At 69.6% G+C, this 115343-nt stretch carries 91 protein-coding genes and 7 pseudogenes (2 of these 98 only partly in view); 40 read left to right on the top strand and 58 right to left on the bottom strand.

Annotated features, from left to right (window positions below; all coding sequences use genetic code 11):
• From SLUN_RS04720 to SLUN_RS40915, 4 genes and pseudogenes are all read right to left on the bottom strand, one after another.
• Nucleotides 1–1679, bottom strand: the 5' portion of a protein-coding gene (locus SLUN_RS04720; protein ID WP_257153666.1) for an AfsR/SARP family transcriptional regulator. It extends 1180 nt beyond the left edge of the window; only the first 1679 of its 2859 coding nucleotides appear in the window; it begins with the start codon at nucleotides 1677–1679; its stop codon lies beyond the left edge, outside the window.
• A 229-nt stretch (nucleotides 1680–1908) separates the two neighbouring features.
• Nucleotides 1909–2218 (bottom strand): annotated as a pseudogene (locus SLUN_RS04715) (IS5/IS1182 family transposase); the annotation flags it as partial.
• Between the two features lie 28 nt (nucleotides 2219–2246).
• Nucleotides 2247–2429, bottom strand: a pseudogene (locus SLUN_RS04710) (APC family permease); the annotation flags it as partial.
• Between the two features lies 1 nt (nucleotide 2430).
• Nucleotides 2431–3603, bottom strand: a complete 1173-nt coding sequence (locus tag SLUN_RS40915) for a ricin-type beta-trefoil lectin domain protein (protein WP_254709859.1) — start codon at nucleotides 3601–3603, stop codon at nucleotides 2431–2433.
• 800 nt (nucleotides 3604–4403) lie between these two features.
• Between SLUN_RS40915 and SLUN_RS04700 the strand changes: the two genes are divergently transcribed.
• Nucleotides 4404–5780 (top strand): right-handed parallel beta-helix repeat-containing protein, encoded by a 1377-nt coding sequence (locus tag SLUN_RS04700; protein WP_159100184.1) that lies wholly within the window; start codon nucleotides 4404–4406, stop codon nucleotides 5778–5780.
• A 160-nt stretch (nucleotides 5781–5940) separates the two neighbouring features.
• Here the strand turns inward: SLUN_RS04700 and SLUN_RS39305 are convergent, their stop codons facing one another.
• A complete protein-coding gene (locus SLUN_RS39305) occupies nucleotides 5941–6084 on the bottom strand; it encodes a hypothetical protein (RefSeq protein WP_159100183.1) in 144 nt (47 codons plus the stop codon).
• 745 nt (nucleotides 6085–6829) lie between these two features.
• On the opposite strand from SLUN_RS39305, the gene SLUN_RS04695 reads away from it, so the two are divergent.
• The 3 genes from SLUN_RS04695 to SLUN_RS04680 all read left to right on the top strand — a co-directional run bounded on the left by SLUN_RS04695 (nucleotide 6830) and on the right by SLUN_RS04680 (nucleotide 9585).
• Nucleotides 6830–7345: a sigma-70 family RNA polymerase sigma factor gene (locus SLUN_RS04695; protein WP_159100182.1), complete on the top strand. Its 516-nt coding sequence runs from the start codon at nucleotides 6830–6832 to the stop codon at nucleotides 7343–7345.
• 307 nt (nucleotides 7346–7652) lie between these two features.
• Nucleotides 7653–8279, top strand: a complete 627-nt coding sequence (locus SLUN_RS04685) for a helix-turn-helix transcriptional regulator (RefSeq protein ID WP_108147284.1) — start codon at nucleotides 7653–7655, stop codon at nucleotides 8277–8279.
• Nucleotides 8280–8475: 196 nt separating this feature from the next.
• Nucleotides 8476–9585, top strand: coding sequence for an FAD-dependent oxidoreductase (locus tag SLUN_RS04680; RefSeq protein WP_108147283.1), 1110 nt, complete (start codon nucleotides 8476–8478; stop codon nucleotides 9583–9585).
• A 15-nt stretch (nucleotides 9586–9600) separates the two neighbouring features.
• Here the strand turns inward: SLUN_RS04680 and SLUN_RS40910 are convergent.
• From SLUN_RS40910 to SLUN_RS04640, 8 genes and pseudogenes are all read right to left on the bottom strand, one after another.
• Nucleotides 9601–9864 (bottom strand): annotated as a pseudogene (locus SLUN_RS40910) (phenylacetate--CoA ligase family protein); the annotation flags it as partial.
• An 83-nt stretch (nucleotides 9865–9947) separates the two neighbouring features.
• Nucleotides 9948–10100: pseudogene (locus tag SLUN_RS04670) on the bottom strand (phenylacetic acid degradation protein PaaD); the annotation flags it as partial.
• Between the two features lie 120 nt (nucleotides 10101–10220).
• A complete protein-coding gene (locus SLUN_RS04665; RefSeq protein WP_108147282.1) occupies nucleotides 10221–11237 on the bottom strand; it encodes a carbon-nitrogen hydrolase family protein in 1017 nt (338 codons plus the stop codon).
• Between the two features lie 44 nt (nucleotides 11238–11281).
• On the bottom strand, nucleotides 11282–12319 hold the full coding sequence (locus SLUN_RS04660) for a phenylacetaldoxime dehydratase family protein (RefSeq protein ID WP_108147281.1): 1038 nt from the start codon (nucleotides 12317–12319) through the stop codon (nucleotides 11282–11284).
• Nucleotides 12320–12626: 307 nt separating this feature from the next.
• Entirely contained in the window at nucleotides 12627–13106 is a 480-nt protein-coding gene (locus tag SLUN_RS04655) for a hypothetical protein (protein WP_108147280.1), read from the bottom strand.
• Nucleotides 13107–13511: 405 nt separating this feature from the next.
• The gene (locus SLUN_RS04650; RefSeq protein ID WP_108147279.1) at nucleotides 13512–13799 is read right to left on the bottom strand and encodes a DUF1416 domain-containing protein; all 288 of its coding nucleotides are present in this window, start codon (nucleotides 13797–13799) and stop codon (nucleotides 13512–13514) included.
• A 40-nt stretch (nucleotides 13800–13839) separates the two neighbouring features.
• On the bottom strand, nucleotides 13840–14685 hold the full coding sequence (locus SLUN_RS04645) for a sulfurtransferase (protein WP_108147278.1): 846 nt from the start codon (nucleotides 14683–14685) through the stop codon (nucleotides 13840–13842).
• 605 nt (nucleotides 14686–15290) lie between these two features.
• Nucleotides 15291–16316 (bottom strand): aldo/keto reductase, encoded by a 1026-nt coding sequence (locus SLUN_RS04640; RefSeq protein ID WP_108147277.1) that lies wholly within the window; start codon nucleotides 16314–16316, stop codon nucleotides 15291–15293.
• Nucleotides 16317–17269: 953 nt separating this feature from the next.
• On the opposite strand from SLUN_RS04640, the gene SLUN_RS04635 reads away from it, so the two are divergent.
• Nucleotides 17270–19450, top strand: a complete 2181-nt coding sequence (locus SLUN_RS04635; protein ID WP_159100181.1) for a TOMM precursor leader peptide-binding protein — start codon at nucleotides 17270–17272, stop codon at nucleotides 19448–19450.
• Nucleotides 19451–19659: 209 nt separating this feature from the next.
• Complete coding sequence (locus tag SLUN_RS04630; RefSeq protein WP_108147275.1) at nucleotides 19660–22797, top strand: lantibiotic dehydratase; 3138 nt, start codon at nucleotides 19660–19662, stop codon at nucleotides 22795–22797.
• Between the two features lie 388 nt (nucleotides 22798–23185).
• Here SLUN_RS04630 and SLUN_RS04625 read toward each other — a convergent pair whose 3' ends face one another.
• The 4 genes and pseudogenes from SLUN_RS04625 to SLUN_RS04610 all read right to left on the bottom strand — a co-directional run.
• Complete coding sequence (locus tag SLUN_RS04625) at nucleotides 23186–26008, bottom strand: AfsR/SARP family transcriptional regulator (protein ID WP_257153665.1); 2823 nt, start codon at nucleotides 26006–26008, stop codon at nucleotides 23186–23188.
• 625 nt (nucleotides 26009–26633) lie between these two features.
• Nucleotides 26634–27194: a TetR/AcrR family transcriptional regulator gene (locus SLUN_RS04620; protein ID WP_217505107.1), complete on the bottom strand. Its 561-nt coding sequence runs from the start codon at nucleotides 27192–27194 to the stop codon at nucleotides 26634–26636.
• Nucleotides 27191–27535 carry an ATP-binding protein gene (locus tag SLUN_RS04615; protein WP_175313180.1) on the bottom strand — a complete coding sequence of 115 codons (345 nt, stop codon included), beginning with the start codon at nucleotides 27533–27535 and terminating at the stop codon, nucleotides 27191–27193. Before SLUN_RS04615 ends, SLUN_RS04620 begins: the two co-directional genes overlap by 4 nt.
• Before the next feature lie 484 nt (nucleotides 27536–28019).
• A pseudogene (locus SLUN_RS04610) lies at nucleotides 28020–28172 on the bottom strand (AraC family transcriptional regulator); the annotation flags it as partial.
• Nucleotides 28173–28506: 334 nt separating this feature from the next.
• Here SLUN_RS04610 and SLUN_RS04605 point away from each other — a divergent pair.
• Nucleotides 28507–28821, top strand: a pseudogene (locus SLUN_RS04605) (3' terminal RNA ribose 2'-O-methyltransferase Hen1); the annotation flags it as partial.
• Here the strand turns inward: SLUN_RS04605 and SLUN_RS42295 are convergent.
• Nucleotides 28805–28921, bottom strand: a pseudogene (locus SLUN_RS42295) (transporter); the annotation flags it as partial. The pseudogenes SLUN_RS04605 and SLUN_RS42295 sit on opposite strands and share 17 nt — an antisense overlap.
• A 242-nt stretch (nucleotides 28922–29163) precedes the next feature.
• Between SLUN_RS42295 and SLUN_RS04600 the strand changes: the two are divergent.
• The gene (locus SLUN_RS04600) at nucleotides 29164–30708 is read left to right on the top strand and encodes a flavin-containing monooxygenase (protein ID WP_254709860.1); all 1545 of its coding nucleotides are present in this window, start codon (nucleotides 29164–29166) and stop codon (nucleotides 30706–30708) included.
• A 335-nt stretch (nucleotides 30709–31043) separates the two neighbouring features.
• Here SLUN_RS04600 and SLUN_RS04595 read toward each other — a convergent pair whose 3' ends face one another.
• The 5 genes from SLUN_RS04595 to SLUN_RS39300 form a co-directional block, all read right to left on the bottom strand.
• Nucleotides 31044–32405, bottom strand: coding sequence for a cytochrome P450 (locus tag SLUN_RS04595; protein WP_257153903.1), 1362 nt, complete (start codon nucleotides 32403–32405; stop codon nucleotides 31044–31046).
• Between the two features lie 45 nt (nucleotides 32406–32450).
• Nucleotides 32451–33041, bottom strand: a complete 591-nt coding sequence (locus tag SLUN_RS04590; protein WP_108147270.1) for an isochorismatase family protein — start codon at nucleotides 33039–33041, stop codon at nucleotides 32451–32453.
• 230 nt (nucleotides 33042–33271) lie between these two features.
• Entirely contained in the window at nucleotides 33272–33490 is a 219-nt protein-coding gene (locus SLUN_RS04585) for a hypothetical protein (RefSeq protein WP_108147269.1), read from the bottom strand.
• 18 nt (nucleotides 33491–33508) lie between these two features.
• The gene (locus tag SLUN_RS04580) at nucleotides 33509–35239 is read right to left on the bottom strand and encodes a SulP family inorganic anion transporter (protein ID WP_108147268.1); all 1731 of its coding nucleotides are present in this window, start codon (nucleotides 35237–35239) and stop codon (nucleotides 33509–33511) included.
• A gap of 324 nt (nucleotides 35240–35563) precedes the next feature.
• Nucleotides 35564–35815 carry a hypothetical protein gene (locus SLUN_RS39300; protein WP_159100179.1) on the bottom strand — a complete coding sequence of 84 codons (252 nt, stop codon included), beginning with the start codon at nucleotides 35813–35815 and terminating at the stop codon, nucleotides 35564–35566.
• 94 nt (nucleotides 35816–35909) lie between these two features.
• On the opposite strand from SLUN_RS39300, the gene SLUN_RS04565 reads away from it, so the two are divergent.
• Both SLUN_RS04565 and SLUN_RS04560 read left to right on the top strand, forming a co-directional pair.
• Nucleotides 35910–36689, top strand: a complete 780-nt coding sequence (locus tag SLUN_RS04565; RefSeq protein ID WP_108154529.1) for an alpha/beta fold hydrolase — start codon at nucleotides 35910–35912, stop codon at nucleotides 36687–36689.
• 601 nt (nucleotides 36690–37290) lie between these two features.
• The gene (locus tag SLUN_RS04560) at nucleotides 37291–38133 is read left to right on the top strand and encodes a P-loop NTPase family protein (RefSeq protein WP_108147266.1); all 843 of its coding nucleotides are present in this window, start codon (nucleotides 37291–37293) and stop codon (nucleotides 38131–38133) included.
• 16 nt (nucleotides 38134–38149) lie between these two features.
• On the opposite strand, the gene SLUN_RS04555 is transcribed toward SLUN_RS04560, so the two are convergent.
• Complete coding sequence (locus SLUN_RS04555) at nucleotides 38150–38791, bottom strand: TetR/AcrR family transcriptional regulator (protein ID WP_108147265.1); 642 nt, start codon at nucleotides 38789–38791, stop codon at nucleotides 38150–38152.
• A 106-nt stretch (nucleotides 38792–38897) separates the two neighbouring features.
• Nucleotides 38898–40955, bottom strand: a complete 2058-nt coding sequence (locus SLUN_RS04550; protein WP_108154528.1) for a galactose-binding domain-containing protein — start codon at nucleotides 40953–40955, stop codon at nucleotides 38898–38900.
• Between the two features lie 295 nt (nucleotides 40956–41250).
• Between SLUN_RS04550 and SLUN_RS04545 the strand changes: the two genes are divergently transcribed.
• Nucleotides 41251–42927 carry a LuxR family transcriptional regulator gene (locus SLUN_RS04545; RefSeq protein WP_257153664.1) on the top strand — a complete coding sequence of 559 codons (1677 nt, stop codon included), beginning with the start codon at nucleotides 41251–41253 and terminating at the stop codon, nucleotides 42925–42927.
• Between the two features lie 152 nt (nucleotides 42928–43079).
• Nucleotides 43080–44465 carry an FAD-binding oxidoreductase gene (locus tag SLUN_RS04540; protein WP_108154526.1) on the top strand — a complete coding sequence of 462 codons (1386 nt, stop codon included), beginning with the start codon at nucleotides 43080–43082 and terminating at the stop codon, nucleotides 44463–44465.
• A gap of 41 nt (nucleotides 44466–44506) precedes the next feature.
• On the opposite strand, the gene SLUN_RS04535 is transcribed toward SLUN_RS04540, so the two are convergent.
• Entirely contained in the window at nucleotides 44507–45463 is a 957-nt protein-coding gene (locus SLUN_RS04535; RefSeq protein ID WP_108147264.1) for a DUF3048 domain-containing protein, read from the bottom strand.
• Between the two features lie 213 nt (nucleotides 45464–45676).
• On the opposite strand from SLUN_RS04535, the gene SLUN_RS04530 reads away from it, so the two are divergent.
• On the top strand, nucleotides 45677–47113 hold the full coding sequence (locus tag SLUN_RS04530; protein WP_108147263.1) for an amidase: 1437 nt from the start codon (nucleotides 45677–45679) through the stop codon (nucleotides 47111–47113).
• 39 nt (nucleotides 47114–47152) lie between these two features.
• Here the strand turns inward: SLUN_RS04530 and SLUN_RS04525 are convergent, their stop codons facing one another.
• Entirely contained in the window at nucleotides 47153–48076 is a 924-nt protein-coding gene (locus SLUN_RS04525; protein ID WP_108147262.1) for a glutamate ABC transporter substrate-binding protein, read from the bottom strand.
• A 620-nt stretch (nucleotides 48077–48696) separates the two neighbouring features.
• Here SLUN_RS04525 and SLUN_RS04520 point away from each other — a divergent pair.
• Nucleotides 48697–49050 (top strand): cupin domain-containing protein, encoded by a 354-nt coding sequence (locus SLUN_RS04520; protein WP_108147261.1) that lies wholly within the window; start codon nucleotides 48697–48699, stop codon nucleotides 49048–49050.
• A 15-nt stretch (nucleotides 49051–49065) separates the two neighbouring features.
• Here SLUN_RS04520 and SLUN_RS04515 read toward each other — a convergent pair whose 3' ends face one another.
• The 5 genes from SLUN_RS04515 to SLUN_RS04495 all read right to left on the bottom strand — a co-directional run bounded on the left by SLUN_RS04515 (nucleotide 49066) and on the right by SLUN_RS04495 (nucleotide 54844).
• Complete coding sequence (locus SLUN_RS04515) at nucleotides 49066–50094, bottom strand: ABC transporter permease (RefSeq protein ID WP_108147260.1); 1029 nt, start codon at nucleotides 50092–50094, stop codon at nucleotides 49066–49068.
• Entirely contained in the window at nucleotides 50091–51053 is a 963-nt protein-coding gene (locus SLUN_RS04510) for an ABC transporter permease (protein ID WP_108147259.1), read from the bottom strand. Before SLUN_RS04510 ends, SLUN_RS04515 begins: the two co-directional genes overlap by 4 nt.
• Nucleotides 51046–52572: a sugar ABC transporter ATP-binding protein gene (locus SLUN_RS04505; RefSeq protein WP_108147258.1), complete on the bottom strand. Its 1527-nt coding sequence runs from the start codon at nucleotides 52570–52572 to the stop codon at nucleotides 51046–51048. The genes SLUN_RS04510 and SLUN_RS04505 overlap by 8 nt, the downstream gene beginning before the upstream one ends.
• A gap of 2 nt (nucleotides 52573–52574) precedes the next feature.
• A complete protein-coding gene (locus SLUN_RS04500) occupies nucleotides 52575–53672 on the bottom strand; it encodes an ABC transporter substrate-binding protein (protein ID WP_108147257.1) in 1098 nt (365 codons plus the stop codon).
• Between the two features lie 146 nt (nucleotides 53673–53818).
• Nucleotides 53819–54844 (bottom strand): LacI family DNA-binding transcriptional regulator, encoded by a 1026-nt coding sequence (locus tag SLUN_RS04495; protein ID WP_108147256.1) that lies wholly within the window; start codon nucleotides 54842–54844, stop codon nucleotides 53819–53821.
• A gap of 147 nt (nucleotides 54845–54991) precedes the next feature.
• Between SLUN_RS04495 and SLUN_RS04490 the strand changes: the two genes are divergently transcribed.
• Nucleotides 54992–57631, top strand: a complete 2640-nt coding sequence (locus SLUN_RS04490; protein ID WP_108147255.1) for a PA14 domain-containing protein — start codon at nucleotides 54992–54994, stop codon at nucleotides 57629–57631.
• A 61-nt stretch (nucleotides 57632–57692) separates the two neighbouring features.
• Here SLUN_RS04490 and SLUN_RS04485 read toward each other — a convergent pair whose 3' ends face one another.
• The 9 genes from SLUN_RS04485 to SLUN_RS04445 all read right to left on the bottom strand — a co-directional run bounded on the left by SLUN_RS04485 (nucleotide 57693) and on the right by SLUN_RS04445 (nucleotide 66822).
• A complete protein-coding gene (locus tag SLUN_RS04485; RefSeq protein ID WP_179955286.1) occupies nucleotides 57693–58844 on the bottom strand; it encodes a S1 family peptidase in 1152 nt (383 codons plus the stop codon).
• A 266-nt stretch (nucleotides 58845–59110) separates the two neighbouring features.
• The gene (locus SLUN_RS04480) at nucleotides 59111–59428 is read right to left on the bottom strand and encodes a hypothetical protein (RefSeq protein ID WP_108147253.1); all 318 of its coding nucleotides are present in this window, start codon (nucleotides 59426–59428) and stop codon (nucleotides 59111–59113) included.
• A 77-nt stretch (nucleotides 59429–59505) separates the two neighbouring features.
• Nucleotides 59506–61011, bottom strand: coding sequence for a monooxygenase (locus tag SLUN_RS04475; protein ID WP_108147252.1), 1506 nt, complete (start codon nucleotides 61009–61011; stop codon nucleotides 59506–59508).
• A 196-nt stretch (nucleotides 61012–61207) separates the two neighbouring features.
• Nucleotides 61208–61777 carry a PadR family transcriptional regulator gene (locus SLUN_RS04470; RefSeq protein WP_108147251.1) on the bottom strand — a complete coding sequence of 190 codons (570 nt, stop codon included), beginning with the start codon at nucleotides 61775–61777 and terminating at the stop codon, nucleotides 61208–61210.
• A gap of 115 nt (nucleotides 61778–61892) precedes the next feature.
• Entirely contained in the window at nucleotides 61893–62711 is an 819-nt protein-coding gene (locus SLUN_RS04465) for an alpha/beta fold hydrolase (protein ID WP_108147250.1), read from the bottom strand.
• A gap of 58 nt (nucleotides 62712–62769) precedes the next feature.
• A complete protein-coding gene (locus SLUN_RS04460; RefSeq protein ID WP_108147249.1) occupies nucleotides 62770–63531 on the bottom strand; it encodes a DeoR/GlpR family DNA-binding transcription regulator in 762 nt (253 codons plus the stop codon).
• Nucleotides 63532–63661: 130 nt separating this feature from the next.
• Complete coding sequence (locus SLUN_RS04455) at nucleotides 63662–63925, bottom strand: hypothetical protein (RefSeq protein ID WP_371413901.1); 264 nt, start codon at nucleotides 63923–63925, stop codon at nucleotides 63662–63664.
• 120 nt (nucleotides 63926–64045) lie between these two features.
• Nucleotides 64046–65356: an MFS transporter gene (locus SLUN_RS04450; protein WP_108154525.1), complete on the bottom strand. Its 1311-nt coding sequence runs from the start codon at nucleotides 65354–65356 to the stop codon at nucleotides 64046–64048.
• Nucleotides 65357–65433: 77 nt separating this feature from the next.
• Entirely contained in the window at nucleotides 65434–66822 is a 1389-nt protein-coding gene (locus SLUN_RS04445; RefSeq protein WP_108147247.1) for an NsdA family TPR-like regulatory protein, read from the bottom strand.
• Nucleotides 66823–66954: 132 nt separating this feature from the next.
• Between SLUN_RS04445 and SLUN_RS04440 the strand changes: the two genes are divergently transcribed.
• From SLUN_RS04440 to SLUN_RS04425, 4 genes are all read left to right on the top strand, one after another.
• A complete protein-coding gene (locus SLUN_RS04440; RefSeq protein ID WP_306610676.1) occupies nucleotides 66955–67371 on the top strand; it encodes an SsgA family sporulation/cell division regulator in 417 nt (138 codons plus the stop codon).
• A gap of 232 nt (nucleotides 67372–67603) precedes the next feature.
• Complete coding sequence (locus SLUN_RS04435; protein ID WP_170146550.1) at nucleotides 67604–68851, top strand: hypothetical protein; 1248 nt, start codon at nucleotides 67604–67606, stop codon at nucleotides 68849–68851.
• Nucleotides 68848–70494 (top strand): substrate-binding and vWA domain-containing protein, encoded by a 1647-nt coding sequence (locus SLUN_RS04430; RefSeq protein WP_108147246.1) that lies wholly within the window; start codon nucleotides 68848–68850, stop codon nucleotides 70492–70494. The genes SLUN_RS04435 and SLUN_RS04430 overlap by 4 nt, the downstream gene beginning before the upstream one ends.
• On the top strand, nucleotides 70478–71251 hold the full coding sequence (locus SLUN_RS04425; protein WP_257153663.1) for a hypothetical protein: 774 nt from the start codon (nucleotides 70478–70480) through the stop codon (nucleotides 71249–71251). The genes SLUN_RS04430 and SLUN_RS04425 overlap by 17 nt, the downstream gene beginning before the upstream one ends.
• A 29-nt stretch (nucleotides 71252–71280) precedes the next feature.
• Here the strand turns inward: SLUN_RS04425 and SLUN_RS04420 are convergent, their stop codons facing one another.
• Nucleotides 71281–71562, bottom strand: coding sequence for a hypothetical protein (locus SLUN_RS04420; RefSeq protein ID WP_108147245.1), 282 nt, complete (start codon nucleotides 71560–71562; stop codon nucleotides 71281–71283).
• A 69-nt stretch (nucleotides 71563–71631) separates the two neighbouring features.
• Complete coding sequence (locus tag SLUN_RS04415; RefSeq protein ID WP_108147244.1) at nucleotides 71632–72123, bottom strand: COG4315 family predicted lipoprotein; 492 nt, start codon at nucleotides 72121–72123, stop codon at nucleotides 71632–71634.
• A gap of 104 nt (nucleotides 72124–72227) precedes the next feature.
• On the opposite strand from SLUN_RS04415, the gene SLUN_RS04410 reads away from it, so the two are divergent.
• The 5 genes from SLUN_RS04410 (at nucleotide 72228) to SLUN_RS04390 (ending at nucleotide 76142) form a co-directional block, all read left to right on the top strand.
• Entirely contained in the window at nucleotides 72228–72806 is a 579-nt protein-coding gene (locus tag SLUN_RS04410; protein ID WP_108147243.1) for an RNA polymerase sigma factor, read from the top strand.
• Entirely contained in the window at nucleotides 72799–73485 is a 687-nt protein-coding gene (locus SLUN_RS04405) for a hypothetical protein (protein WP_108147242.1), read from the top strand. The genes SLUN_RS04410 and SLUN_RS04405 overlap by 8 nt, the downstream gene beginning before the upstream one ends.
• Nucleotides 73486–73720: 235 nt before the next feature.
• A complete protein-coding gene (locus tag SLUN_RS04400; protein ID WP_093797295.1) occupies nucleotides 73721–73924 on the top strand; it encodes a cold-shock protein in 204 nt (67 codons plus the stop codon).
• Nucleotides 73925–74257: 333 nt separating this feature from the next.
• Entirely contained in the window at nucleotides 74258–75763 is a 1506-nt protein-coding gene (locus SLUN_RS04395) for a DEAD/DEAH box helicase (RefSeq protein ID WP_108147241.1), read from the top strand.
• A gap of 70 nt (nucleotides 75764–75833) precedes the next feature.
• Complete coding sequence (locus SLUN_RS04390) at nucleotides 75834–76142, top strand: SCO5918 family protein (RefSeq protein WP_108147240.1); 309 nt, start codon at nucleotides 75834–75836, stop codon at nucleotides 76140–76142.
• A 106-nt stretch (nucleotides 76143–76248) separates the two neighbouring features.
• Here SLUN_RS04390 and SLUN_RS04385 read toward each other — a convergent pair whose 3' ends face one another.
• Nucleotides 76249–77289 carry a PHP domain-containing protein gene (locus tag SLUN_RS04385; RefSeq protein ID WP_108147239.1) on the bottom strand — a complete coding sequence of 347 codons (1041 nt, stop codon included), beginning with the start codon at nucleotides 77287–77289 and terminating at the stop codon, nucleotides 76249–76251.
• Nucleotides 77290–77466: 177 nt separating this feature from the next.
• Between SLUN_RS04385 and SLUN_RS04380 the strand changes: the two genes are divergently transcribed.
• Together SLUN_RS04380 and SLUN_RS04375 are read left to right on the top strand one after the other, a co-directional pair.
• Complete coding sequence (locus tag SLUN_RS04380; protein WP_257153662.1) at nucleotides 77467–78714, top strand: FUSC family protein; 1248 nt, start codon at nucleotides 77467–77469, stop codon at nucleotides 78712–78714.
• Between the two features lie 142 nt (nucleotides 78715–78856).
• Nucleotides 78857–79339 (top strand): ATP-binding protein, encoded by a 483-nt coding sequence (locus SLUN_RS04375; RefSeq protein WP_108147237.1) that lies wholly within the window; start codon nucleotides 78857–78859, stop codon nucleotides 79337–79339.
• On the opposite strand, the gene SLUN_RS04370 is transcribed toward SLUN_RS04375, so the two are convergent.
• The 9 genes from SLUN_RS04370 to SLUN_RS04330 form a co-directional block, all read right to left on the bottom strand.
• The gene (locus SLUN_RS04370; protein WP_108147236.1) at nucleotides 79315–80163 is read right to left on the bottom strand and encodes a VOC family protein; all 849 of its coding nucleotides are present in this window, start codon (nucleotides 80161–80163) and stop codon (nucleotides 79315–79317) included. The genes SLUN_RS04375 and SLUN_RS04370 overlap by 25 nt on opposite strands.
• A 227-nt stretch (nucleotides 80164–80390) precedes the next feature.
• Entirely contained in the window at nucleotides 80391–81101 is a 711-nt protein-coding gene (locus SLUN_RS04365) for a YoaK family protein (protein ID WP_254708585.1), read from the bottom strand.
• Nucleotides 81102–81297: 196 nt separating this feature from the next.
• Complete coding sequence (locus tag SLUN_RS04360; RefSeq protein WP_108147235.1) at nucleotides 81298–81690, bottom strand: hypothetical protein; 393 nt, start codon at nucleotides 81688–81690, stop codon at nucleotides 81298–81300.
• Nucleotides 81691–82041: 351 nt separating this feature from the next.
• Nucleotides 82042–82965, bottom strand: coding sequence for a MurR/RpiR family transcriptional regulator (locus SLUN_RS04355; protein WP_170146549.1), 924 nt, complete (start codon nucleotides 82963–82965; stop codon nucleotides 82042–82044).
• Between the two features lie 206 nt (nucleotides 82966–83171).
• Entirely contained in the window at nucleotides 83172–84110 is a 939-nt protein-coding gene (locus tag SLUN_RS04350) for a carbohydrate ABC transporter permease (RefSeq protein ID WP_108147233.1), read from the bottom strand.
• On the bottom strand, nucleotides 84107–85438 hold the full coding sequence (locus tag SLUN_RS04345) for a carbohydrate ABC transporter permease (RefSeq protein ID WP_108147232.1): 1332 nt from the start codon (nucleotides 85436–85438) through the stop codon (nucleotides 84107–84109). The genes SLUN_RS04350 and SLUN_RS04345 overlap by 4 nt, the downstream gene beginning before the upstream one ends.
• Before the next feature lie 11 nt (nucleotides 85439–85449).
• Nucleotides 85450–86778: an ABC transporter substrate-binding protein gene (locus tag SLUN_RS04340; protein WP_108147231.1), complete on the bottom strand. Its 1329-nt coding sequence runs from the start codon at nucleotides 86776–86778 to the stop codon at nucleotides 85450–85452.
• A gap of 39 nt (nucleotides 86779–86817) precedes the next feature.
• A complete protein-coding gene (locus SLUN_RS04335) occupies nucleotides 86818–88491 on the bottom strand; it encodes a glycoside hydrolase family 13 protein (RefSeq protein WP_108147230.1) in 1674 nt (557 codons plus the stop codon).
• A gap of 201 nt (nucleotides 88492–88692) precedes the next feature.
• Complete coding sequence (locus tag SLUN_RS04330; protein WP_108147229.1) at nucleotides 88693–89964, bottom strand: ABC transporter substrate-binding protein; 1272 nt, start codon at nucleotides 89962–89964, stop codon at nucleotides 88693–88695.
• 167 nt (nucleotides 89965–90131) lie between these two features.
• On the opposite strand from SLUN_RS04330, the gene SLUN_RS04325 reads away from it, so the two are divergent.
• From SLUN_RS04325 to SLUN_RS04315, 3 genes are read left to right on the top strand one after another with little or no spacing between them, the layout of a single operon-like run.
• Nucleotides 90132–90638, top strand: a complete 507-nt coding sequence (locus SLUN_RS04325) for a PadR family transcriptional regulator (RefSeq protein WP_108147228.1) — start codon at nucleotides 90132–90134, stop codon at nucleotides 90636–90638.
• A complete protein-coding gene (locus SLUN_RS04320; RefSeq protein ID WP_108147227.1) occupies nucleotides 90635–91441 on the top strand; it encodes an ABC transporter ATP-binding protein in 807 nt (268 codons plus the stop codon). The genes SLUN_RS04325 and SLUN_RS04320 overlap by 4 nt, the downstream gene beginning before the upstream one ends.
• A 2-nt stretch (nucleotides 91442–91443) precedes the next feature.
• Nucleotides 91444–93771: an ABC transporter permease gene (locus tag SLUN_RS04315; RefSeq protein ID WP_108147226.1), complete on the top strand. Its 2328-nt coding sequence runs from the start codon at nucleotides 91444–91446 to the stop codon at nucleotides 93769–93771.
• A 25-nt stretch (nucleotides 93772–93796) separates the two neighbouring features.
• Here the strand turns inward: SLUN_RS04315 and SLUN_RS04310 are convergent, their stop codons facing one another.
• Together SLUN_RS04310 and SLUN_RS04305 are read right to left on the bottom strand one after the other, a co-directional pair.
• Nucleotides 93797–95629 carry a glycoside hydrolase family 15 protein gene (locus tag SLUN_RS04310; protein WP_108147225.1) on the bottom strand — a complete coding sequence of 611 codons (1833 nt, stop codon included), beginning with the start codon at nucleotides 95627–95629 and terminating at the stop codon, nucleotides 93797–93799.
• Between the two features lie 95 nt (nucleotides 95630–95724).
• A complete protein-coding gene (locus SLUN_RS04305; RefSeq protein WP_108147224.1) occupies nucleotides 95725–96843 on the bottom strand; it encodes a sulfite oxidase in 1119 nt (372 codons plus the stop codon).
• 274 nt (nucleotides 96844–97117) lie between these two features.
• On the opposite strand from SLUN_RS04305, the gene SLUN_RS04300 reads away from it, so the two are divergent.
• From SLUN_RS04300 to SLUN_RS04280, 5 genes are all read left to right on the top strand, one after another.
• Complete coding sequence (locus SLUN_RS04300) at nucleotides 97118–98503, top strand: FAD-binding oxidoreductase (RefSeq protein WP_108147223.1); 1386 nt, start codon at nucleotides 97118–97120, stop codon at nucleotides 98501–98503.
• Between the two features lie 160 nt (nucleotides 98504–98663).
• On the top strand, nucleotides 98664–99152 hold the full coding sequence (locus SLUN_RS04295; protein ID WP_108147222.1) for an SPW repeat protein: 489 nt from the start codon (nucleotides 98664–98666) through the stop codon (nucleotides 99150–99152).
• Nucleotides 99153–99278: 126 nt separating this feature from the next.
• Entirely contained in the window at nucleotides 99279–101849 is a 2571-nt protein-coding gene (locus SLUN_RS04290; protein WP_108147221.1) for a SpoIIE family protein phosphatase, read from the top strand.
• Nucleotides 101846–104305, top strand: a complete 2460-nt coding sequence (locus SLUN_RS04285) for a SpoIIE family protein phosphatase (RefSeq protein ID WP_108147220.1) — start codon at nucleotides 101846–101848, stop codon at nucleotides 104303–104305. The genes SLUN_RS04290 and SLUN_RS04285 overlap by 4 nt, the downstream gene beginning before the upstream one ends.
• A gap of 119 nt (nucleotides 104306–104424) precedes the next feature.
• Complete coding sequence (locus tag SLUN_RS04280; RefSeq protein ID WP_108147219.1) at nucleotides 104425–107481, top strand: alpha-mannosidase; 3057 nt, start codon at nucleotides 104425–104427, stop codon at nucleotides 107479–107481.
• On the opposite strand, the gene SLUN_RS04275 is transcribed toward SLUN_RS04280, so the two are convergent.
• Both SLUN_RS04275 and SLUN_RS04270 read right to left on the bottom strand, forming a co-directional pair.
• Nucleotides 107451–108230: a TIGR03943 family putative permease subunit gene (locus SLUN_RS04275; RefSeq protein WP_108147218.1), complete on the bottom strand. Its 780-nt coding sequence runs from the start codon at nucleotides 108228–108230 to the stop codon at nucleotides 107451–107453. The two genes, SLUN_RS04280 and SLUN_RS04275, sit on opposite strands and share 31 nt — an antisense overlap.
• On the bottom strand, nucleotides 108227–109123 hold the full coding sequence (locus SLUN_RS04270) for a permease (RefSeq protein WP_254708394.1): 897 nt from the start codon (nucleotides 109121–109123) through the stop codon (nucleotides 108227–108229). The genes SLUN_RS04275 and SLUN_RS04270 overlap by 4 nt, the downstream gene beginning before the upstream one ends.
• A 520-nt stretch (nucleotides 109124–109643) precedes the next feature.
• Between SLUN_RS04270 and SLUN_RS40905 the strand changes: the two genes are divergently transcribed.
• Both SLUN_RS40905 and SLUN_RS04260 read left to right on the top strand, forming a co-directional pair.
• A complete protein-coding gene (locus SLUN_RS40905) occupies nucleotides 109644–109811 on the top strand; it encodes a hypothetical protein (RefSeq protein ID WP_254709928.1) in 168 nt (55 codons plus the stop codon).
• Between the two features lie 82 nt (nucleotides 109812–109893).
• The gene (locus SLUN_RS04260; RefSeq protein ID WP_108147217.1) at nucleotides 109894–110715 is read left to right on the top strand and encodes an alpha/beta fold hydrolase; all 822 of its coding nucleotides are present in this window, start codon (nucleotides 109894–109896) and stop codon (nucleotides 110713–110715) included.
• Nucleotides 110716–110730: 15 nt separating this feature from the next.
• Here SLUN_RS04260 and SLUN_RS04255 read toward each other — a convergent pair whose 3' ends face one another.
• Nucleotides 110731–111342: a GNAT family N-acetyltransferase gene (locus SLUN_RS04255; RefSeq protein ID WP_108147216.1), complete on the bottom strand. Its 612-nt coding sequence runs from the start codon at nucleotides 111340–111342 to the stop codon at nucleotides 110731–110733.
• 223 nt (nucleotides 111343–111565) lie between these two features.
• On the opposite strand from SLUN_RS04255, the gene SLUN_RS04250 reads away from it, so the two are divergent.
• The 4 genes in view from SLUN_RS04250 to SLUN_RS04235 are tightly spaced (each overlapping or abutting the next) and all read left to right on the top strand, a layout consistent with a single transcriptional unit that may run on beyond the window.
• Nucleotides 111566–112858 (top strand): ATP-grasp domain-containing protein, encoded by a 1293-nt coding sequence (locus SLUN_RS04250; protein WP_108147215.1) that lies wholly within the window; start codon nucleotides 111566–111568, stop codon nucleotides 112856–112858.
• On the top strand, nucleotides 112855–113694 hold the full coding sequence (locus SLUN_RS04245; RefSeq protein WP_257153661.1) for a Rossmann-like domain-containing protein: 840 nt from the start codon (nucleotides 112855–112857) through the stop codon (nucleotides 113692–113694). Before SLUN_RS04250 ends, SLUN_RS04245 begins: the two co-directional genes overlap by 4 nt.
• The gene (locus SLUN_RS04240) at nucleotides 113691–114815 is read left to right on the top strand and encodes a PLP-dependent cysteine synthase family protein (RefSeq protein ID WP_257153660.1); all 1125 of its coding nucleotides are present in this window, start codon (nucleotides 113691–113693) and stop codon (nucleotides 114813–114815) included. The genes SLUN_RS04245 and SLUN_RS04240 overlap by 4 nt, the downstream gene beginning before the upstream one ends.
• Nucleotides 114812–115343 carry the start of a dipeptide epimerase gene (locus tag SLUN_RS04235; RefSeq protein WP_108147214.1) on the top strand. The gene runs 557 nt beyond the window's last position, so the window shows 532 of its 1089 coding nt (coding positions 1–532); its start codon is at nucleotides 114812–114814; the stop codon falls past the right edge of the window. Before SLUN_RS04240 ends, SLUN_RS04235 begins: the two co-directional genes overlap by 4 nt.

The following is a 115343-nucleotide window of genomic DNA, read 5'->3' as shown; positions in this document are numbered from 1 at the left end:
CCGGCCAGGCTTGCGGCGGCGCGGAGGGAGATGTCGGGCCCGGGATGCACGGCAAGCAGGCGGAACAGCCGGGCGGCGTCCGGGGTCAGCGCGTGGTACGACCAGGAGAAAACGGCCCGTACGTCGACGGCGGTGTCCAAGTCGCTGAAGGCGTCCAGTCTGCCCCGGCTGTCGCACAGTTCGTCGACCACGGCCGCGAGGGGAAAGGCGGGCTGGACGGCGGCACGGGCTGCTGTGACCGCCAGTGCCAGCGGCAGCCGGGCGCACAGCTCGATGATCTCGTCCACCGCCTCCGGCTCCGCCGCGACGCGCCGGTGCCCCAAGCGGCGGGCGAGCAGGTCACGGGCCTCGGCCGGGGAGAGCACGTCGAGGTGGAGAGGCAACGCACCGTCCTTGGCGATCAGCCCGGCCAGCCGGTTCCGGCTGGTGACGATAACCAGTGAGCCGGGTGCCCCGGGTAGCAGCGGTCGTACCTGTTCGGCGTCGCGGGCGTTGTCCAGCAACAGCAGGATCTGCCGGTCAGCGATCAGGGTGCGATAGTGGGCCGCCAGCGCGGACGGGTCCTGCGGAAGGCTCTGCGGCGGGACACCGAGCGCCTCGAGGACCGTGCGCAGCGCACGGTCCGGCGGGACCGGGACTCCGTCGGGATCGAAGCCGCGCAGATCGAGACAGATCTGACCGTCGGGAAAGAGGTGGGCGATCTGCCGCGCCCAGTGGACCGCGAAGGCCGTCTTCCCGACGCCGGCCATGCCCGCGATGGCGCTGATCACTACCGTACCGCCCGGGACCAGGCGGGTCGCCTCAGCCAGTTGGGTCTCCCGGCCGACAAACACGGCCAGGTCCGCGGGCAGTTGTGCCGGGACGGCAAGTTTACCCTCAGGAGGGAGGAGGGACACGGCAGCGGGCTCGGCCGGGGCGGCAGGGCCCAAAAGTCCCGGGTCGGCTCGCAGCACCCGCTCGTACGTGGCCTGGAGTTCCGGGCCCGGATCGACGCCGAGTTCGTCCGCGAGCAGTGCCTGCGCCTCCCGGTAGGTGTCGAGAGCCGCTGCCTGCCTGCCGGACCGGTACAGGGCGAGCATCAGCATATTCCGGAACCGCTCGTCCAGGGGGTGATCGGTGACCTGATCTGTCAGCTCCCCGGTGATCTCCGCGTGGGCACCCAGCTCCAGTTCGGCCGTCAGACGCGCCGCCAGCGCGGACAGCCGCAACTCACTGAGCCGCTGTCGCTGGTTCTCGGCGTACTCGCCCCGGAGGCCGGCCAGCGCCGGTCCCCGCCAGAGCGCGAGCGCGTCACGGAGGTGCCCCGCCGTGCCCTTGACGTTCCCGGCTCTGCGGGCTTGCTCAGCCTGCGCGAGAAAGCGCCGGAAGGCTCCCAGGTCCAGTTCGTCCGGCGTCGTGTGCACACGGTAGCCGTCGCCGACGGACTGAATCACGGACGACGCCTTGTCGACACCCGGCTCCAGCAACTGCCGCAGCCGGTGGACGTAGGTGCGCAGCGTGGACACCGCGGAGGCGGGTACGGTGCTCCCCCATACGGCGTCGACCAGTGCGCCGACGGACACCTGGGCGCCCTCTGCCAGCAGCAACGCGGCAAGCATCGCCCGCTGCTGCGGCGGGCCGAGCTCGATCTCTTCCGTGCCACGCCACGCGCTGACCGGTCCCAGTACCGCGAACCGCACCAAACTAACGCCCTTCCCCGCCTGCCTTCGAGTCGGCACCTGTGCACCGCGCGTATCACGCGTGGACTTCCGTGCCGGGCCTGCGTTTCGAATCCCTTCGGGTCAACTTGGAATCTTGGGGCAGCATATGACCTGGGCCTTGACGTGTCGATGTTCGGGGCCTGGTGAAGCCGGGAGCGCGTGTGTCAATCTCAGAGGGCATTTGATTTAGGTCGATTACCCTTATGCGCTAGTAGGTGCCTCGCCAGGAGGGGGTGGTCTCGTCCGTTATATGCGCTTGGCGAGGTTGTCGATCGAGGCGACGTGGATGATGGCTTCGGAGCTGGCGGGAAGGGCCTCGTAATCGCGCCAACCGAGACTTCGTTCCACTCCCCAACGCCTTTTGACAACCTGAAACCTGGGGGCTTCGGGGTTCTGTTGACGACTACGTCGATTCCGAGAGTGGTGCCGTGCTCGATGACGGCGTTCTTGAATCCGGTGTCGACGCAGGTCTTGGAGATGGTCGGGTAGGTCTTCTTGGCCTGGTCGAGCAGCTGTATGGGACCGCTCGGTGACCGAGGCGGGGTGGCCGTCGGGCACGTAGTCCGTCGTGACGGCGCGGGTCGCGTCCAGCTTCGCCGGCCGGTAGTAGTCGCTTCCCTGCTTCCAGTACCAGACCATCGGGATCAGACCGGCGGCGAGACCGCCGATGCCGATGGCCACGGAGGCGGAGCTGAGCTCGCCCATCGACTCGATGAAGATCCAGAACATCTCAGCGCAGGGTCCACCTCTGGTTGGACGTGCTTGCACAGTCCCACAGCTGCAGTCGAGCTCCACTGCCAGTGGCCGAGTCAGTGACATCGACACACTTCCCGATCTGGGTGTTGACCAGGTTGTGCGTGCTGTTCACGGTGAACCGCTGTGCCCAACCGCCGTTGCAACGGGCCAGCTGAATCATGGTGCCGTTCGCGGTCGAGGCGTTCGCAATGTCCATGCACAGGCCCATGGAACGCACGCTGCCGTCCGACCGGAACACCCACTTCTGCCAGGCGTCGCCACCGCAGTCCCAGAGCCGCAACGGGGAGCCGTCCGTTCCGTCGTGCGCGGCCACCTCGATGCACCGTGACGACGCGTAGCCGACGATCATGCGGCCGGCTGCGGCCTTCGACTCGGTGGCGGACGTACCCTGCTCGGCTGTCGCATCGGCCGTCGCTCCTGCCACCACCCCGGTCGCGCGGGAGGCGGCCGGGCCTGGCGCTCCGGCGCTCGGGTCGGAGGCGGTGCCGCTCGCCACGGCGGGCCCCCGCGCCGGGCTCTTCGCCCCGGAGCTAACGGGCGTGGGGTCGCCCGTGGCGGACGCTGACCCGCCCGGCATCACCTCGGCGGCGAAATCGCCGACCGATGCCCCGGTAGGGTGCACGGAAGGGCGAGCCTGTGTCCCGCTCTTGCCGGAAAATGCCAGGAACGACACAGCGGCCAGCGCGAAGGCCACCAGTGCGCAGGCAGTGACCACGGGCCGGGAGATCCGGGCGTTCCGCTCCGGATCCCGTTCGTCTGGTCCGCCGTGCAGGCCCGCTCCCGGTTCCGCCGGTGTGTGGCTCCGCGAGGCGCGGATCCTGTGCAGCAGCCTGGCCAGCCGCTCTGGTCCACCTCCTGGGCGTTCGCCGACAGGCTCCTGTGCCGGGACGACGCCGTGCTCCCCGTCCGCATCGCGTTGTCGGGAGATCTGTTCTGCGGGCTGGTGCCGGGCTGCTTCCGCCCGGTTGGTGCGTTCGCGACCGCGGTCTCGGCGCGTCTGCCATGGCAGACGGCGCTCCCCGAGCGCTTCGCCCTCGTCGTGCCCGGCGGTGCGCGCGACCGACGGCTCCCGCGGCCCAATGACGTTGCCGAACAGGTCCACGGCGGGTTCCTCGCCCCTGACTGCCGGCCTCGTTGTGCGTTCCATGTGCCTCTGCTCCACTCTTCGTTCGGCGGCAGCCCGAACCCTCATCCCCACTTCTCACTGCGGCGCCACCGGTCCGGCATGGGCGGACGGCCGAGCCGCAGCGCCGCGGGTCCCGCGCGCGGTGCTCGTCGTCCGTGACGGGTGGTGGTCACCGCCGACGACGGCGGGAGGGTTCAGTGCCGGGGGAGCACCGCGCGTGGTGTCCCCCCGGCCGGCACGGCGACATACCTCCGGTTCTCCGGGGTGCGAGTGCCGTCCACGGTGACCCGAGGTCCTGAAAGCCGCTGTGCAGCAACGACCGTAGGAATCCCGGCGCGGCAGGCGGCCCGGCCGCGCCGGATTCTGCCCGGCAGGACCTGGATTACTTCCCTCGCGTACGGCGGCGCGGGCGCGGACGCGTCCTTCTCCGAATTACGGCCCTAGCATGCGGCCGCGGGAAGTTGGCGGTGCGTCGCCAAGGGGATTTTGACGTACCGCAACTTTTCACGTGGATTGAATCCAGCTCATGTCGAAGGAAAAAGATGAAGCTACGACCACTGTCCCGCCAATCACGCGAGGCCGCTCGAGGCCGAGCCGCCGGAGTCGGAGCCGCAGTCAGAGGGAGGCGCGACGGACGCCTGGGCTCTGCTGGTACGCCCCGCACTCGGCGGCGTTCGGCTCTGGTGATCGGAACCGTTCTGGGCATGGCCGTCACGGGTCTGACGTGGTTCGGCCCGACCACCTCTCCGGCCTCCGCGGCCGGTTGCATATCCTCTGGGACAGACGCCGACATCACCGCTGCACTGGTAGGCCCTGGAGACGTGGCGGAACTCTGCCCGGGAGCTGTCTTCAACCTCAGCAAGACCATCTATTTCACTGCCGCTCAGCAGCGAATCGAGACCCAGGGGCTGCCCACCGACGGGACCCGCGCCATCCTGCGGGTCGCCAGCCCCACCCTGGCGATGGCCGTTTTCGGGCACGACCAGTCCGGCGCGGTTCTGCAGAACGTCGAAGTGGACGGCTCCCGCCCGCAGTACGGACGGATTCCCAACTCTGACGCGCTGATCGAGATGGGTGGCAACAGCACCGGCCAGGCCGTGCGCAACGTCTACGCCCACCACACCCGCGGCTGGTCGGACCTCCACCTGTTCGGCGGCGACTCGACCGGCGGCGTACCCGGGTGCCAGCAGGCCACCTTGTCCGGCAATCTGCTCACCGACGCCGGCACGGACGCGCCGGACACATGGGCGGACGGCATCTCCCTGGACTGCGGCAACACTCTGGTTGAGAACAACACCATCCGGGATGCCACCGACGGCGGCATCGTGATCTTCGGTGCTCCCGGCTCGACTGTCCGGAACAACACGATCATCGCCGCAACCCAGGTGATGCTCGGCGGTATCAACATGGTCGACTACGGCCCGGCCGGAGGCAACTACACGGACACCGTGGTGTCGGGCAACACGATCAACGCCGCGGGTTCCCTGATCAAGATCGCAGTGCCCATGGGCCCGCTGCCCTGGGGATGTGGTTCCACCGTCGTCAACTACGGCGCCACCGTGACGGGTAACAAGCTCGAGGGCGCGCACATGGGCTACGGGTTCGTCGCCAACGGCGTCCGAGACTGGACGGTGACCGGCAACACCGACAACTCCACCCACGTGGGCCATGTGAAGGGCTCCAACTGCTCGGGCTCCATCGCCTCAGCACCGAGCGGATTCCAGTCGGCTTCCGTCAGCAACAGCACGCTGCAGTCGAACTTCGTCCCCAACCAGTCCCTGACGAGCCTGCTCGGACTGACGGAACGCCCCACCACCGTAAGCTTCAAGGCGAACAACGGCCTGTTCGTCACGGCGGAGGGCGCCGGCACGCAGCCCCTCATCGCCAACCGCGCGCAGGTCGGGCCATGGGAGGCGTTCGACGTGATCTATCTCAGTGGGGACCAGGTTCAGCTGCGTGCGCAAGTCAACGGCCTGTTCGTCACGGCGGAGAGCGCCGGCACGGAGCCGCTGATCGCCAACCGGACTGTCGCCAAGGGCTGGGAGACATTCCGCATGATCAAGAATTCCAACGGTACCGTCGGTCTGGTTGCCGGGGCGAACAACATGTACGTGACTTCCAACAACGGCACCGCGCCCCTGATCGCAAACCGACCCGCCAACAACGGCTGGGAAAAGTTCACTCTCTACGCCTACTGAGCCCGAATCGACAAAGGCCCGCTGAAACAACTTCCGGGCGCTGCGGCCCGATCCCGCCCCGCGGATCGGTAGGACGACCCACCCCAGCATGATCAAGGGTGAGCGGTTCGGTGGTCGTTGGCCGCAGCGTCCTGAGTTGATCTCAGGCTCGGCACGTTGATCATTGGGGCCTGTGCCCGAGACGTCGTCGGCACCCAGTTTCGGGGAACTGCTCGCCCAGCGTCAGCCCCATCGGCTCCGGCACGTCGCCGTGGACCGTGCCGATGTGGTTGATCAGCCAGCCCTGGACCGAGGCGGGCAGCACGCCGCGTCCGTCGGCGACGCCTCGGATGGCCTTGGCGATTCTGTCGAACCCGGCTCAGGCAGGAGGCGGCTCCCTCCACGGTGACCGGGTCACTGGCGAGGATCGCGATCGATAGGCGAGACGCCATGTCAGCGGTGCGTGGTCCGCCTGGTGGTCCACTACGGCCCCCGCGGTCGGCCGGGGTGCTGCCGCCGGCTCCGCCGGTGTCCAGACCCCTTCACGTCCGTCTCCCTGGACGCGATCAGGGCGCCGATGCCGATCCGGCGCCGACCGAACCCCTTCTCCCGGGCCGAGGTGACTTTATGACCGTGCCCCTGCTGCCGGCCGTCGTCCTGGGTGGATGCGCTCGTCGCCGCCCTTGCCGCACTGGTGGCGGAGCGGCGTGAAAGTGACCGCCCGGGCCCGCGCCGCCGGGCCGGGGCTGTGGGTCACCGGGCTTGAGGTCTGAAGGTCGTCGACCTCCGTCTGAACTGACTGAGTATCAGAAAGCAACGGTGCGTCCATCGAGGGCCAGAAGCATGCGAGACGTTCTCGGGCGTTCCGACGCGGCGGTACATCAGGGGACGTTCCCAGCTGTCATCCATACGCCGACCCGCCGCCGCGCGAGCAATCGGCGTGGCCTGAAAGGCTCGGTCGAACCACCATGTACGTCACGTCTTCGATCACTCTGAAGGAAGACGAGAAATTGCCCGCAGTCGCCTCGTTGTCCGGCAGCGTTGCGCACCACGTCGCAGGCTCCAGGAACGTGGTCCCGGACAGAGGCCAGGACTTCATGTTGGCGATCAGTACGGAGGAAGCCGACCTGCTGCGCTTCGCCAAGACACTCACCCTGGGTGACGTCCACAGCGCTGAAGACCTTGTCCAGGAGGCGCTGTTACGGGCCTGGCGCCACGCGGATCGGCTCATCTCCACCCAAGGACTCGCGCGTCCCTGGCTCTTCACCGTGGTGCGGCGGCTGGCCATCGACCGTCTCCGGGCCTCTCGCGTCCGTCCGGTCGAGCTGTGCGCATCGGAAGTGGACGTGGACGTGGTGCCCGATGCAGGCGAGCGCATGCTCACCTCGCACGTGCTGAAGAGGGCGATGGCGGACCTGACCCCGCCCCACCGCGAGGTACTTGTTCACCGGTACTACCTCGATCGCAGTGTTGAGGACACCGCTGCCGCATTGAAACTCCCGATCGGCACGGTGAAGTCCCGCACCAGCCATGCGTTGCGGGCACTGCGCCAAGGCTTGACGTCCCAGGGACTCCACGCGGGGTGAACTCCGGACGACCGCTGAAGGCGGTGACGCTGATCTTCAGCTGGGCCGCGCCCTCGACGTGGTGCCAGGGCGAGGTGTTCGGCGACGCGGATTCCGGCGGGCGTGAGGCGGGTGATCTGTTCGCTGGCGGCGATCGTGGCGGAACGGGTTCCTCGGTGGTGGTCAGGGCGGTGTCCTGGAACCGGTCGAAGAGGGCCTTGAGGACGGTGGCGACTTCCGTGCCTTCGACCTCACCCTTCAGGAAGGTTCCGCGACGGGGCGCGGCCCCGGCCGTCACGGTGATGCGTCCCAGGAAGGGTGTTTGAGGGTGATCTCGATCGCGATCCTTGCCAGTGACCCGGTCACGAGGGAGGGAGCGGCCTCCTGCCTGAGCAGGCAGCGGGAACTGACAGTGCTGCCGCTGCAGGAGCACGAGCGGGCGGACGTGGTTGTGATGCTGACCGTGGACGTCACCGACGAGACGATGCTGCTCATGGAAGCGGTGTCCGCCCGCTCGGTCAAGCCCGGCATGGGAATCGTGCTGGTCACCGGAAGTGTGCGCGAGGGCCAGGTGGTGCGGGCGGTGCAGTTCGGCCTGCGCAGCGTGATATGGCGTCAGGATGCCGGGTTCGACCGAATCGCCAAGGCCATCCGAGGCGTCGCCGACGGACGCGGCGTGCTGCCCGCCTCGGTCCAGGGCTGGCTGATCGATCACATCGGCACGGTCCACAGCGACGTGCTGGGGCCGATGGGGCTGATGCCGTCCGGACTTGAAGTCCGCGAAGTGGAGGTGCTGCGCCTGCTGGCGGACGGCTTGGACACGACGGAGATCGCCCAGAAGCTGAGCTATTCCGAGCGCACCATCAAGAACATCATCAGCGGCATGATCAACCGCCTGGGACTGCGTAACCGCGCCCACGCGGTCGCCTTCGCATTGCGCTCCGGGACCCTGTGACGTCAACTGACCGAACCAAGTGCGGAGTTTGAGCAGGCCAGTCACCTGTCGAGGGCATCCTCTCCCGCGGTGCGGTCACCGCGGCCAGGCCCGGAGGGCAGGGGAGCGTATGGCGGCCCGTGGCCGTGAACCTGGCCGCTGACGGGGCCGTAGTGCACGACGTACCACCCAAGGCCACCACATTACGGAGATCCGAATGCCCACCCCCCTTGACGTCCTTGTGGTCGGAGCCGGTATCGCCGGCCTCGCGACCGCCACCGCTCTGCACCGCGAGGGAATGTCCGTCGACGTCATCGAGCGTTCTCCCGAGCGCCGTGCCACGGGAGCCGGGCTCTTCCTGCCCGGGAACAGTGTCCGCGCGCTGACCGCACTGGGGCTGGGGGACCACCTCAGCGGGGCGGGAGCGCCCGTGCCGGGGCAGCGGCTGATGGACCACCGGGGCAGGGTGCTGGCCGACATCGCCATGGCTGAACTGTGGAGAGGTACCGCCGGTTGCGTCGGCATCACGCGCGCCAACCTCCATGCGGCCCTGCACGACATCGTGCCGGTGCCTGTCCGCCACGGGATCACCCTGGTCTCGCTCAAGCAGTCCGACGACGGTGTGGACGTGGAGTTCAGTGACGGCAGGAGCGGCCGTTACGACGTGGTCGTGGGAGCGGACGGCATACGGTCGGACCTGCGCGAGTTGGTCGATCCGGCGACCGGTGCCCGCTACCTCGGGCAGGTCTGCTGGCGCTTCCTGACCGACGCTCCCGACATCGACCGGTGGACCGTGTGGCTGGGCCCGAGAACGGCCTTCCTGGCCTACCCCGTCGGCGGGGGCCGGGTGTGCTGCTACGCCGACGTGACGGCCGCCGCACCCAAGGACCCGACCACTCGCGCCGGTCTCCCCGGGCTCTTCTCCGGCTACGACCAGCGCGTACGGGACCTGCTGGCCACACCCGCCGCCCATGAGGCGTACTTCTCACCGGTGGAGGAGGCCAGCGGCGAGACATGGGCGCACGGACGCGTCGTGCTGGTGGGGGACGCCGCCCACGCCAGCTCGCCCAACATGGCCCAGGGCGTTGCCATGGCCGTCGAGGACGCCCAGGTCCTCGCCGAGGTGCTGGCCACCGGGGGAGACACCGAACACCTCCTCCAGCAGTACGTCCAGCGCAGGCTCCCCCGCACCCGGTGGGTGCAGCAGCAGACCCACCGGCGCGACAGGACCAGGTCCATGCCGCCCGCCGTCCGCAACATCGCCTTCCGCTACGGCGCCAAGGCCTTGTTCGAGCGCGGCAACGCCCCGCTGCGCGACCTGCCCTGACGCCGGCCCAAGGTCGGGCCGGCCGGTGGTGCCGCTGGAGGCATGGACGCGGCGGACGTCGGCCATGGGCACAGCGAACATACCGAAGGGGTACGTGTCGCGCAGATCGGCCTTGGTGGTGAAGGGGAACCGGGCCAGATCCTCCAACGAGCGACAGTCCTCGGGCGACACCCCGGCCTCTTCGAACTTCATGCGGTACAGCTCGACGTTGTCGTACGCGTGCCGCAGTGTCGTGCGCAAGCGGCGGAGCTGGAGGGCTCCGAGCTCCTCGCGCGACATCTGCTCGGCGTCGTCCAGCAGCTCCGCGGGCAGGGTTTCCCCACGGCGGGCCGCGGCGGCCTCTGAGGTCTTCCGTTCGACGGTCAATGCGACTCCTTGGATTGTGTTTCCCTGATGCTGCGGCTGCGACCGTGGAACTCCACGATCACCTCGTCGCCGCGCAGGACGCTCACGTCGTGCATGCCGCTACGACCGAACCGGGTGCGCTCCCGGGCCGTGGCCACCAGGCGGTTCCCTGGCCGTGATCCAACACGCCGGTTGTGGTGTGGCGGGTACTCCTACCGGTTGGTGCCCGAGACGGTGCGGGGCAGGTCCCCGCACCGTTTCCCGGAGCCGGCGGTTGACGGTGGCTCACATCAGGCCTGGGCCGTCTCCGTTTCCGACAGCGTCGGCTCGTCGCAGCTCTCTGTGCTGGGGGTGGTGTGTTCCACCGGGCGCTGCTGGGTCTGGTTGAGCAGTAGGCGGGTGACGTCGGGGCGGGAGTAGTGCCCGACGGGGTCGGCGGCGGCCTTGGCGATGGTGATGGCCGCAAGGTCGATGTCGGCGTACAGGATGCCTTCGGCGTCCTCGGGCAGCGGTTCGGCCAGGGGACTGCCGTCCGGGCCGTAGATCTGGGCGAAGCCGCCGCCGCGTTGCAGCAGCTGCTGCTTGACCGGGGTGTCGCAGAACAGATCGAAGGCGGCGTCCCCGATCAGCGAGCCGGGGGCCAGCACGAAGACCTGCCCTTCGACGGCGTATATCTGGGAGGCGGCCGTGTTGACCTCCGGGCCGAGTGCGTAGGCGGCTCCCCTGTAGACCGAGAAGCTGGGCCACGCAGCCACGTGGATCTGCTCGTGCTGGCTGAACATGGCGTACTTGGACAGCGGCTGCAGGTGTTCCCAGCAGCACAGGCCGCCGACCCGGCCCAGCGGGGTGTCGTGGACGGAAAGGTCGGAGCCGTTGCCCTCGCCGAAGACGGTGCGCTCTACGTGGGTGGGCTTGAGCTTGCGCCGGGAGTAAACCAGTTCACCGTCGGCGGAGATCAGTGCCTGGCCCATGTAGAGGCTGCCGCCGCTGCGCTCGCTGTACCCGGCCATCACGGAGATGCCGTGCGTACGGGCCGCATCCAGCAGGAGCCGGAAGCGTGGGCCGTCCAGGGTGAGGGAGTTCTCGTGGTAGCGGCCGAAGAACCCAAAGCCCGCGGCGGGCGAGTCCAGCCACAGCCACCAGGGGTAGCCGGGGATGAAGGTCTCCCCGAATGCGATCAGCTGCGCTCCCGCCCGGGAGGCCTCCTCGATCAGGGCGATGCTCTTGTCGATCGTGGCATCGGCATCCAGCCATACCGGCTCCGCCTGGACCACGGCGGCCTTGAAAGTGCCTGTGTACTCCACCATGTTCTTCGTCTCCTTGTTCTTGGTCCGGACGCTGCCGGTCCCGGTCAGACGGTGATGGTGCTGCGGTGGTCGGCGGTCAGCGACAGGAAGCCGGTCGCCTGGTGGCAGTTGACGTACTCGGTGGTGACCGAGCCGCTGGGCAGGACAGACACCTCGTGCCAGAACGCGACGTCGAGGGGCCCCTCTCCGCCTCCGACCATCTGGAAGAAGCTGGCGTAGATCTCCAGGTGGGTGCGGTGTGAGCGGCACCAGGTCATGAGGTGCTCGAGCGAGGCGAACCAGGCGATGGTGCAGGTGCGCTCGAGCCATGTGCCGTCGGCCGACTCCTCGTCGAGATTGCGGGCGGCGATGCAGCCGGAGTCCGGGTGGGTGGCGAGGTAGTCGACACCGCGGTCCTTGGCCGGTTTGACGTCGGCCAGGTACTTCTCGCGGTACAGGGTGCTGGCGGACCAGTCCTGCGCCGTCCGGATCAGGGCGACGTTCCCGGGCACCTCGACGGTGACGCGCCGACCCAGCGTGTCGCGCTCGAGGGCGGTCTGCGGTTCGAAGACGGGAAGAGCGGGCTCCAACGGGTCGACGGCCGAGTCCGCGATGCGGTCGCGAGCGGCACCCCAGTAGTCGTGCACCTGAGTCTCAAGGTGTTCCACCGCCTCGTGCTGGGACAGGCCGCTGGTCGCGTAGTCGGCACGCTGGTGGGTGTGCAGGGTCTCGTTGCGCTCGACCGGGATGACGCACACCTCGCGCCAGTGGCCGACCGGGCCGTCGGAGGGCAGCTGTTCCCAGGCGGAGCGGACACGATCGGACCGCTGCCACCGGTCGTACGCCTCCAGGTCGAACCAGTAGGCCAGCCAGACGACATTGTGAGCGCCGACGGTGTCGGTGAACCATCCGCGGTCCAGCACCTCCGGCTGGTGCTCCCCGCTGAACAGTTCCGCGATCGTGGCGGCGCCGTTCGCGGCCTGGCCGAGTGAGCCCGCCTGACAGGCGTACTGGGCGAACACGAACGCCTGCGTGTCCTCAGGGAAGTGCGAACTGTACGCGGGGAAGCGCGGGGTGGTTCCCGAGCGCCCGGTTGTGGACATGTCTCCTCCGGTCTCCTCTGGCAAGCAGTGGCATCAGGGGTGGCTGGACGCTAAGCCGGATACGTGGCCGGATTTGACTGTCGGCGCCCCGGGACTTGACCAGAAACGACATTGTTGTCCGGCTGTGCCGGACATCGATCGATCAGCACACTGAGGGCATCGGATATGAATCCGTTGCAAACCGTTGACGGCCGCCTGGTTGTGCTGCCCCGCAGTACATGCTGGTGGGCCTTGGTTCGCGGCGCCGGCCAGGGTCTTTGGTTCAGCCCGCTCGGCGGTCCGGCAACTCACGACACACAGAGCCCGATCACACCGCCGACACACGGACCGACACGAACACCCTGCCGAGTCGCCGCTCGACCGCGGCTCTCACCGCAGCCGTGCGCTCCGGTGCGGCAACGAAGCGCAGCATGTCGAGGAGCTGCGGGGCGAGACCGACAGCCTGGACCCCCTGGAGCTCCATCCAACAAGCCGCCGCGTTGCAGGCGGCGATTCGGCTCCGCCCATGCAGGCCGGTATGTTCCGTCCAGGAGCGCGCAATTGCCGTCCACAGCCTCGTGGCGAGCAGGAAGTCTCCGGTCAGGTAAGCGAGATCAGCCCGGAACTGCTCCGTCTCCAGACGTTGTGGCACGGTCACTTCGACGTCCTCGGCCATGTCGCTCATCAGCCGGTCCGCGGCGCGCACGGCGGTGGCGAAGTCACGTGACCGCCCTGCCTCCATCGCGTCGGCGAGTCGGCTCGCATACAGCGGGGTGATGTGGATGAGGTGACGGGGTGTTGTGGACATGGCTTGCAGCCGACTGGGCGCCAGTGGCGCAACCGCGGCCCTCCCCCTTCCGGGACTGAAAGCGTCACAGCGCACTACGGGCGTCATGGCACATTGGTTCTCTGCTGCTGGCTGATCGCCACGGTGATGCCGCACCCCCTGGCCGCAGCGTCACAGTCCGGCCGATTGACCTGCGCTGGGCAAGAAGGGCACGCGTACATACCTTCGGGGTACGACCGGAAACCGGGACGACCAGAAGGGCCGCACCCGGTTCCAGGAAAGCGTCCAACCCCCTGGGGTGCGGCCCTTCGAGCTATCGGAATCTGACGGACGCCCGTCGCGGAGCGGCTGATGTCACGTCGGCGCCGCGGCTCGTAGCCCGTGACGCGTCCCCGCGCCGAGCGGTGCGAGAGGCGCGTTGGGACGTCAGACGGCGATGGCGACCTCGGCCAGGCCGCCGGTCTGCGCGACGACCGTGCGGTCCGCCGTGGCGCCCGGGACGAGTGCGCGCACCGTCCATGTGCCCTCGGCCGCGTGGAAGTGGAACTGTCCGGTCGCCGAGGTCGGGACCTCGGCGGTGAACTCGCCGGTCGAGTCCAGCAGGCGGACGTAGCCGGTGACGGGCTCGCCGTCACGGGTCACGCTGCCCTGGATGGTCGTCTCGCCGTGCTTGATCGTCGAGGAGTCGGGGCCGCCGGCCCTTGCTCCACACATAGAGGCTGTCCTTTGTGAGCGGGGAGGGAGGGGAGTGGGGTTACTCGTTGGCGCCGAGCTCGATCGGCACGCCGATGAGGGAGCCGTACTCGGTCCACGAGCCGTCGTAGTTCTTGACGTTCTGGACGCCGAGCAGCTCGTGCAGGACGAACCAGGTGAGCGCGGAACGCTCACCGATGCGGCAGTACGCGATGGTGTCCTTCGCCAGGTCGACCTGCTCCTCCGCGTAGAGCTCCTTGAGTTCGTCGTCCGACTTGAAGGTGCCGTCCTCGTTGGCGTTCGTGGACCACGGGATGTTGCGGGCGCTCGGGATGTGGCCCGGGCGCTGCGACTGCTCCTGCGGGAGGTGCGCCGGGGCGAGCAGCTTGCCGCTGAACTCGGCGGGGGAGCGCACGTCGACCAGGTTCAGCTTGCCGATCGCGGCGACGGCCTCGTCGCGGAAGGCGCGGATGGAGGTGTCCTGGGCCTGGGCCTTGTACTCGGTCGCCGGGCGGCTGGGGACCTCGGAGCCGTCGACCAGGTCGCGGGAGTCCAGCTCCCACTTCTTGCGGCCGCCGTCGAGGAGCTTGACGCTGTCGTGGCCGTAGAGCTTGAAGTACCAGTAGGCGTACGAGGCGAACCAGTTGTTGTTTCCGCCGTAGAGGACGACGGTGTCGTCGTTGGCGATGCCCTTCGCGGACAGGAGCTTCTCGAAGCCCTCCTGGTCGACGAAGTCACGGCGGACCGGGTCCTGGAGGTCGGACTTCCAGTCGATCCGGACGGCGTTCTTGATGTGGTTCTTGTCGTACGCGGAGGTGTCCTCGTCGACCTCGACAATGACGACCTTCGGGTCCTCGATGTGGGCCTCGACCCAGTCGGCGTCTACCAGGACGTCGCTGCGGCTCATGCTCTTTCTCCTCTGGGGCAGTGTGCGGCGGGTGGTGCGAAAGATGGTGTGCGGGTACGCGCAGCGCGCGGCTTACCGTCACGAAGGGTGGCGCCGTGCGAAGCACGGCGACACGTCAGGGACCTCCGGCACTGGGTCGTGCATGGCTCGCGCCCGGATCAGCGCTTGGAGATTGGGGGCCGATGAGCTGTTGCGTGAGCGCGCCGCCGGTACCAGGGTCATCAAGGATCCTCGGAAGGTGGTTGGACGGTTGAATGTGATGGGTGCGGTGAGCAGTTGCCGGCTCTGGAGCCGTGGCCCAGGCCGCACGTGGTGATCGCTGACGGTTGGAACGGCCGCGGGTCGGTGCACGGGTGTGACAGCCGTGAAAAGTCTCTCGGTTCGGTGTCTGCGTCGGGACGCCAAAGACGTCTCGCATGCTCCTGGCCGGCGATCGACGCACGATTGCTTTCTGATACTCAGTCAGTTACGCCGTGCTGTCCCGGCTCCGGCAAGCACGGCCACCTCGCCTCGCCCGGCCACGGCTGTGCTCGCAGCGCGAACGATGGGTGCTCAACCGGGGTGCGGCCGACTGCCGATGTGTCCCGGTGGCGGTCGCCGTCGGGTCAGGAGTGCAGCGGCGGCCGGTGCTCGAGGGCGCCCTGGTCCCACCAGTTGGGGTAGGGGACCGGGAGCGCGCTGGCCGCGTCCAGGTCTGCCAGGTCCTCGTCGGTGAGTACGAGGTCGACGGCGGCCAGGTTTTCGGTGAGCTGGTCGGGGCGCTTCGCGCCGACGATCACGCTCGTGATCCCGGGTTGGGCGAGTACCCAGGCGAGGGCGGTGCGGGCCACACCCACGCCGTGGCGTGCGGCGACGACGCGCAGAGCGTCCACGATGTCCCAGCCGCGTTCCCGGTCCACGGGCGGGAAGTCGGCAATGGCGCGGCGCGCGGTGTCGTCGCTGGTGCCGTTGCGGTCGAACTTGCCGGACAGGAACCCGCCGGCGAGCGGGCTCCACACCAGCGTGGCGAGCTGCTGGTCCCTGGCCATGGGCAGGATCTCCCGCTCGATGTCCCGTCCGGCCAGCGAGTAGTACACCTGCTGGGACACGAAGCGCTCCAGCGAGCTGTGCTGCGAGGCACCGAGGAACTTCATCATCTGCCACGCGGCCAGGTTGGAGGCGCCGATGTAACGGATCTTGCCCTGCCGGACGGCGTCGTCCAATGCGGCCAGCGTCTCCTCGACCCGGGTCAGCGGATCGAAGCTGTGTATCTGGTACAGGTCGATATGGTCGGTACGCAGTCGGCGCAGGCTGTCCTCCAGCGCCCGGGTGACCCAATGCCGGGACAGACCGACGTCGTTGGGGCCGGTGCCCATGCGGGCGAAGAGCTTGGTGGCAAGCAGTACGTCCTGGCGCCTCGAGCCCAGCACCCGGCCGAGGATCTCCTCGCACTCGCCCGCGGCGTACATGTCGGCGGTGTCGACGAGGTTGACACCCGCATCGAGAGCCAGGCCCACAAGCTCGTCCGCGGCCTTCTCGTCCAGACCACCTACCAGGCTCCACGGCGGCGTGCCCGCCCCGCCGAACGTCATCGTGCCCAAAGCGATCCGGGACACGAAAACCCCCGTGGCGCCCAACTGCTCGTACTGCATGTTCTGCCTTCCGGTGACCCGTGCTCTGGTCGTGGACGGCGCTGCGGCCGTCCGCACGGCTGCCTGCGACGCTACGGGCGGCCGGCCGGGCAGACCATGATCAAGCGTCTGGAGAACCTGCGCGCTCGTCCAAGGCGGCCGACGCTCCGCCGGCGCGCCGGTGCCGACGGAGCACGGCATCGCCCGGTTCGGGCTTCACGACACCACCCGGGCGATCGGCCGTCCGCCGTGCAGCTTCTTCAGGCCCGCCGGCCGTTTGTACTTTCGGCGGATCCATCCCGCCACGTAGGCGCTGATGCACCCATGAGGGGATACAACGCCGACCCGTGGCACCAGCCGTGTTGTCATCACGCGTGCGTTGCTTTCCCAGTCGCCCTGGGATTCGAAGGCGGGCGGCTTCGGCAGGGATGTCGCCGGTGAGGGTGGCGAGGAGGGGCTGATCCACGGTGGCACCTGCTCCGTCGGGAGAGATGGGGGCGCGCCGCTACGAACTCTCAGACTCCCAGTGGTGTTTGCATCCGTGACCATTGGTGCAAACACCCATGCCCGTACTGGAAAGATTATTAACAACGACCTGATTGCTTGTCAGGATCAGTCCGGCACCAGTGATTGTTGCCATGTCCGAGCGAGCTGTTCCCAGGCGAACAGCGCAGCTAGCGTACGCGGTGTCCGCCCACAGACAGGGAGGTGAACTATGGAGAAGGAAGACAACATCCTCGAGGTCTCCGAGGAGGAGATCGCGATCGAGGAGCTCGACGTGCGCCCCAGCCAGCGATACAGCCGCCCCACCTGGTAATCAGCGGGGACGCATAGTTGCTAAAGGCATGCGGCCTCGCAGTTGCGACTGTGAAGCCGCATGCTGCATCGCACCGGAAAGAAAGTCGGGTGTCATGGCTGGTCGCATCGTGCGCTTCCCGCGGCACGTGGGCGTCGAAGTCATTCCGGGAGCGGGGGTGTACCTGCTCTCCCAGGGGCGCAACACGGTGCTGCGTGGCAAGCTCGTCGAGCAGTTGGCCCCTCTGCTGCTGAAGGGCGCGACGCGCGTGGCGCTGCGGCATGCGCTCGCGGCGTCTTTTCCCGGGTCCGTCGTGGACCGCGGCCTGGACCGGCTGCTCACTGCCGGGCTCGTAGTCGAGCGGTGGGGAGATTCCGAACGCGACGACGCCGGGTTCTGGGAACTTGCCGGCGTGGCTCCGGACTCCGTGAGCGAGGCGATCGAAAACCGGAGTGTGCGCGCGGTCGCCGTCGGCGGCGCGAGCACAGATGCGTTCACGGAAGCCGCGACGGCGCAAGGCCTGCGTCTTGGCGACGGTGATCCGGGCCTCACCGTCGTGCTCACATCCGATTTCCTCCACCCGGACATCTTGGCGTTCAACCAGGATGCTCTGAAGACCCGTAGCTCCTGGCTCGTGGCCAAACTGACCGGGGAGAGCGCCTGGATCTCGCCCGTCCTCGAACCCCGGCACACCGCGTGCTGGAGCTGCCTGGTGCAGCGAGCCCGAGGCCACCGGCAGCTCCAGGCCACGCTCGCCAGAATGACCCATCGGGACTACGTCCCAGTGATGGGTGACGTGCGGCTCACAACGGCCACGGGACTGGCTGCCCGGCTGGCGGTTTTGCGGGTCACGCAGTGGATGGCCGGACTGCCCGACGACCCGCCGACGATCGTGAGCTTCGACCCCTTGGCCCTGGAATCCCGTAAGCACCGTCTCACCCGGCGCCCGCAATGCCCGGACTGTGGCGACCCAACGTTGGTGGCGACTGCGGCACACCTGCCGCCGGCCTTGCGCAGCGTGCCTGCGGCACCGGGTGCCGACGGCGGGTACCGGTCGCGAAGCCGTTACCACATGCTCGACACGTACGGACACCTCGTCAGTCCCATCACGGGCGTCGTGTCGGAGCTGACCCGGATGAAGACGTCGTCAGAGCTGTTGCACGTCTATTCCGCCGGTCACAATTTCGCGATTGGCCGGCCCCGGGAACTCAGCCGGGCGCAGCGCGCGTTGCGCACCGAGAGCGCCGGCAAGGGCATGAGTGACCTGCAGGCCCGGGCGAGCGCTCTCGGCGAGGCCATCGAGCGGTACTCCGGCGTCTGGCAGGGCGACGAAGCGCACATCGTGACCTCCGCCCGCGCACTGGGCGCCGACGCCGTGCCGCTGGACACCCTGCAGCACTTCAGTGAAGACCAGTTCCGCAACCGTGAGGAGTGGCGCGGCCGCGGCACTCCCTTCACCTGGGTGCCTGACCCGTTCGATGAGGCGCAGGACATGGCCTGGACGCCTGTCTGGTCGCTGAGCGAGGAGGCGCACAAGTACGTGCCGACCGCCTACCTGTACTACGACTTCCCCACCCCGACCGGCCCTGTCGTCGCCCTCGCCGACTCCAACGGGAATGCGGCCGGGAGCAGCCTGGAGGACGCGATTCTCCAAGGCTTCTTCGAGTTGGTTGAAAGGGACAGTGTCGCCATGTGGTGGTACAACCGCACGGCCCGTCCGGCGATCGACGTGAACCTGGCGGACATCGCATATATCGAGCGCTGGCAGGAACACTATGCGAGCATCGGCCGCGAGACCTGGGTCCTGGATCTGACCTCGGACCTGGGAATCCCTGTCGCGGCAGCGGTGTCGCGCCGGACCGATGGCCCCACCGAGGACATTCTCTTCGGCTTCGGCGCGCACTTCGACCCGGCCGTGGCGGTCACCCGGGCCCTGACGGAGATGAACCAATTCCTGGCCGGCCTCCTGGAGTTTCGCTCCGCCCCGGACCGCGCCGAGGGCGGCCCGGACACCGAGTGGTGGCGGACCGCGACGCTGGAGAGCCAGCCGTACCTCGCGCCACGCGGCACTTCCGGCCTCTTCACCAGACAGGCCCGTCAGACACCTGTGGGCCCCGACCTGCTGTCCGGCGTTCGGGAGGCCCAGCGGATTGTCGAGGAGAACGACATGGAGATGCTGGTGCTGGACCAGACACGGCCGGACATCTGCCTGCCGGTAGTCAAGGTCATAGTCCCAGGCCTGCGCAGCTTCTGGCCGCAGTACGCGCCCGGCAGGCTGTACGACGTTCCCGTTGCCCTCGGCTGGACAGAGTCGAGGGTGCCGGAAACGGAACTCAATCCGATCGCCATGTTCCTCTAGCCCGCTGCCCCTCTACGCAGCGGGAGTTCCGCGACCCCCTCAGTCGGCCACGGTCACGAGGTGAGCTGTTACCCCTACCGGGACCGCATTCGCCCGCTTTCGGCCTCGAGTGTGTTTGTTACGAGCTCCCGTGACTGCGTCTGCCGGTTCTGCGCGACCAGTGCGCGGGATCCGGGTCTCACCACCCCGACGCATCAGCTGGAGGCCCCATGTCTGACGACGCGCTCCCCGTCTTCGAGAGCGGCGACGTCTTTCTCCTTCGCGTTCCCGTCCTGCCGAACGAAGCTGCCGGCGGGGAGCAGACCGACACCGACACGGTCATGGCGCTGGCCCGGGACCCACTGGCCGCCGAGGCGCTGCTGGTGTCCAGCCCCTCGCTGGCGCGTGCCGTGCAGGACACTCTCGCCGGGAGCCGGCCGCCAGTCCCGGCGGGACAGCGACTGACCCGGTCGCTGCTCCGCTACCACCTGCGGATGTCCCGCAGGGCCACGCCTTTCGGCCTGCTCGCGGGAGTGGCTGTGGGTTCCTTCGGCGACAGGCCCAGCGCCCGGCTGACCGGTCGGCGCACCAAGCTCGTCCAGCCGGACCGGGCTTGGCTTGGCACACTCCTTGACGCGCGGGACATCGCCGACCCCCCGGCGGCCCTGCGCGTCGTTGTCAACAACACCTGCCGGATACAAGGCGACCAGCTCCTCCTGCCCCTCGCGATGCGCTCGCCGAAGCCTGCCCGGCGCAGCGTTCGCAGGACCCCGCCCGTCGAAGCCGTGTTGCGGCAGGCACGGCGGCCCGTGGCTTTCGGGGACTTGGTCACCGCGGTCACCGCGGATTGCCCCGGCCTCGCGCCGGAGCAGGCCGCCAGGCTGCTGACCCGCCTGATCGCGCTTGAATTCCTCGTCACCGACAGCCTGCCGTCGCCCGCCGAGCCTGATCCTCTGGGCCACGCCGCGCGCGCCGCGCCGGGGCACACCGGGTTGCGGAATTACGCAGCGAGGCTGCGGCATTACGCTTCCTGTGACGTCGGCAGGGGCGCACCGGCTCTGGCCGAGCTGTACCGGGCCGCCGGCTCGTCGGCGTGCGTGCAGGTTGATCTGGCACTCGAGGCCGACGTTCGCCTGCAGGCGGAGGTTGCCCGGGAGGCTGCCTCCGCGGCCTCGGTGTTGTGGCGGGTGTCCGTGCCCGAAAGCGACGGACAGCGTGCGCTGACGGCGTACCACCGGGAGTTCCTGGAGCACTACGGGCTGGGGGAGTTGGTGCCGGTGAGCAGCCTGCTCGACCCCGACACCGGACTCGGCCCTCCAGCCGGTTACGAGTTGCCGACCGGTCACCGCAGACCTCTCCCGCCCCTGGTGGATCCGGACCGTGCGAGCGACCTCAACGCGCTGTACGCAGGCGCATTGACCGCCGGGCGGACGAGCGTCGAGCTCGACGAGTCCACCATCCGTTCGCTGGAATCCGGGCGCGGGTATCCGCCGCCATCCGCCGAGCTGTTCGTCTCGGTCCTTGCCGACTCGCCTGGAGAACTGGCCGCAGGCCGCTTCCTCCTGATGGTCCCGCCGTTCCAGGTCTCCCGACTGGCCGGCACGGCATGGGGGCGGTTTTCCCAACTCCTCGGTGCCGAGGAGCACCTCGCCGCGTTCGCCCGGCGCACATGGGGCGCAGGCCCCGACACTCCGCTGCCGGTGCGGGTGGACTACGCAACCCGCGACCGCAGGGTACAGAATGTCACCGGAGCAACGGACATTGCCGCCCACCACGTCGCCGTGGGGATCTACGCCGATCCCACGTCACCGGGCGCTGTCGATCTCGCACACGTCTGCGTCTACGCCGACACCCAGCGGTTCCACGTCGTTGACACCTCCTCCGGACGGGAGATCAGCCCGTTCGCCCCGCACATGCTCAGCAGTCGGCTCGCCCCCAACGTGGCACGCTTCCTCCTCGAGGTCCCTCTCATGGGAACGACCCAGCTGGGGGCTTGGGACTGGGGCCACTTGAACAGCTGCCCCTTCCTCCCCGCCGTGCGCTACGGCCGGACCATACTGATGCCCGCCACTTGGCGACTGCGCCTTGCCGACCTTGCCGACGGAGAAGCCGCGGAACGCCTGGCGGCGTGGCGCGAACGGTGGCGGATGCCCGACCGCATCCATCTGGCCAGCGCGGACCAGCGGCTGGCTCTGGATCTCCGGCTGCCCCGTCACAGGGAGCTGCTGTGCCATCAGGTCCTGTCGGACCGGGAGTGCGTGCTGCACGAGGACCTGTCCCACGAACCGCCGTTGGGATGGCTGCGCGGACCGGACGGCACATACGACGCGGAAATCGTCGTACCACTCTTTGCGAGATCCCCCATCGTGCGCGAGCCAGTTGCCCCGGCCCCGACCCGCGGCCCCTTGTCCGCACCGCACCCGCCCGGCGGGGAATGGCTGTCCGCCCGGATCCCCTCGTCGGCCGAAAGCCAGAGGCTGATCCTCGCGACCCACCTGGAGCCGTGGCTGCGCAGCCAGGCTGAGCACGTGGACCGCTGGTTCTTCGTCCGCTACGCCGACGCGTCAACCGGCCGGCCGCACCTACGGCTCCGGCTGCACGGAGACCCGTCCGCTGTCGCCCGGCACGTGCTGCCGAGCCTTCGGGACTGGGCCCGGGACCTCTCGGCCGCCGGGCTCAGCGACGACCTGTCCCTGCACGTGTACCGCCCGGAGGTCGAGCGGTACGGGGGCAAGGCCGCCATTGAGGCCGCGGAGCGATTCTTCTGCGCGGACAGCCGACTGGCCCTGCGCCGCCTCGATGACGACACCGACCCGCTGCCCGTGGCCGCCGACGTAGTCCGTCTGATCCGCGGATTCCAGGGGGCTGGAGCGGTGGCCTGGGAGCAATGGTTGATCAATCACTACGAGAAGGACGAGACCCGGCACCGGGTCTTCGCCCGCAGGCGCCGCGAAGCACTGGCGCTGATCCCCGTCGACGGGCCGGCCCAGAAGGCCGAGGACGCCGAATGGCACGCCGGCCTGGCCGCGTACGCTGCCACGGTGCGCCGGGCGGCAGAGCGGGAGAACTGGATCCTGCCCGCCGAGATCCTCAAGGCGTTGCTGCACATGCATTGCAACCGGCGATTGCGTTTCGCGGCGGACATAGAACAGGACGTATACGCCGTTGCGCGCGGCGCTGCGGTCGCACACCTCGACCGGAGCAATGCCCTGGCCCGCCTCCCCGATGGTCCTGTCCAGGATGAGTCTGCGCACGGGACGCGGCCCGGTGCAGCCGGCCTCAACGGCGGTGGCCAGGGCTTCGGAGACAAACCGTTCGGCGCCCCCGGAGCCGGCGGACCTACCCGCCGTAGCGGATCGCGGCGATGACCGGCCGGGGCAGTCGGCGTGCAGATCGCGGCCGACCGCGCGAGCGGGGTGCGGACGCCAAGCAGCGTACTCGGTGCCCTGCTTGGCATGGCCGAGCACCCGCGCGTGTTGGTGGAGTCGATACCGATGACGCCACTTGACGCACGGCCGCTGGGATCGAGTAAAGGTCGAAGACCGATCCGGCGCACAGGTCACTGCGACCGCTCCGGGGCCGACCAACGCTTCCTGGACAGAGGCGTTGGCGCCGGCTGGAATGCAGGCCGCCTCTGCGGCGATGGCGGGCGGGGTCGGCAAGCCGCTTGTCAGCACGACGGTTGCGGTCAGCCGGATCGTCCCGGCGACCGCACCTGCGCTTCGTCGGGGTGCAGGGGGAATCTGACCGAGTGGGTCAGTTACAGGGTCGGTTCTCTGTGAGCCCCGTGAGCTTCGCACGGACGACCTCCGCGTCCGTATGGCCGAGCCGTTCCAGGATGACGAGGGCCTCGGCCCATGCCTCACGCGCCGAGGCCACGCGGCCCACCACGTGGTGGGTGTCCCCGAGACGGCTCAGCGTGTCCGCTTCGGCGTAGGCGACGCCGACTTCACGGAAGAGGACGAGGGCCTGTTCGTAGCTGGCGACGGCCTCGGTGTACCGGCCCAGATGGTGCTGGGCGAGGCCGATGCTGTCCCAGACGTCCGCCTTGAGGTAGGGGCGGTCGGGCAGCTCCTTGATCGTCAGGGCTTCCTGGCAGTGGTCGAGCGCCTGCTGGTGCTGCCCGAGGAGGGTGTGGCACCAGCCGACGGCGTTGAGTGCCGCGGCGGTGCGAGCGCTGTGGCCGGCAGCCCGGTGCAGAGCGAGAGCCTGTTGGGCGTGGGAGAGCGCTGCTTCCAGGTCGCCCTGCCGTTCGGCCGCCCGGCTCAGCACCCGGATGCTCTCGGCGCAGGCGGTGACGTCGCCGGCAGCGGTGAACAGCTCCACCGCCCGCTCCATGCGGTTCCGTGCCTCTTCGACCCGGCCCAGATCGGTCGCGGCCCGCGCCAGTCCCTGGTGGACGTGTGCCTGGGCGCGGGGGTCGCCGAGACGCTCTGCCGCCTCCATCGCGATGTTCTGTGTTGCTTCGAGGTCGTGCCACAGCCCCTTGCGGTCCAGGTAGTGTCCGACGGCCCAGGCGAGTTGCCAGGTGTGCGTGTCGAGCCCATGAGCGGCCGCCGTTCTGATGGCCGCCATCAGCACCGCCCGTTCGGCGTCGAACCAGGCCGCGGCCGGGCCGGAGTGCCCAGGCTCCGGGGCGAATTCCTCGACCCGGACGCCCCGGGAGGGGGCAGACAGCACGATCGCGGGCCGGTCGGGAGAGTACGCCCGCCCTGCGCGGTGGGCACTGTGCAGATAGTGGTCGAGGACGCGGACCCGGGCGGTGTGGTGCTCCTCCGGCGTGTCGGAGGCACGAGCCAGTTCACCGGCGTAGGTGCGCAGCAGGTCGTGGGCGGCATACCGGCCGGGCACGGGTTCGTCCACGAGGTGGGCGTGAGTCAGTTCGGTCAGCAATTGGTGGGTGTGCGCGACGGTGAGGCCTGCGAGGCTTGCGGCGGCGGCCAACGAGGTGTCCGGGCCCGGATGCAGGGCGATCAGCCGGAACAGGCGTGCGGCGGCGGGGGTGAGGGCGTGGTACGACCACGAGAAGACGGCGCGTACGTCGGTCGCCGTGTCGGGCATGTTGAAGGCGTCCAGGCGGTTTTGACCGTCGGCCAGTTCGCCGGCGAGGCTCGCAAGAGGGAAGCCCGAGCAGGTCAGCGCCCGCGCAGCCGCGATGGACAGGGCCAGTGGCAGCCGGGCGCAGAGTTCGATGATCTCGTCGACGGCCGTCGGCTCGGCGGCCACCCGGTCGGCGCCCAGCCTGCGTACGAGGAAGTCGCGCGCCTCCGCCACAGAGAGCACGTCGAGGTGGACGGGGCAGGCCCCGTCTGTGGCGATCAGGCCGGACAGCCGGTTCCTGCTGGTGACGATCACCAGGCAGCCGGGGCTCGCCGGCAGCAGCGGGCGCACTTGCTGAGCGTCGCTGGCGTTGTCCAGCAGGAGCAGCACACGCCGCCCGGCGAGCCGTGTGCGGTAGCAGGCCACCAGCGCGTCGGCGTCCTGCGGCAGGCTCTGCGGATCGGCCCCAAGTGACTCAAGAAGCGTGCGCAGCGCCCGGTCCGGGGAGACCGGCAGTCCGGCCGGATCGAAGCCCCTCAGGTCGATGTAGAGCTGACCGTCGGGGAAACGGGAGCTGACATGGTGGGCCCAGTGCACGGCGAAGGTGCTCTTGCCGACTCCGGCCATGCCGGCGATGGCGCTGACGACGATGGTCGTGGGCACCTCGCCGTTGCCGGGAAGCAGCAGGTCCAACTGTGCGAGTTGCGCCGCACGCCCGACAAAGGCCGGCAGCTCGGCGGGGAGCTGTGCCGGCGTCGGCTGGTCGGGTGCCGGCGCGGGCGTGGGCGGGGCGATCAGTCCGGCGTCCGCCCGCAGGATGCGCTCGAACATGTGCCGGAGTTCAGGTCCCGGATCGACACCCAGCTCATCGGCGAGAACCGCGCGGGCCTCTTTGTACGTCACGAGCGCCTCCGCCTGGCGTCCCGACCGGTACAGGGCGAGCATCAGCATCTCCCGGAACCGTTCGTCCAGCGGGTGCTCGGCCACCAGGGCCGCCAACTCCCTTGCGGCATCAGCGTGTTCGCCCAGCTCGAGCCGGACCGCGAGGCTCGCCTCCAGGGCGGACAGCCGCAGTCGGTCAAGCCGTTTGCGCTGGGCTTGGGCGTACTCGCCGCGGATTCCGGCCAGCGCTGTCCCCTGCCAGTGAGCGAGGGCGTCGTTCAGGTACCGGGCGGCGGTCTTGGCATCGTTGTCGCGTCGGGCCCGGTCCCCCCGGGCGACGAGGTCCCGGAAGGCAGCCAGATCGAGCGATTCGGGCGACGTATGCATCTGGTAACCGTCCCGCACGGAAAGGATCGCCAGAGGGCCGAGCAGCCGACGCAGCCGATGGACGTAGGTGCGCAGCGAACTCACCGCGGAGCCCGGCGATCCGGTCCCCCAGACGGCGTCGACCAGCGCGTCGACCGGGACTTGTGCGCCTTCGCCGAGCAGCAATACGGCAAGGACCGCACGCTGCTTCGGAGGCCCGAGGTCCACCTCGTCCGGCCCGCACCAGCTACGGACAGGCCCCAGAACAGCGAAGCGCATTTGTTCCGGCACTCAAACTCTCCCCTGGTCAGACGGGGAGCAAGGCCATCGCCGCCCTGCTGCCCTGCTCCCCGAGGAGCACGGACGTTCCGCATCCGACTCCGCGCCGGTGTCCCCGCGCCGTGGAACGTCAGTGTTCCCACCGCGATCCGGGAGAACGAAAAGCCCTGCCTGCTCGTACCGCATGATGTGCCTTCCACTGATTCGTTTCTGGCCGTGGATGACTTCGCTGCGGCCGTAGGTACGGCTGGCTGCGACGCTACGGTCCGCCGGCGGGATGGGCCATGATCAAGCGTCTGGAGAACTTGCTTAATCGTCCAAGGCGGCCGCAGTCTCCCCTCGTGCGGTGGCGGTCTTGTGGTGTTGGTAGGAGAGGGTCACACGGGAGCTGTTGCCGCAACGGGTGGTCACGCACCAGCGGCGTGTTGCCGTCCCCGCCCGCCGGCGCATCGAGGTTCGGCGTTGAGGCCGGTCTGGGCGGACGTCATGTGTCGGACTCGTGGTTGGCGTGAGTTCGGGAGACGGAAGCGACTCCGAGAGGCGGAAGAGACTCCCCAATAATACGCGACCAGTCGCCTATGAATGAATCGAAGGGCATACATCACAGTGAGGCAGTGCAAGGTGTGCGCTTTGGGGTTCAGACGGATACCCCGACTGCGTCCAGCAGTCGCGGCAGCGATACGGTGAGGAACCGGTCGTACGGGGCACGGCTCTGGTCAACCCGGCCGCGCATGACAGCTCCCTCCCAGCTCTCGATGATCATCGATGCCAGGTCTGTTGTCTCAGTTGTCGCGACGCCGTCATCAGCGGTGTTCCCCGCTTGCGCCAGACAGGCAGCGATGAGATCCGACCACTGCTCCATGATGTTCGCCAGCCGGAGCCGTGCTTCCCCGTTGTCGTCGGAGAGTTCGAGAGCGAGATTGCCGAGGAGACACCCGAGCGCGAACCCCCGCTCGGCATTGTCCCGGGTCAAGGCCTCGAAGAATGCGACGAGGCGGCGCACCGGCGGGGTGGACGGGTCGGTGAGGATCGGGCCGTGATGACGGACGATTCCGGTCCAGAAGCGGTCGAGGACCGCGGCCGCGAAGACGTTCTTGCTGCTGTAGTAGCTGTAGAACGACCCTTTCGGGACGCCGGCGGTGTCCGTGATCTCCTTGATGCCCACCGCGTTGAAGCCGCGAGCATGGAAAAGGGTCATTCCTGCGTCGAGGAGACTCTCGCGGACGAGGGGATTGGCAGGTCGGGGCACATGCACAGCCTAACCGCCGGGCCGACGGACCAGTTCGCCCAGTGGGTCACGCGGCCGCTTGCGTGGTTGCGGGTTCCATGGGCCGGTGCGAGGGCATCGACTATGACCAGGCCGCGCCCGTGCTCATCGTCCTCCCGTGGGGCAGTCCCGGCGCTCTCTCCGGTGGGGCCGCCGTCCGTGACTCCCACCCACACCCAGGAGCCGATGCGATCACGCACCAGGTGCAGGAGCAGCGGCGGACGGGCATACAGCACCGCGTTCGCCACCAGCTCGGAGACCACAAGCAGCACGGATTCGGTACCAGCTCGGAGACCACAAGCAGCACGGATTCGGTTTCACCGTCGTGCCAGTCTTTGAGGAACGCGCTGGTGATCCGGCGGGCACGCCCTGCGGCCTCGGGGCGGTGCGGCAGCAGCCATCTGGTGTCCTGCCTCGCAGCACGCAAGTCGGACAGCACGCCCGGGGGCCGCCCCTCACCCCGGCGGGCGGGGGCGGCCCACACCTGGTCCACGGCAACACACGCACCAGAGCAACTGGTGCCAAGGTCAATGCTGTTTGCGTACATGAGGCCGCGCCTCGCCAATGAGTCGGACGTTTCTTCCTTCCGGCTCGACGGTAGGGCGGCGACACCGGGGAACTTGACTGCCTGCGTCACGGCTTTTGACTGAGAGCGAACTGCGGTCCTCGGCTGTTCTGCCGGGACGGGATCACTACTGCACGGTGCATCGGAGCGGCGGGCATTCACCGGCCGGCCGGCCGGCTGGCCGAGCGCGCTCACTGCCCCTTTGCCGGGCCTGGCGCGGCTCCGTCGGCGCCCTCTGACAGGGCCCGCCAGGCGCGCGGGGACAATCCGTAAGCGGCCCGGAACACACGGCTGAAATGGGCGGGGCTGAGGAAACCCCATCGGTGGGCGACCGCGGCCACGGCCAGCGGCCGGGTGCCCGACCTGACCTCCACCTGCGCGACGCGCTGAGTCGCCTGAGGGCCTCGAAGCAACTCCGCTCTGCTGTAGGGGGCATCTCCCGCTCGGGGTTCTACCTGTACCTCCGCGACAAGGTAGATGTGCTCCTGCAGCTGAGTGCTTTCCTGAAGGCAGACAGCAAGGGTGTTGCCTCTGATTGCCTCCGAGCGGACCGGGTCGAATCGGGGTCGAAACCCGGTGGTTGGCTCCGACTGCCTCCTATAGCCTCTGAAACCGTCCTAGCAGGTCACAGTCGTTTCAACCCCGTGCAAGCAAAGATCAAGAGGTGCGTCGGATTTCCTGACGATCAGTACGAGCGGTACTCCAGAACGTCCCGCCACCGACCTCGGCTTTCTGCTGCACAAGCACCCCGACAAGGCGCAGGCGTTCTCCACCTTGCACGGCACGGCGCATGTCTTCTACCCCGAGGCATCCGCCGAGCGCTGCACGGCCGCCCTGCTGCTGGAGGTGGATCCGGTGGCGCTGGTGCGGCGCGGCAAGGGCAAGGGCCGCGGCGGCGCGCCCGATTCGGCGCTCGCGCAGTACGTCAACGACCGGCCGTACGCCGCGTCCTCGTTGCTGCCCGTCGCCATGAGCAAATGGTTCCCACGAGCGTGGGTGCAAACAGAATGGCGGCCCACGAGGAGATCTTCTTGATTCCATCTACTGAACCCGCCTGACCTGCGGAAACGCGCATTTCTTGGCCTCTGACCTGCAGTGGAGTATCTTTCAGGCCCTTTCAGTACCATGCCGCTTGATGTAGACCCGCGCGAACTCCAGGGCGCAATTCGGCTCGCGCAACAGTTGGCGCAACCGGTGGTGCAACCCGGCGGACATCTCCACTGGAGGGCGGTGTCGATCGAGCAGCAGAGGCTGGATGACCGTGTCTTCCCGCTCCCCCTCCCGTTGCTGCTGACAGGGGAGCTATTGCTCTCCGTCTCGGAGAGGAGTCGGCGCTTGCAGCACGATCTGTCACGCGGTGCGTCGGGAGGCAAGGAGGCCCATGTCATCGTGGTCGGTGCGGGCTTCTCCGGCATCGGTGCCGCCATCCGGCTGCGCCAGGAGGGATTCGGTGACCTCCTGGTGCTGGAGAAGGCTCCGCAGCTCGGGGGTACCTGGCGGGAGAACACCTATCCGGGCTGCGCGTGCGATGTGCCGTCCTCGCTCTACTCCTACTCCTTCAGCCCCAACCCCGGATGGAGCAGACTCTTCGCAGGGCAACGGGAGATCCACGACTATCTCCGGACGACTGCGGAGCAGTACGGCGTAGACGAAGCGCTGCGCTGCGATGTCCGTGTGTTGCGGGCCTGGTGGGATCGGTCCGCGGGACGTTGGCGGTTGGAAACGACCGACGGTGACTACAGCAGCGAGGTGCTGGTCATGGCCACGGGCCCTTGGCACCGGCCACGGCGTCCTGAGGTGCCGGGGCTGGCCGAATTTCCCGGTCCGGTTTTCCACACCGCGCAGTGGGACCACACCGTGGACCTGGCCGGCCGGCGCGTGGCCGTGGTGGGGAGCGGGGCTTCGGCCGTGCAGGTCGTCCCGGCCATCCAGGAACAGGCGGCAGCGGTGCACGTCTTCCAGCGCACCGCCCAATGGATCCTGCCCAAACCCGACTTCCCGGTCCCTCGGGCCCTCGGCTGGTGTCTGCGCCACTTGCCGGGCGCCCAACGAGTCATGCGGAGTGCCCAGTTCAGGATGCAGGAGGGCTTCGGTTACGTCTTCCGCCACCCACGGCTCGTCCGCCCCCTGCAGGCAGCGGCCCGCGCTCACTTGCACCTCGCGGTCCGTGACCGGCGCCTGCGACAGGCGCTCACGCCGCACTACACACTGGGCTGCAAGCGCCTGCTGACCTCGAGCACCTACTATCCAGCGCTGGCCAAGCCCCACGTCCACCTTCACCCCACCGCTGTGTCCGCCGCTCGGGGAAATCGCCTCATCGGCGCCGACGGCGCCCAGGCCGAGGCCGACGTAGTGGTCCTGGCCACGGGCTTCCACATCGGCGAGCTGCCGCTGGCACGACGCGTGCACGGCACGGGCGGCCTGACCCTGCAGGAGACCTGGGCAGAGGGGCCCGCAGCCTACCTCGGCACCACCGTCAGCGGCTTCCCCAATCTTTTCCTCCTCCTGGGTCCCAACATCCTCAGCGGCTCCACCTCCGCCATCACCGTCCTCGAAGCCCAGCTCACCTACCTGTGCGCCGCCCTGACACACCGACGCCAGGGCGGCTACACCGCCGTGGACGTGAAACCGGCGGTCCAGGCTGCGTACAACACCGCGTTACAGGACGCGCTGCGCACCACCGTGTACGACGCTGGCCACTGCTCCAGCTACTACCTCAGCCCCACCGGGCGGAACACCTTCTCCTGGCCTTGGTCCACGGGTCGGCTCATCCGCAGCCTCAGCCGCTTCGACCCAGCGGCCTACACCCTTCAAGGACCACCCCTGCCCAGCCCTCGGTCCGCGCCTATCACGCCGGATCACACCCGCCCCGGTCGGTGAGACAGAAGCCTCCGCGTGACGCAGCAGACATCGCAGGAGACGGCCGCCATCTACCAGGGCGTCATCCGCGCCATCGACGCCGGGGAGGTGGGCTTGGCCTTCTTCCCGTGCCGCCGCCCCTGACAACGCGCCGCCCGCCACAGCCGCCCATCACAGCACCGGCACCACAGACGCGTGGCGGATGTATGAGCCCCGCAGCTCAGGAGCTATTTCCGTTGCTTTTCGGAGGAAGCCACCGAGACACATGGGCGCCACCGCCTGCTTGCTCCGTTCGGACAACTTCTGCCCGGCCGTATGGCATACCGCCGGAGCCGTCACCTATCTCGCCGGCGAGATCATGTGCGGTTGGGGAAGTTGTTGCTGTCGGTGCCGCGTGGCAGGCGCCGCACTGCTCGGGCTGCCAGGGAAAAGCACATCAACTGTGCCGCGCCGAAGGCAAGGCGCTCCGCGTGGTCGCGTGTCCACACGAGCATCTTCTTGAACCCAATCCCGGGAGTTCCGGCCGAGCCGAGGGGCACCAGGCAGCAGAGGCCGCCTCCCTCCAGCGCCCGGGTGTGGCGGATGGGAGCGTGTACTGCGAACGAGCTCAGCAGTTCTTGCACGATCACAGCTCCCGCTGTCCGAGAGAACCGCTCGGCAGGACACTTCCGTTGCCCCTTGCCGAAGACCACGAATCCGCTGTCGGCGCGGCTGTGGTGTTCCCATCTCTCCGGAATGAACGCGTCTGGTTCCGTGTGGCCCATTCGCTGGTGCCGGCTGATGTCCACCAGGAGCTGAGTCCCGCGCGGGATCGTCACCGTCGGGCTCAAGGGGACGTCGTCGACCACGAGTCGCTGGATCGTGGCGTGCTGGGGGTAGAGCCGCAGTGTTTCCGAGAGGACGTGGTCGAGGTAGCGGGCGTCGCGCTCGATGACCCGCTCGACGACGTGTGGATGCCGGGATGCCGCGAGCACGGTATGGCAGGCGAATTCGGAGAGCTGGTTAACGCCCTTGCTGAAGAACACACCCTGCAGGTGTTTCGCCCTGGAGTTCGTGTCGAGCGCGCTCTCGTGACCGAAGATGCCGGGGCACCCGCCGTACTCGGTCACCTTGGCCTGCAAAAGGCCGAGGAGCTCCAGCTTGGTGGAGATGTTTTTTGAGTGCCGAATTCCCTTGAAGTTCTTCGTGGTATCGCTGGCGGAACGACCGATCAGCGCGATCTGTTCCTGCGATGGCGCAGCCCTGAAGACCAGTTCGAACATGAGACGGGAGGCGATAGGGACGGTGAGGTCCGTGAGCCGCAGCACGCGGCTTGTGGTGCCGGCGCGCCAGACGTCCTCCAGGACCTGGTGGGTGCACCTCCGGGCCGTGGCGACGATCTCCTCGCGCGGAACGGAGAGAGTGCGGAGCGTCGCCTTGGCCAGCTCCGCGTAGTGGGGGTGGTCGGTGTCGATGCACTCCTGGTGTTCGTTCGCCGGCCTGTTGTAGTAGAGGAAGGTTCGCCGCGCGTGGGTATGTCCGCGTTGGCTTGCGGACTTGTGGGCGAAGAGCCTATCCAGGAGATGCCCATGGATGTCCCGGTTGGGGATCCGGATCGTCGGGGCGTCAGCCGGGTCGTCGCCTTTGGCGAGCAAGCGGAGCCTGTAGGCGTCTCCAATGCGCGGATTCGCGGCACATGCGAGCAGCACGGTGGCGGCAGCGGCTGGCGGGATCGCCATCAGCAAGATCAGGGGGACGCTCATGTGGGCTCCGTAGGGCCTTTTTCAGGCGGCGATGACAGGTTCGCCGCTCAGCTTGACACCGGCCCGGCGCAGCTCGGCGATTGCGGTGCGCGTGGTGTCGGCGGCGACGCCGGCGGTGTAGTCGAGCAGGACCCGCACCGTGAAGCCCGCGCGCACTCCGTCCAGTGCGGTGGCCTTCACGCAGTGATCGGTCGCGATGCCGACGACGTCGAGGTCGGCGATGTCGCGGGCCTTCAGCCAGGCGGACAGTGTCGTGCCGTCCTGGGCCGAGCCCTCGAAACCGCTCTTCGAGGAGGAGTGCGCGCCCTTGAAGAAGACCTCGTCGACGTGCCCGGAGTCGACGGCGGGCGCAAAATCCGGATGGAACTCGCCTCCCTCACTGCCGACGACGCAATGCACAGGGAACGAGTCCCGGAAGTCGGGGTTCTCAGAGAAGTGGGCGCCCGGATCGATGTGGTGGTCACGGGTGGCGACGACGAAGGCGTACTGCCCGTCGGCGCGCCGGACCAGTTCGGCGATAGCCGCAGCGCGGTCCGCGCCGCCCTTCACCGGAACGCTGCCGCCCTCGCAGAAGTCCTTCTGCACATCGACGATGATCAATGCACGACGCATGGAAAGCCCTTCCCTCGGGTGAACCTCTCCTCGATGGGTGCCCTTCCGTCGGCGGGCGGACGCGCCACTCGCAGGTCGATCACCCGACCGGCGTAGTGCGCAGCATGCGCATGACGGTGGCGGGCGAGGGGACGAACACGGAAGACACGCAGCGCTACATGTCCGTTCGCCGTAGCGGCGGATGGCTCGGCCACGTACTGCGGCGTTTCAGGAAGGCCGGGTCCGGCCGTCTACAGCCCGGCCGCCGGGTCGTCGGTGGCCACGGACCGCAGCGGACGGTGGCCCTTCTCGTCGAGCTGAGCGAGCTCATGCGCGTCCCACATGTTGGCCCAGACGTGGGAGTCCTCGGTGATGACGAATGCGTAGGGGCGGGTGCCCGCGGTGGGGGTGTCGCGGACCGTGATGACGCCGATGGGCCGCGAGACTGTGTGGCCGGGGGGTGCGGGCACATTCGAAACACGCCCCAGCTAGCCGCCATCGCTGTCGTGGTTCCGGCACCAAGAGCGGTACGCGGCAAGCGCGGTGGGCAGCGTGGGAAAGATCCGGTCCTCGCCGACGGATGCGCTGAGTCCATACGCGTCCAGCTCGTCCCGCAGATCCTGTTTGACGCGGGCCATGGCGAACTCGATGCCGCGTCCGGTCAGTTCCCTCCGTAGTTGGTCCAGCGAGTCCAGTGCGGTGATGTCCACCTCCACGTTCGCCTCGGCGTTGAGGACGAACCACCTGACCGGGATTTCCTGCTCGGCCACCGCGGCCAGAGCACTGCGCCTGAAGTCCTCCGCATTGGCGAAGAACAGAGGGGAGTCGTAGCGGTAGACCAGCAGCCCGGGGACCACCCGTGCCTGCGGGTAGTCGTCGACGTCGTGCATGCCCGGCAAACCGGGCACCAGGCCCTGAACGGCGTCGTGCGGTCGCGCCACCCTGGTCAGTAGCTCGGCGACCGACAGGCCCACGGCCACGAGCACCCCGTACAGGATGTCCAGGGCGAGGACTCCGGCGAGGCAGCCGAGGGCCAGCAGGAGTTCCTGGAGGCGGAAGGATGCCAGCCGCCGGAACCCGGCCAGGTCGATCATCCGGATCGCGGCGTAGACGACCAGCGCACCCAGTACGGCCATGGGGGTGTTGGTGAGCAGCGGACTCAGGAAAAGCAGTACGGCCAGCACGGCAGCCCCGGCGGTGAGCCCGTACGCCTGGGTGTGCCCGCCCGTGGACTGGGCGAGTGCGGTGCGGCTGGCACTGCTGCTCACCGGGAATCCCTGAAGCGTGCCGGCGCCGAGGTTCACGGCGCCCAGGGCGAACAGCTCCTGGTTCGCGTCCAGGCGCGGCCCACTGTCGTCGGTGGTGAAGGCGCGCGCTGTGAGGATGAAGTCGGTATAGCCCACGAGCAGGACACCGACGGCGGGCAGCAGCAACTCGGGCAGGCTGCCGAGATCGGGTATGTCCGGGCGGGGCAGCCCGGCCGGGATCTCCCCGATCACCGCGAGACCGCGGTCCTGCAGGTCGAACACAGCCACCACCGCCGTACCGAGAGCGAGGGCAAGCAGTGGGCCGGGAATGCCCCAGCGAAACCGGGTGGCCAGGTACAGGAAGACCAGCGTCCCGGCACTGAAGATCACCGTCGTGGGATGGGCCTCGGTCAGGTTCTGCGCGAAGGAGACCAGCTTCGGGAAGAACCCCGAACCTTCCGTGGGGACACCGGTGAGCTTGGTGAGCTGATCCACCATCATGATCAGCGCCACGCCCGCCAGATACCCGATCAGCACGGGCCGTGAGAGCAGATCGGCCACGAATCCCAGCCTCGCCGCCCACGCCACCAGGCACATCAGACCCACCGCGACGGCGAGCGCGGAGGCCAGGACCGCGTACCGCGCGGGATCGCCATCGGCGAGCGGCCCCACGACGGTCGCGGTCATCAGCGCTGTCGTCGACTCCGGCCCCACGGACAGCAGCCGGGACGAGCCCAGGAAGGCGTACAGCACAAGCGCGGGCAGGATGGCCCACAGGCCCACGACCGGTGGCAGGCCCGCGACGCTGGCGTACGCCATGACCTGCGGCACGAGATACGCGGCGACCGTGACCCCGGCCAGGAGGTCCCCACGCAGCCAGTCGCGCCGGTACCCCTTGAACACCGCGAGGCCCGGTACCCCCGGCACGGCACGATGCCACCCTCTGCCCGGGGTGCCGGGGTGCTTCGACACGGGTCTCCTTCGGGTGGGTCCGCGCGGGCAGGGTCACGGACGAGGGAACGGATCGTACTCACCCGCTGCGCTGCGACCTGCGGGCCAGGAGCTTGCCCAGTTCCCACAGGAGCGGTGGGGTGCTGCCGCCGACCGTGGACGCCGGCTCATCCGTCCTCATCGCCAAACCGCCCGCGCGCTCGGAAACCCAGGTCTCAAGGACAGTGACTGCATGGCCGACGGCCCCCGGAACCGACAACCCTGAGACAGCTCATGGGTCGGCTACGAGGCCGCCACTCTCATCCTCCGGCCCCCCGGTCGAAACCGCCTCACGGACGACGCCCCTCACGGGGGTTCCTGCGATGCCGCAGGATCGGTACTCGAAACCGGGCCGCGAGGGAGGAACGCCGCGGCGACGGGGCCGATGACTGTGTGCCAGGGCTGCGGTGCGGAGGCGGAGTGGTGTGGCGCCCAGGCCACGAGGTACTCGCCGACCGGCAGCCGTAATTGGACGTGGCGTACACCGAGATTCCCGGCTACGGTCACCTCGACACGTTCCTCGGCCGGGGCGCTGCCCTCGACACGTTTCGGGCACATCCTCGACTTCCTCGGCAAGCGCCGTTACGGCCTCCAGGGCGGTCGGCGCCAGTACCCGGCCATACCCGAACCACGCTCCAGGAGGCCACGACCCATGCCGCACCTCGCTGTCGACGGCGCAGCACTGACGTACGACGACGAGGGCCCCCACGACGGTGACGGCGTGCCCATGGTGTTCATTCACGGTTGGACGGCCGACCGGCACCGCTGGGATCACCAGATGGCGCACTTCGCGCCGATGCGGCGGGTCATACGGCTCGACCTGCGCGGGCACGGCGAGAGCAGCGGGTCGGGGGCGCGGACGATCGAAGAGCTGGCCGTGGACGTCCTCGCCCTCCTCGACCACCTCGAGGTCGACCGGTTCGTGCTCGTCGGTCACTCCATGGGCGGGATGATCGCGCAGACCCTCGCCCTCGGCCATCCTGAGCGGATCGAGCGCCTTGCGCTGGTGAACTCGATCAGCCGGATGACCTACAGCCGTGGGCGGGGCCTGCTGATGGCGGCGTCGACGCTGTTGCCGTTCAAGGTGTTCGTCGCCACTAACATCCAGCGGGCCTTTGCCCCCGGCTACCCGCGCGAGGAGATTCGCGAGTGCATCCGGGCCTCCTCGGCCACGCCGCGGGAGGTGGTCATGACGTGCTACGCCGCCATGCGGTCCTTCGACGTCCTTGGCCGGGTCGGTGAGATCTGTACGCCCACCCTGTTGGTGCACGGCTACCACGACATCCAGCTGCCCGTCGCGCAGATGCTGCGGATGGCGAAGGCCTACCCGGACGCGCTGGTCCGGATCGTGGACGCCGGCCACGAACTGCCGGTGGAGAAGCCGGCGGAGCTGACCGCGGTGCTCGACCGGTTCGTGACCGACCGAGCATGAGGCGGTGGGCGGCCGAGTGGATCCTCTGCAGGTCCTCAGAGGGCGCATCTCCCCGGCGAACTGGTTGCCGGCGCACGCAGTTCGTCCTGGATCCGGTGCTGGTCCGGTGCTGACCCACTTGCTAGATCTGTGCGAAGAACGCAGGTCCTAGCTCCGATCGGACGAGTTGTCGTACCACTCGATGGTGGTCCCGATGAGGCTCGCGGCGACGATGCGCTTGAGGGAGCTGGGGGCTGGTGGAGCGGTGGCGGAGGCGGCCATGGGTACCACTTCCGGGCGGGGGACGGGGCCGGTTCGTGTCGCCACACCGTAGAAACGCGCTGGTCAGTGGCACATGTGGTGGGACACCGTACTTCAGTCGCCTGCTGTGCGTGCGGCACCTATGAGGGCCTTGTCGGGGCTGCCGGAGCGAGCGGTGTCGGCGACCCGGCATGCGTAGGGGCCGGCAGTGGCCCGCCGAGATAGGTGCTCTGACGTGACAGGCGGCGAATTGCCCACGGGGACGCGGCCGGGCCCGGGGTCTGTGACATGAACCGGAGTGGTGGGAAGATAGCCGTACAGACCGCATCGGCGGTCTGTACACGTTTCCTGTGGAGCACTCATGAACATCTGGCTCCCATTCCGGCTCGTCGCCGCAACGGCCGTGACCGGCCTGATGCTCACCGCCTGCGGGAGTTCTGGCGAGCCGCCGACCGCGTCGGGATCGCCGTCCGCCGCACCGCGAACCTCCTCACCGTCCCAGTCGCCCGCGACGCCCGTCCCGTCGGCCACGGCGGCGACGACACCGCCGGGCACCCGAGCGCCGACCACTCCCGCACCCGGCGGCAGCGCGCCCGTGCTCGGCTCCGGAAGTCTCCAGCCGTTGTGGCCGTTCGCCACGCTCGCCGAGGCCCAGGCGTGGCAGCGTGACTATCGCTCCGGCGGACACCAGCCCTGGCATCTCGACCCGGACCGGACCGCACTGTCCTTCACCCAGGGCTACCTGGGCTTCCGGGACATCGGCCGGATCTCCTCGCGCAGCGTCAGCGGTGCGCACGCTCGCATCGGCGTCGCACTGAGCGGGCCCGAAGGCGGCACCGCGGCGATTGTCCACCTCGTGCGGTACGGCACCGGCCCGGACGCCCCGTGGGAGGTCGTCGGCACCGACGACACGACGTTCTCCCTGACCGTGCCCGGATACGGGTCGATCGTGCGCTCCCCGTTGGTGACCGGCGGGCGGATCACCGGCGTGGACGAGGGCATCCGCCTCCAGGTGCGTCAGCCGTCGTCCGGGGCGCTGCTGGGCTCCTCGTGCTGCTCCTCGGCGGGCGGCAACGACCAGCCCTGGAAACAGTCGGTGTCCTTCTCCGGCGCCCGCGACCCGGTGCTCACGGTCGTCGCATCCACCGGCGGTCACATCGCCGAGGTCGAACGCTTCACCGTCACGGCGGTGCGCACCGGCTGACCGGCTCACTTCCCATTCAGATGGAGCGCGGTGGTGAAACGGCCCCGGGGGCGGCCGGTCGGATTTCGTCGCGGACGAGGTTGACGACCTGGTCGGCGATCGTGTCGAGGATGTCCGCCGCGGCTGTGTCATCACCGAGAACGAGGAAGTTCAGGGTCAGTCCGTCGGTCATGACGGCCAGGTAGCGGGCCAGCACGGGCACGGGTACGCGGAGTTCGAACTCCATGCTGTGACGGAGCTGTTCGATGAGTTCGCTGTAGGTGTCCGAGTACAGCTCGTACTGCCGTCGTGCGAGATGCGCGAAGCCCGGCTGGCGCAGGGCGTACTGCGTGAGTTCGTACGTGAGCATGTGCTCGCCGGGGTTCGCGGACACATGGTCCCAGTAGGCCTGGAAGCCGGCCCGGATGGTTTCCCGAAGGGTTGCTTTCGGCCGGATCGCCTCCTGCACCACCGTGACGGAGTGATCGGTGATCGTCGTGATGACGGACTCGAGCAGGGCCTGCTTGGAGTCGAAGCAGTAGTGGAAGACGCTCAGTGAGACGCCTGCCTCGGCGGCGATGGACCGGGTCGTCGTCCTGGAGACACCGTCGCGGGTCATCGCGCGGATCGCTGCTTCGGTCAGCTGTCGGCGCCGCTCGGCCGACGGCATCCGTGCCATGTGGTTCCCTTCGGTCGTGTACAGCGGCGACGCGCGCGGCCGGGGCGGGCCGGATCAGGAGAGCTGATCCGGCCCGCCCCGGCCCTTGGGCACTCCATCCGTGGCGTCAGCTGCTGTAGACACCGACTTCGTTGAGGGAATAGCCCCATGTGGTGCCTCGCTGCAGCCCGTGGACGCGTACGTAGCGGGCTGAGGTTCCGGTGAACTGAGCCGTGTCCAGGCCGCCGTCACCGGTCGTGGTGGACCATACGGACTGCCAGTTCGTGCCGTCGGTTGAGAGCTCGATGCGATACGCCTTCCCATGGGCGCGCTCCCAGTTGAGGGTGACCCGTTTGATCAGGCTGGGTGCCCCGAGGTCGATCCGGAGCCACTGGTCGTCGCTCCAGTCGCTCGCCCAGCGCGTGCCCGCGTTGCCGTCCACGGCCCTGTCGGGTGCGTAACTCGTGAACAGGCTCCACTCCGAGGAGCTGGCCGAGGCGGACGAGCCCGCGGCGAGGTTCACCCCCGCCTTGTGGTTCTCGGACGCGCCCCAGGTGTCGAGGTAGGACTCGGCGCCCCGGAAGAGGTCGTCAACGACACCCTTGCCGCCGACGATCCGGATGTCCTCCAGCCAGTCCGGGACCAGACCGTAGTGCGCGGCGCCGTCGGTGTTGATGTCCCAGGTGCGCTCGCCGGTGGTCTGCCTGTCGATGACGGCGCTGCCGTCGGCGCTGCGGAAGGGGTACCTCACCGGGTTCGGGGTGTCCGCGCCGCGGGGGCCCGGCCAGCCGCCGACGCCGTTCATGTCGGTGCCGTAGCCATAGCCGACGTTGTACTTGTCGCGCAGCGCGTCCGTGCGCTTCGCCTCCGCGCTGAACCCCTCGGCGCCGTGCATGTACTGGGCGACGAAGCCGCCGAGACGGTAGACCCGCTCGGTCCAGTTGAGGTCCATCCAGCTGTGCGAGGAGATCACACCGGGGTACGACTCGGACTCGAAGATGTCGAACGCCCGGCCCGCGGCCTTGACGCTCATATGGTCGATCTCCAGCATCATCTTGCGTTGCATCATGCCGCGCACGGCGTACTCGCCGAGTTCGGTGAGCCCGCGGGTGTTGCACTGCGCGTCCGCTGCGTACGACGGGACCTCCACGCCCTGCGGAAGTTCCTTCTCCGCATTGGGCGCCGACGCGATGCCGATGGGGTTGTCGTGCTGCGGGCCGGTGCACTTCTCCGTCTTCCAGAAGGTGCCGGTCGACAGGAACTGGCCGACGTTGATGGCCGTGCCGAGCGTGCCCTCGTCGAATCGCACCCCGCACAGGGCGTTGTCGAACTTGTGGCACAGGAACATGCTGCGTACGCCCAGCTTGTGCAGCTCGTCCAGACCGCGGTCGATGTCGTCCTTGCCGCACTGCGCGATGTCCAGGATCTGCTTGCAGCCGAACGGCTCGGAGGTCTCGACCCCCAGAACGACGGCCAGCTTGCCCTGTTGGGCGACCTGGCGCGCCTGCGCGGAGTCGGTGACGATCCTGAACCAGCCCTTGCCCGGGCCGCCGTACATCTTGTCGATGAAGGCCTGCATGTCGTACGTCTTCTGCGCCTGCAGGCGGATGGAGGTCATCTCGTCGCAGCTGCGGTCCTTGAAGAAGTAGACCGAGCAGATCACGCCGTTGGTGACGAGGTCGTTGACGAGCACCCGCTGACCGCCGCGCCAGGCCCGTTCGACCCAGGCGTAGTAGTTCTGCTGGTGGGTCAGCGAGTCATGGGCCGGCCAGTCCTTGAACGTCGGCCATCCGTTGGGGTCGTGCTTGCCGTCGCCGCCCTTGGTGATGAAGTCGAAGATCGCGAGCGAGCCGTCGGGGTAGTGCTCGGGGCAGTCCTTGAGCGCGTCCGCGACACCCAGCTCGGAGAACGTCTTTCCGCAGATGAGCCGGCCGCCGAAGGCCTCGTTGGACATCAGGTGGTTGTGTGCGTCGACGAATCCCCGTACCTCCCCCTGGGAGTCGGTCCCCTTGAAGGGCTCGCCCGTGACATTGATCTGGGAGTCGGGCGCGGGCCGCGCGGCCGGGGTCCACCAGTCGGACTCGGCCGATGAACTGGGGACTGGGCCGAGGACCATGGCCACCACGGCGAGGAGCAACGACAGAACCGCGATGGGCCTTCGTTTGCGGTGCGAGTGTCGAGTCATGGTCATCACCCATGTCTTCGGTGAGCGGATGGTGCGGGTCGAGGAGCCGGGGCCGTGCGGGGCCGTGCCTGTCCCGGGTGGGTTGTCATGGCCCGCGCAAGCGGTGCGACGAGAATCGCGACTATCACACTCGGAGTCAATAGTCCGGGACGGTCGACCTGATGGGATCAACGCCTGGAAGTGCCGCGATCCCCCGAGGTGCTCAGCCCCCTCCGGTTGCTGCCGCCCCGTCGGGAGCTGCCCGCTCCTATCCTGGGGAGGGGGCCGGCTCGCGGAGAGCGAGAAGGGAGCCGCGGTGGCTGAGCAGATCACCGGCCGCGAACAGGCGAAGGTGCGGGCGAGGGACGCTGTCGCCCGCGAGGCATGGGCCGATGCCTACGCCGCCCTGCGCGACCTCGAGCCCGACCGCATGACCCCGGACGACTTCGCCGCACTCGCCGACGCCGCCTGGTGGACCGGCCGCGTCGAGGAATCGATCACAGCGCGGACGAAGGCCTACTCCGGCTACGGGGCGGCGGACGCCGCCCGGCAGGCCGGATTCTGCGCCTGGATGCTCTTCTACGAGTACCAGCTGGCGGGACGTACGGCCGCGGCCGCCGGCTGGCTGCGCCGGGCGCGTGAGCACCTCAGCAGCGAGCCCGAGTGCGTCGAGCACTGCTATCTCGCCTGGGTCGAGGCGGAGGAGGCACAGCAGCGTGGCGCGTACGACGAGGCCATGAGCTGTGCCCGTCGCATGGCCGGCATCGCGCGGCGCTGCGGCAGCCCGGATCTCCTCGCCATGAGCTCCCAGGCGCAGGCGAGCGTGCTGCTGGCCCAGGGGCGGATCGCAGGCGGGCTCGCCCTGCTCGACGACGCCATGTGCTCGGCCATGGCGGGCGAGCTCAGCTCGTTCTTCACCGGGTGGATCTACTGCCTTGGCCTCCAGCAGTGCATGGCCTCCGCCGACCTGCAGCGCGCCGTCGAGTGGACCGACGCGGCCATGACCTGGTGCGCGTCGATGCCCGAGGAGAACAACTTCCGGGGTCTGTGCCGGGTACACCGGGTGGAGGTGCTCGAGCTGTGCGGTGACTGGACCCGGGCAGCGGCCGAGGCCGCCCTGACCTGCGGGGAGCTGCTGCCCTACGAGAAGAGGACGGCCGCGGAGGCGTTCTACCTGACCGGAGGCATCCAGCGGCGTCGCGGCGAGCTGGCCGCGGCCGAGACTTCGTACGACCGAGCGCACGAGCTCGGCCGCGACCCGCAGCCGGGCCTCGCGCTGCTGCGTCTGGCCCAGGGCAAGGCCGACTCCTGTGCCGCCGCCCTGCGGCTCGCACTGGCGGGCAAGGACGGTGGCGATGGGCCCGACCGCCTCGGGCGCTGCCGACTGCTCGCGGCCCAGGTCGAGGTATCGCTCGCTCTCGGCCGGCTCGGCCAGGCACGTACGGCAGCGCACGAACTGGAGTCGGCCGCGCGCGAGTGGCAGCAGCGGCGCGAGTCCGAGAGCACGGTGCTGCATGCGATCGCGGCGGCGGCGGGCGGCGGAGTGGCATTCGCCGACCGTGACCTCGAGCGTGCGCTGCCCCTGCTGCGCCGGGCGCTGTCGCTGTGGCTGGAACTGGGAGTCCCGTACGAGGCGGCGCAGGTCCGTATGACCCTCGCCGCCGCCGACCGCGTCGCGGGGGACGACGAAGGCGCACGGCTGGAACTCCAAGCCGCGCAGGCGGTCTTCGAGCGGCTGGGCGCTGTGCCCGACGCGCGGCGGGCGGCGGCCCTGCTCAGCGCTGTGCACCATCGGCTCCCCGGCGACCTCACCGAGCGTGAGGTCCAAGTGCTGCGCCTCGTCGCCGCAGGCCGGACCAACCGGTCCATCGCCGCCGAGCTGGTGATCAGCGAGCACACCGTCGCCCGTCACCTCAACAACATCTTCGCGAAGCTCGATGTGTCATCGAGGGCCGCCGCTACGGCGTACGCGTACACACACGGCCTTGCGTGACCGGTGGGCGATCGGCGCATGGGCTGTTCTGCCCATGCCCCCTTCGACGGTATGGGCGGTTCCGGCGATGACGATCACCCCGCTCCATGCCTACAACTGTGCTGTACCCCTTCCCCGAAGGTCCCCCAGGACGCGGAAAGGCGGTGGCGGCCATGACCACCCCCACATCAGTCCTCGACGAGAAGCTGCTGGAGCGACTGCGGGGGGCCGTACGGGGCGACATCGTCCAGCCCGGCGACCCCGACTACGACGAGGCGCGCAAGGTCTACAACGCGATGCACGACAAGCGGCCGGCGATCGTCGTCCGGGCCGTCGACGTCGGCGACATCGTCGCCACCGTGGACTTCGCCCGCGAGCAGGATCTGCTGCTGGCGGTGCGCGGCGGCAGCCACAGCGTCACCGGCTACGGAACCTGCGACGGCGGCGTCGTACTCGACCTCGGTCGCATGCGCGGGATCCGGGTCGACCCGCAGGTGCGCACGGCCAGGGCGGAGGGCGGCTGCACCTGGGCGGATTTCAACCACGCCACCCACGCCTTCGGCCTGGCGACCACGGGCGGGATCGTGTCCACCACCGGCATCGGCGGGCTGACCACGGGAGGCGGTATGGGCTATCTGGCCCGCCGCTGCGGGCTGGCCTGCGACAACCTGATCTCGGCCGACCTGGTCACGGCCGACGGCTCCTTCGTGACCTGTTCCCAGAAGCAGAACGCCGACCTGCTGTGGGCCGTGCGTGGCGGGGGCGGGAACTTCGGGGTCGTCGCGTCCTTCGAGTACCGGCTGCAGCCCGTGTCCGACATCCTCGGCGGGCCGACGTTCTACCCGCTCGACGGCGATGTGATGCGCCGGTACCGCGAGCTGATCGCCGGGTCCGACGAGAAACTCGGCGCTCTGCTCGTCGTCGGGCTCGGCCCGCCGCTCCCGTTCCTGCCCGAGCGCTGGCACGGGCGGCCGGTCTGCGGAGTGGTCACGTGCTGGACCGGGCCCGAAACCGAGGACGACCGGGTCCGGGCCCGTCTCGCCGACCTCGGTCCGATCGTGGGACAGCACGTCGGGCGCATGCCCTACCCCGTGATCAACACCCTCTTCGACGACCTGGTGCCCGCCGGCCTCTTCCACTACTGGAAGGGCACCTTCAGCCAGAGCCTGCCGGAAGGAGCGATCGACGCGTACGTCGAGTACGGCGCCACGACACCCAGCCTTCAGAGCGTGACGGTGGTGTTCCCCATCGACGGGGCCTGCCACAGGGTGGGACCCGAGGAAACCGCATTCACCTACCGGGACGCCGACTTCGCGACCGCACTCAGCCCGAGCCTCCCCACCCGCGCCGACTGCGAGGCCAGCGCCGGCTGGGCGCGCGCCTTCGCCGCGGCGCTCGAACCCCACTCCATGGAGGGCGGCTACGTGAACTTCATGGACCACGACGACCAGGACCGGGTCCGGGCCAACTACCGCCAGAACTACGACCGCTTGACGGCGATCAAGCGGCGCTACGACCCTGGCAACCTGTTCCGCCTGAACCACAACATCGCGCCCTGACAAGCAGCCCGCGGGTGCCCGAAGCCTCGCCCGGCGAGGGGTCACCGTGGTGCGAACACGATCCAGAGCCCGCCGGGCGCGAACGTCATCGGCTTGCCGTCCGGGGTGGTGAAGGCGGTTGTGGACTCGGGCGTTCCGCGCGACCATTCGGCGTCGTACGCCCTGCCGTTGCGCAGGACGAGCGCGGTGCCGGAACCTACGGTCTCGGTGTACGGCGTCGTGTTCCCCGACCTGTCGCGGAAGAGCGACGGGCGCACGGTCACGTACTGCACGACGACCGTGGCCGTACCCAGGCGTGCCCCTTCGGCGGTACGGGCCGGGGCGCCGTCCATGTCCACCTGCCACTGCTGCCGGTCCGCCGACCAGGTGAAGGCGAAACGCGCCGAGGGATAACGGACCGTGTGGCCGGTGACAGGCCTGCCGCCGGCCGGCGCGGGACCGAAGCGGAGCCCGGCGGCCTCGGCGGCGTTCGCTCGGGCAGTGGTGTGCCGGGTGTTCCGGGGCCGCAGATAGAGATTGTGCGGCGCTGCCCGGTCGCCGCTGCGGAAGTAGGCCCCCGGCGCCTTCGAGGGCGGAAGATCATTCAGCGGCGCCGCTTCGATGGCCGGCCTGAGCTTGGCCTGCGCACCGGAGTAGGCGAGAGTCGGCCGGTCGAACTGCCGCAGCAGCTCCAGGTCGCTCTCACGGGCGCTGCGCACCGGGCCGACGACGGACGGGAGCCGGGAGGAGTAGACGGCGAGGATCCGGCTGAGACCGGCCTCCACCTGCTCCACGTAGACGATGTCCGCCTCCTGGAGGCCGGTCTGCGGCCGGGCGGGCCCGACGTTGTCGATCTTCACCGCGAGGACGGGAGCGCTCGCTACGGACTTCTCACTGGAGGGCACCCGTTTGTCCGGCGGGCCGGTGCCGTCTCCGCCGTGGCATCCCCACGCCATGATGACCAGCGCCGCTGCCACGAGTGAGGCTGCGGCCGGTCTCTTCGCTCTCGTTGTGGGCATGACTGCCGCCCCTTCGGGCCACCGTGCGGAACGCCGCGGCTCACCAGCGCCGCTGCGATGACCTCACATCAATTATCACGCCGACGATCAGCCGGCGGTTGCGTCACAGTCACCCGTACATGCCGGCCGCGATCTTCGGAGGCGAGATCGTTGTGACCGGCGCCCGCGCGGCATAGCGTTGATTGTGTCCCGACAATCGTGGCGGAGGCCTGTGTGAGCGATCCCCTGAGCACTACCGTTGTCCATGCCTTTGGCGACGACGTGCTCGGTGAGCACGACGCCGTGAGCCTGGCCGAGCTGATCCGCGCCGAAGAAGCCGACCCGGCCGAGGTGGCGCGGGCTGCAGTGGAGCGAGTGCGGAAGGTCGGCGGGGATCTCCACGCCGTGCAAGTCCCCGCGTACGACCGGGCCGTGGCCTCCGCCACCGGCGGTTCCGGGGTTTTCGCCGGGGTACCGACCTTCATCAAGGACAACATCGACTACCGCGGCCTGCCCACGGGCTTCGGCAGCGCCGCGTACGTGCCGCGGCCCGCGAGGCGGCACGCGCCGTTCGCCCGGCAGTTCCTGAGCACCGGCGTGACGGTGCTCGGCAAGACGCGGCTGCCGGAATTCGGTTTCAACGCCACCACCGAGTTCGAGAACGCGGCACCGGTGTGCAACCCCTGGCACACGGGGTACTCCGCGGGCGGCTCATCGGGCGGCAGCGCCGCGCTGGTGGCGGCCGGCGCCGTGCCGATCGCGCACGCCAACGACGGCGGCGGCTCGATCCGCATCCCCGCCGCCTGCTGCGGGCTGGTCGGACTCAAGGCCACCCGGGGCAGGCTGGTCGCCAACGAAGAAGGCCGCACGCTGCCCATCAACCTGGTCAGCGACGGGGTACTGAGCCGATCCGTACGGGATACCGCCGCGTTCTTCGCCGCCGCGGAGGAGTACTGGCGCAACCCGAAGCTGCCACCGCTCGGCCTGGTCGAGGGCCCGTCACAACGTCGTCTGCGTATCGGGCTGCTGCTCGATTCTCCGACCGGCGCCACCACGGACGCCGCCACCCGGGCCGCCGTGACGGACACCGCGGCCGCGCTGGAGAAGCTGGGCCACACCGTGGAGCCGGTGCGGATCACCTTGGACGGGCGCTTTGCTGAGGACTTCATCACCTACTGGGGCTTGCTGTCCTTTCTCGTGGGCGCCACCGGCAAGCGGCTGGACCGCCACTTCGACCGCCGCCGCATGGACGGTCTCAGCCAGGGCCTGCGCGCCCACTACCGGCGCCGGCTGGGCAGCACCCCCGCGGTGCTGCGCCGCCTGAGCCGCTCCCGCGAGGCGTACGCGGCGGCCTTCCGCGACCACGACCTCGTCCTCTCGCCGGTACTTGCGCACACCACGCCGCGACTGGGCCATCTCAGCCCCGATGTGCCGTACGAGACGCTGATCGAGCGGCTTACCTCCTACGTTGCCTTCACCCCGCTGAACAACGTGGTCGGCAGCCCCGCGATCTCCCTGCCTGCGAGCCTCGCGACCGAGGACGGCCTGCCCATCGGGGTGATGTTCTCCGGCCGGAACGGCGATGAACGCACGCTGCTGGAAATCGCGTTCGCGCTGGAGGCCGACCGGCCTTGGCGCCGCATCCAGGACAGGCGACCGCCGACGGTATGACGGCGAGTGGCGTGCGGGTGAGGCCGCAGAAAGCAGGTGTCAGTAGCTCTGGACCGCCGGCGCTCCGACGTACTTGGAGCCGGACAGACCGAGCGTCGCCTCGTACGCCATCTTGTGGTCGCCGTTCACGTCGTGCGCCTCGAGGGCGTTTGAAACCGCCACACGCAGCGCCTTGTCGTCCTTGTTCATGCCGACGCCGTAGGGCTCCTCGGTGAACGGCTGGCCGACGACCTTCAGCTTGTCCGGGCGCTGGGCGGCGTAGCCCATGAGAATGGCATCGTCGGTGGTGACGGCATCGACCTCGTCGTCGAGCAGCTTCTTAACGCACTCGAAGTACTTGGTCGTCTCGACGGTCGTGGTGTTGTAGTCGGGCTTCTTGATCTCGCGGAGCGCGGTCGAGCCCTTGACCGAGCAGACCGTCTTGCCCTGCAGCGAGTATGGCCCGCTGATCGTCCCGTCGTTCCTGCGGACCAGGAGGTCGGCGCCCGCCTTGTAGTACGGGCCGGCGAATCCCACCTGCTTCTTGCGCTCGTCGTTGATCGTGTACGTGCCGACGTACAGGTCGACCTCGCCCCGGGAGATGGTGGCCTCGCGGTTTCTGGTGTCGACCGTCTTGAACTCGATCTTGTCGGGCGAGAATCCGAGGTCGGCGGCGATCATCTTGGCGATCTCGATGTCGAAGCCGGACCGCTTGCCCGTCGTGTCCTCGAAGCCGAGGAACGGCTGGTCGTTCTTGGCGCCGATGACGAGCTTGCCGGCCTTCTGGGCCTTCTTCAGGGTCGGGGAGTCGATCTTGACGTCCTGGGCGACCTTGTAGGTGGGCAGCGTCGGCGGGATCACCCCGTCCGGGCTGCTGGTGGCCCCGTCACCGGCATCGTCGGAGGCTCCAGCACAGGCGGTTGCGGTGAGGGCGACAGTAAGCGCGGCGATCGCAGCGACTGCGGTGGACTTGCACGACTTCATGGTGAAACACCCTCTATCTTGTCCGCCTTGCGGACCTTGACCCGGCGCGGGGGAGCATTCGGCCGAAACCAGGCCGCTCCCGCAGCAGGGATGGAGTCCGCCGCCGAAATGTCCGCCATGGGCTCTCTGCTCCGTCGCCCCGCTGGGAGGACGGTAGGGCATGGTCGCCTCACCGTCATCAGATCTGAGCGGAACTTGAGGATCACGTTCCGGCTACGGCCGGACATCTCCGGCATGGGGCTGAGCCGGTGCGCGGTGCGGGACCGTTCGCCTGTGGTCCGGAGGGCTTCGGCGAACGCGGTCAGTGGCAGGCGGTGACAAGACCGCTAAGCGGTGTCGGGGAAGTCCGGGTGGGTGAAGGAGCGGGTCGAGGGCCGAGTCTGGCAAGGCGGAGGAAGGAGTCCACGCGGAGCGTCGGCGACTGACGACAACGCAGCCAGGCGACAGCCATCGGCCCGCGACGCCGCCCGGACTTCCCCGGGGCCGCTTCGGGCTGTCGATGACGTCGCCCACCGGCTTCTCGTCAGCCGCGGGACTCGTCACATCGTCCTCCCGCCGGGCCGGGAGGACGGCACTGTGTCTCTGCCCCACCCCACCGTGCATGGCATAGCGTCGCGGTCATGACCACGCACACCAGCTTTGCCGTACACATCCCCGGCGCCGACCTGGAGCCGGATCCCCTCGACGACGCCCAGATCGTGCGGGGCACCCCCGAGGTGTCGGGAAAGGTGCTCTGGGAGTCGCAGGACGGCAAGCAGATCCGGGGAATCTGGCAGATCACCCCTGGCGTGGTGACCGACACCGAGGGAGACGAACTCTTCGTCGTCGTCAGCGGCCGGGCCACCATCGCCGTCGAGGACGGCCCGACCTTCGACGTCGGTCCGGGCGATGCGTGCGTCCTGCGCGAGGGGGACCGGACCACCTGGACCGTCCATGAGACCCTGCGCAAGGCGTACCACATCACCCTGCCGTAGCGAGGTCCCGCGGCCCTACGGGGCCCTGCGCCGGCGCCCCAGCCACGTCTGAGCGACGACGACCACGGCCAGGAACGCACCGCTGACCACCTGTTGGTACGCGGAGTCCAGCGAGCCGATCTGGTTGATGACGTTCTGGATGACCTTCAGCAGCAGCACGCCGACGAGCGAGCCGCTGATGAAGCCGAAGCCGCCCGTGAGCAGCGTGCCGCCGATGACCACGGCGGAGATGGCCTCCAACTCCATGCCGTTGCCCAGGATGGTGACGCCGGAGACCAGCCACGCCGCGTTGAGCGCACCCGCAAGTCCCGCGCACAGTCCGGAGACCGTGTACACGGTGATCTTCGTACGGGCCACGGGGGCGCCCATGAGCGCCGCCGCGTCCTCATTGCCGCCGACCGCGTAGACGTACTGACCGAAGCGGCTGCGGCGCAGCACGACCGCGCCCAGCACGAAGAGCGCGGCCGTGATCCAGACGGGCACGCCGATGCCGAGCAGCTTGTCCTGCCCGAGGTGCGCGAAGAAGGACTTCTCATCGACCAGATAGGTGGTCGAGCCCTCGTCCGTGACGGACAGCAGGATGCCGCGGGCCAGCAGCATCGCAGCCAGCGTCACGATGAACGGCGCGAGCCGCGCACGCGCGATCAGCAGCCCGTTGACCAGCCCGATCAGACCGCACACGGCCAGCGGTAGCAGCAGGGCGACCAGCGTTCCGTACCGCGAGCCCCACGCGGCGAGCACACCGCCCAGCGCGAAGAGCGAGCCGACCGAGAGATCGATGCCGCCGGTGACGATGACGAAGGTCATGCCGAGGGCCACCACGGCGAGGAAGGCCGAGGAGACCGCCATGTTCTCCAGATTGTCGCCGGTCAGGAACGAGTCGAAGGTCAGCGAGGCGACGAGCACCATGACGATCAGGGCGACGAGCGCCCCGTGCTGCTGGCCGAGGGCGCTCAGGCGCTCCGCGCGGCTCGCGCCGAGCGGCTCCTCTTCAGCGGTCCGGGCGGTGTCCGTGGCGCGTACCGGGCTGTCCGTGTCGGTCATCGCTTCCCCCGTTCGCGTGCCGCGCAGACGGCGGCCACGATCACCACGGCCTGGGCGATCTGTGTCCAGGACGGCGGCAGATCGTGCTTGATGAGCGTGGCGGTGAGCAGCTGGATGAGGACGGCTCCCGCCACCGTGCCCCCGATGCGCACCCGTCCGCCGCTGAGAGGGGTGCCGCCGACCACCACGGCGGTGATCGCGGACAGTTCCATCAGCGTGCCGAGCGAGGTGGGGTCGCTCGCGCTCAGCCGCGCCGTGGCCAGTACGCCCGCGATCGCGGCAAGGGCGCCCGAGACGACGTACACAAGGATCAGCACCCTGCGTACCGGCAGACCCGCCAGCTGGGCCGCCGGGCGGCTGTCGCCGATCGCCAGCAGCTGCCTGCCGAAGGTGGTGCGGCGCACGGTGAAGGCGACGGCGAGCGCGAGCGCGGCGGCGATCAGGACCAGATGGGGGATGCCGAGGAGATCGCCGGAGCCGAGGGTGGCCATGCCCGGGTCGCGGACATCCTTGAGCTGGGGCAGCAGGACGAGTGCGAGTCCGCGCCCGGCGACCATCAACGCCAGGGTGGCGACGATGGGTTGTACGCCGATGAAGGCGATCAGAGAGCCGTTGGCCAGGCCGACGGCCATGCCGCCCAGGACGGCGACGATGATCGCGAGCCAGGGTCCGTACCCGAGATAGAGCGAGATCAGCGACGTGGACAGGGCCATCACCGAACCCACGGACAGATCGACGCCCTCGCTGCCGATGGCCAGCGCCATGCCGAGCGCCACGATCAGGACGGGCGCCACCTGCACGGCCTGGGTGCGGAAGTTCTCACCGGACACGAAGTGCGGGGTGAAGACGGTATTGACCAGGACGAGGACGGCGACGCCGAGGTAGACGCCGTACTCCTGCACGAGTCTCAGCAGCCGTTCCCGGTCGACGGGGGTGCGGCGCAGCGCCAGTTCAGTCATCGTCGCTCCCGCCGGCCGCCGCGATCGCCCGCATCAGCCGGTCCTCGGTGACCGCGTCGCCGGTCAGCTCCGCCACGACCGCCCCGTCCTTGAGCACCACCACACGGTCGGATCCCTCGATCAGCTCCTCAACGTCGGAGGAGATCATCAGCACGCCGAGACCGTCCTCGGCGAGTTCGTCGATGAGCTTCTGCACCTCGGCCTTGGCGCCGACGTCGATGCCGCGGGTCGGTTCGTCGAGGAGCAGCACCTTCGGCCGCATGGCCAGCCAGCGGGCGAGGAGCACCTTCTGCTGATTGCCGCCGGAGAGCTCACCGACCTTCTGCTGCGGGCTCGACGCCTTGATCCGCAGCCGCTTCACAAAGGTCTCCACGACCCGGTCGATGCGCGCCTCGTCCACCAGGCCGAAGCGCGAAAGGCCGGGCAGCACGGCCAGCGCGATGTTCTCCCGTACGGACAGGCCCGGCACGATGCCCTCAGCCTTGCGGTCCTCGGGCAGCAGGCTGATGCCCGCCCGGACGGCGGCGGGCGTCGACCCGGTACGGACCGGGGTGCCCGCCACGACGACCCGGCCGGAGTCGGGCCGCAGCGCACCGGCGATCGCCTTGGCGGTCTCGCTGCGGCCGGAGCCGAGGAGCCCGCCAAGGCCGACGACCTCGCCGGGGCGTACGTCGACGGAGACACCGTGCAGGGTGTGGCGCAGCGTCAACCTCTCGGCGCGCAGCACCGGTTCACCGCCCGCCGCGTGCTCGCCGGTGAACTTCGTCAGTCCCTGGCCGCGTACCTCTCCCATCTCCCGGCCCAGCATCAGCGAGACGAGACGCAGCCGGTCGAGCTCCGCGATCGGGCCGGCGCGCACCACCTTGCCGTCGCGCAGCACGGTGACGGTGTCGCACACCTCGTACAGCTCATCGAGCCGGTGACTGACGTAGACCACCGCGATGCCGCGCTCCCGGAGCATCCTGATCACTCCGAACAGGGTGCGTACCTCTCGGGGTTCGAGCGAAGAGGTGGGTTCGTCCATGACGACCACCCGCGCGTCGACGGACACGGCGCGGGCGAGCGAGACCATCTGCTGTGCCCCGACGCCCAGGGAGCGCAGCTGCCTGGTCACATCGACGCGTACGCCGAGAGAGCGCAGCGCCTCGGCCGCCTCGCGGTGCATCCGGCGGAAGTCGATGAGCCCGAAGCGGTTCCGGGGCTCGCGGCCCAGGAAGAGATTGCGGGCCACGCTCATCAGCGGGACGAGATTGACCTCCTGGTAGATGGTGGAGATCCCGGCGTGCTGGGCCTGGAGCGGGGTGGCGAACCTGACCCGACCGCCCTGGTACGTCATGTCGCCGCTGTCGGGCCGGTACACGCCGGTCAGCACCTTGATCAGGGTGGACTTTCCGGCGCCGTTCTCGCCGATGAGCGCGTGGACCTCGCCCGCGTGCGCGGCGAAGTCCACCCGGTCGAGCGCGAGTGCGCCGGGGAAGGCCTTGGAGAGCCCGGTGACGGACAGGACGGGCGACGGCATGGTCAGTACGCCTTGCCGATACCGGCCTTGGCATTCGCCTTGGTGTACGCGCTGTCCTGGATGACGATGTCCTGCGCCACCTTCTCGCCCTTGGTGAAGGTGTCGAGGGTCTGGAAGGCGAGCGGGCCGAAGCGCGGATTCGACTCGACGACGCCGCTGATCCAGCCGTCCACGATGCCCTGGACCGCATTGCGGGTGCCGTCGATCGTCACGATCTTCACGGCGCCTGCCTGTTTGCCCGCGCCCTTGAGGGCATTGACGGCGCCGAGACCCATCTCGTCGTTCTCGGCGTAGATCCCGGTGATCTGTGGCTTGGACTGGATGAGCTGCTCGGTGACCTGCTGGCCCTTCTCGCGGGCGAATTCGCCGGTCTGCTCGAAGACGACCTTGAGGCCCGGCGCCTTCTCCGTGATCCGGTCCTTGAAGCCCTTGGTGCGCTCGGTGGTGACATTGTTGCCGGGCGCGCCGAGCAGGATGGCGATCTCTCCCTTGCCGCCGGTCGCCTCGATCATCTGGTCGGCGGCGCGCTTGCCCTGCTCGATGAAGTCGGAGCCGATGAAGCTCACATAGTCCTTGCAGGCATCGGCGTTGATCTTGCGGTCGATGGTGATGATCGGAATGTGCCTGGCGCTCGCGGCACGCAGCACAGGGCCCCAGCCGTCGGAGTTGAGCGGGGCGATGACGAGCAGATCCGCGCCCCTGGCGATGAGGTCCTGGACATCGCTGATCTGCTTGGAGAACTGTGACTGGGCGTTGGCGGTCAGCAGCTTCAGGCCGCGCGCCCGAGCCTCGGCCTTGATGGAGGCGGTTTCGGCGATGCGGAAGGGGTTCGCCTCCTTCTCGGACTGCGAGAAGCCGATGGTGGCGCCCTTCAGATCCAGCTTCTTGCCGCCGAACTGCTCGACGGTGCAGGTCTTCCGGTCTCCCGCGGGCGGAGTGGCGACGACCTGCCCCGAGTCGCCGACGGCTCCCGTGTTCGTGTCCTTCGACCCCTCGTCCTCCGACTTCGCGCAGCCGGCGGCCAGTGCAAGGCTCGCGGCGAGGCCGATGGCGAGGAGGGTCCTTGTGGTGGTGCGGCGAAGAAGTGCGGTCGGCTTCATAGGAGTTCCCATCTCGGCACAGCCCCGGCGCACCTGGCGCTCACGGGAGGTTGGGCTCATACGGTCAACTCGGCGTTCCGGAGCACTTTTTACATCGTTGGAAGAAGCCTGTAAACCCTCCGCGCGACGGTTCTACGAAACCGCTCTCAACGGCGCCCCAGCGTGCTCTCCCGCTCCACCAGCCGGAAATCCGCGGTGAGTTCACGTCCACCACGCGCCTCGGCACCTCGCTTCGCCCCCTCCAGGCTGCCGATGACCGACTCCACCGCGAGCCGCGCGATCGACCGCTTGTCGGGCGAGACCGTGGTCAGGGTGACTGCCCCGAACCGCCCCTCCGCGATGTCGTCGAACCCGACCACGGCCACGTCCCAGGGCACGCGCAGGCCCCGCTCGTGCAGTACGCGCATCGCACCGATGGCGATGAGGTCGTTGAACGCGAAGACGGCGTCCGGCCGGATGCCCGCATCCAGCATCTCCGCCATGGCCAGCGCCCCGTCCCCGCGGTCCCAGCCGCCCACCGCGCCCACCATGCCGTCCGGCGCCGGCAGCCCCGCCGCGGTCAACTCCTCGCGCCACCCGCGCAGTCGCAGCTGGGCGGGCCGGTTCGCGGTGTCCGTACGAGCCCCGAGGAAGGCGATCCGGGTCCGTCCGAGGCCGAGCAGATGCCGCACCGCCGCCTGGGACGCCGCGACATTGTCGATCGCGATGTGGTCGTACGGCAGGTCGTACTCCCGCTCGCCCAGCAGCACGAGCGGCGCATCGTCCGTGCGGCTCTGCAGGTCCTCGGCCTCCAGCTCCAGCGGGCTGAGGATCAGGCCGTCGATGACCCGGGCCCGGAAGCCCTGGCTGACCAGGATCTCCTGCTCACGGCTGCCGCGGGTGTGGTCGAGCAGCACCGTGTAGTCGTGCTCGGCGGCCGCGTCGACGACGGCACCCGCCAGCTCCGCGAAGTAGGGGTTGCCGAGCTCGGGAACGGCCAGCGCGATGATCCCCGTACGCCCCTTGCGTAGATGGCGGGCCGTCAGATTGGGCCGGTAGCCCAGCTCGTCGATGGCCCGCTGCACCCGCGTCCGCATCGCCGGGGTGACGTGCTGATAGTTGTTCACCACGTTGGAGACGGTCTTGATGGAGACGCCCGCGCGCTCCGCGACGTCCTTGAGGCTGACCCTCACGGCAGTTCCCCTCCGGGGCAGGGCCCCTGGCCGGTCCGTTCATCCGTACACCGCGCCGTCGACCGGGTCATTTGTCATGACCCTGGACAGCATGCGGAAGCCGTGCTGTCATGCCAACTGCCGTTCCTTCCAACGTTGTACAGAATCATGCAACGAGCCGCCACCCTTCCTCATGAAGGAGGATCTGTGCGATTGAGAAGAAGACTGGCCTTACTCCTCGCTGCCCTTCTCGGCCTCGCGGGACTCGCCGCGATTCCCGCGGCATCGGCCGCCGACGACCCTGTCCAGCCACACGGACTCAAGGGCGAGTACTACACCCAGTCCGCCCCCGGAGCCTTCGACTTCGCCGAGCTCAAGGCCACCGGCTTCGACCCGGACATCGACTTCCGCAACCTCGAACCACGCCTCGCGGCCGCCACCGGACGGGCCGACGACGTCAGCGTCCGCTGGACCGGAAAGATCGTGCCGCAGACCACCGGCGCCCACACCTTCACGATCACCGGCGACAACGGATTCCGCCTCTGGATCGACGGAAAACTCGCCATCGACCACTGGGTCGACGACTGGGACAGGGAACAGACCTCCCAGCCCGTCGAGTTGACCGCGGACCACGCCTATGAGTTCAAGGTCGAGTACTTCGAGCACTACGGCGGATCCAGCCTCCACCTCAACTGGATCCGGCCCGGACAGGCAAAGCAAGCCGTCCCGCAGTCGGCTTTCCGCCTTCCCGACGGCTTCGAGTACGACGGAGCCATCGCCGCCACCGTCCTGGCGGACGGCCGCTCTCTGCACCTCGGCTTCGCCCAGAAGCTCGCCGCGCCTCCGGCCGGACTCACCGGCCACCTCGAAGCCGTCATCGGCGGCGCCAAGTGGCCGCTCCGGGCTGTCAAAGCCGACCCTGCCGACGCCCGCGGCCTCCTCGTCGAGCTCAAGGAGCCCGTCGTCGGCAACAAACGCGGCAACGCCACCGGCCCGGCCGACGTCCGCTACGACGGAGCGGGCGGGCTGACCGGCGAGAACGGCAAGGCCGTCGGCGCCTTCTGGAGCAGCGGCCCCAACCACTCCACGTACGAACTGCGCACCAGGTGGGCCGATGACATCACCCCGGGCAATGCCCACCGCGAGTACCCACGGCCCCAGCTGACCCGCGACGCCTGGCAGAACCTCAACGGCTCCTGGCAGTTCGCCGCTGCCGAGGCGGGGGAGCAGCCGCCGGTCGGCAGGACGCTCGGCGAGAGGATCCTCGTCCCGTACCCGGTGGAGTCCCAGCTCTCCGGCATCGAGAGGCACGAGGACCGCATGTGGTACCGGCGGACGTTCACCGTCCCCGCCGGCTGGAAGATCGGCGACGGCAGGCGCCTGCGGCTGAACTTCGGCGGTGTCGACTGGCAGTCCGAGGTGTACGTCAACGGCAGCAAGGTCACCGAACACAAGGGTGGCTACGACAAGTTCAGCGCCGACATCACCAGCGCACTCAAGCCCGGCCGCACCCAGGAGCTGATCGTCGGCGTCTACGACCCGACCGACGCGGCGGACGGCGAGAACCCGCCGATTGGCAAGCAGCGCCTCGACCCCAGCGGGATCTGGTACACCCCGTCCTCCGGTATCTGGCAGACCGTGTGGATGGAGCCGGTCGCGGCGGACCACGCGGACTCCCTCGAGCTCACCCCTGACATCACGGGCGAGAAGCTCGCCGTCGAGGTGCGCGGGGTGCGCGACGGAGTGCCCGTCACAGCCACCGCGTACGACGGAGGGCGCAAGGTCGGCACGGCCACCGGCCGCACCGGGGCGCCGCTGTCCGTCCCCGTCCCGGACCCGCATCTGTGGTCCGCGGACGACCCGCACCTGTACCAACTGAAGGTCACCGTCGGCTCCGACCGCGTCGGCAGCTACTTCGGAATGCGCTCCATCGCGGTCGAGAAGGTGAACGGCACTCCGCGCACCGTCCTCAACGGCAAGCCGGTCTTCCTGATGGCCACGCTCGACCAGGGCTTCTGGCCGGACGGCCTGCACACCGCACCGACCGACGAGGCCCTCGCGTACGACCTCAGGACGCACAAGCAGCTGGGCTTCAACTCGGTCCGCAAGCACATCAAGGTGGAGCCCGACCGCTGGTTCTACTGGGCGGACCGGCTGGGTCTGCTGGTCTGGCAGGACATGCCGTCGATGAACACCGTCAACCCGTCCGCCGCCTCCCGTGCCGAGTACGAGCACGAGATGAAGCGGATGATCGACCAGCACAGCAGTCACCCCTCGGTGGTCATGTGGGTCACGTTCAACGAGGGCTGGGGCCAGTACGACCAGGCGCGCATCGCCGACCAGGCCAAGGCCTGGGACCCGACCCGGCTGGTCAACAACATGAGCGGCCTCAACTGCTGCGGAGCGGTGGACGGCGGCAACGGGGACATCGCCGACGCACACGGCTACCCGAGTCCCCAACTCCCCGAGCCCGACGGCAGACGGGCGCTGGTCAGCGGTGAGTACGGCGGCCTCGGGCTCGCCGTGCCCGGTCATGCCTGGTCCGTGCAGATGAGTTACGTCGATGTCGACCCGGCGGGCTACACGGACGGCTACCTGGCCCGGCTGGGCGATGTGCGCCGGCTCATGTGCCGGGGAGGAAATGGCGCCGTCTACACCCAGATCTCCGATGTGGAGGGCGAGCTCAACGGTGTGATGACGTACGACCGCAAGGTGCTGAAGCTGGACGCGAAGCGGGTGAAGGCGGCACACGACGCGCTGATCCGCGACGCGTCGAACCCGGTGCCCACGGGGTGCCCCGCACCCTGAGTCGTCGCTCGTGCCGTGCCCGGTCCGCCCGCTTCGGTGCGGGCGGACCGGGCCGGTGCCGTCAGGTGGTGTGCAGGGTCAGTCCGTAACGCCAGAGGATCTCGTTGACGGGCTGGTACCACGTCTGGCCGCCGCCGCTGCAGTTGCCCCAGCCGCCGGAGGTCACGCCCTGCGCCTGGTCGCCGGATATGAACGAGCCCCCGGAGTCCCCGGGTTCGGCGCAGACGCTGGTCTTGGTCATCTGGTGCACCGAACCCTGTTGGTAGTTGACGGACTCGTTCTTCGCCAGCAGGGTGCCGCAGTGCCAGTGGGTGGTGGACCCGGAGCGGCAGATGGAGGCGCCGACGGGGGCCTCGGCCGAGCCGCGTACGAGCTGGTCGGGGACGGTGCCCCAGCCCAGCACCACCGGGACGGTCCACCAGCCGTGGCCGACGGAGACGTAGGCGTAGTCGTCGCCGGGGAACGACGAGCCCTGGAAGGTGCCCATGCCCGATCCGTCCCAGCCGCGTACGAAGTTGCCGGGCCGGCCGCAGTGCCCGGCCGTGACGAATCCGCCGTGGACCGAGAAGCCTATGGAGCAGCGGACGTTCCCGGTGTAGTAGGGGTCGCCGCCCACGGTCCCCGCGGAGAAGGTGGCCGGCGGCTCGGTCATGGTCGCCCTGATCCGCACGGAACCGGTCCGGCGGGCGCGGTCGACGAACGCACGGACGGCGGAGTCGTTCTTGAGGGACGCGACGACGTCGACCACGACCTGATTCGTTTGCGGGTCGACACGCCAGCTGCTCACACCGCGCGGTGCGCCCTTCGCTCCGGCCTGCCGGTCGATGCGCACCTTGACGGCGTCGAGCTCTTCGGCCGTGTGCTCTACGAGGCGGGTGGCCGCGCCGGTGGCCCGGACGGCCTCGGCGTTGCGGTCACCGGTGACGGCGACGGTCAGCCTGCCGCTGTCCGCGTCGAACCAGGACCCGCCGTAGGCGGAACCCGCCGCGCGCCGCGCCTTGTCCTGGAGGGCGGTCGCGGCCCGCTCCTGCGCCAGCCGTTCCCGCGCCTGCTGTTCGGTCAGGCCCAGATCCCGCTGAAGGGCTGTCAGCAGGCCGGGGGAGACCGGGGGGTTGGGGGTGGATGCGACGGCGGGTGCGAGGGAGGTCCCGCCCCACATGCCGAGGAGGAGAAGCGCGGACAGTCCGGTACGTAATCCGATCCTGTGTCTCACAGTGCTGAACCCTTCAGTTGTTCCGATGGAGTCGGGACGGAAGGCCATGGGCTGAGAGCGGTCTCAGAACGTGTGCGGAGTACCCGGCAGAGAGCGGCCGGGGTGATGAGAATGCAGGGAGCGGGTGCGGGTCGGAGGGCTGAGCCGCCGCCGTGGCACCCGCTGGAGCCGACGGTCTTCCAACGATGGAATTCCTGAGCGCATGGTTACAACAGCACTCCGGCGCAAGGTTGTCCAGACCTGCGGTGCAGCCCTGAGCCTCGGGCTCACCCGGCGTCCGGCCCGTAGAGGGTCTCGTAGGCGATGCGTGCGGTTTCGGACTGGCGGGTGTCCTGGGCTACCGCCCATTGGCGCGTTCCTCGGTCGACAGCGATGGTCGTCCACCCATGGCTGTCCTCATCGCTGAGATGGATCAACAGGGTGTGCTGGTCGTGCTCGACACGGAGCCGGTGACCCGGGTTCGACGCCTCGTGCAGGCCTCGCGAGACCTTGTCCGGGGTCGTGGCGTCGGCAACGAAGGACGTCCACCGGCTCCGGCCATGAGGACGGGCGGGCGGTTCGCCGGCAGCTGATTGACGGGTCACGGCAGTGTTCCTCTCGTGAACCCCCGCTTCGTGAACCCCCGCCCCGTGGAGCCATTGTCGCGCGATGGACGGCCGTACTAGTCGGGTGTTCCTGCCCAGACGGTCAGCGCACGGGTTCGCTCGGTGTGGCGTGCGTGCACATCGGCGGTACGGGTTGCCCAGGCGATGTGGCCGTCAGGGCGTACGAGGATCTCGGCCACTTCGTCGAGGTCCGGGTGCTCGTCGTGCTTGGTGACGGATACGACGGTGACCCGCGCGGCCCATCCGCTGTCGAGGACCTGGCGCGCACCCGCGTCCCCGGTGAGGTCGAGCAGGACGAAGCGGCCCTGGGGGAGCAGTTCGTAGACCCGGGCGGCCTCGGAACCTGCGGCGGTCAGGGCGATGTCGGGCATGCGCCGTCCCACCAGGGGATCCGCGTCGGCGACGGTGGGCGGGTAGGCGGTGCCGAGCGCGGACACCTGCCCGGCCAGGTGGCGGTTGACCTCCTCGATGCCGAACAGCTTGTCCAGCAGCGTGCGCAGGGCGGCCGCGGGACGCTCGTACTGCGGCACCAGGGTCAGCTCCGCCAGCAGGGTCTGGACCTCGGTGTTCTCGGTGACCGCCCGCCCGATCGGATGGCGCTCGTGGTGGTAGCTGTCGAGCAGTCCCGGCGGTGCCCAGCCGTTGATCTCGGCGGCCAGCTTCCAGCCCAGGTTCATCGCGTCCTGGAGTCCGGTGTTGAGCCCCTGGCCCGCGGCGGGGAAGTGGATGTGCGCGGCATCGCCGGCCAGCAGGACCCGGCCGGAGCGGTAACTCTCGGCAAGACGGGTGGCGTTGCCGAACCGCGACAGCCACCTGGGCTCGGCGACACCGCAGTCGGTTCCGCAGATCTCCGCGAGCGAGGCCCGGAACTCCTCCAGCGTCACCGGCTCCCTGGACGACACCCGCATTCGGCGCGGATCCAGGAGTACGAACCGGGTCAGGCCTTCCTCGATCGGGACGACCAGCACACCGCGCTGCCGCGCACGGTCGAGGCTGTCGGGATCGACCATGGCGAAGTCGCCGAGTGCCCCGGTCAGTGACTCGTCGGTCCCCGGGAACCCGATGCCGGCGGCCTCCCTCACGAGGCTGCGCCCGCCGTCGCACCCCACGACGTACTGGGCCCGCACCGTCTCCAGGCCGCCGGGGCCGCGTATATCGGCCTCGACACGGTCGGCGTCCGGGCGCAGCCCGACGACCTCGTGCCCACGGTGGATCTCCACACCGAGCTCCCGCGCCCGCTCCTCCAGAAGCGCCTCGGTCCGCGCCTGCGCCACGAACAGGGTGTACGGGTGCCGGGAGTCCAGCACGGTGAAGTTCAGCCGGGTGTTGAGGCCCGCGAAGTGCCAGCCCGGCACGGTCGGGCCCAGCGCGAGGAAGCGGCCTGCCTGCCCCCGCAGGTCCATCAGTTCGACACTGCGCGGGTGAAGCGTGAGTGCCCGGGAATCCTTCTGGGCCTCGGTGCGCCTTTCGACGACCTGGGTCCGTACCCCTGCCAGCGCCAGCTCACCGGCGAGCATCAGCCCGGTCGGCCCGGCCCCCACGACGATCACATCGGTGTCCATCGGCTTGATCCCTCCAGATTTAGTGAACGATGTTCACGTGAACGCTGTTCACTATAGAGGGCGCGATGAACTCCCCGTCAAGGCCCGGCGCCGCGCGCAGGTGCCACAGCACAGAGCGGCGCGGGCCGGGTTCGTCACTGCGAACCCGGCCCGCGCCGCTCGATCCTCCGGCCCCTGACGCCGGTGCTTCGTTCTCTCAGCCGCGGCCGCCGACGGCCTTGCGCCGCGCAAGGATCTCCAGAACCTGCTCGCCCCAGCGCAGGTTCTCCTCCTCGAAGGCCCGGCCGCGCATCAGTGTCAGATAGGGGCCGATGCGCTCGGCGTCCCTCAGGTACTCCTCCTCGCTCAGGCCGCCCAGGAGGTGGTCGCGCAGCCGTTCGTAGCGCGCCAACTTGCCGCGGGCCCACTCCAGGCGCTCCTCGAGGAGGTTGCGTGTCGCGTCCGGGTCGCCCTCGTCCATGGCCTGGATCTTGACGAGGAACTCGTCGCGGATCGTGGTGGGGCGGGGCGGCTCTGCTGTGAAGTCGCGCAGATCCTGTCGGCCGGTGTCGGTGAGCGTGAACATCCGTTTATTGGGCCTGCGCTCCTGCTGTACCACGCGGGCGGCGATCAGGCCGTCTCCGGCCAGTCGTTCGAGCTCCCGGTAGAGCTGCTGCGGCGTCGCCGACCAGAAGTTCGCCACGGAGACATCGAAGCGTTTTGCCAGGTCGTAGCCCGAAGACTCGCCCTCCAGAAGGGCGGCCAGGACCGCGTACTTGAGAGACATCCGGTCACGCTAGCACTGCGATTACTCGCATCCGCACCTACTCAACAGACGGGCCGGTGCCGACGTCCCGCGCTGACGCTCGCGGGCGGGTGTGTTTCCGGCCTGGTCATGCTGTTCAACGTTCCGCGGCCGCTGCGGGCGGCAGCGTGTCGAGGAACTTCTGCAGGGCGGCGTTGAACTCGGCTTCGCGCTCCAGGTTCGGCATGTGCGCCGCCCGGCGGATGATCTCCAGTGTGGCGCCGGGGACTTGCCGCTGGATGAGGCGGGCATCGCTCACCGGGGTGAACTCGTCGTCCTCGCCCACCACGACCAGCGTCGGCACCGCGATACGCGGCAACAGGGCGATGTAGTCCGGCCGTTCGGCCCGGCCGCGCAGCGCGGCCGCGGCGCCCTCGGGTGAGGTGCCGGACATCATGGCCAGGACGTGCTGTGCCACGGCGGGCAGTTCCTTGATGTTGTGCGGCGCGACCATCTTGGGCAGCACCTCCTCGGCGTAACCGCTCATGCCCTCACGGAGCAGGCGCTCCGCCATCTCGTAGCGCACGGTTCTGCCCGCTTCCGTCTCCGCCGCCGCGAAGGTGTCGGCGAGCAGGAGGCCGCGGATCCGCCCCGGGAGCAGCCGGTAGAACTCCATGACGATCTGTCCGCCCATGGACAGGCCGCCGAGGACGAAGCGGTCGATCCCGAGGTGGTCGAGCAGAGCGGCTGTGTCGCGGACGAAGGTCTCCAGTGTCGTCCTGCCCGGTACGACGGTGCTCTCGCCGTAGCCGCGCAGGTCCGGGGCGATCACTCGCCATCCGGCCCGGCCGAAGTGCTCGATCTGCGGTCGCCACATGGAACGGTCGAAGGGGTGCCCGTGGATGAGCACAAGTGGTTCACCGCTGCCCTCGTCCTCGTACCCCACGGTGATCCCGTTGAGGGAAACCCTGCTCATGCGATTGCCTTTCGCCTGCCCCGACTTGACTCATTGATGGAAGAGCTGAGCGGACCGCTCACACCCGGATGACCTGGGGGCCCAGCAGTGAGTAGCGCTGGGCCTCCACGGCGGAGAGCGAGGTGTCGGTGATGATGGCCTCGAAGTCCGACACCTCGGCGAACCGGCAGAAACTCACCGCGCCGAACTTGGTGTGGATCCCCGAAAATATCCGTCGCCGGGCCGACTTCATGGCCTGCGCCTTCACATGCCCGACCGCCGGATCGGGGGTGGTCAGCCCGTACTCCCGGGAGATGCCGTTGGCCCCGACATACGCCAGATCGATCACAAGGCCCGCCAGCATCCTGGTCACCCAGTGATCCACCGTGGCCAGCGTGTTGCCCCGTACCCGTCCGCCCAGCATCAGCACCTGAGTGTGCTCCCGTCCCGCCAGCGAGCCCGCGGTGGCGAGCGAGGCGGTGACGACGGTCAGCGGCCGGTCCTGGGGCAGCGCCTCGGCGATCAGCTGCGGGGTGAAGCCCTCGTCGATGAAGACCGTCTCCGCCTCGCCGAGCAGTTCGACGGCTGCCGCGGCTATGCGCGCCTTCTGCGGTACGTGCCGGGTGGTGCGTGCGGCGAGCGTCGTCTCGAATCCGGCGCTCTCGACGGGGTAGGCCCCTCCGTGCGTACGCCGGACCAGGCCGTTCTCCTCCAGTACCCGCAGATCCCGCCGCACGGTCTCCAGGGAGACCGCCAACTCCGCTGCGACAGCGGCGACTTCCACCGAGCCGTTGCGTCGGGCAACCGCGAGAATGGCACGTCGACGCTCGTCGCCGTCCAGGTCCTTCTCCTCTTCGACGCTCGGCAGTGCCCCCGGTCTCCCTCAAGATCTCCCGGATTCTCCGCAAGATCCATCGGCGTTGACCAGGATATCTGTACTGCGCATCGGTGTTCGGCGCGTTGAGCCGCCCTCACGACGCCCCGGCGACCCGCCGCACGACGTGCAGCAGGTACTCCTCGCGGTTGAGCGGATTGTGGTCCGTTCGCGGCCGGTCCGGGACCGGGATCGTACTGCGGACGGGCAGGTAGCGCTCGAAGGCGGATTCGAATTCGGCCTCCCCACGGGTCAGCGCCGGGAGCTGTTGCTCCAGTTCGTGGACCCGGGCGGCCGGAATTTCCCCGTCCGGGAGGTACGTGGAGCCCCGCATCGCCGGTGAGTGCGCAACGGCGTCCAGCCGTGCGGGCGCCGACAGAATCGGCCCGAATGCGTCGGCTGGTACCTCACGCCGAAGTCGTTCGACAGCGTTGCCTGGATGACTTCCTTCTGCACCTCACCGTAGAGCGAGACCGAGACATCATCTCCTTGGCCGATCAGCTGTCGTCTGGAGTACAGCGGACGGCGCCCCCGGAAAGCAACCGGTTCTCCGGGTGTCCGGCAGCAGTACGAAGCAGGCGCTGCTCATCGCGCACAGGGCGAGCAGATAGCCGGCGACTCCCCACGGCAGTCCGGGCGCCGTCGTGGCGAGCCGGGTCGCGATCAGCGGCGTCAGGGCACCGCCCAGCACAGCGCCGATGTTGTAGGCGAAGGCTGTGCCCGTGCAGCGCAGTTCCGGCTCGAACAGCTCGGGAATGTAGGCGCCCTGTACTCCGAGCATCGTGATCACGGCGAGCAGCATCATCGATGTTCCGGCGAGGATCATCCAGACCTGCCCGGTCTGCAGCATCGCCAGGTACGGCACGATGCACAGGGCCATGGCGCCGCACCCCACCAGGCTGAGTCTGCGCCGCCCGTACCGGTCGCCGAGGACGGCGACCAGCGGAGTGGCAAGCCCCATCACCCCCATCGCCCCCATCAGGCAGAACAGCATGACGGTCGGGTCCAGGCCCAGTCGTCCGGTGGCCTGCGACAGAGCCCAGGTCGTGGCCGCGTAGTTGACGGCGTACGCGGCCGTGACGGCACCGGCCACCAGCAGTACGCGCCGCCAGTGGTGGCGCATCAGCCGGGCCAGGGGCGCCCGCACCAGCGTGCGGCGAGCGGTGAGGTCGAGAAAGGCCGGCGTCTCGTCGATCTTCGAGCGCAGGAGGTAGCCGACGAGTGTCAGCACACCCGCGCAGAGGAAGGGGACGCGCCAACCCCACGTACGGAACTGCTCGTCGGTGAGTGTCGCGGTCATGGACAGCATGACGCCGTTGGCGAGCACGAATCCGACGCTGGGTCCGGTCTGCGGGAAACTCGCCCACAGGCCCCGGCGCGCGGGCGGGGCGTGCTCGGACGCGAGCAGTACGGCCGCGGCCCACTCACCGCCCAGGCCCAGCCCCTGGACGACGCGCATGAGGGTCAGCAGCAGCGGCGCGGCCAGGCCGAGCGTGTCGTATCCGGGGAGCAGGCCGACGCAGACCGTGGCCAGTCCGGTGGTCAGCACGGATATGAGCAGGACGGTCCGGCGTCCGTGCCGGTCGCCGATGTGTCCGAAGAGCAAGGAGCCCACGGGGCGGGCGATGAAACCGGTGGCGAAGGTGGCGAACGCGGCCAGTGTGCCGGCGGTGCTCGAGAAGTTCGGGAAGTAGACCGGTCCGAAAACGAGTGCCGCGGCACTTCCGTAGATGAAGAAGTCGTAGTACTCGATGACGGTGCCGATCGAACCGGCCGCGGCGGTGCGCGCCATGGAGGGCCGTCGCGCGGGTGCCGTGTCCTTGGGGTGCTGTCGGCTTCCTTCGGCGGGGTACTGCTCGCTCGGCTCTGTCATGCGTGTTCTCCTGCCGGCCACAGACGGGCCCGTTCGTCGAAGTCAACGGCTGTCTGGGAGCCGCGGTGGGCGAAGGGCGCCAGATCCCGGCGCATGCTCCTGGCGGCCCGCACAATGCGCGCCGAACGTACGCCGTCCATGAGCTCCAGAGCCTTGCCCCAGGTCGTACAGGCCTGCTCCACATACCCTTGCCGGCACTGCATCGACCCGGCGTGCGCGAGGCTCAGCGCGGTGATGCGCTGGTACGCGGAGCCGGAGGCGCCCCAGAGTGCCTGCGAGAAATGACGCTCGGCGATCCCGTAGTCCCCGAGCAGCTCCGCGGTCTTGGCGGTGTGGGTGCCCACACAGGCACCGGCCGACCCCCACAGCGCGGCCCAGAACGGCATCTCCCTCTCGTCGGCGCCGTCCACCAGGCGCGCCGCGCGGGCGGCCTCGGCGACGGCTTCCCGCCCTCTGCCGGCCATGGCGAGGGCGCGGGCGCGGGTGACGACGTACAGCGATTCGGTGGCCGGGTCGGTGTGCCCCTTCACCCGCGTCAGGGCCGCGTCGATGAGGTCCAGGGTGTGTTCGCTGCGCCCGGTCTCCATGCCGTGGTGGGCCAGGACCCGCAGGATGAACGCCGTGTGCGGTTCGTTGCCGGCTTCCTGGGTGAGCTTGAAGGCCTGCAGGTAGTACCGCTGGGCCAGCCCCGCCTCGCCGGCGTCGTAGGCCTTCCACCCGGCCAGATAGGCCACGCACGCGGCGGCGGAGAGCATCCGCTGTTTCTGCGCCTCGGTGCGGAAGCGCGTACGGCACAGGGTGGCCACGTCGGAGACCAGGTACTGCACGAGGGCGGAGCGCCCGTGCTGGCCCCCGTGCCGCTCGTCGATGGCGGTGAAGAGTGTGGTCATCTCCCGCACCGCCTGGATCTGGCCGTCACCCGCGGTGCCGTGGGGCCGGACGGCGGTGGGGTTGCGCGGCCGGGGGACGGAATCGGCGGCGGCCGCGGCCGCGGGAAGGGCGGCGGCCGGTACGGAGTAGGCGGCCGAGCTGATCCAGGTACGGCGTTCGATGTCGGCCCGTCCCAGCCGGGTGAGCGCGTCGACCGGGTCCTGTTCCATCTCGAGCCCGAGGGAGTGATCGGTCGTCTCCGCCGCGCGCACCAGGCCGAGTTGTTCGGGTGTGACCAGCCGCCCCAGCTTCCGGGACAGCGTCTCGGCGAGGATGCGGGCGGCGGTCGCATGGGGCTGGGTGCCGGCGATCCAGTGCGCGACGGCGGACGAGTTGGTGCGCAGCGTGGCCACCCCGCTCTCCGCGCCAACCGTCCTTACATCCCTGGCCAGTTCGGCGTATGAGTACCCGGCTTCGGTGATGGCCCGGCTCAGTTGCTCGTTGCCTGTGGTCATGCGGCTCTCGTCGCCCCTTCAGCGGGTTTAAGCGGCTTAAGCGAACTCATGAGCCACGGACACTACCCACGCCCACCAGTGCTTCGTTCACTTTCCGTCAACAGAACACACTCAGGGGTGAGGTGACCGTCCGTGCAGCAGCGAGGACGCCGGAGGAGAGACATCGCGCTGACGACGGTCGAACGTGAACTGGTCTGCCAACTCGTGCTGGAGGACGGCCGGTCCGTCGCCGTTCCCACGAGGCTGGTCTACCGCACCGACGACCCGTACGCCGTCCGTGTCGCCTTCCACACCGACAGCGACACGCCCGTCGAGTGGTGCTTCGCCCGTGATCTGCTCATCGAAGGGGTCTTCCAGCCAACGGGGCAGGGCGATGTGAGGATCTGGCCCGGGAAGACGCCGCGCACCATGGGCTTCGTCTATCTGCTCCTCGCCGTACCCGGCGAACACGCCCTGCTCCAGGTCCCTGCGCTGGCGCTCTCGGCCTGGACCGAGCGCACACTGCGCGTGGTCCCCGCGGGATCGGAATCAAGCCCGTCCGGCGATTGAGGACAGCGCGACCGCAGGACGACATGGGGAGCCCCGCCGACGGGGGAGACGGCGGGGCCTATGGCCAGTGTGGCACCGACGCGCGGGAACCGAGGTGGTTTCCCTGTGCAGCGCGCGCTCGGCACCGACCTGGGCCGGAGTTCTTCACGCCAGGTTCGCCGGAAGTCGCCCGCGCGGACATCCGTTTGGGGAAAGCTGTTCCCCGAGCTGAGGGACATCGGGGGAGGCGGCCTTGGCCATTGGCGAGAGACCGGTCGTCGAGGAGCCGCGCCTGCTCGTACGGCGCCCTTCGTCGTCCCGCTGGTCACGGCGCGGCTTCCTGGTCGCCTTCCTGCCCGCGCTGGCCGCCGTTCTGGCCGGCGTGGCCGTGCTGGCCGTCTCGGGGAACATCCTTCTGCCCTTCGAGCGGGTCATCACGCTGGAGGGCAAGATGGCGTCCAAGCGGGACTTCTTCGAGGACGAGGAGGTTCAGCGGCTCCTGTTGAAGCATCACATGCGGGTCCACATCACCAGCTCGGGATCGCGCGAGGTGGCGATCCGGGACGTCTCCTCGTACGACTTCGTCTTTCCCTCGGGGCAGCCCGCAGGGGACCTGATCACCAGCCGGCGCGCGGCGGACAACCAGTACGTCACGGTGCACCGGCCGTTCGTCAGCCCCATCGTGCTCGCCACCTACCGCGAGTACGCGGAGACCTTGGAGGCCAAGGGGATCGCCACCGCGCAACCCGCCTCCGGGCCGGGCGGGCCGCTGTATTACGTGCTGGACATGCAGGAGTTCCTGAAGAGCATCGCCGATGGACTCCGGTGGAACGACCTGGGGATCCAGAAGCGCGGGATCAGCAACGCGAACCGGGTCCTCGCCCAGAGCCCCGACGTCTGTGGATCCAACTCGGCCGGCACGTATCTGGCGCTGGTCGCCTTCACCTGGCGCGGCAAGGGCGACGAGGTGCCGGACACCGACAAGGAAGCGGACGACCGCGCCCGGTCCATCAAACTCCTCCTGGAGCAGGGCCTGCCGGCCGCGGATGTGTTCCGGACGTACCTCTCCGCGGAGGGCAAGGGAATCGCGCCGGTGGTGGTGGCGTACGAGCACCAGTACCTCACCTACCAGGTGCAGTACCAGACCGAGTCGAAGAAGCTGGACTCGCAGCGCGTACTCCTCTATCCGGCCAGTCAGTTCGTGACTCAGCCGCAGTTCATCGCACTCAACCGGGAGGGCGACCGACTCGGTGAACTCATCACCCACGACCCCGAATTGCGGCAACGGGCCATGGAGCTGGGCTTCCGGATTCTCGACCCGACGGGGGAGGTCGCGGGCGACCAGCTGTCCCGGTTCCTGGAGCGGCGCCACATCCCGGTCCCCTCGATGGCGGGCGACAACACGAGGTCGTCGATGCCCAGGCTCCGGTTCCTGGAGAGGATGATCTCCATCGTGGGCGACTGCCCGGCCGCGGAGACCTCGGCCGGAGGGCCCGAATGAGGGCGCGGCCCCGCCTGGCGGGCTCAGGCCCTGTCCGGGCGACCTTGTCGGGCCCGCGAAGATCGCCCGGACAGGGCCTGGTCGCCCTGTGCCTTGCGTGGCTGCTGATCGGCGCCGCCACGGCCTGCTCGACGGGCGACTCCGAGCCGGTCACCCTGCGGGTGCTGGCCAGTTCGGAGCTCGCCGACATGAAGCCCCTGCTCGACGACCTCCACAGGGACACCGGGATCACGCTGGAGATGGACTACCGGGGCACCGTGGACGCCAGCAACGCACTGGCCCCGGGGAAGTACCGCCACGATCTCGCCTGGCTCTCCTCCGACCGCTACTTCCAGCTCAAGCTGAAGCAGGCCGGGCGCCATACCGAGAAGCCCCTGGCCACCAGCATCATGCGCTCGCCCGTCGTCATCGGCATGAAGCCCGCCACCGCCGACCGGCTGCGCCGCGGAACGCCGGACGGGCAGATCTCCTGGGCCGATGTGGCGGACGCCGCGGCGGACGGGGCCCTGAGGTTCGCCATGGCGGACCCGCGGCACACCAACAGCGGCCTCGCCGCGCTCGTCGGAGTGGCGACCGCCGCCGCGGGCACGGGCGGTGCGCTGCGTCCGCGGGACGTCTCCTGCGACCGGCTGCGCGGCTTCTTCACCGGACACGAACTCACCGAGGACTCCTCCGCCCGGCTGGCCGACGGATTCGTACGCCGCCAGGACGGCCTTGACGCCCTCATCACCTACGAGTCCGAGCTGCTCTCGCTCAATGACAGCGGAAAGCTCCGCACGCCGCTGGAGCTCGTCCATCCCAAGGACGGCATGGTGCTGTCCGACTACCCCTTGCTCCTGCTCGACCCCGCCAAGCGCGCCGCGTACGACAGGCTGGTGGAGTGGCTGAAGAGCGAACCGGTCCAGAAGAAGATCATGGAACGGACCCTGCGGCGGCCGGTCGATCCCGGTGTGCCGCGGATCCCCCGGCTCCGCGCATCCGTCGGCAATGCCCTGTACTTCCCCGACAAACAGGAGGTCGTCGACCGGCTCCTCGCCGACTACGGCGATCCACAGCGTGACGCGCCCGCCCGAGTGATCTTTCTGCTCGACTTCTCCGGGTCGATGCGGGGCGAGCGCATCGCGAAGCTGCGCGCCACCTTCGACGGTCTCAGCGGCGCCGACGACTCCCGCTCCGGAAAGTTCGTCAGGTTCTACAAGGGCGAGTCGCTCACCGTGATGCGCTTCGGCGGCCGCGTACTCGACGAGCGGAGTCTGACGTACGAGGGGCAGCGGGACCTGGACCGGCTCCGCGGGTTCGTGGCGTCCGACGACTTCGGGGCGAGCACCGCCATCTGGTCCACGCTCGATCACGCCTACGCGAAGGTGGCCGACGTCGTACGGGACCGCCCCGAGCAGGCCGTCTCCATCGTCCTCATGACGGACGGTGAGAACAACGCCGGGATGGACCTCGATGCCTTCATCAGCCGGTACGAGGCACGACCGCGGGCGGCCCGCGCGGTGCGCACCTACACCATTCGCTACGGCGAGGCCGACACCGAGGAACTCGATCGAGCGGCACGGGCGACGGGCGGACGGATGGTCGACGCCACTGCCCAGTCCCTCCTCAGCGCTTTCAAGGAGATACGTGGGTGTGTTCACTGAGGTGTGGTGGGGAGTCTGGTGGCCCTGGATGCTCCTGTGGCTGATGACGATGACCGGCGTCGTGACACTGCTCGCGCTGACGCTCACCCGGCTCACCCGTGGCGGACGGACCGGCGGTCAGAACCTCACCTACAGCATCTGCTTCTATCTGCACGACAGATCCGTGATGGATCACTACCAGATGCGCGGCTACGCTGCCGCCCTCCGCAGGGAGGTCGAGCAGCGGACGAGCGACAGCCGGGACGGGAACATCCGCGCCACGGTCTTCGGGCTGAGCGCCGGCGGCGGCAGGCGCGACAACAGCGAGATCGTCAGCAAGTACCTCGAAGTGGCCGAGCCCATCTCGGTGATCGGCATCATCATGGATGTTCTCGAGGAGAAGGACGTCATCGTCCATGTCGACCTCGTCAACCAGACCATCAGACGGAACGAGGCCCTGGCCAAGGGACTGGCGACCCTGCATGGCTCGGGGACCTCGGAGCAGACCGTACGGCTCCGTGACATCGAGGATTTCGTACTGATCAGAGGCCGGTTCCGGAAGATCAGCGAATCGCCGGAGTCCACTGTCCTCCTGGCGCCCTACGGGAACCCGGACGATCCCGGACAGGGGCCTCGCGTCCGCGTCACCTGCGCGACGGAAGGACTGCGCAACGAGGTCCCGCAGGGCACCTTCTCGGCCCGCTGCCTCGGCAAGGTCCAGGACTGGAACGCGGACGAGGCGGTCCTGGAAGTGCAGGCCATGGCGATCTTCCGGTAGCCGAAACCGGTGACGACTGGGGGGAGCCGCTACCGCACGGCGGGCAGCAGTCCCGTTACCGGCGCGGCCTGGTCGGTGAGCTGGTGGGTCTGGTTCAGCCGGCCGAGGCCGCCGAGCTGACCGGACACGGACGGCACCTCCGCCCGGTGCTCGGGGGGCACGGAGCTCGCGGCGAGCTCGTCGAGCTGGGCGACGGACAGCACCTGGGCGGGCTGATCGGCGGAGACCGCAGCGCTCGCGGCGGGTGCCGCGAGAGCCGAGGCACCGGCAGCGAGGGCTACGACGGCGAGAACGCGCTGTGCTTTGATCACGCCCTGACCAACGGCTGACCCCCGTCTGCGGACACGGCTCTCCGCGGCCCGTCACCCCTCCGGAGAGGCTCAGTAGCCGTAGCCGCCGTTGTCGGCCGGCTTCGGCGACTTGGTGATCGCGCTGCCCGCTGCGTCGAGGACGTACCAGATCTTGTCGATGCCCTGGCCGTTCACATCACCGGCCGACTTGTCGTCGGCGTAGTAGTACAGCGGATGCCCCGCATACGTCGCCTGGGTCTTGTCGCCCTTCGCGGCGGTGGAGCCGATCCGGCTCGCGTCGACACCCGCGCCCGCCTTCGGCGTGCCCTCCATCGGGGGCCACAGCCGCAGGCATGCCGCGTCGCAGTCCATCGCGTTCGTGTTCTGGCTGTCCCCGGTGAACAGATACAGCGTCCGGCCGTTGCCGTCGACGAGGATCCTGCCCAGGGAGGAGTCCGCGGCCTTGATGGTGGAGGTGTCCCGGGCGGCGGATTCACCGCCGCTCCCGCCGCCTCCACAGCCGGCGAGCCCGAGTGCCGCTGCGATGAGGAGTGCGGCCGTCCCGAGTGCGCTTCTGCTCATGATGGTGCCGTCCCTTCTCGACCCAGGTTGTACGGGTGGGAAGCGGCAACGGATTGCGTCGCGGCGGCGCAATCTCCGGGCGCCCCGGCAACGTATGTTCAAGTGTGGAGCTGTTCTCGCGCGCGGACCGCACCGACGACGCGTCGCTCATCGCCGGCTTCGCGATCGGCGACGAGGCGGCGTCGACGGCGTTCGTCCGCCGCTTCCAGGACGCCGTGTACGGGCTCGCGCTGTCGGTCACCCGCGAGCCGGGCCTGGCCGAGGACGTCAGCCAGGAGGTCTTCGTACGTGCGTGGCGCGCTGCCGGGAACTACGACCCCCGCCGTGCATCGGTGCTCACCTGGCTGCTGACCATCACCCGCAACGCGGCCATTGACGCGGTCCGGGCCCGGCGGCCGACGCCCGTGCTCGCCGACACCCTGGAGCGTCTCATCGGCGCGACGCTGCAGAGCGAGGAACCGGAACGGCTCGCGCTCGTCGCTCTCGAAAGCAGACGGGCGGTCGAACGGCTCCGCGCGCTCCCACTCGAGCAGGCGCGCGCCGTCGCCCTCGCCGTCCTCGGCGGGTGCACCGCGGCGGAGGTGGGGCAGCACGAGCATATTCCGCTCGGCACCGCCAAGACCCGTATCCGCACCGGCCTGCGCAGGCTGCGCGACGCGCTGAAGGAGGAGAGCCATGGCTGAGGGCCACCCCACCGAGGACCAGCTGATCGCTCTCGCGCTCGGCGGGCTGCTCCCGGACGAGCAGACCGCCCTGCTGGAGCACCTGGACGACTGCCGCGCCTGCCGGGCCACGTACGACGAGGTGTCGCGGACGATGGACGCCGTGCTGCCGGCGGCGCCGGCCGTCGCCCCTCCGGCCGGGTTCGAGGCGCGGGTCCTGGACCGCCTCCAGCTACGAAGGCCGGCACGGCGCCGACCGTACCGCGTCCCCGTCCTGGTCGCAGCCGCCGCGGCCGTCGGGATCGGCCTCGGCGCGGGTGTCGTGACGATCATCGGCAATGACCGGTCGCCCACCACGGCGCCCATCACCGCCAGCGACCGCGGCGCCGTGCTCGTCACCTCGACGGGATCCACGGTCGGCACGGTCGAACCGAGCCTGGCCGGTGGCCAGCGGGTCATGGTCATGCAGATCACGGACGGCCGCCCCGGCGCGCACTACACCTGCCGACTGCTGCTCAAGGACGGCACGGCCCGTGACGCGGGGGACTGGTGGGTCCCGGAGTCCGGGCGCGCGACCTGGATCGCGTACGGAGCGGCCGGGGCTGTCGACCGGGTCGAGCTTCGCACCGACGACGGCCGGCCCTGGTCCATCGCCGACCTGGACGACTGGCAGTCGTACGAACCCCCTGTGCCGTTTTGATTCGGCGCACCGGTGGGCGAAATGTAAGTACTTGCCGTGCACAATCGTTCGCATCGTGCTACTGTCGATCTCAGTTGCAGTTGTGGTTCCCAAAGACTTCAAGTGCTCTCGCTGGTTTTATGTACCGGTGGGCGCACTTTTGTATTTCCGGCACTTTTTCCGGACGGGGCATCATCACGGCGACGTGGGGCTCGCACAGTGTGAGCCTCCGGGCATTGCCCTGAAGGAGAATGACATGGCTACAGGCACCGTGAAGTGGTTCAACGCGGAAAAGGGTTTCGGCTTCATCGAGCAGGAGGGTGGCGGCCCCGACGTCTTCGCCCACTACTCGAACATTGCCGCCCAGGGCTTCCGTGAGCTCCAGGAAGGCCAGAAGGTGAACTTCGACGTCACGCAGGGCCAGAAGGGCCCGCAGGCGGAGAACATCGTTCCCGCCTGACGCTGAAGCGTATGGCGTAGCTGGGGCCCGCACCTCGGGGTGCGGGCCCCAGCTCGTTGCTGTTTTCTCAAGGATCACCAGTATTTCGCTGCTGTCCTGCCCCCGGCGGACCCGCTCACGGCTCAGGCCTGACCGAGGTCGTTCTCGGCCTCCACGGTCCGGATCCCGCCGCCTCCGCTCGGCCGACGTCGAGCATTCTTTGCGCCAGGCACCGCTGTTTTCCGTCGCGGCCCGGCTTCGTTTTCGTCTTTTCCCGGCTCGTTCCTGCGATTCTCCGGCCATGTGTTCCTGCCGAGAATTCCTCGATACGTGCCGCATCGAGGAAGGTTCTGCATGAACCGCACAGCCCGCACCAACGACCGCTACTCCCGCACCCGTACGGGTGGTTCTGCCGGCTCCGGCCGGGGCGGCTACCGCGCACAGGCCCCCAGCCGCTCAGGCGCTCCGGGCCGCTCCGGCGCCCCGAGCCGTTCCGGCGGCTACGGGCGTCGACCCGCCGCTCTGAAGGGGGAGTTCGCGCTGCCGGTCACCGTCACCCCGGCGCTGCCCGCGGCGGCGACCTTCGCCGAACTGGACATGCCCGCCGAGCTGTTGAAGACGCTCACCGGTCTCGGCATGAACGAGCCGTTCCCGATCCAGTCCGCCACGCTGCCGAACTCGCTGGCCGGCCGTGACGTACTGGGCCGTGGACGCACCGGATCGGGCAAGACGCTCGCCTTCGGTCTGGCGCTGCTCGCCCGCACCGCCGGACAGCGCGCCGAGCAGCGCAAGCCGCTGGCCCTGATCCTCGTCCCCACCCGGGAACTCGCTCAGCAGGTCACCGACGCGCTCACCCCCTACGCCCGGTCGCTGAAGCTGCAGCTGACCACGGTCGTGGGCGGCATGTCGATCGGCCGCCAGGCCGCCGCACTGCGTTCCGGGACCGAAGTCGTCGTGGCGACGCCGGGCCGGCTCAAGGACCTCATCGAACGCGGTGACTGCCGCCTCGACCGTGTCGCCATCACCGTGCTGGACGAGGCCGACCAGATGGCTGACATGGGCTTCATGCCGCAGGTCACCGAACTGCTCGACCAGGTACGCCCCGATGGCCAGCGGATGCTCTTCTCGGCCACCCTGGACCGTAACGTCGATCTCCTGGTCCGCCGGTACCTGAACGACCCGGTCGTCCACTCGGTCGACCCCTCCGCGGGCGCGGTCACGACGATGGAGCACCACGTGCTGCACGTCCACGGCGCCGACAAGTACGCCACCACCACCGAGATCGCGGCCCGCGACGGCCGGGTGATCATGTTCCTGGACACCAAGCACGCTGTGGACGGGCTCACCAAGCACCTGCTGAACAGCGGCGTACGTGCTGCCGCGCTGCACGGCGGCAAGTCCCAGCCCCAGCGCAACCGCACGCTTGCCCAGTTCAAGTCCGGCCATGTCACGGTGCTGGTGGCCACCAATGTCGCGGCCCGCGGCATTCACGTCGACAACCTCGACCTCGTCGTCAACGTCGACCCGCCGGGCGATCACAAGGACTATCTGCACCGCGGCGGACGCACTGCCCGCGCCGGCGAGTCCGGCAGCGTGGTCACTCTGGTCCTGCCGAACCAGCGTCGCGAGATGACGCGCCTGATGGCCGACGCCGGCATCACCCCGCGGACCACCCAGGTCCGCTCGGGCGAGGCCGAGCTGAGCCGTATCACCGGCGCTCAGGCCCCCTCGGGCGTTCCCGTCGTCATCGCCGCACCGGTGGTCGAGCGTCCCAAGCGGGGCGGCTCTTCTTCGCGCGGGCGGCGCAGCCGTCCCGCACAGGGCTCCTCGCAGCGGCGCAGCCGCGGCAGCGCCGCATAGACTCGGAGCCGACATCAGGGCTCACGCGTTCGAACTCCCGGGCTTTTCCCTCAATCTTGCTGAGGCCAATATGCGCTGCGTCATCGCCCGTTTCCCCTTTGACCTGGTCAAGAACGATGTACAGGAGTCGATGAAGGGCATCAAGCCCGAACCTGTGACAGGCGAGTCCGTGATCATCGGTCGCCGCGCCTACCCCGTCAAGCAGGTGGGGGAAGTGATCACCAAGCAGGACCGCCGCGACTTCACCGCCGGTGAGGTGACCAGGGCGCTGACGCGCCTCGGCTTCACGTGCCGGACCGTCCCCGCGCCGGCCGCTCCGGCTGTCCTCAGCCCGGTCGAGTCCGCGTCGGCCATGCTGGGAACTCCCGTACAGGAGTGACGGCACGGGGCCCGGCCGGAGGCCGCTGGTCACGGTCGCAGCCGACCGCGGCGGGGACGCCACGGGCGGCTGCGTAGCCTGCCGTCGCCTGAACAGGGAACCGTCTTTAGGTAATTTTGCGCGTCTGTGCCTGTTGGCTGTCTGTCCAGTCGAGCAGCTCGGCCGCGCTCCGGGCGTTGATCACCCGCTGAGCGGGGACCTCGCAGGCCTCCGCGCGTGCGCAACCGATGATCTGCCATTCGAGCTGTCCCGGCGCGTGCGCGTCGGTGTCGATGGCGAAGAAGGCTCCGGCGGCCACGGCGAGCCGGAGGAGTCGCAGCGGGGGATCCAGCCGCTCGGGCCGGCTGTTGATCTCCACGGCAGTGCCGTGAGCCGCGCAGGCGGCGAAGACCGCCTCAGCGTCGAACTGCGACTCCGGCCGCCCCTTGCCCGTGACGAGCCGGCCTGTGCAGTGGCCGAGCACATCGGTCAGCGGGTTCGTCACCGCGGCGACCAGACGCCGCGTCATGTCCGCTGATTTCATGCGCAGTTCGGAATGGACCGAGGCGACCACGAGGTCGAGCCGGTCGAGGAGTTCCGGTTCCTGGTCGAGCGAGCCGTCCGGCAGAATGTCGCACTCGATGCCGGTCAGCAGCCGGAACGGGGACCATTGCCGGTTCAGCTCCGCCACGATCTCCAGCTGCTCGCGCAGCCGCTCGGCCGAGAGGCCACGTGCGACGGTCAGCCGGGGCGAATGGTCGGTGAGTACGGCCCACTCGTGGCCCACAGCGATCGCTCCACGGCCCATCGCCTCGATGGAGCTGCCGCCGTCCGACCAGTCCGAGTGCAGATGACAGTCGCCGCGCAGAAGAGCACGCAGCTCGGTTCCGCCTTCGGTCGGCAAAACGGCCGCCTCGATCTCTCGCTCCAGCCGCTGAAGGTACTCCGGTACGTCGCCGGCCAGGGCTTCCCGTACGACTTTCGCCGTCTTCGGGCCGATGCCTCTGACGGATTCCAGCGACCCCGCCGCCGCACGTTCGGCGATCTCGGCGTCGGACATCGGAGCCAGGGCCGCGGCGGCGGCGCGGAAGGCCTGGGGCCGGTAGCTGTCCGCTCCGGAGCGCTCCAGCAGAAACGCGATCCGTTCCAGTGCCGCGACGGGTCGCATCTGATCCCTCCGCCGGTCGTTCCGCAGCCGTCGATTCCACTCTCGCCCGATCGGTGCACGACGGCACGCTGAGGGGTATGCCGGGACCGGCGCCGCCCCAGTGGACGGGCCGGGACCCCGATGCGGCCAAACGGCCGCTCCTGGTCTGCGGTGCTCAGGACCGGGAAGTACCAACGGGTGCGTGATGTCCGTGAATCACTGAGAGAGCTGCCGGCCGAGCTCGTCAGCCGGCGCCGGGACCCCGCCGTCGTCCAGACTGTGCGGTCGACCGCGGCCGCGACGCTCGCCTATGTCGTCGCCCTGCAGCTGAGCAGCGAACCTGCGCCCCTCACCGCTCCCCTCACCGCGCTGCTCGTCGTCCAGGTCACTCTCTACTCCACGCTCACGACAGGCATCCGCCGGGTGAACTCGGTCGTCGCCGGGGTGCTGATCGCCGTCGGTTTCAGCGAGCTCGTCGGACTGACGTGGTGGAGCCTCGGTCTGATCATCCTGGCTTCTCTGATCGCGGGGCGAATCGTCCGTGTGGACGAGTTCGTCCCGGAGGTCGCGATCAGCGCCATGCTCGTTCTTGGCGTGACCCGGGTGGGGGCCACCGCCTGGGACCGGGTCCTGGAGACGCTGATCGGCGCGGTGGTGGGGCTCTTGTTCAACTTCGTGTTCGTGCCCCCGGTTTGGGTCGGCACCGCCGGGGAGTCCATCCAGGATCTGGCCCGTCGCATGCGCCGACTGCTCCTGAGCATGGGTGAGCAGGTGAGCAGCCCGACCCCCGTCGAACGTGCCGCCGCCCGGCTGCACGAAGCGCGTCGCCTCGACAATGACATCGCCGAGGTGGACGCGGCGCTCCGCCAGGCGGAGGACAGCGTCCGGTTCAACCCGCGGGTCAAGGAAGGGCTGCTGCATCGCGTCGTCCTGCGCACCGGGCTCGACACCCTTGAGATCTGCGCGGTGGTTCTGCGCGTACTGGCCCGGACGCTCACCGATCTCGCCAAGGAACGCAGGAACGAAGACCTGTTCCCGCCGGAGGTGGGGGTCGCCATCGAGGAACTGCTGGCCCATGTGGCGGACACCCTCGTGAGCTTCGCGGTACTGGTCACCACGCAGGTGAGCGAGAGCGCCGAGGCGGCGGAGTCCCGGCTGGCGGGAGAGCTCGCCGCGGCCGGCGCGAAGCGTCAGGAGGTGGCGGAGCTGCTGCTCGAAGGCATCCAGCGGCACCCCCGCCAGTGGCAGCTTCAAGGCGCACTGCTCGCGGAGATCGACCGGATCCTGGACGAGCTGGATACGGACCATCGCACCCAGCGCCTGATGGAGGAGCTGGACCGCAGCGTACGCGAGCAGCACGAACGCCACCCCAGGCTTTCGGCACTCCGCCAATGGCTGCGGGGCAAGCGTCCCCGACGGGCCGCCGACCGCTTACCGGGCCCCTGAGCTGCGAAAACGTCTGGTGTGTTGCGGTTGTGGTCACCCGAGGTCAATCTGGTTAGTGACCCAGAAGCGACATGAGCTCACTCTTCGCACTCGGGGGTCCACTGCCGAACGGGTGAAGCGGTCGCGGTGAGGAGCCACGGTCATGTATATCCCGGCCGCCTGCCGCTACACCTTGGAAGTGCAGGCAACCACAGAGCGAATTCCCCAGGTCCGGCGCATTCTCGCAGCGCATCTGAGGCACTGGCATCTCGAGCAGCACATCACTCCCGTATGCCGAGCGGTCGACGAGCTCGTCGGGAATGTCGTCCATCATGCGTCCGGCGACAAGAGGTGTGTGGTGGAGCTGCGCTGGACGGGGCGGCACCTGATCGCGTCCGTGGCGGACACGGACCGCCGGATGCCTCGGGTAACCAGTTCCTCCCCCTCGAAGGGCGGACTCGCCACCGTCGCGGTACTCAGCGACAGCTGGGGTACGTGCGGTACGGCCACGGGCAAGGTCATCTGGTTCAGCAGGCGGGTGAAGGCAGCCGAGCGCATCGTGCGGGCCACGCCGGTCGCGATGCCGCCCATGAGCGAGTTCCGGCTGCCGCCCACGAGCCCTCAGGTCCCGGTTCCGGCCGGCTGACGCGCATCGCCCCGAGCAGGGCGGCCGGCAACGGTGAACAACGCCCCGTCGGCGTCGCGCAGCTTGACCTCCGTGACGCCGCTGGGCGTGGTCTGCCGCCCGAGGACAGAGCCGCCATGGCGGCGCGCCGCCTCGACGGTGGCCTCCACGTCGGCGACAGGGAAGTGGACGTGCCACCGGGGCTGGATCAGCGGATCCGGTGCCGTTTCGACGGCACCGGAGCTGAGGCGGGCGACCACGTGCCCCTCCTGGCGCAGTACGACCTCGTCCCCTTCGTAGTCGACCTGACAGCAGCCTGCCTGCTCGGACGCCCAGTCGAGCACTTCTGCGTAGAAGATCGCGGCTTCGAAGGCGTTCCGGGTCCGCAGGCGCAGCCAGGCGGGCGCGTTCTTGCGCCAGGTCAGCCAGTCGGGGATGAGCTCGCCCTCCCAGATGCCGAAGACGGCGCCGTCCCGGTCCGCTGCCAGGGCGCCACGGCCCACAGGGAAGCGGAGCGGCCCCACGGCGACGGTGGCGCTGCGTTCCCGGATACGCGCGGCGGACACATCCACATCAGTGACCGCGAAGTACGGCGTCCAGCCGGCCGGGGCGTGCAGGGCGGCCTCGAGGGCGCCGATACTGGCGACCGGCGCGCCGTTGGAGACAGCGAGACTGAAGCCGGCCCCGAGTCGGGTCCTCCGGAATCGCCACCCGAGGACCGCGCCGTAGAACTCCTGCGCGTCCTTGAGGTCGCGAGTCATCAGATTGACCCAGCACGGCGCGCCGAAGACCTCACGGCTCGATGTCACACCTGCGGCCGCCGCCGCACCTGATTCCTTGTCCATTGCACTCAGTGTCCCGATCGAAAGGGAGTGTCACAGGGCAGGAACCGCCCCGACACGCGCTGCCTCACCCCAGCGCCATCCTCCCTCCCGGCAGCCGCGCCCGCGAACTGTGCCGCTCAGGAGTGGCGCGGGGCCCTCCGGCCGAGGTCCGGTCGCCCATGGGCTGATCCGGACGGGGCGGCTCAGGCGCTGGACGAGAGGGGTTTGTCGGGCGGGAGCGCGGCCGGTCACGTCGCCATCGGCAGGCTGTGCCGCGCGGTGGTGGCGAACGCGGCGGCGAGGACGAGGACGAGGGCGGCCACCATGAGCAGCACCGCCGTCGGTGACCAGTCCAGGTGGAGCAGCCACGCGCCGAGGATGCCACCCGCGAACAGCGTGAGGACGCCGATGCTCCGGCGGCCCGAGGCACCGCTGCCGTAGCCCATCGCCGCGTCGTGCCCGAGAGGCGAGCCGCTGACCAGCGCGGTGATCGTCCGGGTGGCCACGGTGGTGGTCATGTCCGGCACCTTGGCGCGCATCGCGGTCACATTGCGCATCCCTATGGCGAGTGCCACCACGGCCGTCGTCACGACATGGCGGGCGGACGGCGGGCCGTCCGCCATGTCGAGGCCCCACGCCGTGAAGCCCGCGACGGCGAGCAGCGCCGCTTCCGTGAACAGCGCGATGTCGAACCACCGGCGCCCGTGGGCGTCCATCACCGACTCCAGCCGGGCGCCGACGATGTTGCCGACGACGAATGCCCCCAGTGACAGGGATGTCGCCACAGCGGACACCCCGCCCTCACCGATGAGCGCGAATCCGAGGAAGAGCACGTTGCCCGTCTGCATCGCGGTGAAGACGGGTCCCAGCGCGAGGAGGCTGACGGCTTCGACCATGCCCGTCGCCAGCGTCAGCACTGCCATGACGGAGGTCAGATCGAGCCCGGGCTTCGTCTCCAAGCGCGCTCCTCGGCTGTGGCTGGGGCTGCTGTGCCCGGCAAGTTTCCGTACCCGCCGGGCAGCGCCCGCGCCATTGCGCCAACCGTGGGCCGAGACCGTTGGTCCTGTCCGGCCGATCTGAGGCCTCTCGTGTGGATCGTGCCTGGCCCGCGTGCCTGGCACGCGCGCTCATCCGGCCTGATCCGAACGAAAGACCCTAGACGGGCGACCGCCTGCGCTGGAGGTCCGAGCCCGCCTGGAGCGCTTCGGTGATCAGCCGGACGCCGCGGGCAAGGCGGTTGAGCTGCTCCAGCTCGGTGGCGTACAGCCTGATCGTGTTCTCGATGATCGCCTCGGCCACCCCGAGGGTGGGCAGCTCCGCCCGGCAGGTCTGCAGCGCGACCCGGACAGCCCGGATCTCGTGCTGGACCTGGAGCTGTGCGTGGCGGGCGAGGAGCACGTGGTGGCGGGTGAGCGTCGAGTAGCCGGCGTAGCGGGCCGGCAGGAGGTCTCGCAGCCACCGATTCGCCGTGCGCTCCCAGTCGTGACTGCCGGGGGACTTTACCTGGCACGGCCAGTCCGAGCTGATCGGTGAGAAGGTCTGGGACATCGTCGTCCGCTCCGGATGTGATGGGGGTGGGCTCTGATCTCGGGGATTTCTGGCGGCCCCGGCCCAGGGGTTGACCGAGGCCGCCGATGGGCGTCCGCAGGGGTGCGGAGCGCCCGGGTGGAACATCCGTGGGCCGACGCGAGGAGGAGAACGTCGCCCTGGATGTTCGGTCAGGTGGGGCCAGGCGGCTGCGCTGGACGACTGACGACGCCGGCCCCGTGACCTCGGGGCACCCGGGATCACCAGAGGCAGTAAATATATATACCGTCGAGTAAGCAAGAGTATGAAAAAATTCATGCGCGAACTGGCGTGAAAGAGTCCGCTTCGTGATCGGGCATTTCGGGACGAGCGTCAGTCCTCGAGGAAGAAGTCGTGCTGGTCAGCGACCTGCTCGTAGCCCTCCAGACGGACCTGTGTGCGCTCGGGATCGGCATCGGCCATGGCCTGGAGGACGGCCGCGGAGAGCACCACAGGCGCCGCATACGAGTCGAAGACGAGACGCGAGCCGGTGCCGGCGGTGAGTGCCACATCGGCCTCGTCCACGAGCGGCCCGAGTGTCAGATCGGTGATCAGCGCGACGCGCAGCCCTGTCCTGCGGGCAGCCCGCATCGCTGCCAGGGTTTCGTTGGCGTGCCTCGGCATCGCGAACGCCAGCACCCAGGTACCGCCCGCCTCCCGCGACTGGAGCAGCGCGTCGTAGGCGACGCTGCCCCCGCGGGTCACCAGGCGTACGTCGGGATGAATCCGCCGCGCGGCATAGGCGAAGTACTCCGCCAGCGATACGGAGATCCGCAGTCCCAGAATCGTCAGCGGTGTCGACCGGGCCAGCTCACGGCCGATGTCGAGCACCTGATTGGGGTCGGCGAGAAGGCGTCGCAGGGTCTCCAGGTTCTCGATCTCGGTGTCGACGGCCGCCTGCAGCTCATTGCGGCGGATCTCCTCCCGGGTGTCCGGGGAACCGGCGACCGCGCTGAGCGCGATGGGCTGCAGGGCCTCCCGGAGCGCGGGGAAGCCGCTGAAACCCAGGGAGGAGGCGAAGCGGGTCACCGACGGCTGGCTCACACCCACCCGTTCCGCCAGTTCCGTGATCGACAGGAACGCGGCCTCGGTGAGGTGGTCGACCAGGTACTGCGCGATGCGCCGCTGTGCGGGAGACAGCCGGTGGCCGCCGAACAGGGCGAGAACCCTGTCCGTGGGAGCCGGCTCGGCTTCCGGAGACTGCCTGCCCGGCGTGATCGCAGACGCCTGTGCGCGTGCCTGCTGCCCTGATGGCACCGGTGTGCCTCCTTCTCGTCCCACTCCTGCTCAACATAGCTCACTGAGCGTGGCGGCACGGTGGAACTGCCGCGTGGAACAAGCTGCTCGCGCAGGGGAGGCGGAGTGCTGCCGTGCCCGCGGAACGTCCGGCGCCGCGGCGGCTCCCGGTACGGCATTCGCCCGGGACCCACCGCGGCGCCGATCCGGGCCGTGGGGTGCTGCGCCTACTTGACCGAGCCCGCCATCACTCCCTGCACGAAGTGCCGTTGGAAGGCGAAGAAGACGACCAGCGGCACCACCAGGGAGAGGAAGGCACCCGGCGCCAGCACCCCGATGTTGCTGCCGAACTGCCGCATCTCCGACTGGAGGGCGACGGTGAGCGGCTGGGACTCGCTGTCCGCGAAGAGCAGCGCGACCAGCATGTCGTTCCAGACCCAGAGGAACTGGAAGATCGCCAGGCTGGCCAGGGCGGGGCGGCCCAGCGGCAGGATCAGCCGGGAGAAGATCCGCCACTCCCCGCCGCCGTCCATCCGTGCGGCCTCCAGCATCTCGCGCGGGATCTCCGCGAAGTAGTTGCGGAGCAGGAAGATCGCGAAAGGCAGCCCGTACGCGACATGGAAGAGGATCACACCCGGGATCGTGCCGAACAGTCCTACGGCGCCGAACAGTTTGGCCACGGGGAGCAGACCGATCTGGACCGGCACCACCAGAAGTCCCACGACCACCAGGAAGATCGCGTTGCGGCCGGGGAACTCCAGCCAGGCGAAGGCGTACCCGGCCAGCGCCGCGATGGCGACCACCAGCGCGGTGGTGGGCACCGAGATCAGCACGGTGTTCCAGAAGGACTGCGTGATGCCGGAGTTCTCGAACAACGCCGTGTAGTTGTCCAGGGACAGCTGCCCGGGATCGGTCAGCGCCGTCCACCAGCCCTCGGCCGCGTTGTCCTGCTCGGAGCGCATCGAGGACAGGAACAGCCCGGCCAGCGGGGTGATCCAGATGAGTGCGACCACGATCAGCAGGGCCTGGACCGCTCCGTTGCCGAGCCACGTGCCGAGCCGGTCCACGGGACGCCGGCGCGGCGCACGCGGCAGGTCGGGGACGTGGACCGGGCCCTTGGCGACCGGCTGGGACGGCTGGCGCTCGATGGTGCTGTGCCCGCTCATTTTCCGCTCCTTCGGAAGCGCCGGACGTTGAAGATCATGGCGGGCAGGACCAGTACGAGCAGCAGCACGCTCAGGGCGCTGCCGAGTCCCTGGTTGTTGCCGCCGCCGAAGGAGACCAGCCACATCCGGGTCGCCAGCACATTGGCCTCTTCCTGGACCGGTCCCGGCGCGATGATGTAGACGAGGTCGAAGACCTTCATCACGTTGATCACCAGGGTCACGAAGACCACGGTCAGCACCGGAGCGAGCAGCGGCACGGTGATCTTCCGGAAGATCTGCCACTCGGTGGCGCCGTCCATCCGGGCCGCCTCCAGGGCGTCCCGGGGGAGTGAGGCCAGGCCGGCACCGATCAGCACCATCGAGAAGCCGGTCCAGATCCACAGATAGGCACCGATGATGGCCGGGGTCACCAGGGCCGGGCCGAGCCAGGAGATGCCCTGGTAGGGCGCCGCGAAGTTCTCCGCCGGGAGCCGGACGGTGTACGAACCGGCATCCAGAGTGCGGAAGTTGAACGAGCCGTCCGCGGCGGTGGTGGCCGTCGCGGCGACCTTTCCGTCCCGTACCGCCTCGACCGACATCCCCGGCAGGCCCTTCTCGGCCGGGTCGACCTTGCCCGCCGTACCGCCGCCGCCCGGAGTGAAGTCGAGGTAGACCACACCCCGTACCTCGTCGGCGGGCGCGGCGGTGGAGGCGGCAGCGGGCCGGGCCTCGGTGGGCATCTTGTCGGGTGCCACACCGACGAAGCCGAGACTGACCCACTGCCCGGGGCGCACCGCGTCGGTCGTGCTGTAGGCCCCGCCCGTGGCCTTGGTCAGGCCCTGGTCCTCCCGTGCCCTCGCGGTCGGGTAGGCCGAGCGGTCGTCGAAGGCGTCGTGGACGCCGACGGCCACGGCGTTGAGTACGCCCCGGTCCGGGTCCTCCTCGTAGGCGAGCCGGAAGATGATGCCGGCGGCGAGGAACGACACGGCCATGGGCAGGAAGAGCACGAGCTTGAAGGCGGTCGCCCAGCGCACCCTCTCGGTGAGCACGGCGAGCACCAGGCCGAGACCGGTCAGCAGAACCGGGGCGACGACCACCCAGATGGTGCTGTTGCGGATCGCGGTGAGGGTGGCGGGATCGCTGAATATCTCGACGTAGTTCTCCCCGCCGACGAACCGTTCGCCGCTCGCGTCGAACAGGCTCCGGCCGGCGGAGAACACCACCGGATAGACGACCAGCGCGCCGAGCAGCAGCAGGGCGGGCAGGACGAACACCACCGCGATGTTCCGCTTCGCACGCTGGGCCCGCCGCCGCGGATTCGCGGCCGGGGCGGATGTGGTGACTGCCATGGTGTGCGGCCTCAGTTCTTGTAGGCCTTGGCGGCCGCGGCTTCCAGCGCGGCCGCGGTGGCCTTCGGGTCCGAGGGGTCGCGCAGGAAGTCCTGGAGGAGCTTCCACTCGCCCGCGCCCTTGGTGCCGCCGAACGCGGCCGGGGCCTGGTCCGACATGTCGAAGCGGACCGTGTCACCCGCCGCGACCAGAGATGCGGCCGTGGCGCGGGTGGTGTCGTCGGCGTACGAGGCGGGGTTCACGTCCTTGTTGGGGGAGACGAAGCCGCCCGCACCGGCCCACACCGCCGCCGCTTCGGGAGTGGCCAGGAACTCCAGCAGCCGCTGCGCCGCCTTCTGGTTCTTGCCGTCCTTGAGCACGACGGCCGCGTCGCCGCCGCTCACCACCGGTGTCTTGCCGCTGCCGACCCCGGGGAACGGGAAGAACTTGGCGTCCTCGCCGAGCTTCTTGCCGAAGTCGTCCTTGGCCATGCCGCCGACGAAGTCGCCCTCGTAGACCATGCCGGCCTTGGGCTCCGGGCCGAAGACCTGCTCGACCGAGCCCGGGAAGTCGGTGCGCAGCGCGCCCGCGGAGCCGCCGGCGACGAGCTGCTTGTCCTTGAAGATCTCGCCCAGCGTGGTGAGCGCCGTGACCACACTGGCGTCGGTCCACGGCAGGGTGTGGGCGGCGAGCTGGTCGTACTTCTCGGGTCCCGCCTGGGAGAGGTAGATGTTCTCGAACCAGTCGGTGAGCGTCCAGCCGTCCTCACCGGCGACGGAGAAACCGGGAAGGCCCGAGTCCGCGAGCGTGTGGCCCGCCTTGAGCATGTCCGGATAGGTCTTCGGCTCCGCGACTCCGGCCTGCTCGAACGCGCTCGGGCTGTACCAGACGGTCGACTTGTGAGCGGCCTTGAAGTAGAGGCCGTAGTACGTCTTGTCCACCGTGCCGTAGTTCTTCCATACCTCGGCGAGGTTGGCGCCGGCGGTCGTCGCGGTCTTCTGCGACAGCGGTGCGAGCCAGCCCTCCTTGGCGAACTGCTGGAGCACGCCGACCTGGGGCACCATCGCCACGTCCGGGGCGTTGCCGCCCTCGATCTTGCTGCCGACGAAGGTGGAGACGTTGTCACCGGTGGGCACGAAGACCGTCTTGGCGCCGGTCTGCTCGGTGAACGCGTCGAGCACCTTGCGGAAGTTCTTCTGCTCGCTGCCGGTCCAGACGCCGGCGACGGTCACGGTCTGGCCGCCGAGCTCCTTGCCGCTCGCCGGGCCGGGCGAGCCGCCGCACGCCGTCGCGCCCAGCGCGAGGGCGAGCACTGCCGATCCGGCCGCCGCTGTCCGTCGGCCTGTGGTGAGTCGTCGCATGGTGAGAGTCCTTTCGAAGGGGTGGGAAAGGCGGGTGGTTCAGGGGGTGGGGCAGTCGCCCGTCCACCAGGCGGTGGTCGCTCCGGGGAGCACACCGGCCGGGCACGGGCCGCTGGAGAGAAGAGGAGTGCCGACGACGGGGGCGGGCACGGGCTCGCTGCCGAAGTTGACCGCGCAGATCAGCCCGTCGCCCCGGACCATGGCCAGGACCTGCGGGGGCGAGTCCAGCCAGCGCAGGCTGCCCTCACCCAACTGGGGCAGGCTGCACCGCAGTTGAAGTCCCTCGCGGTAGAGGTGCCAGAACGAGCGGGTGTCGGCCAGGGCCCGGTCGGTGGCGTGTTCGGCGAACCACTCGGGCTGCGGCAGCCAGGGCCGGGCCCCGGCCGCGCCCTGGCTGAAGCCGAACGGGGAGGCGTGCCCGGACCAGGGCAGCGGCACCCGGCAGCCGTCCCTGATGTGCTTGCGGCTGCCCGTCCGGTGGAAGATCGGGTCGGTGAGCACATCGTCCGGCAGGTCCATGACCTCCGGCAGACCGAGCTCCTCGCCCTGGTAGACGTACGCGGCGCCGGGCAGCGCCAGCATCAGCAGCGCGGCGGCGCGGGCCCGTGCGGCTCCCAGCCCACTGGCCTCCACGCCCGGCTCGCCCGCGTAGCGCGTGACCGTGCGGACCTGGTCGTGGTTGTTGAGGACCCAGGTGACCGTCGAGCCGGTCCCGGCGATGTCCCGTATCGCATCGGTGATCGTCTCCCGGAAGGCGGCGGCGTCCCAGGGGGCGCTGAGCAGATCGAAGAAGAACGCCTGGTGCAGTTCGTCGGGCCGTACGTACTCGGCGTGTTCGCGCGCGGTCGGTACGGAGACCTCGCCGACCAGCAGCCGCTCGTCGCCGTCCCGTGCCGTGTACTCCTCGCACACCGACCGCCAGCGCCGCCACACGTCGTGGACCTCGGGCTGGTTCCAGGCCAGCGGGTTCACCGAGTCCCGGGAGCGCTCGTCGGCGTCGGGGTCGGCCGAGTCGGGCAGCCTCGGGTGCTTGAAGAGACCGGCGGCGACATCGATACGGAAGCCGTCGACGCCCCGGTCCAGCCAGAAGCGGAGGACCTCCTCGAAGGAGTCGCCGATCTCGGGATTGCGCCAGTTGAGGTCGGGCTGCTCCGGAGTGAACAGGTGCAGATACCACTGCCCCGGGGTGCCGTCGGGCTCGGTGATCCGGCTCCAGGCGGGCCCGCCGAACATCGCCCGCCAGTTGTTGGGCGGCTCCGCACCCGCCGGTCCGCGGCCGTCGGCGAAGTGGAACCGGGTGCGGGCGGCGCTGCCGGGGCCGGCGGCGAGCGCCTCGCGGAACCACGGGTGCTCGCTGGAGCAGTGGTTGGGAACGATGTCGAGCAGCAGTTTGAGCCCGAGCCGGCGGGCGTCGGCCATCAGCAGGTCGAACTCGGCCAGGTCGCCGTAGACGGGGTCGACGTCGCGGTAGTTCGCGACGTCGTAGCCGTGGTCGTGCTGGGGGGACGGATAGAACGGGCTGAGCCAGATCCCGTCGACACCGAGCTTCCGCAGGTACGGAAGTCCGGCCCGTACGCCGGCCAGGTCGCCGATGCCGTCCCCGGTGCTGTCGAGGAAGCTGCGGACGTAGACCTGGTAGATCACCGCGTCGCGCCACCACGCGGTGGCCGTGCGGGAGTTGCGGCCGAGGACGGCCGGAAGGGCTGTGAGCATCTCGCGTTGACCTGTTCCTGCTGGATGCGAGAGCGCCCCAGAGCGGGTGCGCTGTGATGCATGCATGTTAAGTAGGGGTGACGGCAGGGTGTCAACGATGTGGCAAGAAGTGGCCCGATTTGCCCCGATATTTCTGGGCATACAAGAATGGCTCACTACTTAACATGTAAGTAGTGAGCCATGGAGGGAGGTGCGAGGGGTTCAGCCCCTGCGGGAGATCGATTCCAGCTCGCGGGACAGCCGTGCCGCGGCCTGCTGGGGGCTCTGGCGCAGCGCCATGACGTCCTGTACGACGGCCTGCACGGCGAGCGTCACCTGGTCGTACCGAGGGCTCTTGGGGCGCGGCTCGGCCGCCAGCACGCTCTGCCGCAGTGTCGGCAGATACGGATACGCCCGGACCAGCGCGGGATCCTCGTACAGCGCCGCCCGCACCGGCGGCAGTGAGCCCTCTGTGAGCACCTGCCGCTGGACCCGCTCGCTGGTGAGATACGCGATCAGATCGGCGGCCGACTCCGGATGCCGGGAGTGGCTGCTCACCGCGAGATTGGAGCCGCCCAGCACACTGGTGCCCAGGCCGGAAGGGCCGGGCAGCGGCACCGCGCCGAACTTGCCCGCGACCTTCGACCCCGCCGCACCCGCGACCGAGTACACATAGGGCCAGTTCCGCAGGAAGAGCAGCCGGCCGTCCTGGAACGCCTGCCGGGACTCCTCCTCCTTGTAACTGCGCGCCTGTGGCGAGATCCAGCCGTCCCTCACCCCGCCGGCCAGGAACTCCAGACCGGAGCGGGCCGCTGCCGAGTCCACCGTGACCCGCGCGCCGTCGTCCCGCAGGATCGAGCCCCCCGCCGAGTGCACCGCCTCGGTGGCGTTGACCGTAAGACCCTCGTACGGCAGGAACTGGCCGGCGTAGCCGTCCAGTCCGTACCTGGGGGCGATCGTCCTGGCCTGCCGGGCCAGCTCGGCCCAGGTGCGCGGCGGTCGCTCGCCCTCCCGCTCCAGGATGTCCTTGCGGTAGTACAGCAACCCGGCATTGGTGACATACGGAACGGCGTACAGGCGGCCGTCGAAGGTTGCGGTGTCCACCACGGGCGCCAGGAAGCTGTCCAGCGGGAAGCTGTCCCGCCGCAGCGGGGAGATCCAGCCGGCCGCGGCGAACTCGGAGGTCCAGGCCACATCGATGTTCAGTACGTCGAACCGGTCGCTGCCCGAGCGCAGTTCGCTGATCATCTGGGCCCGGGTCTCGTCCGCGGAGTCGGGCAGCTCGACGAGTGTGACCCGCTCCTTGGGGCGGTCGCGGTTCCAGTCGTCGAGCAGCGGACCGAGATAGTCGGTCAGATCGCCCGCTGTCACCAGCGTCATGGGGCCGCGGCCCTTGGGCGCCGCCGTTCCCGGCTGGGCGCCGAAGCCCGCGTAACCCGCAAGCAGCACAGCGACAACGAGGAGCCCCCTACCCGCGGCATGCATCCACCGCATAGGTTCCTCCCAGTACATCGATCCGGCCACGCCGCCGTCCAATGTGGCCTATGTATACCCGTTAGGCATGGGCGATACTAGACGTCCAGGCGCAGAAGGCGGGTGGCGCGAACCACAGCCCGCATCCGAGCCAACAAGAAACTACGGAGCGGGAGGGAGGGGAGCGCGTGCGGCTGCCGCTCCTGGCACTCCTCACCCGTGGCCCGGCGCACGGATACGAGCTCAAGCAGGACCTTGAGAAGCTCCTGGGCGCCGCGTACCCTCAGCCGAACGTCGGCCAGATCTATGTCACCCTGGGGCGGCTGGAAAAGGCCGGTCTGATAGACGGCGAGGATGTCGAGCAGTCCGGCAGACCCAATAAGCGCACGTACCGGCTCACCGACGCCGGGCACGAGGCCGTGCTCGCCTGGTTCGACGAGACCACGGACGAGCCGCGGGTCCGGGACGAGTTCTTCATGAAACTCGCCCTCGCACCCGAGTCCGGTCTTGCCGACCCCGTCGTCCTGATCAACAGACAGCGGCGGCAGTATCTGAACACCATGCGCGATCTGTCGAAGCTGGCCGCATCCGAGGACCGGGACAACAGGGTCTCCCAGCTGCTGATCGAGGGCGCGATGCTGCATCTGCAGGCCGACCTCGACTGGCTGGAACGCTGTCAGGAGGAGCTGGAATGAGCGACGACGCCGCTCCTGGCGTGCCGGACGCGCGCGGACCCGGGGGCACTGTGAGGACCGGCACTGTGCCGATCGTGCGCGCCGAGGGGCTGACCAAGACCCATCGCGGCGAAGGCGCACCGGTTCAAGCCGTACGCGGAGTGGATCTCACCGTTCAGCCCGGCGAGTTCGTCGCCGTCACCGGGCCCTCGGGCGCGGGCAAGTCCACGCTGCTCCATCTCATCGGCGGGCTCCAGCGGCCCGACAGCGGCTCGCTCTGGCTCGACGGCCGCCAAGTGGACGCGTATCGCGAGGCCCGCTGGGCGGTGCTGCGCCGCCGGAGCATCGGCATCGTCTTCCAGTTCTTCAACCTGGTCTCCGACCTCACCGTCGCCGACAACGTCGAGCTGCCCGCGCTGCTCGCGGGAGCCTCACCCAGGGCGGCCCGGGACAGCCGGGCAGAACTGCTCGCCGAACTCGGCCTCGAAGGCAGGGAACGCTCCATGCCGGGTGAGCTCTCCGGCGGCGAGCAGCAGCGCGTCGCCCTGGCCAGGGCACTGGTCAACCATCCCGCCCTGCTGCTCGCCGACGAACCGGCCGGCAGCCTGGACAGCAAGGGCACCCGGGAGGTACTCCGGCTGCTCTCCCGCTTCCACCAGCGCGGGCAGACGATCATGCTGGTCACCCATGACGCCCGGATGGCCAGCGCGGCCGACCGCGTCATCAGCTTCTTCGACGGGCGCATAGCCGACGACGCCGCGCTCGGTGAGGGCCGCCGCAGCACGGGCGCCGGAGTCTCCGGCGTACTCGAACTGAAGGAGTGAGCGTGCGGGCCACACTTCGCTGGGCGCACGCCGATCTGCGGGCACACCGCGGACAGTCGCTCTTCGTCGTCCTGGCCAGCGCCGGGATCATCGCCTCGCTGCTGCTCGCCGTCGCCATGTTCAGCTACGCCGCCAACCCCTGGCAGCGGATCTTCACCCAGTCCAAGGGCGCCCATGTCTGGCTCCACACCGGCGCCGGCGCGGATCCGAGCGCCCTCTCCGGGCTTGACGGTATCGCCGGTGTCTCCGGTCCGTACCGCACCGGTCGAGCCACCCTCGAGTCGCGCGGTGTCAGAGCGAGCGTGGCTCTGCGCGCGGCCGACACCCGGCCGCCGGAGATCGCCCGGCCGCTCATCACCGAGGGCCGATGGCTCGACGGGCGGACGGACGGCGCGGACGGTGCCGACGGCGTCGTACTGGAGAGCTCGGTCGCACGGGTGCTGTGGGCGGAGCCCGGCGACAGCCTCACGGTCGCCGGACCGGACGGCAGCGCCCGCACGCTCCGCGTCGCCGGGGTCGCCGAGGCCGCGGAACCCCGCTACCGGCCGGGCGGCGAGCCCGGCATCGGCTGGGTACTGCCCGGCACGTTCGACCGTGTCGCGCCCAAGAGCACCGGGCAGAGCGTGGGGCTGCGGCTGGACGATCCGGCCGACATCGACTTCACCGTCCAGCAGGCCGTAACCCTGCTCGGCGCCGACCGGGTCGCCCAGGTGACCAAGTGGCAGCAGGCCCGCGCCGATGCCGGGGGCGACGACCGGCTGCTCGGGCAGCTGTTCGCCGTGTTCGGTCTCGGCGCCCTGCTGGCCGCCGCGCTCGCCGCGTCCGGGGCGATCAGCGCCCGTATCCGTGGACAGCTCAGGGACATCTCGATCCTCAAGGCGATCGGGTTCACCCCGGGCCAGGTGATACGCGGCTTCCTCGTCCAGCACCTCGCCTTCGCGCTGCTCGGGGTCACCCTGGGCACGGCGGCGATCGCGCTGCTGGGTGCCCGGATACCCGGCCGGATCGGGGAGGCGGCCGGGGTGTGGCAGGACCTGCCCGGGCACACCGCCCTGATGGCCGGCGTCCCGGCCGGTGCGGTACTGCTGATCGCGACCGCCACCGGACTCGCCGCCTGGCGGGCCGGCCGGGTCCCGCCGGTGCCCGTCGCCCGCGCGGCCCTTCCCTCGGCGGCGCCGATGACGAGTCTCGGCCGCCGGGCGCTCGGCACACGGGTGCCGCCCGCGCTGGTGCTCGGCTGGCGGGCGGCGTTCCCGCGACGGCCGCGCACCCTGATCACCGTCGCCCGGCTGGCGCTGCCGCTGCTCATGATCACGGTCGCGCTGGTCGCCTGGTCCACGCTGGACCTGTTCCGGAGCCATCCCGCACACGTGGGCGTGCCCGCGGCGCTGACCGTACGGGCGGAGCAGCCCGGCAGCCTGACGGAGGCGGAACTGAACCGCGTGCTGACCGAGTCGCCGGGGGTCGCGGCCGTCCACCCGGGCGTGGAGGTCGCCGCTCTGGTACCGGGGCAGACGGGCACCATCACGCTGCGCGGGCTCGGCACGGCAGGCGCCCCCTATCCGTTCGCGGTGGTCGAGGGACGCCCCGCCGACGGGCTGGACGAGGCGGTCGCCGGGCAGGGGCTGCTCGATCTGCTGGATGTGCGGGTCGGCGACTGGGTGCGGATGACGGTGGAAGGGCGGCCGCAGATCCTGCACATCGTCGGACGCAGCATCGAACCGGAATCCGGCGGCCGGGTCATTTCGACGACGGTCGACACGCTGCAGGAGCGCGACCCGGAGCTGCGGCCGGACTTCCAGCATCTCGTCCTGCGGCCGGGTACCGATCCCCGCGCGGTGAGCAGTGCTCTCGCCGCGACGGCCGGGGGTGCCCTGGAGATCCGTGAGACGGCCAATCCGGCGGACCGGCTGGAACCGGCGCGGGGTGTGATCGCCGCGCTGATCGGGGTGTTGGCCCTGATCGGGTTCATCGAGCTGCTGACACTGATCAGCACTGGTGTCCGTGACCGCGGTCGCGATCTGCTCGCGCTCAAGGCGATCGGACTGACGCCCCGGCAGGTCAGCTCGGCGATCGTGGCGGCCGCGGGCTTCACGGCCATGGTGGCCGCCGTGCTCGGCACGGGACTTGGAGTGCTGTCCGGCAGCTGGCTGGTGGACACGCAGGGCCGCTCCAGCGGGATGGGCGCCGGAATCGCCCATGTCCCGCCCACGCTCCTGCTGGCATCGGTCGTGGCCGGAGCGGTACTGGGCGCAGTCGCGGCCGCGGCGGTACCCGCGACCAGGACGGCGCGCCGCCGGCTGGCGGATTCGCTGACAGAGACGCTGTAACTGCCCCGCCCCGCCCCGCCCCGTGCTAGCCCAAGCCCTCGGTCTTGTCGAGCGCGGCGTCCAGTGCCATGGCCGCCGTGATCAGCGACAGATGCGTGAACGCCTGGGGAAAGTTGCCCAGTTGCTCTCCCGTCGGCCCGATCTCCTCTGCGAACAGCCCGACATGGTTGGCGTACGTGAGCATCTTCTCGAAGGCGTAGCGTGCCTCGTCGGTCCGCCCCGCGCGGGCCAGCGCGGACACATAGTGGAAGGTGCACAGGGTGAAGGTGCCCTCGGCGCCCCGCAGTCCGTCGGGGGAGGCGGCCGGGTCGTAGCGGTAGACGAGGCTGTCGGAGACCAGCTCGCGCTCGATGGCATCCAGCGTGGCCAGCCAGCGCGGGTCCCTGGGCGCGACGAACCCGACGAGCGGCATCAGCAGCAGAGAGGCGTCCAGGACGTCGGTGTCGTAGTGCTGGACGAAGGCCCGGCGTTTCTCGCTCCAGCCGCGCTCCATCACCTGCACGAAGATCGCGTCGCGGGTGGCGGTCCAGCGGTCCAGATCGGCGGGGCGCGCGTACTCCCGGGCCAGGCGGATGCCGCGGTCGAAGGCCACCCAGGACATCAGCCGGCTGTAGGTGAAGTCCTGGCGGCCGCCGCGGGTCTCCCAAATGCCCTCGTCGGGCTGGTCCCAGGCGCCGGCGAGCCAGTCCAGGACACCGACGACGGCCTGCCAGCCCTCGTAGCCGGCGGTCTCCGCGACGCCACCGACCTGAGCTATGGCGAACGCCGCCTCGCCATAGATGTCCAACTGGAGCTGGTCGGCGGCCCCGTTGCCGATACGCACCGGGAACGAACCGCGGTAGCCCTCCAGATGGTCGAGGATCTCCTCGCTCAACCGCGGGTCGCCGTCCACCCGGTACATGATCTGCAGCGGCCCACCAGAGGCGGTCGCGCCCGCGGTCACCCGCGCGGCGAGCCAGCGCCGGAAGGAGTTGGCCTCGTCGCTGAAGCCCAGATCGATCAGGGATTTTACGGACAGCGAGGCGTCCCGGATCCAGGTGTAGCGATAGTCCCAGTTGCGTTCGCCGCCGATCTGCTCGGGCAGTCCCGCGGTGGCGGCGGCGATCGGGGCGCCCGTGGGCGCGTACGTGAGCAGCTTGAGCGTGATGGCCGAGCGGTTCACGGTCTGGCGCCAGCGGCCGCGGTACCGGGAGGTCCGCAGCCACTGGTGCCAGAACCGTACCGTCGCCTGCCAGGTGGACCGCGCCGCCGCGGCGTCCAGGGGCGCGGGCGGTGGCCCGCCGCCGGTGCTGGTGGTCAGTACGACGGCACCGAACTCTCCCGCCTGGAGCGTGACGGCGCCCCGGACATCGCTGCCGTTGTCGGCGTTCAGCGGTGCCGAGCTCTGCAGGTGTACGTCGATGCCGGGACCGGTGAAGAGGGCGGTGCGGCCCGACTCGCCCAGGGTGAGGGAGTGCGTGGCACGGCCGTAGTCGAAGCGGGGCCGGCACTCCACGGTGAACCGCATACTGCCGCGCACGACGCGCATCACCCGGAAGATCCGGTGCCGGTCCGTCGCGGTTCCGGGCGTGTCCACCGGCATGAAGTCCACCACCTCGCCCACTCCCTCGGCGGTGAGGAAGCGGGTGACAAGGACGGCGGTGTCGGGGAGGTAGAGCTGGGTGATTCTGGCGTCCTGATGTTCGGCCGAGATCCTGAAACTGCCGCCCCGGTCGTGGTCGAGCAGGGCGGCGAAGATGCTGGGCGAGTCGAAGCGCGGCGCGCAGAACCAGTCGATCGCTCCGTCGGACGACACCAGAGCGGCGGTCTGCAAATCCCCGATCATGCCGTGGTCGGCGATGGGCGGGTAATGGCGCATCGGGGTTCTCCCTCGTCTTGCACCATCGTGCGGCGCCCGGGCTCGTCTTGCACCATCGTGCGGCGCCCGGGCCGACCGCGCACGTCAGGGGAGTGTCAGTCGTCGCGCGGGCACAGGACCGAGATCCGCTGGACGAGGTTGTTGGCGAACCCGCCGCGGTTCCAGGGCTGAGCGAGGGGCTGAGTGTGGCCATCGGCGTCGGCGGCGCGGACGCTGAGCACATGGCTGCCGGGCGTGGCAGTCCAGGAGGCCTGCCAGCGCCGCCAGGCCCAGTCGTGCCCGTCCGGCGGTGCGAGTTCGGTTCCGGTCCAGGAACGGCCGTCGTCGGTGCTGACTTCCACGCCTGTCACCGGCGCCCGGCCGGACCAGGCCCGGCCCTCCAGCCGCACCTGACCGGGCCGTACGACACGGGTGCGGGACATGAAGTCCGGGAACCCCGGCGGGATCATCAGCGCGCGAGGGGCGATCCGGGTGACCGGCTCGCCCGGATCGTCGGCCGACTGCCGGTAGCGGTAGGCCACCGCCTGCTGGAATCCGGTGAACGGGGTGTCGGTGAGAGAGATGTCGCGCAGCCACTTCACATGCGCCATGCCGTACCAGCCGGGGACGATCAGCCGCAGTGGATGGCCGTGCTGTGGCGGCAGGGGATGGCCGTTCATCTCGTACGCCACCAGCACCTCCGGATCGCCGCCGGTGGCCACCGGCAACGGCAGACTGCGCTGATAGTCCTGCTCGATGCCCCGCTCGACGCCATGGTCGGCCCCGGTGAACACGGCCTCGACGGCATCGCGCTCCACCCCCGCCTCGGCGAGCAGCGTGCGCAGCGGCACGCCGGTCCACTCGGCGCAGCCGACCCCTTCGACCAGCCACGGCTGGCTCACCGGCCGCGGCGAGAGCAGGGCGCGGCCGTTGCCGGCGCACTCCATCGTCACGCGCTGTGTGGTGGCCGGGAAGGACCTGAGGGTCTCCATGTCCAGGGTCAGCGGGGTGCGGACCCGGCCGCGCACGGTGAGTTCCCACGCGTCGGCGTCGGCGGCGGGGATGTCGTAGTGGATCAGTACGTAGTGCAGTCCGGCCGGGGTGAGGTCGCAGCGCATGGCCTCAAGCGGCAAGCCGTGGTTACGGGCCGCCAGCGCCAGTTCCTCCAGGCCGATGCCCTCGTCGGGTTCCGCGAGGCGCCCCGGCCGGCTGATGTCACCGATACGAGCGTCCATGCCCCCATGGTGCGCTCCCGCACCGGGCCCGGGCACTCGCGCGACGGCGGGGATGCGCGCCTTCCCGCCCGGCGGGACCCTGGACATATCAGCCATGCGGATGCCTGAAAGGGCCCGTGCCTCGTGTCGGCACCGGGCCATGACCCCGCCGACGGGAGCACCGTGGCGGCGGGGGGTTCGGATGTCGCGGCCGAAGAGGCCGAAGAGGCCGAAGGGGCCGAAAGGGCCGAAAGGCCAGGCGGGTTGCGGTCTGCACCTCGCCGAGGAGAACGTCATGGACGACACCACTCTGGAAGCGATGCGGACCGCGCTGCGCGGTCCCGTGATCGGCCCGAAGGACCTGGAGTACCCCCAGGCCCGCACGATCTACAACGCGATGATCGACCGCCGCCCGGCCGCCGTCGTGCGATGCACGGACGCGGCGGACGTCATGGCCGCGGTCGACTTCATCCGCGACCGCGGTCTCGAACTCGCCGTCCGCGGCGGCGGACACAGCGGCCCCGGCCTGTGTCTGGTGGACGACGGCGTCACCATCGACCTGTCGCCGATGCGCTGGGCGCGCGTCGACCCCGGCGCCGAGACGGCCCGGGTCGGTGGTGGCACGCTGCTCGGCGACCTCGACCACGCCGCCCACGGCTTCGGTCTCGCCACGCCCGCCGGCATCATGTCGACGACCGGCGTCGGGGGCCTCACGCTCGGTGGCGGTCACGGCCACCTCACCCGTAAGTACGGTCTGACCGTGGACAACCTGCTGTCCGCGGACGTCGTGCTCGCCGACGGCAGCAGCGTCACCGCGAGCGAGAGCGAGAACCCGGACCTGTTCTGGGCACTGCGCGGCGGCGGCGGGAACTTCGGCATCGTCACCTCGTTCCGATTCCGGCTGCACCCGGTGCACACCGTGGGCGTCGCGATCACCGTCTGGCCGGTCGACCGCACCCCCGAGGTGCTGCACTGGTACCGCGAATTCCTGCCCCAGGCGCCCGACGACCTGAACGGCTTCTACGCGCTGCTCGTCGTGCCGCCGGGACCGCCCTTCCCCGAAGAGATCCACGGCCAGAAGATGTGCGGCGTCGTGTGGTGCTGGACAGGCGATCCGGACCGCCTCGAGGAGATCCTCACGCCCGTGAACGAGCCGGGCCCGCCGGCCTTCCACTTCACGACACCGATGCCGTACCCCGCACTGCAGACCATGTTCGACGAGCTGATCCCCACCGGACTGCAGTGGTACTGGCGGGGAGGCTTCTTCGACCGGATCACGGACGAGGCCATCGACGTGCACCTCAAGTACGGCGAGAACATCCCCACCGACCTGTCGACCATGCACCTCTACCCGGTGGACGGGGCCGCCGGCCGGGTCGGACGGGACGACACCGCGTGGAGCTACCGGGACGCCGTCTGGTCCGGTGTCATCGCCGGCATCGACCCCGACCCTGCCAACGCCGAGACCGTCAGGCAGTGGGCCACCGACTACGAGGAGGCGCTGCGCCCGTACTCCATGGGCGGTTCGTACGTGAACTTCATCGGTGCGGGTGAGGGCCAGGAACGGGTCAGGGCCACCTACCGGGACCACTACGACAGGCTCGCGGGAATCAAGCGGACCTACGACCCGGACAACCTCTTCCGTGCCAACCAGAACATCGAGGCCGCCCCGCAGCAATGACCCCCGACCGGATCGCGCCGGGCCCGCGACCCGGCCCGCGCCGGACCCGCGAGCGACCCCGCGAAAGACAGGTTCCGTGCGGCCGTTGACCGCAATGGCAGGGTAGGCGTTACATGGGAGTTAAAGGGCGGATAAAGGCTTCTACAGGAGGCGGCCCGCAATGACCACCCATCCTCGCATCGAAGAACACCCCGACCTCGCAGAGATGCGCTCCCGGTTCGAACGGGCGACCACCACTCCCCGTGCACAGGCGATAGAGACGCTGGCCCTGCTCACGGGTCTGTATCTGGCCGCCTCACCGTGGATAGTCGGGTTCAACGGCCTCACCACGCTGGCCGTGTGCAATCTGATCACCGGCGCCGCCTACGTGCTGTGCATGGGCGGCTTCGGCTCGGCATACGAGCGGACCCACGCGATGGCCTGGTGCGCCATAGCCATCGGCGCGTGGACGATCGTCGCTCCGTGGGTCGTGGCCGGCAACGTCGATACGACCCGCAGCATCGTCAGCAACGTCATCGTCGGCGCCGTGGCTCTGCTGCTCGGCCTGGCCATGGCCGCGATGGACGACCGCATGACCGGCCGCATGACCGGCCGCATGACCGGCCGGGCCCGCGCCGGCGCGGCCCCGAACATGGACCCGATGCGCTGACGCGCACGCCACACCGCACCCGAGAGGCCGGGCCCCGCCGCCCGAGCGGCGGGGCCCTCGCACGCCCACCCGCGCCGCCGTACCCATCGCTTCGCGCGGTTCGTCGCACGGGCCCGGCGCACAGAGATGCGCGGCACCGCTGCCGGGGAGCATGCTGGCTGTGTGACCTGGTACGGCGCGGCCGGGTTCACCCCGCTGAGCAAGGGCCGGGTGATACCCGAGAGACCGAACAGCCTCAGCGGAGTTCCGGACGAACTGGCGCTGGTGCTCGCACAAGCCGCAGTGAGCGCGATCGAAGCCGCCGGCGGGTACGGCGGCGGTGTCTATCTGCGCTCCGGAACGCCGGGGCTGCTGCGGCTGGCCGTCCTCGCCGGGCTGCCGGGGCCGCTGTTCCGCCCCTGGTGGCGGATGCATGTGAACCGGCCGTTCCCGGTGGCCGAGGCCCACCGCTCGGGCCAGGCCGTCCATCTCGCCGACGCCGAGGAGGCCATGCGCCGGTTCCCGCAGCTCATGGCAGGTATGCCGTTCCCCTTCGGCTCGCTGTACACACCGGTCGTCAGCGGCCGCGAGAAGTTCGGGGTGCTGGTGGTGCTGCGCCCGGCCACGCCCGGGAAGAAGGTCGGCTACGCGGACCGCCGCCGCATGGAGAACACGGCACAGCGGCTCGCCAGTGCCCTCGCCGAGCTGGGCGCGGACGGAACGCCCGTCGAATGGGAGGGCGAACCGCTGTCCGTCCAGCTGCCCGCGGTCACCACGCCGCCGGTGCGGATCGGTCACCTCGACTGGGACCTCGACGGCGGCAGCGTGGACGCCGACGAGGACCTGTGCGCCATCATCGGCATCGATCCGGAGAACTTCGCCGGCACCATCGAGGCGCTGGTGGAGCGGCTGGCGCAGGAGGACGTGTACGGACTGTGGGCCATCGCCCGCCAGGCGGCGGAGTCGGGCCGGCCGGTGGCGCGCAGGATGCGGCTGCGCGGACCCGACGGCCGGCCGCACCTGCTCGAACTCTCCGTCCGCGCGAGCCCCTCGGGTGCCGGTCCAGGGAGCCATCTGACCGGCTTCCTGGTGGATCTCGGCACCGGACCGATCGTCGCCGAGGCGACCGACCGGATCCCGCGAGCGATCCTCTCGCTCGACCGGCTCGGCCGGATCACCTATGTCAACCACGGCGCGGAGACTCTGCTCGGCCACGCACGCTCCGACCTGGCCGGGCGCGTCCTGTGGGAGGTACTGCCGTGGTTCGGGCAGCCCGCGTACGAGGACCACTACCGGGCCGCACTGCTCTCCCACGATCCCGTCCACTTCATGGCCCGCCGCGAGCCGACGGAATGGCTGTCGGTCTCGCTCTACCCCGGCCACGACGGCCTGACCGTCACGCTCGCCGCCGCGGACCAACCCTCGTACGCACCAGGGTCTGTCCTCAGGCCGGGTGCCGGACTCGGCTCCCCGGCCGACCGGGCGTCAGCGCTGTACCGCCCGGTCGCCCTGGCGATCGCGCTGACGGAGGCCGTCACTGCCCGCCAGGTGTCCGCGGTGGTCACGGAGGAGCTGCTGCCCGCCTTCGGCGGCCGTCAACTGGCGATCTACCTGCTGAAGGAGAGACACCTCTACCTGGCCTGGGAGACCGGCTTCCCGCAGGGGTTCCTCGACCGCTTCGACGGTGTGGGGCTCGACGTCCGGCTGCCCGGCGTCGAGACGCTCACCTCGGGGCGCCCCATGTTCTTCGAGTCCATGGAACGCCTGTCCGCCGCCTATCCGGGGATCCCCATGGACGCCAATGTCGGTGCCAGGGCCTTCCTGCCGCTGATCGCCTCCGGACGGCCGGTCGGTTCCTGCATCCTCGGCTTCGAGCAGCCGCGGGGTTTCAGTCCCGAAGAGCGCACAGTTCTCACCGCCCTCGCCGGGCTCATCGCGCAGGCCCTCCAACGTGCCCAGCGCTACGACACCGAAGCGGCCCTCGCCCGCGGCCTGCAGGACGCCCTGCTGCCGCACCGGCTGCCCGTGTTCGAGCAGGTCGACACCGTCGGGCGATACCTCCCCGGCACCCAGGGAATGGAGGTCGGAGGCGACTGGTACGACGTCATCGAGACCGGCCGGGGGCTTGCTCTGATCATCGGGGACGTACAGGGACACGGTGTCGCCGCCGCGGCCACCATGGGGCAACTGCGCAGCGCCGTACGCGCCTTCGCCCTGAGCGGGCACGATCCGCAGGAGGTGGTGAGCGGCACCAACCGGCTGCTCATCGACCTCGATCCGGGCCAGTTCGCCAGCTGCTGCTACATCCTCCTCGACCCGGCCACCGGCATCACCCACGCCGTACGGGCCGGGCACCCGCAGCCCCTGCTGCGCCACCCCGACGGCAGGACCGAGGTCCTGGACCTCCCCGGCGGCGTCGTGCTCGGCGTCGACGTCGACGCGTCCTACCCCGTCACCGACCTGCGGCTCGAACCGGGCGCCGTTCTGGCCCTCTACACCGACGGACTGGTGGAGCAGCCCGGAATCGACATCGACTTCGGCATCGAGCAACTGCGCAGCACACTCGCCGCCGACGCCGGCCCGTCCTCGCTCGCCGACACGGCGGACCGCCTGATCCGCGAGGCCAAACACGCGACCGACCGGCCGGACGACATCGCGCTGCTGCTCGCCGCCCGCTGGGACGACGCCTCCCGGACGACGACGGAGCGGACGCTATGAGCGCGGTCACCGCGGCCGAGGACGCCGACCTGCGCGGCCCTCTCGATGTCACGAGAGCCGCCACCGCCGTACTGGATGGTGACGGCACGGTCGTCGGCTGGAGTCCGACGGCACAGGAGCTGCTGGGCTACCCGGCGCAGGAGGTTCTCGGGAGCCCGATCGGCGCCTTCGTGGTGGACCGTGGGGGAGAGCGGCAGGCGGCCGCGGACCTGCCGGCCGCGGCCCACTTCCGCCGGTGGGTGCTCCATATGCGGCACCGGGACGGCCGCGTCGTCCGCGTGGCCACGGCCATGCTCTCGCTGTCCCACGCGGGCGGCGAGCCCGCCCGGCTGCTGGCGATGGCGGCCGCGGAGGAGACGGAGCAGTGGGAGGCCCTGCAGGCTATGCTCCGCGGTCTCGCCACCCAGTCACCCGTCGGTCTTGCCATCTACGACACGGATCTGCGGGTGGTGTGGACGAACTTCGCCCTGTTCCAGGAGATGGGCACCGCGCAGTACGTCGGTATGGGCCCGGACGACATGGTGACCAACGGCGAGATCCTGTCCCCGTCTTTTCCGGAGACGCTGGAGGAGACCATGCGGCATGTGCTCGTCACCGGCGAGCCCGTCATAGAGCTGCACTACCGCGGCCGCCCGCCCGTGGACCCGGAACGCGATCACGTGTGGTCGTGTTCGTACTACCGGCTGCAGGACGTCGGGGGCGCCACGCTGGGCGTGTGCGAGGAGACGGTGGACATCACCGATCGCTACCTCGCACAGCAGCGTCTGGATCTGCTGGTGCGGGCGGGCCGCTGTGTGGGCACGACCTTGGACATGACCCGCACCGCGCAGGAGCTCTGCGAGGTCAGCGTCCCGCACTTCGCCGATGCGGTCACGGTCGACCTCCTGGAGGCGGTGCTGGAAGGTGATCAGCCCACGCCGGGGACCGTGACCGCCCGACGCCTCGTCCGGGTGTGGGGAGGCCCGGACGGCGAGGCGCCGGCCCAGGGGGAAGCAAGGACCGATGGCCGGGAGCGCATCGACTATCTCCCGGATTCGCCGCAGGCGCGCAGCCTGTCCTCGGGACGCGCTGTACAGGAACGCCCGGCGGGCGGCGATGGGGTGCAACTGCCGCCGCACTCACGGCTGGTCGTGCCCCTGCGGGCCGAAGGCGCCACGCTCGGAGTGGTCACGTTCGCGTGGGAGCGCCACCCCGACCCGTTCGACGCCGGTGAACTGGCAGTGGCCGACGAGCTCGTCGCACGCGCAGCCGTATGCCTCGACAACGCCCGCCGCTTCACCCGTGAGCACACCGCGGCCCTCATGCTGCAGCGCAGTCTGCTGCCGCAGAACCTGCCGCGGCAGAGTGCTGTCGAGCTGGCGTACCGCTATCTGCCCGCGGACAGCGGGGCCGGGGTCGGCGGCGACTGGTTCGACGTGATCACCCTGTCGGGTACGCGGGTGGGCCTCGTGGTGGGCGATGTGGTGGGCCACGGTCTGCGCGCCGCCGCCACCATGGGACGGGTGCGCACCAGCGTCCGTGTGCTCGCCCGGCTGGACCTCGCGCCCGACGAACTCCTCGCGCGCCTGGACGACTTGATCGAGCAGCCGGCCGGCGAGCGGGCCGCCGACGAGCAGCCGGCCGGCGAGCGAACGGTCGTCCGCGCCGGGGGCGACGAGGTGCCCGATGATGAGGCGGTGGGGGTGACCTGTCTGTACGCCGTGTACGACCCGGTGTCCGGACTGTGCTGCATGGCGCGGGCCGGCCACCCGCTTCCCGCCGTCGTCGACCCCGCGACCGGCTCCGTCAGCTTCCCCGACCTCCCCGCGGGCCCGCCCCTCGGCCTGGGTGGCCTGCCCTTCGAGAGCGCGGAGCTGAAACTGCCGGAGGGCAGCCTCATCGCCCTGTTCACCGACGGCCTCGTCCAGGGCCGCGACCGGGACCCCGATACCGGGCTCAGCGGGCTCAGCGACGTTCTCGCCGGGCATCGGCGCCCGCTGGACGAGCTGAGCGACCAGGCCGTCGCGCGGCTGCTGCCGGGCCCGGTGGAGGACGACGCTGCGCTGCTCCTCGTACGGACCCGGATGCTGGACGGCCATCAGGTGGCCGAGTGGGAGCTGGCCGCCGATCCGGAAGAGGTCGGCCGCGCCCGTACCGAGGCAGCCGAACTGGTCGGCGAATGGGGCCTCGACGAGCTCGTCTTCACCACCGAACTGGTGGTGAGCGAGCTCGTCACCAACGCCATCCGGTATGCCTCGGGACCGATCCATCTGCGGCTCATCCGCGACGAGACCCTGATCTGCGAGGTCTCCGACACCGGACACACCTCACCCCATCTGCGCCGCGCCGCCGGCGACGACGAAGGCGGTCGCGGCCTCTTCCTCGTAGCGCAGCTGACCCAGCAGTGGGGCACGCGCTACACACCCAGCGGCAAGACCATCTGGGCCGAGCAGGCCCTGCCGCCGCCCGCTACCTGAGGCTGTCACCGGAAGCTGCGGTTCGAACTGCGCGCGGTCGGGGAGCTCTACACCGCGTCGACACCCGCGACCGCAGCACACCCCTGGTAACAACCACCGCAACCCGGGAGCAGCCCCACATGCATGACGACCGCAGCCTCGTCGAAGCCCGCCTCAGGCGCGTTCTGGACGAGCGCATCCGCCCTGCCGTCTACCCCCAATCCGTACCTCTTCAGGTGGCCGTCTGGATCGCGCCGGGCGAGCCCGTCCCGGTGGCGGAAGGTCTCGCCGGCGTTCCCGAACCGATCGCGGTCGGGGACGCGTGGGGCGCTCCCTGGGGCACCAGCTGGTTCCGGGTGACCGGGACCGTACCCGCCGAGTGGGCCGGGAAGACCGTCGAGGCCATTCTCGACCTCGGCTTCGACGAGAACATGCCGGGCTTCCAGTGCGAAGGCCTCGTCCACCGGCCCGACGGCAGCCCGGTGAAGGGCCTCAACCCGCGCAACCAGTGGGTGCGCATCGGTGCGCCCGTGGCGGGCGGTGAAGAGGTACAACTGCACATCGAAGCCGCCTCCAACCCGGTCATCCTCGGCTACCCCCTCTTCCTGCCGACGCGGCTGGGTGACAAGGAGACGGCCGGGACCGACCCGCAGTACAAGCTGGGCCGGATGGATCTCGCCGTCTTCGACGAGACCGTGTGGCAGCTGGTGCTGGACCTGGAGGTGCTGGGCGAGCTGATGCAGGAGCTGCCCGTGGAGGGCGCCCGCCGCTGGGACATCCTGCGTGCGATCGGCCGGGCGCTCGACGCGGTCGACCTGCAGGACGTGAACGCAACGGCAGCCGCGGCCCGTTCGTGCCTCGAGCAGGTCCTGTCCACGCCCGCCGGGCCCACCGCCCACCGCATCAGCGCGGTCGGCCACGCCCATATCGACTCCGCGTGGCTGTGGCCGCTGCGCGAGACGGTGCGCAAGGTCGCCCGTACGGCCTCCAACATGACCGCACTCCTCGAGGACGAGCCGGACTTCATCTTCACCATGTCCCAGGCGCAGCAGTTCGCCTGGATCAAGGAGCACCGGCCCGAGGTCTACGCGAAGGTCAAGACGGCCGTCGCGGAAGGGCGGTTCGTGCCGGCGGGCGGCATGTGGGTCGAGTCCGACACGAACATGCCCGGCTCGGAGGCGATGGCCCGGCAGTTCGTGCACGGCAAGCGGTTCTTCCTCGACGAGTTCGGCATCGAGAACGACGAGGCCTGGCTGCCCGACACCTTCGGCTTCGCGGCCGGTCTGCCGCAGATCATCAGGGCCGCGGGCGCCAAGTGGCTGCTCACACAGAAGATCTCCTGGTCGCGGACGAACAAGTTCCCCCACCACACCTTCCAGTGGGAGGGCATCGACGGCACGCGGATCTTCACGCACTTCCCGCCGGTCGACACCTACAACTGCTCGATGAAGGGCAGCGAGATCGCCCACGCGGCGAGGAACTTCAAGGACAAGGGCGTCGCCAAGCACTCCCTCGCGCCGACCGGATGGGGCGACGGAGGCGGCGGTACGACACGTGAGATGGTCGCCAAGGCGGCCCGGCTGCGGGATCTCGAGGGCTCCGCGACCGTGCGCTGGGAGACACCCGCGGACTTCTTCACCAAGGCGGAGGCGGAGTACCCGAACGCGCCCGTCTGGGTCGGCGAGCTCTATCTGGAGCTGCACCGCGCGACCCTCACCAGCCAGGCGAAGACCAAGCAGGGCAATCGCCGCAGCGAACACCTGCTGCGCGAGGCGGAGCTGTGGGCCGCCACCGCTGCCGTACGGACCGGATTCCCTTACCCGTACGAGCAGTTGGACCGCGTCTGGAAGACGGTGCTGCTGCACCAGTTCCACGACATCCTGCCCGGCTCGTCCATCGCCTGGGTGCACCGGGAGGCCGCGAAGACGTACGCGGCTGTCGCAGAAGAACTGACCGGCATCATCGACGCCGCGCAGCGCGCGCTCGCCGGTGACGCGTCCGCCGGCACCGAGCTGGTCTTCAACGCCGCGCCGCACGAGCGGCACGGCGTCGCGGGCGGCGGCGCCGCGGTGGCCACCGCCGGTGGCAGCGCCCAGCTCTCCCCGCGCGAGGGCGGCGGCTTCGTCCTCGACAACGGCCTGCTCCAGGTCGAGATCGACGAACGCGGGCTGGTGGTGTCCGCGTACGACATCGGCGCGGAGCGCGAGACGGTCGCCCCCGGTCTGGCGGCGAACCTGCTGCAGATCCACCCCGACTTCCCGATCATGTGGGACGCGTGGGACGTCGACGAGTTCTACCGGAACACCGTCACCGACCTGACCGACGCCGACGAGGTCGCACCGGTCGCGGGTGATACGGCAGCGGTGCGCGTGGTCCGCAGCTTCGGGGACTCGAAGGTCACCCAGGTGCTGACCCTCGCCGCCGGCGCCAAGCGGCTCGACATCGACACCGAGGTCGACTGGCACGAGACGGAGAAGTTCCTCAAGGCCTCCTTCCCGCTGGACATCCACGCCGAGCGCTATGCCTCGGAGACCCAGTTCGGCCACTTCCACCGGGCCACGCACACCAACACCAGCTGGGAGGCGGCCAAGTTCGAGGCCTGCAACCACCGCTTCGTACACATGGAGGAGCCGGGCTGGGGCGTGGCACTGGTCAACGACTCGACGTACGGCCATGACGTGACCCGTACCGTCCGCGACTCGGGACCCCGCTCCGACTCCGGTACGACGACCACGCTCCGGGTCTCGCTGCTGCGGGCCCCCCGCTTCCCCGACCCGGAGACCGACCAGGGCGTGCACCGTTTCCGCCACGCACTCGTGCCGGGCGCGGTGATCGGCGACGCGGTCCGTGAGGGCTTCCGCATCAATCTGCCGGAGCGGCGGGTCTCCGGCGACGCGGCGGTGGCGCCGCTGGTGACGGTCGACAACGAGGCCGTCGTCGTCAGCGCGGTGAAGCTGGCGGACGACGCGAGCGGCGATGTCGTCGTACGCCTCTACGAGTCCGGGGGCGGCCGGGCCCGGGCCCGGGTCACCGCGGGCTTCGAGGCGGTCGAGGCCGACGTGACCGACCTGCTGGAGCGGCCGCTGGCCCACGCGCCGAAGCCGGAACTGGCCGATGGCGCAGTGCGGTTGACGTTGCGGCCCTTCGAGCTCGTGACGCTGCGGATTCAGGGGCCGGCCGGGGCGCGGTCGAGGTAGGGGCTGGGCGGCTGCGGGATCCGGCGGACCGTCGCCACGTCCAGGGCGAGAGCCGCCGAGCCGGTGCCCAGTGCGCCCTGCGGGTGCCAGGTGCCCGTCACCTTCACCCAGGTGTCGGCGGGTGGCGGCCGCACGCCGTGCACCGTGACCGTCAGGGACTGGGAGTCGGCGGCGCAGCAGGCCACGAGGAGCCGGGTCAGATCCCAGGTGCCGTTGGTGCCGGGGGTGACGAACCCCGACATGAGTACGGTGCGGCCGCCCAGGCTCCGTTTGTCGTCCTGCTGGACGCGGGCGATGAATTCCGTGAGCGAGAGCGGGACGGGGTCATGGGCGGGCAGCGGGGCGAAGCGCGAGTAGTCCTCGACGACCTTGGCGTTGTCACGGGCGGCCGTGTACGAGCCGAGGGCCGGGGGCGCGAAGAACAGCAGGGTCAGGGCGGGCAGGAGCAACAGCCAGGCGATGCGCGGGCCCTGACTGTGATCGTGTCCGTGCCCGTCGTGTGTGTGCCCGTCGTGTGTGTGCTCGCCGTCGTTCCTCGGTTCGTCGTCCGCGTTGCGCTTCGCTGCGAAGGGGAGTCCGTCCCGGAACGCGCCGATCAGTCCGAGGGCGAGAAGGATCAGCCCGGTGGCGATGAGGTAGGGCCGCAGGCCTTCCTTGACATAGCGCAGGCAGATGTCGCTGAAGAGGGAGACGCGCAGGAGGGCGGCCCCGGTGCACAGGAGCAGTACTGCCTGAAGGGTGCGCTTCACAGCAGCCACCACCCGGTGAGAGCGCTGCACGCGACGGCGGTGACGGCCGTCGCGGTGGAGAACCGTACGGCGAAGGCCCGGCCGAAGGTGCCCGCCTGCAGGGCGATCAGTTTGAGGTCGACCATCGGCCCGACCACCATGAACGCCAGCCGGGCGGTGGGGGAGAAGCCGGTCAGTGAGGCGGCCACGAAGGCGTCCGCCTCCGAGCAGACGGCGAGGACGATGGCCAGGCCGGCGAGGAAGAGCACCGACAGCCAGGCCGACCCGGAGAAGGTCTCCAGTACGGAGCGCGGCACGGTGACGTTGAATGTCGCCGCTGCCATGGCCCCGAGCACGAGGAATCCGCCGGCGTGCAGGAAGTCGTGCTGGAAGCCCAGGCGGAACTCCTCCCATCGGCTGTGGCCCGTCCGATGGCCGGTGTGCCGGGTCGGCATCCGCAGCCACTCCGCGCGTCCGAGCTTCAGCCACAGCCAGCCCATGACGGTGGACGTGGCCAACGAGGCGATCAGCCGGGCGGCGACCATCCCCGGGCTGCCGGGGAAGGCCACGGCCGTGGACGCCAGCACGATCGGGTTGACGGCGGGTGCGGAGAGGAGGAACGCGAAGGCGGCGGCAGGTGTGACGCCGCGCCGGATCAGGCTCCCGGCCACCGGCACCGACGCGCATTCACAGCCCGGCAGTACGACTCCGGCCGCGCTCGCCACCGGCACCGCCAGCGCGGGGTTGCGCGGCAGGACCCGACTGAAGGCCTGAGCGGGTACGAAGGCGTTGACGGCTCCGGAGATCAGAGTGCCGAGCAGAAGGAACGGCAGGGCCTGTACGGCGATGGCGACGCAGATCGTCTGCCACGTACGGAAGCCGGGATGCGTCAGCCATTGTCCGCCGCCGAGCAGGAGGCCGAGCGCGACGAGGAGAAGCAGGGAGAGCGCGCCGCCGACGACTACGGAGGGTGTGGGGCGGTGCTGTGCGGTGGGGCGGATCGGGGCAACGGCGGCCAGTTCGCTCGGCAGCCGCTCCGCCAGTTCTTCCTTGTTGTGCACATCTGCTCCGGTCGTCCGTGACAGGGCATCACGATAACCAGCAGATCGGCTCACCCTGGGTACTTCGCCATGCGAACGTATGGCCGAGTGTCAGAGGTTGGGACTGTGCTCTTGTCGATGCGGGCGGGGGTCGGCTCCGGTTCCGTCAGATGTGCCCGTGTGCGGGCCGGCACGCGTTCGAGCAGTGAGTCGGCCATCGCTGGCCGTGCACAGGCGTCCGCTCCCGCCGCGGAGGCGATCAGCGCCCGCAGCAGCTCCACCGTGGCGGAGCCGAGCGCGGCGGCAGTGGGGTCGAGGGCGAGCGTGTCGGCAGCTATCGTCCACTTATGGGCCTGATATTCGAAGTGACCGAGAGTGCGAGGTGAGACATGAAATGTCCTCCAATGACGCACAGCAGATCGAGCGGGCCAACGCCACCGGCCGCACGCCGGTGGTCTTAGTCCACGGCCTGTGGCTGTTGCCGAGCAGCTGGGACCGATGGGTACTCGGCAACCCGGCCAACCGCAGCCGGGCAGTGTCCCGGGCCGCGGCCACGCACTGACCATCGACAGCGGCTGGAAAGAAGTCGCCGACACCGCCTTGTCGTTCGTGCGCCGATTCATCCGACCGAGAGGACAGGACCTATGAGCACGTTCACCACCACCGACGGCACCGAGATCTTCTACAAGGACTGGGGCACCGGACAGCCCGTCGTCTTCAGCCACGGCTGGCCGCTCAACGCCGACGCCTGGGACGGGCAGTTGAGGCTGCTCGCCGAGAACGGCTACCGCACCGTCGCGCACGACCGGCGCGGCCACGGCCGTTCCGCCCAGCCCTGGCAGGGCAACAACATGGACACCTACGCCGACGACCTGGCCCAGCTGATCGAGAGCCTCAACCTCAACGAGGTCGTCCTGGTCGGCCACTCCACCGGCGGCGGCGAAGTGGCCCGCTACATCGGCCGGCACGGCACAGCGCGCGTCGCCAAGGCCGTACTCCTCGGAGCCGTACCACCGCTGATGCTGAAGACCGACGCCAATCCCGAAGGCCTGCCCATCGAGGTCTTCGACGGCATTCGCGAGGGTGTGCGGGCCGATCGCTCGCAGTTCTACAAGGACCTGAGCGAGAGCTTCTACGGCGCCAACCGGCCCGGCTCCGCCGTCTCGCAGGGCATGCGTGACTCGTTCTGGCTGTGGAGCATGCAGGTGGGACTGAAGGCGGCGTACGACTGCGTCGAACAGTTCTCGGAGACCGACTTCACCGAGGACCTCAAGCGCTTCGACGTCCCCACCTTCATCGCGCACGGCGACGACGACCAGATCGTGCCCATCGTCGCCGCCGCCAACAAGTCCGTGGAGCTGGTCAAGGATGCCACGTTGAAGGTCTACCCGGGTGCCCCGCACGGTCTGAACGGCGCCTACGAGGAGGCGTTCAACCGGGACCTGCTCGACTTCATCCGCGGCTGACGAGTTCGGGCTGTCTCAGCGCCCGCCCGCGCGGACGAGTGAGCCGTGGTCATGGTCCGCGCCGTCGCGCCACGGGATCGGGATCTCGAAGTGGACCGTCCCGAATCCACCGTGCTCGCCCGTCGTGCGGGCGTCGAACACCTCCGTGGCGAGGCTGCGCCAGAAGCCCTCCGCGCCCGGGATGTCGACGTTGGTGTGCAGGTAGACGCTGTCGTATCCCGGGGTGCGGGCGGCGAATTCGCAGGCCATGAGCACCATGACGCGGGCGAGTCCATGCCTGCGGTGCGCAGGGCGTACATAGACGCGGGCGAGCTGCGCGGTGCGCCCCGAGGGGTAGCGCTCACAGAGCCACCGGGGATGCGGCGGGTGGACCGGGCCCCGGGAGTGCAGCCCGGTGGTGGCCACCACTTCGCCGTCCCGTACGGCCACGACGAGCGTGTGGCGCGGGTTGTCGAGGTAGCTGCGGTGGATGTCGACCACGTCCGAGTGCCACGAGGGGACGTAGCCGTAGTCGAACTCCCGGTAGAACGTGTCGAGCATGACGCTGCGCGCGCCGTGCACGTCTTCGGCGGTTGCGTGGCGCACCACGTACGGGCCGACTTCCTGTTGCTGTGTCAGATCCTTCATCGCTCCGCCTCCGGGGTCACGGAGTCGCAGGCTACATGAAAATGACTTCCATCTGACGCATCGACCGACCCCCCGTTCGACGCCTTCCGGGAAGCCTCTCAGGTCATGTTGGAAATGAAAACGATTTCCGATAACGTCTCACTCGGTTGCTGCGGACACCTCCGTACCTGGTGGTCCGCGCTTCGGTGTGCACGAGAGCTGTGACGGTCTGAGAGGAAGTCCCGTGGGACATCTGCTGGTTATCGAGAGCTGGGTGGGGTCGATGAGCAGACTGCTGCCCAGGGCGGTCCGCGAAGGCGGCCACGAGTTCACTTTCGTCACCCGGGATCTGCACCACTACCTGCGATCCACCCCGGCCGACGGCCCGCACCCGCTGCTCGCGGCGCGGAACATCCTCACCACGGACACCAACGACATGGACGTGCTCCTTCCGTACGTGGAGAAACTGCACGAGGTGCTCACCTTCGACGGTGTGGTGTCCTCGTGCGACTACTACCTCCCCGCGGTGGCACGGACGGCAGAGCGACTCGGCCTGCCGGGGCCCACCCCGAAGGCCGTCGAAGGAGCCTGCCGCAAGGACCTGACGCGCAGGCTGCTGGCCGATGCCGAAGTGCCGGGCCCGCGGTTCGCTGTGTGCCGGGACTGGTCCCGGACCCAGTCCGCCGCCCGGGAGATCGGCTACCCGCTGGTCGTCAAGCCGGTGGACCTGTGCGCCGGGATGCTGGTGCGCAAGGTCTCCGACGAAGCCGAGCTGGACCGGGCCTGCCGTGCTCTGTACGACTTCCCGGTCAACGCGCGCGGTCAGGAACGAGCCCCTGTCGTCCTCATCGAAGAGTTCCTCACCGGTCCTGAAGTCAGCGTCGAGACGGTCTCGTTCGACGGTTCCACCCAGGTGGTCGGCGTGACCGACAAGAGCATCGGCGGCGCGCCCGCGTTCATCGAGACCAGCCACATGTTCCCGGCGGGCATCGAACCCGCACAGACCCAGGCCGCCGCCGAAACCGCCGTACGGGCGATCGAGGCACTGGGACTGGACCAGGTCGTCTGCCACACCGAGGTCAAGCTGACCCCCGCCGGACCCCGGGTGGTCGAGGTGAACCCCCGCCCGGCCGGCAACCGGATCACGGAGCTGGTCCGCCATGTCACGGGCGTCGACCTCGCCGCTGTCTGCGTGGACGTCGCCCTCGGCGGGCAACCGGACCTCGCCGTGCGCCCGACCGGAGTCCGCAGCGCCGCCGTCGCCTTCCTGCTCCCGGACGAGGGCAGCCTGCCCACGCGGACGGACGGCAGGCTCACCGCCATCGAGGGCGAGGACAGCGTCCGGCAGGAACCCGGAGTGCTCGAACTGACCCTTGCCGAGCCGGGACGCACGGTGCGCGCCGCGACCAGCAACAACGAATACCTCGGCCACGTCATGACCGCCGACACCGAAGGCGGCGGCGCACGGGAGACGGCCGAGCGGCTGCTCTCACGGCTGCGCCCCCGTTACGAGCCGCGGACGGCGGTCCCCGCGTGAACACTCCCGCCATCCTCGAAACGTCCGGAAACGTCCGCTCGATCGACGAACTCCTCGACCGGGTACGGTCCGCCGCGTACGGACCCGGCCCCGCCCAGGAACGCATCGCGGTCGCCTTCACCACGACCCAGGCCGTACGGCACGCCGGGCGGACCAGCGGCTACCGCAACGAGGTGCTCAGCCTGCGCCTCGCGGAGGCCGTCGGATCCTGCGCCGTCGAACCCGGTGCTCTGCCCGCGGCCGCGCTCGACGACTGCGTCGGCGCCACGGTCGCCGAACTGCTCGACCACCCCCTGCTGCCGATACGGATCGCCGCGCTGGACGCCTACCTGACCCACGCCCGCCCGCACACCCCCGCCAACGGGGCGCGGCCCTACGCGCTGCCGGCCGGAAGCTCCCTGCACAAGTCCCGGGCCCGCGCGCGTGCGGTGGTGGACCTGCTGCCGGTGACGCGACTGCGGACGGTGCTCGTCGTGGGAGTCGTCAACTCCCTGCTGGAGCGGCTGCGTACCCGCGGAATCGGCTACATCCCTTGCGACCTCAAGGGCGGCACCACCGAATGGGGTGAGCCCGTTCGCACGGACGCGGGTGCCGAGCTCGAACACTGCGACGCGATTCTCGCCTCGGGGATGACCCTCGGGAACGGCACTTTCGAGCCGCTGCTCGCGCACGCCGCTGCGACCGGCAAACCCTTGGTGATGTTCGCCCAGACCGGCAGCGCCGTCCTGCCGCGCTTCCTCGGGTCCGGGGTGAGCGCCGTGTGCGCGGAGCCCTATCCCTTCTTCTGGCTCGACGGCGGCCCCGGGGTCGTTCACCGCTACGGGGGCGCCCAGTGACCGCGGCTCCCGCCCTGCACCCACCCAAGGCGGCCGACGTCGCCAACCCCGACCTGCTGCGGCTGCTCGGCCGCACCCCTGTGGCCAGGATCCGCACCGAACTGCCGTACGCGCACCCCGGGTTCTGGGCCAAGCTCGAATGCCTCGGCGCGGGCGGAATGAAGGCCCGGGCCGCCGTCTCCATGCTGCGCGGCGCCCGGATGCGCGGCGAGCTGCGCCCCGGAGCCCCGGTCGTCGAGTCGACCTCGGGCACGCTGGGCATCGGACTCGCTTTCGCCGGGCAGGCACTCGGTCATCCCGTCGTGCTCATCGGTGACACCGAACTCGAGCCGTCCATGCGGCAGTTGCTGCGCACCTACGGCGCGGAGCTGGAGCTGGCGGACCGGCCCGCCAGGGAGGGCGGCTGGCAGGCCGCACGGCTCGCGCGGCTGCGCGAAGTGCTGCGCCGGATGCCCGAGGCCTACTGGCCCGACCAGTACAACAACCCCGACAACGCCGCCGGGTACGCCTCGATGGCGGCGGAACTGACAGCCCAACTGGACCACCTGGACGTGCTGGTGTGCAGCGTCGGGACCGGCGGGCACAGCGCCGGACTGGTCGGTCCGCTGCGTCGCCGCTGGCCGGCGCTGAAGGTGATCGGCGTCGACTCCGTCGGTTCGACCATCTTCGGTCAGCCCGCGCGCCCGCGGCTGATGCGCGGGCTCGGCAGCAGCATCCACCCGCGCAATGTCGCCCACAAGGAATTCGACGAAGTGCACTGGGTGGGGCCGGCCGAGGCGGTGGACGCCTGCCGCAGGCTCGCCCGCACCAGCTTCGTGAGCGGCGGCTGGAGCACCGGGGCCGTCGCGCTGGTCTCCGCGTGGGCGGCCCGCGTGGAGCCGGGCGCGGTCGTGGCGACCGTGTTCCCGGACGGTGCGCACCGCTACCTCGGCACGGTCTACGACGACGACTTCTGCCACACCCACGGTCTGGACACGGCCACGCTCGCCGTCCGGCCGGTGGAGATCCCGCATCCCTGTGCGGTCGAAGTCGGCGGCTGGGCGCGCTGCCGCACCGTCGTCGACCCGCTGGCGCCGGCGCGGGCACTCGTCCCGGCGCCGGGAGAGGGAGATGCCGCATGAGGCTCACCTGGCGCACGGCACAACTCGAACTGACCGAGCCCCTGCGGATATCCCGGTCGGTCATGGCACGCCGCGACGCCGTCTGGGTCGCCATCGATCACGGCGGTCTTCGGGGCTACGGCGAGGCCGTCAGCAGTGACTACCTGGGCCTGCCGACGCAGCGCATCGAGCGGTGCCTGGAGGAGTCGCGGCCGGGGCTCGAGCGATTCCCCGAGCCCGAGACCGCGTTGGCCGAATTCGGGCGGGGAACTGCCGCACCCGAGGATCTTCCCGCAGGCGTGCGTGGCGCGATCGAGGCCGCCCTGCTGGACCTGGTCGGCAACCGGGCCGGCGAGCCGGTTCACCGCCTGCTCGGCACGGACCTCCCACCGGCGGCCGCAACCGCCCGCACCATCGGCATCGTCGCCCCCGTACCGGCAGCGGTACAGGCGGCACGGCTGTCGATGAGCGGCTTCACTGTGCTCAAGGTCAAGGCCGGATCCGCCGACCCGGCCCAGGACCTGGCGCGCGTCGAAGCCGTACGGACGG

Source organism: Streptomyces lunaelactis (genome assembly GCF_003054555.1).
Taxonomy (GTDB): Bacteria; Actinomycetota; Actinomycetes; order Streptomycetales; family Streptomycetaceae; genus Streptomyces; species Streptomyces lunaelactis.
This window is presented reverse-complemented; position numbering and strand designations above follow the sequence as displayed.

Coding starts and splice junctions, on each gene's coding strand:
- SLUN_RS04500 (WP_108147257.1), bottom strand. CDS start 53,672: ATGAAGCCGACCGCACTTCTTCGCCGCACCACCACAAGGACCCTCCTC.
- SLUN_RS04520 (WP_108147261.1), top strand. CDS start 48,697: ATGACCACGCACACCAGCTTTGCCGTACACATCCCCGGCGCCGACCTG.
- SLUN_RS04260 (WP_108147217.1), top strand. CDS start 109,894: ATGAGCACGTTCACCACCACCGACGGCACCGAGATCTTCTACAAGGAC.
- SLUN_RS04535 (WP_108147264.1), bottom strand. CDS start 45,463: ATGCCCACAACGAGAGCGAAGAGACCGGCCGCAGCCTCACTCGTGGCA.
- SLUN_RS04445 (WP_108147247.1), bottom strand. CDS start 66,822: ATGACCACAGGCAACGAGCAACTGAGCCGGGCCATCACCGAAGCCGGG.
- SLUN_RS04450 (WP_108154525.1), bottom strand. CDS start 65,356: ATGGCGCGCACCGCCGCGGCCGGTTCGATCGGCACCGTCATCGAGTAC.
- SLUN_RS04385 (WP_108147239.1), bottom strand. CDS start 77,289: ATGCGACCCGTCGCGGCACTGGAACGGATCGCGTTTCTGCTGGAGCGC.
- SLUN_RS04645 (WP_108147278.1), bottom strand. CDS start 14,685: ATGAGCCGCAGCGACGTCCTGGTAGACGCCGACTGGGTCGAGGCCCAC.
- SLUN_RS04490 (WP_108147255.1), top strand. CDS start 54,992: ATGCAACGAGCCGCCACCCTTCCTCATGAAGGAGGATCTGTGCGATTG.
- SLUN_RS04400 (WP_093797295.1), top strand. CDS start 73,721: ATGGCTACAGGCACCGTGAAGTGGTTCAACGCGGAAAAGGGTTTCGGC.
- SLUN_RS04560 (WP_108147266.1), top strand. CDS start 37,291: ATGAACATCTGGCTCCCATTCCGGCTCGTCGCCGCAACGGCCGTGACC.
- SLUN_RS04295 (WP_108147222.1), top strand. CDS start 98,664: ATGACCACCCATCCTCGCATCGAAGAACACCCCGACCTCGCAGAGATG.
- SLUN_RS04540 (WP_108154526.1), top strand. CDS start 43,080: ATGACCACCCCCACATCAGTCCTCGACGAGAAGCTGCTGGAGCGACTG.
- SLUN_RS04360 (WP_108147235.1), bottom strand. CDS start 81,690: ATGTCCCAGACCTTCTCACCGATCAGCTCGGACTGGCCGTGCCAGGTA.
- SLUN_RS04505 (WP_108147258.1), bottom strand. CDS start 52,572: ATGCCGTCGCCCGTCCTGTCCGTCACCGGGCTCTCCAAGGCCTTCCCC.
- SLUN_RS04550 (WP_108154528.1), bottom strand. CDS start 40,955: ATGACTCGACACTCGCACCGCAAACGAAGGCCCATCGCGGTTCTGTCG.
- SLUN_RS04465 (WP_108147250.1), bottom strand. CDS start 62,711: ATGAGCAGGGTTTCCCTCAACGGGATCACCGTGGGGTACGAGGACGAG.
- SLUN_RS04405 (WP_108147242.1), top strand. CDS start 72,799: ATGGCTGAGGGCCACCCCACCGAGGACCAGCTGATCGCTCTCGCGCTC.
- SLUN_RS04395 (WP_108147241.1), top strand. CDS start 74,258: ATGAACCGCACAGCCCGCACCAACGACCGCTACTCCCGCACCCGTACG.
- SLUN_RS04280 (WP_108147219.1), top strand. CDS start 104,425: ATGCATGACGACCGCAGCCTCGTCGAAGCCCGCCTCAGGCGCGTTCTG.
- SLUN_RS39300 (WP_159100179.1), bottom strand. CDS start 35,815: ATGTGCCCGAAACGTGTCGAGGGCAGCGCCCCGGCCGAGGAACGTGTC.
- SLUN_RS04390 (WP_108147240.1), top strand. CDS start 75,834: ATGCGCTGCGTCATCGCCCGTTTCCCCTTTGACCTGGTCAAGAACGAT.
- SLUN_RS04590 (WP_108147270.1), bottom strand. CDS start 33,041: ATGCGTCGTGCATTGATCATCGTCGATGTGCAGAAGGACTTCTGCGAG.
- SLUN_RS04335 (WP_108147230.1), bottom strand. CDS start 88,491: ATGCTCACAGCCCTTCCGGCCGTCCTCGGCCGCAACTCCCGCACGGCC.
- SLUN_RS04300 (WP_108147223.1), top strand. CDS start 97,118: ATGGACGACACCACTCTGGAAGCGATGCGGACCGCGCTGCGCGGTCCC.
- SLUN_RS04345 (WP_108147232.1), bottom strand. CDS start 85,438: ATGGCAGTCACCACATCCGCCCCGGCCGCGAATCCGCGGCGGCGGGCC.
- SLUN_RS04285 (WP_108147220.1), top strand. CDS start 101,846: ATGAGCGCGGTCACCGCGGCCGAGGACGCCGACCTGCGCGGCCCTCTC.
- SLUN_RS04630 (WP_108147275.1), top strand. CDS start 19,660: ATGTCTGACGACGCGCTCCCCGTCTTCGAGAGCGGCGACGTCTTTCTC.
- SLUN_RS04290 (WP_108147221.1), top strand. CDS start 99,279: ATGCGCGGCACCGCTGCCGGGGAGCATGCTGGCTGTGTGACCTGGTAC.
- SLUN_RS40905 (WP_254709928.1), top strand. CDS start 109,644: ATGTCCTCCAATGACGCACAGCAGATCGAGCGGGCCAACGCCACCGGC.
- SLUN_RS04415 (WP_108147244.1), bottom strand. CDS start 72,123: ATGAGCAGAAGCGCACTCGGGACGGCCGCACTCCTCATCGCAGCGGCA.
- SLUN_RS04510 (WP_108147259.1), bottom strand. CDS start 51,053: ATGACTGAACTGGCGCTGCGCCGCACCCCCGTCGACCGGGAACGGCTG.
- SLUN_RS04655 (WP_108147280.1), bottom strand. CDS start 13,106: ATGTCCACAACACCCCGTCACCTCATCCACATCACCCCGCTGTATGCG.
- SLUN_RS04660 (WP_108147281.1), bottom strand. CDS start 12,319: ATGTCCACAACCGGGCGCTCGGGAACCACCCCGCGCTTCCCCGCGTAC.
- SLUN_RS04370 (WP_108147236.1), bottom strand. CDS start 80,163: ATGGACAAGGAATCAGGTGCGGCGGCGGCCGCAGGTGTGACATCGAGC.
- SLUN_RS04430 (WP_108147246.1), top strand. CDS start 68,848: ATGAGGGCGCGGCCCCGCCTGGCGGGCTCAGGCCCTGTCCGGGCGACC.
- SLUN_RS40915 (WP_254709859.1), bottom strand. CDS start 3,603: ATGGAACGCACAACGAGGCCGGCAGTCAGGGGCGAGGAACCCGCCGTG.
- SLUN_RS04375 (WP_108147237.1), top strand. CDS start 78,857: ATGTATATCCCGGCCGCCTGCCGCTACACCTTGGAAGTGCAGGCAACC.
- SLUN_RS04640 (WP_108147277.1), bottom strand. CDS start 16,316: ATGCAGTACGAGCAGTTGGGCGCCACGGGGGTTTTCGTGTCCCGGATC.
- SLUN_RS04475 (WP_108147252.1), bottom strand. CDS start 61,011: ATGGACACCGATGTGATCGTCGTGGGGGCCGGGCCGACCGGGCTGATG.
- SLUN_RS04310 (WP_108147225.1), bottom strand. CDS start 95,629: ATGCGCCATTACCCGCCCATCGCCGACCACGGCATGATCGGGGATTTG.
- SLUN_RS04305 (WP_108147224.1), bottom strand. CDS start 96,843: ATGGACGCTCGTATCGGTGACATCAGCCGGCCGGGGCGCCTCGCGGAA.
- SLUN_RS04595 (WP_257153903.1), bottom strand. CDS start 32,405: ATGGCGATCCCGCCAGCCGCTGCCGCCACCGTGCTGCTCGCATGTGCC.
- SLUN_RS04255 (WP_108147216.1), bottom strand. CDS start 111,342: ATGAAGGATCTGACACAGCAACAGGAAGTCGGCCCGTACGTGGTGCGC.
- SLUN_RS04620 (WP_217505107.1), bottom strand. CDS start 27,194: ATGACCCTTTTCCATGCTCGCGGCTTCAACGCGGTGGGCATCAAGGAG.
- SLUN_RS04565 (WP_108154529.1), top strand. CDS start 35,910: ATGCCGCACCTCGCTGTCGACGGCGCAGCACTGACGTACGACGACGAG.
- SLUN_RS04340 (WP_108147231.1), bottom strand. CDS start 86,778: ATGCGACGACTCACCACAGGCCGACGGACAGCGGCGGCCGGATCGGCA.
- SLUN_RS04555 (WP_108147265.1), bottom strand. CDS start 38,791: ATGGCACGGATGCCGTCGGCCGAGCGGCGCCGACAGCTGACCGAAGCA.
- SLUN_RS04320 (WP_108147227.1), top strand. CDS start 90,635: ATGAGCGACGACGCCGCTCCTGGCGTGCCGGACGCGCGCGGACCCGGG.
- SLUN_RS04515 (WP_108147260.1), bottom strand. CDS start 50,094: ATGACCGACACGGACAGCCCGGTACGCGCCACGGACACCGCCCGGACC.
- SLUN_RS04665 (WP_108147282.1), bottom strand. CDS start 11,237: ATGGTGGAGTACACAGGCACTTTCAAGGCCGCCGTGGTCCAGGCGGAG.
- SLUN_RS04650 (WP_108147279.1), bottom strand. CDS start 13,799: ATGTGTGGAGCAAGGGCCGGCGGCCCCGACTCCTCGACGATCAAGCAC.
- SLUN_RS04680 (WP_108147283.1), top strand. CDS start 8,476: ATGCCCACCCCCCTTGACGTCCTTGTGGTCGGAGCCGGTATCGCCGGC.
- SLUN_RS04350 (WP_108147233.1), bottom strand. CDS start 84,110: ATGAGCGGGCACAGCACCATCGAGCGCCAGCCGTCCCAGCCGGTCGCC.
- SLUN_RS04525 (WP_108147262.1), bottom strand. CDS start 48,076: ATGAAGTCGTGCAAGTCCACCGCAGTCGCTGCGATCGCCGCGCTTACT.
- SLUN_RS04470 (WP_108147251.1), bottom strand. CDS start 61,777: ATGTCTCTCAAGTACGCGGTCCTGGCCGCCCTTCTGGAGGGCGAGTCT.
- SLUN_RS04330 (WP_108147229.1), bottom strand. CDS start 89,964: ATGCGGTGGATGCATGCCGCGGGTAGGGGGCTCCTCGTTGTCGCTGTG.